The sequence below is a fragment of the Paenibacillus borealis genome, from assembly GCF_000758665.1.
GTDB classification, from domain to species: domain Bacteria; phylum Bacillota; class Bacilli; order Paenibacillales; family Paenibacillaceae; genus Paenibacillus_AQ; species Paenibacillus_AQ borealis.
This window is the reverse complement of record NZ_CP009285.1, coordinates 2,652,890-2,768,232: the sequence shown is the minus strand read 5'-3', so window position 1 is coordinate 2,768,232 and position 115,343 is coordinate 2,652,890. Positions and strand designations below refer to the sequence as shown.

Genomic DNA, 115,343 nt, shown 5'->3' with positions numbered 1-115,343 from the left:
AAGCGGCTTGTCGATGAACACCGGCTTGCCGTAGGGTGCCAGAACCGCGAACTGTTCACGGTGTACTCTTCCGTCTGCAGAGGTCAGAAGAACGGCATCCACTCTCTCGGCCACTTCCGCAATGGAAGCCACCAGCTCGACACCGTAGTGCTCCTGTAGCTCCCTGCTGACCGATTCCACCCGTGAGGCGCTTAACGGGAAATCCGCCGAGCCTCCGGCATACCCGCAGATCAGCCTCCCGCCGGGCACATGCAGCGGATGGGACACCTGGTTCAGCATTGAAGCATAGATTCTGCTGTGTGAGGTATCCATGCCCACCATGCCAATGTTCAGCTCTTTCAATTCTGCACCTCCGCCCCGCGTAGACTTGGGTTAACAAGTACTTGCAGCAACTGCTGTATTCCGTTCCGCTGTATTCCGTTCCAAGTGGAAATTCAGTGATAGTTGTATAATGTACAATTAAAAACAGGGAAAAGAGTGGCTTGGCCCTTATAACTGCAGTCTGTACAACTAAATCTGCCCGAAGGAGCGGGAACCAAGGTAGCGAGGCCGTTTAATTGTACGAAATACAACTAAACGGATTATTGGTTGTAAATCAGACGATTTAGTTGTACAAAGTACAGTTAAGCATACCGGCATACCGCAAACTGTTTACCGCATAGGCCTAGGCAGATACCGTAATCGGGTCATCGCAGGCTTCAGCAAGCGATTTCCCAAAGTGGTTTTCAGGGGTTTAAATCTGACGCTGCTACACTATATAGATTGAACTTGAAATGATTCCAATGGCGATGTTGTTCATTACTGCGGTGAATATTTGCACTTTCGGCCGCTGCCCGTCTGCAGATTTCTTAATGTGTACCACTGTTCGCGGTGGAAATCCGCAGACAGCTTATGCTTCCGCTGCTGGCTTTCCTATGGATAGCTTTCAGGCAGATGCTACCCTCATACAGCTCCAGTTCCAAATTTCCCTCCGCCGCTGTTCCCTGTCCGTATATTTTTAAGTTCAATCTATATAGCAGTTAATGAACGCCCCCATCTGCCTGCGGAGAGCATAAGGTTAATTGTGGTATGCACGTTCCCGTACGAAACGTTCCAGCAATGCCATGTACGCTTTGCCCACCTCTTCAATGCTGTACACCGTTCTCGCCTTCTGCTCGCCCAAGATCATCAGGCGTTCCCGCAGGACGTTCTCCCTGAGCAGCCGGGCCACACGTTCTACACATTCCTCCTCATTGCCGGGGGCATAGAGCGATACACTCAGCTCGTCGTCCAGCAGCTCGGGCAATGCCCCGACCTCCGGCACTACAACCGGGCACCGGCACGCCATGGCCTCCAGGACAGTCATCCCGAAAGACTCATTGCTGGTAGTACTGACATACACCCCGCCACTCCCGGCCACCGCAGAATAATAATAGTGCATCTCTTCATAATCCACTTTGGGCAGCCACTCCAAATGCCGGAGTCCCAGCTCCTGCACTCTCGCCTGGAGTTTGCCGGTAATTTCTTCGGGAGCGGTGTAACCGCCGACAAGCATGAACTGCAGGTCCGGGAATTGCGCATTCAGCCTGCCTGCTATGTTCAGGAAGGACTCCCAGTTCTTATGCCGGTCCAGCTTGCCAACCCACAGAATGGTAGGCGGCCGCTTGCCGGAGAGGGGTTCGTATTTGAATAATTCCGTGTCCAGGCAGTTATTGATATGACAAGCATCCGTAATCCCGATTCCCTCCAGCATTGCCTTCATATAAACAGAGGGTGTGATGACATAATGAAAGGGCAGACTTTCCCGGGATTCAGCCAGCTTCCGCAAGGGCTCTTCATAGGTGGTATGCACCTCATGAATGATCAGCCTCCGTTTTTCCTCCGGTCCAAGCGCTTCATACAGTTCATAGGTATCAATGGTGATGATTACATCAAAGTCATGCTTGTCAATGTAGCTCCTGATTTCAGCAGGTGTTCCAAGGATACGGACATGCGTATAGCCTTCAAAAGCGCCGGCCCCTCCGTAATCCTCAAGAAAAGCAAAATGCACCTCCGCACGGCCGCGCAGAAACTTAAACCTGTTCGCCAGCTGCGTGGTGACTCCGCCCAGCAGGCAAAATTTATAGAAGTATAGGATCTTCATAGTTCCTCCTGTCTTGCCGCCAAGGCCTGCATCCGGTACAGTGCTGTTGATCTGGCAAAAAACAGCCCTCCTTCGCCGTCCGCCGCGAGCAGCCGGGCATCCTCGTCCAGCACCTCAAGCCTGCCCTGGCGCACATCGTATTGGAACAGTGTGTTCATGGCCACCCCGTACAATATGCCTTCCCTGTACAGCAGCTCGTTGCCTCCCCGCCAGAAGTGGGTCATTCCTTCCCAATCCGCCGGGCTCACCTGAACCGTCCGTTCCGTCTTCAGCGTGAACGGATCAAACAGAAAGAGCAGCCCTGCGGTGAGTCCCCATACCTTGCCCTCATCATCCAGTGCAAGTGCCGGGATGGCTTTTTCGCCCGGTACCGGAACACCCTCCCACACCTTGCGGCGGCTGTTCACATCCCAGATCATCAATGACGCCTCCTTCCGCTCCGGCGCTATGCCGAGCCCTCCCCAGACGGAGCCTCCGGCGAACAACAGCTCTTGGCCTGCAGCCAGCGACACGATGCTCTGCTGCGGCAGCAGCCCCCTGAACACCCCACGCACCCCGGTTCCGGGATGCAACAGGGTAAGTGCACCTCCATGCCGGCCGTAGGATGGTACGGTTCCGATAGCCAGCTCTTCTCCCGCCCGGGTCCAGGCAAAAGCACGGTCCTGTTCTTCGCCTTGCAGGGAGAAAGCCAGCCGGGGGTTAAGGCCGGGATTCCATTCCCGTGACGGATCATAGGCGAAGATATTCGCCTTGGGATAGACGCCCAGATACATAATGCCGCCGGCTTCCATCATGCCCTCAATCTGCCCGATCCCCCGGCGGGAAACAATTTCCGAGGTCGCCGGATCGAAACTGGCCAGTCCGCCGGCGAAATAACCTCCGATGTACAGCTTCCCTTCCGGACCCCAGGCCAGGGACTGCAGATGAACCGGCTGCCCCTGCAGCATGAAATCGATGACCGTGTGCCGGTCATTCTCCGGATCATAGATCCAGCAGGTCCCGTCCCTGTGCACACCTGCCAGACAGCTGCCCCGCGGATTCAGCGGATGGCCCTCCAGCCAGCCGTAATCTCCTGCGGGTTCCGGCATGGCAAGTGAAGTAGGTGTAAGCATGCCCGTTGCCAATGCATAACGCTGCAGAACATCATCCTTGATGAAATAGATATTCCCGTGACGGTCAGGCGGAGACATGCTGAGTCCACTTACATGATCTATGGAATTCTCCCACCGCCGCAGCTTCAGATCATAGATATACAATCTCGAACTCGGTGTTATCCGAATTATCAGCTTCCCGTGGACAATATTCAGATCATACACCAGCTGCTCTGTGCGGCTCTCTTCCGGCAGGCTGATTTCTCTCCGTTCACCTGTCTCTGTGTCCAGTTCCACAATATGCGGACACCGGGTACCTGCCCCCACATACAGCTTACCCTTCCAGGCTTGCATGCACCGGGCATATTGCTCCCCGTCCACCATGACACCGTAATCTCTGAACTGTCCCGTGGACGGGTTATATTGAAAGACTTTGCCGCCCGGATAGCAGCCTCCATAGATGTTGCCTTCGTTGTCAGCGGCAAGCCGCCAGGTGTAGAACTCGCCCGGAATCATCTCCCCCAGGTTCTCGATGCCCTGTTCATGCGTAAACCTGTAGAGAATTCCGCTGCCGCCGATATAGACTCCGCTGGCCGCCGCAACCACTCCCCAGCAATGATCCGAGCCTTCCAGCGCGAATTGCTGTACCGGCCGGGTGCCTGCAGGATCGAGAACGAACAGCATGCAGGGACTGCCGGAGGATACGGCATAGATCCGGTCCTGCCCCAGCCGCTTGCCATAGGCCGACGCCCATACCGCAAGACCGTTCAGCGGCTCGCCGATCCGCAGCGCCTCCATCCTCATTGCCCTTCATGGGCTTGGGCTGCAGCCGGCTCTGCTTCCTGAACACCGGTTACGGGATAGGCGAGCACTGCTCCCAACAGCTCTGCCGGAGATTGTGCATACTGCCTGAACGCATCGGCTGAACGCTCCAGAGGGAACACCTTGCTGATCAGCGGTCCTACCTGAATATCACCCTCAGCGATCAGCCGGATATATTCCGCCATGTTGCGTCCTTCGGTCCAGCGGACGTAGCCATAAGGATAATCTATCCCTTGCTTTTCATAGACAGGATCATAGCGGCCCGGACCGCCTGCTCTGGAGATCAGCACCTGCGCTTCCTTCCCGAACATCAGCTCCCGCGAGAAGTCCGCCTTCACATCTCCGACCAGCAGCACCTTCCCCTGGTTCCTCACCCATTCCAGCGCCTGATCGACAAGCCCGCCGGATTTGCCCCCGGCACAGATCATTACGGCATCCGCTCCCATTCCCGCCGTCAATTGTTCCAGATGCGAGCTGACCTGCTCCGGATTTACAGCAATGTGGCGGATGCCCAGGCTCTCAGCGATGCTGCAGCGTGCTTCAAGCAGATCATAGACGATGACCCGGCAGCCGGCAGCCCTGGCAATTTGCGCTATCAGCTGACCGAGAATCCCTGCTCCAATCAGCACCAGCGTCTCGCCGAACTTCAAGTCAGCCTGCCTTACGGCATGTACCGCTATTGCCCCAAGACCTACCGTTGACGCCTCCAGCGGACGGACATGCTCCGGAACCGGCACCATTAGATGCTGCGGCATCAGCAGCCATTCCGCGTGTTTGGCATACGGCCCCCCATAACAGGCCACCCGCTGACCCTCCGGCCAATGCTCCATTCCTTTGCCCCGGGACCGGATGATCCCTGCCGCACTATATCCGAGAACTATAGGCTTCGGACGGTTCGCGCCGTTCATCATCATTTCTGTTCCGGGGCTGATGGCCGAATATTCAGTCTCGACGAGCACGAATCCGTCCTCCAGCACCGGAGCGGGAATCTCAGCCACATTAATTTCACCATTCTGGGATAATACCGCCTTCATATAGCCTCTCTCCTCCCGACTGCTTCGCGCAGAATACGGTTCGAATGTTGTTTTCTCTATTTATGCTCTATTTACGCTCTCTTATCTGCCTACTCTTTCAGTGCCCCGATCATGACGCCTTTAACGAAATACTTCTGCAAAAACGGATAGATCATCAGAATAGGCACCGTTGCGATAATAATCGTCGCAAACTTGATGGATTCACTGATGCGGAATACCTCGTCCTGTGTAACTCCAGCCAGCATATTCTGCGCGGAGGACTGAATCAGAATTTCCCGCAAAATCAGCTGCAGCGGAAACAGATTACGGTCCTGCAGATAAATCATCGCCGAGAACCAGCTGTTCCAGTGTCCCACCGCATAGAACAGCGTCATTACCGCCAGTACTGGCATCGATAACGGCAGCACAATCCGCAGCAGAATGCGGAAGTCATGGGCACCGTCGATTTTGGCCGATTCCACGAGGCTCTCCGGTATGGACTGGAAGAAGGTCCGCATCACAATCAGGTTAAAAGCACTGACCGCGCCCGGTAGCAGCAGCGCCCATCTTGTGTCGTACAGTCCGAGCTCACGCACATTCAGATAGGCCGGAATCAGCCCCCCGCTGAAGAACATCGTGAACACGATAAACGCCATAATCAGGCTTCGCCCCTCCAGATTTTTTCTGGACAGCGGATAAGCGCCAAGCGTGGTAAGTACCAGGTTGATAAAAGTGCCCGCGATGACATAAATGACCGTATTCCCGTAAGCCGTCCAGATCCGCTGGTCCTCAAAAACCAGCTTGTACGCATCCACATTAAAGCCCTTCGGCCAGAAGCTGATCTCGCCGGCGGCGATGGCATGCGCATCACTGAACGAGGATACCAGTACATACCACATGGGATACAGGAACAGGAAGGAACATAGGATTAGGAACAGAACATTGCAGCTGTCAAATATCACTTCCGGAATGCTGCGTTTGATGACCACTGTCTTCCCTCCTAAAAGTTTAATGAAGCTATACTTCCTGCATGAGTTACGCAATTAAACCGGCTTCGAAAGCATATCTCCCCTCACCATAAGCTGCTTTCGGTGGTCTTCCGGCTGATCCGGTTCGCCAGCACCAGCAGCGTAAAATTGATCACGGAGTTGAATAGGCCTACCGCCGCCGAGAAGCTGTAATCGGCTTCCATGACACCGCGTCTGTAGACAAAGGTGGAGATAACATCCGCCGTGACGTAGGTTCCCGGGTTATACAGCAATATAATTTTGTCCCAGCCTACATTCAGCAGGGTCCCGACATTCAGAATCAACAGGATCAGCACTGTGGGCAGAATTCCCGGCAGGGTAATGTGTGTAAGCTGCTTCCAGCGCCCCGCCCCATCCACCACTGCAGCCTCATAGAGGCTTGGGTTAATGCCGGACAGTGCCGCCAGATAGATGATAGAGTTCCAGCCCAGGCTCTGCCACATGCCTGAACCGACATAAATGGTGCGGAACCACTCCGGCTGGATCAGAAACTGAATCGGCTCCGAGATGATTCCGATGCCGAGCAGCAGGCTGTTGATAATGCCTCCGGGCTTCGTGAAGTCAATAATCATGCCGCAGATGACGATTAGTGAAATGAAATGCGGCAGATAAGACACCGTCTGCAGGAAGGACTTCAGCTTTTTGATCCGCAGCTCATTAAGCAATAATGCAAAAGCCAGTGAGGCCGGAAAAATGAACAGCAGCGAATAAAAGCTCATCAGAAAGGTGTTTTTCAGCAAACGGAAGAAATAATAGCTCTCAAAAAACTTCTCGAAATTTTTGAAGCCCACCCAGGGGCTGCCGGCTACACCAGCGAAAGGATTGAAATCTTTGAAGGCGATCACCGCCCCGTACATCGGTTTGTATTCAAAAATGAGAAAATACAGCACAGTGGGCAGCAGCATGAGATAGAGATACCGGTTGGCCATCATACGCTTCAGCGAAACGGAACTCCGTTTCGTCCGCTGTTTCCTGCTTTTGGCCTTGATTGCATTTACGGGTACAGCCATAGGGTGCTCCTTTCCCGGATACAGGCGGTGGTACTGGCCGTCAAGTGCCAGGGGGCTGCCGGAATTTCCGCAGCCCGCCCGGCCAGGACAACCCTGCTCCGCTTATTCTCCTTTAAAACGCTCGTATGCGGTCTGGTACTGCTTCAATACCTCGCCAATTCCCATTTGCTCCAGCTGCTTTATAACTTTGTCATAATCATCGAAGCTCTGGCGCCCCATAATCTGGGCATTGACCGTTTCAGCCACATAGGTCTGAATATCCGCCATAAGAGGAACCACAATTTCATTTTCTTCAGCGGTGAATTGTACCGGCGGCAGCTTCGCGTCAAAGTCAATGTAATCCTTGTAAATCTCCAGCGGATTCTCCGTTTGTCCGTTCGCTTCACGGATCTGTTCGGCATAACGGGTATCAGCAACTGTAGCCCAGCTTCCGCCGCCGATGGTATGATTCAGCAGCTCCTGCGTATTGGTCAGCCCGTTCGTAGGATGAGTAACCTCTTCCTTATATACCGGCTCGCCGTTCACCAGATCATAAGATTTGCCTTCCACCCCGAAATTGTTCAGCAGAATGCCTTCTTCAGAGTACTGGTAGTCCAGCCATTTCATCACTTCTTCCGGATGTGCGGTCTTCGAGGATACGGCAAGCCCATGGGCCGCAGCCTGCCAGCGGAAGGAGACATGACGCTGATCGCCGTTTGGCCCCTTCGGAGGAATGGCCGCAGCAATTTTGAAAGTGTCATGCTTGCCTTCCATCAGCGTTGTGAAGTTCCCCATATAGGAGCCCGACCAGCCGAACCAGGCACCGGCCACATCCGTGGTCACCTTCTCCGTCAGCGTCTGGAATGTCGTATCCACCAGATAGTTCGGGTCCAGCAGCTGTTCTTCATATAGACGGTTCAGGTAGGCAACAACCTCCTTGAACCGCGGATCATCCGGCCCGAATTTCACTTCACCGTTATCCACAAAGAACCCGTATTCAACACCAAAAGCCGGGGCGAACAGCATCATAATATTCTCCAGATTGACGGTGACGAGCGGAATTTCATCTTTTTTGCCATTACCATTGGGATCCTGCTCCCTAAAGGCTTTAAGCATGTTATACCAGTCTTCGGTAGTTTGCGGCATCGAAAGTCCCAGCTTCTCCACCCAGTCACTGCGGACCTGAGGGAACATTTGGGTCAAATCCTGGGAATCAAGTACGAGGTTCGGCAGATAATAGATATGCCCTTCAGGCGAAGTGATTTGCCCCCGGATATCCGGGTGGTCATCGAGGAGCTTTTTGAAGTTTGGCGCGTATTTGTCGATCAGATCTTCCAATGGAAGGAGTGCTCCCTGAGCGCCGTATTTGCCGGAGTCCGTCCCCCACAGATCGTTATAGATGATATCGGGAAGCTTGCCGGAGGACATCAGCAGACTGAATGCTTCTGCGCTGGCTTCTGTACTGTGCTGAAAGTCGATATGAATGTTGGTGTTCTCTTCCATTTGCTGAAAGGAATATTTCTCATTAAAATTGGTTCCCCGGAAGTTGCCCCCGCTGGGAGACCAAAGGGACAGCTCCAGCTTGTCCGCCACAATCGGCACCTGAAGTCCGCCTACGGACCGGCTTCCTTCTACAGGAGCAGACGTCCCACCCGGAGTGCCCGGAGAGGCTGAAGGTTCAGCAGCATTACCTCCTTCATTGTTTGACCCTCCACAGGCGGACACCAGTGTAACGAGCAGCGCCAGAACAGGCAACAACAGAGCTAACTTCCTTTTAGCAACATTCATAATTCAACCCCCTATTAATAAGTAAAAGTAAGATGGTTCCTATGATATATTTACTAACACACCAGAAGGGAATCAACAGTACATCAACGTTAGCTCTTTAAGATTAGCCATCAACGCCTTTCGATTTGATTTTCTCCATCAGCCCTTTGCATTTTTTGATAATCATGACATTTCTCGCCTTTCTGACTTCTTTCTGACTCACAAACAGTTTAATCAGATCTACACATTTCCAAAACTGATATACATCTGATGTATTTATTATATTTTCACCTATCCCTTAAGTCAATTAAATTTTGACTATTTATCAGCATTTATGTAATTATACATCACATTAATATTTCATCAATCGATTTCATCCACCAGATATTGTGAAAAAGCTAACATGAAATGATATGAAACAGTTCATAGTTTTCATTTCACGTTTTCTTTTTACACTTCTGCAAGTATTAAACGCCGCAAAAAAAGCGCAACAATAGCAAAAACCTGCCATCATTACGCTTCATATTCGATTCCAACCCGCCGCAGCCTCCGCTCAGGTGGACGTATTCGTTGCCCCCTCCGCTTTCCCCCTGTTTTCTTCAGCAATAAGCCGGCCCATTTCCTCGTACAGTGAGGTCTCATTAATCATCCTGGACCAATACGCATTCAAAAGCTTGCGGAAGCTTTGCAGCACAGCAATAGGAAGCCCCAAATCTCTGAGGTATGAAAATGTTGGAAATAACTCTCTGTACATCAGATATCTCGAAGGACGGTTCAAATGATCATCCACAGGCATTTCTGCAATCCGTTTGCGTGCCGGAATACTGACCGAACGTTCGCGGATCATCCGCTGCGCCTCTGCCGAAGCCAGGAAGCTGACGAATTGCCGTGCAGCCTCTTTCTGCCGGGAATTACCCACAACCGCTGCACCGATGGTGACGAGCAGTGTTTTTTGCGGATCCTTGGCTTTGAGCGTAGGAAGCGGGGCCAGGTCATAGTCCAGGGAAAGGTCCTTGAATTCATTCAAATTGTAGTAGGTCGCCAAGATCATCGATACCTGCTCCTGGACAAACAGCGATATTGTTTCATCCTCATGATTGCCGGCTAGATATTTAGGGAATATCTGATGATTGTTCACCAGTTTGCTGTATATATCCAGACTGTTGGCGGTCTCGGGACTCAGCGTAGGATGGTGCCCTCCGTCCCCCATGATCCGGATGCCGCTCTGCAGCAGAAACACCGAATAGCGATTCTCGGAAGCCGGTACAAAATACACGGCGTGGCGCCCCCGTTTCTCCGACAGCTGGCGGGCCGACTCGATCAGATCATCCCAGGTCCAGTAACTGTCAGGTTCAGGCAGGTCAGCCTCACGGAAATGGGCTTTGTTATAGCAGAGCACCACGGGAGAAAAGGAAATCGGATAAGCAAAGAGCTGCCCCTCATGCAAAAAGGCTTCGCTTGTGATCGGATACAGCCCCGGATCAGGCTCCAGCGTCTCCAGGAGTTCCGCGGAACCGCTCTCAGCCATCTCCTGAAATTGGGTGCTGTTCAGCGACAACACATCCAGCATCCCGTTGTTCATCAGCTCCAAGGCAGAATTCACATGATCGAAGTCATTTAAGGCGAGCGGCAGAACATGTATCCCGGGATGCAGCCGGTGGAATTCTGCAATGAGATCGTCCAGCTTGAAGTCCTTGGTCAGGGAAGAGCTGCAGCCGAAATGAATACGGATCCTTTCCCTGACCGACTCCATTACCACACTGCCCACACGGTCAATCTTCTGAATCAGACCTTCTTGTACAAGGATATCCAATCCTCTGCGCACGGATTTGTTACTGAGCTCAAATTGTTTGGCCAGCAGGCTCTCGGCAGGAAGATACGCTCCGGGCTGCAGAATACCGCTTAGAATATCTGTGCGGAGCTTGCTTACCATATAATCCAATCTTTCCCGGAAGGACTGACGTCCTGATTTATTATTCATGTACAATTCTCCCTGCACCACTTAAATTTACATCATGACCTTTTTATTGTGCTTCAACATTGAAGGGTTGTCAAACACAAACGGTGCTGCTTCTCAACCATACAACATTTAGACCTGCCTATTCGGAGCGGGCTTAAGAATCTCATTCTCCAACAGAATAATGTTGTTGAGGATGCTCTGATCATCCGGGAGGTATCCGGAGGCTATCTTGTTATGATGATAGGATAGTTTATATTCATTTAAGTGGTAGTAGCATAAACCCAGCTGCATGTGGGGCAGCCAGGTTCTGGCCACATCATTTGATATGGTCCAAGGATTAACAGGCGGCGGCGATTCGATAGCCAGCTTATACCAGTACACCGCCTGATGATATTGCTCCTTTTCCAGAAAGAAATAAGCCAGCCGGCAGCAGAATTCCGGACGGGGAATATCATAGGTGAACGATTTGAATATCCACTCCTGCTCCTTGTCCCGGTTACCCATGTGGTAATAACAATCTGCCAATTTCGAGCAGACATGGATTTCGTCCTCTACTGTATGTTGGTAAGAGTCTATGAATTGCAGGTAATAGAGAACGGCCTGTTCATACAAGCGATGCTGATGCAGCTCCATGGCATAATGCAAAGTATCCCGTGATGTAAATTCCGCCCCGGAGGACAATAGCATTTCATATATTCTCAGGTTCCGGTCAGCATCCGAATCGTTATGACTCTTCCTATGAGTAATCATAATATCACTGTCCAGGCAGCCGCCTTCCTCTATCGACAAATCCTCATGCACCGCCCCGGTCCACTGGTAATTCCGGGAGCGTCTGACCAGCCTTACGCGCCGGACCTTTAACGTGGCGTGCCCGGATTCATCAAAGTCGCAGTGATAGGGCATAGACACCATATCTATGTCAGGAAGCAGTGAGCGTTTGAGCTCCAGCAGCTTCTTCAGCTCCTCCGGCAATAGCACATCATCTGCATCCAGCCACAGGATATAATCCATCGACGCTTGTGCAAATGAATAGTTCCGGGCTGAAGCGAAATGATGATTCCACTTGAAATCCCGGACAAGAGGTGTCCATTGCCCGGCTATTTCTCTGGTGCTGTCTGTGGAGCCGGTATCCACAATGATGATTTCATCCACCGCATCCTGCACAGACTGCAGACAACGTCCCAGTACAGCTTGCTCGTTCCTTACGATCATGCACAGGCTAATCGTAATCATCTTCCTCACCTCTCTTTAAGGATTGACCGCTACTCCTAGAGGGGTGGTACCCACGGTTACGGTAGAAGTGACCGTATTGCTGTTCCCGTCGATAACGGAGAGCGTATTGCTTCCGGCATTCGCTACATAGGCCCCATTGGTTAGCGAATTTAACGCTACTCCAAGCGGGCTGAGCCCTACCGGTATTGTAACTGCAACAGTATTGGTATTGCCGTTAATGACGGATACATTGTTACTGCCCTGATTGGCGGAGTAAATCAGGTTTGTGTTGGGATTCACATCTATTCCGCTTGGCACAGTGCCTACAGTAACAGTAGCAATAATGATATTGGAAAATCCGCTAATAACCGAAACATTATTGCTTGCTGAGTTCGTTATATAAATCCGGTTGGTACGTTTATTCGCTGTTACCCCTACAGGAACGGCCCCAACAGTAACTGTAGCAATAACGGAATTGGATATTCCGCTGATGACGGAGATATTGTTGCTGTTTGAGTTTGCTATATAGATCCGGTTGGTGACCGGATTCACCCATGCACCAAATGGCCCCGCTCCTACGGAGACAGTGGCAATCACTCCATTGCTGTTTCCGTCAATCACCGAGACATTATTGCTCCCTAGATTCGTAACATAAATCCGGTTGGTATTGGGGTTTACCCTCAGACCATTTGGTGTAGTCCCCACAGTAACAGTAGCAATAATTGTATTGCTGCTTCCGTCGATCACGGAGACGTTCCCGCTATTCTCATTGGCTACATAAATCCGGTTGGTAACAGAGTTCACCTCTACACCAAACGGCCCGGCACCCGTTGTAATAGTACCGACAATAGTATTCGTATTCCCGTTCACCACTGAAATGTTGTTACTGCCATTATTGGTCACGTATATCAGATTAACGGATGCGGGCTCCGCCGATCCTGTGACTCCGGTAGCTCCGGTAGTTCCAATCGCTCCCGTTGCTCCCGTCGCTCCAGTAACTCCTGTCGCGCCCGTAACCCCTGTCGCGCCCGTAACTCCCGTCGCTCCCGTAACTCCCGTCGCTCCCGTCTCTCCTGTCGCTCCAGTAACTCCCGTCGCTCCAGTAACTCCTGTCGCTCCCGTCTCTCCTGTCGCTCCCGTAACTCCTGTCGCGCCCGTAACTCCCGTCGCTCCCGTCTCTCCCGTCGCTCCCGTAACTCCTGTCGCTCCCGTAACTCCTGTCGCTCCCGTAACTCCCGTCGCTCCCGTAACTCCCGTCGCTCCCGTAACTCCCGTCGCTCCCGTAACTCCTGTCGCGCCCGTAACTCCCGTCGCTCCCGTCTCTCCCGTCGCTCCCGTAACTCCCGTCGCTCCCGTAACTCCTGTCGCTCCAGTAACTCCTGTCGCTCCCGTAACTCCTGTCGCGCCCGTAACTCCTGTCGCTCCCGTAACTCCCGTCGCTCCCGTAACTCCCGTCGCTCCCGTAACTCCTGTCGCGCCCGTAACTCCCGTCGCTCCCGTAACTGCTCCCAATAATTCAGCGGAAACCAGGCGGTGCGCCGTCACCAAATTACCCGTAGCGTCTTTTCCCCATACAGAGATCTGGACCTCATCGTTCACGGAAGCAGAGGTGGTGAAAAGAAATTCAAAGGCATTCAGATTCGCAAAATACGTTTTGGTTATCACTTGATTCGGGTTCAGGCTCAGAGTTTCACTCACATACAACGTTCTTGTCCCATCCAAAAAATAGCCTTCGACCACAACCGTCGAACTGGACACACTGCTTCTGTTGTCCACTTTGACTGTCAGCTGTTGAGTAGGTCTTACACCTGTTGAGGCTGAGACATTGTTCTCGATCGGCCCTGTAGATAATAAACTCATTGTTCCTTCTCCCCTTTCATACTTACTGTTATTAGAAGTGATGCTTTCTGACCTAAGAATCCATCTTCAATATAGTAGTATTCAAATTTGATATTGCCGGTATAGACGTAGTTACTTTTTAGCGCATAAATGTTCTTCTACCTCAATTAACATTATAAAATCCCCCAGAGAGGTCGTATCCCCGCCGGCTCTGCATTATTAATTGGAAAAACGTATCTTAAATCGGGTTATTTGGAGCGTTTGAGATAATTAGTTGGATAAACGTCATTTAATTTCATACATTCTCTCACTCTGAACGATTTCCGGCATATTAAGTGCTGTTTATCCAACTGTTGCCTGGCAAGGGCTCCTCCGTTCATGAGCAAGTGGAGAAAATCCAACTAGTTCCTACCTTAAGCGCAGCCACACCCGCCAACGCTGTTTCCAGCCTCCTTAACCACTTCTTCAAAGTTATCCACATTTTTAAGAATTGTATAATTTCGTGAACAACAAAAAAACCGATCCAGCCGGATCGGAATTTGAGTGGTTCCTTATTATGTGCCCCTACACCTTACTTAACTGCTCAACCGCCTGCTGCTCATCCGCCAGGAAAAAAATATCTTTTCCGTTATTGCATTCATAGATGAAATCGCGCAGACTCCGGCTCGTATATTCGCTGAAATCCCCTACCACTGCTACCTTCAGCTGATAATTGATGAACTTCTGCAGAATCTCACCGGCCAGCCGTGTCTTCAGATCAAAAAAGCTTTCACTCAGCAGAGCTTTATGTATGACTATCCGGTCGCAATCGACTTCATACCGTACCGTTGCCATTAAATCCAGCGCATCCTGAACATCACTGACCAAGGTACCGCTGCCGCTCACCAAGGCTATCGTTCTTCCGTCATGCACTATCTCTTTTATATTCATAATCAAGTCCTCCTAATATGTACTTAGAACTCACATTCCATTATAGACCCAGCATGACCTTGCGGATCCACTCCTCATTCTTCAATACCTCAGGTTCATAACTCTCCGGATAGGCCGTGGGATAGCGCGAATCGTCCAGCAGCACATCCGGCGCAGTCCCGTAGATTTCATTAATCCGGCCTTCGGCGTTGCTGTTCAGGTCCGTTTCGAGCTTAAATATCAGCCCGCTGTTTGGCAGGGCATACCTGTAAGGCTCCATATAGACACATGCTCCGCCCGCCGTATTCGTTCCGGCCACCGTCCCCAGGCCCAGCTTGCGGACAGCTGCAGTGAAGTTGTCAGCTGCCGAGAAGCTGTCTCCATCTGCAAGCACGAATACCTTTCCGTCAAAAGGAAAAGAATCCTCCGGCTGCCAGTGCTTGGTGACCGTATAAGTGTCCCATTCCGCAGAGTCTGCTCCGGGGAGCTGCTCCTTCTTAACTTCTGTTACGTTATATCTGTCTTTGTTAGTCAGTGTAGAGCTGACGAATTGTTTGTACAGGCGAAACCGCAGCCCGAAACGTTCACTGAATGATTTCTTCACACTTGCGGATTGCTCGTAATCCACGGGGGCTTTTAACAAAGGCTTCAGCAGATTGTCCGCCCAATAATCATCCTCACCGCCGCCGTTTCTCCTTAGATCAATAATCAGCTTGCTGTATTTCCCTCCCGATTTCTTCATGAAATCCTGAATAATCAGACGGTCCTGCTCCTTATACACACCAGCAAAGCTAAAAATCCTTATATATCCAGTCTGGTCATCCAGCTCAACGGTAATAACATTGCGGTCATGCTGTTCACTCTGGTATGGCGCTGCGTATCCCTTGTACACCGGGAAATTACCCTTGGCTATCGTGCCATCCGGGCGGACCGCTTCAATCTCCCAGGCACCTGTCCCCGGATCAGCACTAAGCAGCGACTGCAGGTATACCTGATGAAGCGCAGCATCCCAAACCAGATGAAGGCGGGTCTGCAAAGACTTAACGTAATCCTCTGCGTCCAGCCCGTTAATCCTCTCAATCATTGAACCTTGCGGAAAAAGGGTCTTACCCGCCTGATAATCCTGCGCCAGCACATATTTGCCTTGTTCATAGCGGATGCCGGCTTTGCTGTGCACATACATTTCCACTCCGGCCGCCAGGTTAAGCCAGTAGTCTCTGGAGCGGTAGGCTTGTTTATCAATGTTGTAGAAGTAAGCAAGCACAGGATTATAGGGCTCGTCAAAAACCGCCTGTGCATGGCCGGCTTGCCCCAGGAATGTCATGTATTCATAGAACAGCCGGAGAAATTCAGCATTATCTGCGGATTCACCGGCCCGGACTATGAAATCCCGGCTGATCCCGTCCATATTGGCCAGTCCTTTGTCCTGCTCAAGCGCCTTATCCAGGGGATAAACCTCCTTCACAAGCCTGGCTAAATATTCAAAATCCTCCCGCTTCTTCGCCGCTGTTAATTCAGGCACATCTTGTTGCGGACCCTCGCGCCATAACATCCCTATTCCAGCCAGCAGTCCCAAAATTACTATTAACGTCAATAGCAGCATATATTTTTTCATCTTCCGGCCTCCGCCAGTGTAATAGAATCATTCCAGATCAATTATAGCGTTATCTGCAGACCCAGTATGTTAAAAAAGCTGGGCACATAGCGTATAATAGACACTACCCAAATTTCATAGCAAAGGAAATGAGAAGATGAACTTAAGCATGAACTGGATTACGTTGAGGGTGCGCGATCTGGAGGCTTCCCTTGATTTCTATCACAGAATTCTGGGTCTTCCGGTTGAGCGCAGATTTGAGAGCAGAGGCAGACAAATTGTCATGCTGGGTACAGAAGGACAACCGAAGATCGAACTTATTCAGGGCATCGACACGGCGTTGAAGCCGGAGTGCGGCATCTCTATAGGCTTCGAAGCAGGTTCGCTGGATGAAGCCATGGCGGAGCTAAGTAACGAAGGCATCCCGGTAGCACGCGGACCCGTCTCGCCGAATCCCCACCTGCGGTTCTTTTATATCCTCGACCCGGACGGCTTTGAGGTGCAGATTGCGGAGCATTGCTAGCTACTGTTCTGATAAGCACGATCAAGTTTAATTTCAAGCGAATCGGCAAACTACAGTGAATTGAGTATAGGCTAATGCTAATTAATGAGTTGTGCTTAGAGATCGCCAGCGCTGCTCCCGGATGCCTTAGCCGCCTCTTCAGCGATATTCCAACTTCGTCATTCATGCCTGAAACGACAAAAAAACGGCATCTCTGCCGTTTCTTCTGTGATGGACTCTCAGGGGCTCGAACCCTGGACAAATAGATTAAGAGTCTACTGCTCTACCAACTGAGCTAAGAGTCCTTATGGTGTCTATGTAATCTAATCTACTAGACGATAATCTCTAAGCTGTCAACGCCCGCTCAAAAGATACTTTCATAGTATACTTAATATAACTGTCTCTGTCAACTATTTATTGTTATATTTCTTGTTCAGCCGTTAACTGCTGCAGTACAAAGCCCGAAACACCTTGTACTGCGCAGATTTCCCCACACTTTTAGCTTAATCCGCTAGCAGATCCTCCATTCCTTAATCTACACACGGTTCTTCCGGATCATCACATAATAAATCGGGAGTCCGGCCAGCGTGATGCCAATCCCCACCAGGGAGCGCAGCGGATCACTCATGATTGTACTGGCCAGTATATAGACTCCCCCTGCCACTCCAAGAATTGGGGTGAACGGATAGAGCGGCACGCGGTAGCGGCCTTTCTGGGGCGGCATTTTCTTGCGCAGGATGAACACGCCGAATACCCCCATCGTAAAGAAAATCCACAATACAAATACCAGCAGGTCGGTCAGCGTATTGAAGGTTCCCGAGAAGATGTAGATTACCGCCAGCACACTCTGAAAAATAAGCGCATTGGCCGGAGTCTGAAACTTCGGATGAATACTGCTGAGCACCCGGGAAAATGGAATCTGCCGCTTCTCCCCCATCGCCTGCGGCACCCGCGCAGCGGTCATCAGATAGCCATTAAGCGCTCCTAACACGGAGACAATAATCCCCGCCGTAATGAAAGCTCCGCCACCGCTGCCGAACAGCGCTTCAGCCGCATCTGCACCCGGAGTCTGGGAGGAAATAATCTGATCATAGGGCAGCGCCTTGAACACTGCAATATTGAAGAGTACATATACGCCAATTACAAATATAACGCCGATCGAAATGACTTTTGGCAGCGTTTTGGCCGGATTTTTGATTTCACCCGCCATATTGGTCACACTGATCCAGCCGTCATAAGCCCAGAGTGTGCCCAGAACCGCCGCTCCGAAGCCCGCGCCTCCTGCTGCCGGACTGATTCCTCCAAAGCCGGGAGCCAGGTCCGAGAACAAACCTACGCCTACAATCCCCGCTACCGGAATCAGCTTACCCACTGTTGCCACCGTCTGGATGATTCCGCCGAATCTCGTGGCGATGACATTCATCAGCAGAATGAAAGCCAGGATACCCACGGCCAGCAGCTTCTGCTGCCAGTGATTCAGCGGCAGGAAATAACCGGAGTATGTGGCAAAAGCAATCGCCAGCGCCGCGACAGAAGCCGGATAGGAAATCACTGCCTGCACCCAGCCGAGCAGATAGCCGAACACCCCTCCATACAATTCACTTAAATATGTATACAAACCTCCTGACTTCGGAATTGCGGCAGCAATTTCCGCCACGCTCAGCGCCGAGGCCAGTGTAATAATCCCCCCAACGCCCCAGGCCAGGATACTCATCCATGGGGTTCCGGCGTTATTCAGTACAATTCCGGGCTTAAGAAATATCCCCGACCCGATAATCATTCCGACCACAAGAGCCAGGGCTTGCATGAACGTTATACTTTTGGTTAACAGCTTCGTATTCATGATGTCGTTCATTGTCCTTCCATTCTGAGATTCTTATTTAAGTAAGCTAGAAATTAACTCTGCATTCCCCTATTCCGCAGGACAAACTTCTGATGAGGGTAATTGAATTCTTCCACCAGTTCCGCTTCGGTAAAGCCTATTGTTCTATACAACGAGCGCGGAGCGGTCCCTTTGCTGTCTTCTTCCCTAAAGGTTGTTACAGAGATATCCGCATCCTCCGGAAATAAAGAAAGCATCAGCTGGACCATAGCTTTAGCGATACCCTGTCTCCGGTGTTCAGGATGGACAGCCATGCAGGAGAGGCACTTGGCATTATATGAAAATAACAGAAGTCCAACTACCTCATTAGCAAGCTTGGCACACACCGCGGTTTGCCTGTTCATATTCTTAATTACCGTCTGCCTGTAGCCTGCCAGTAAATCATCCGTATCAATACCCGGGAAGTTATCGCGGACAATTCCAATCATGCGCATCCAGGAGTCAAGATCTGATAATTCCGCGAGCTGAACCGTGTATTTATCATTCATGCTTCATCCCTCCAGAATGGCATTGTCGCATGGAATAATAAGAATTACCATTACAAAGTTAACAGGCTATGTGAAATCCATCTCTGTAGCTTCATAGTTTAGCCATCCCCATACAGGCTGAATCGCCGGACCGGCAAAAAAGGCCATCCTCCAAGAGCATTGGAGAATGGCCGCAGTTATAAGGGCAGGTCTGGCAGCCCTTATTAAGGAAGCTCGATCCGGAATACACGCACCTTGTCATCGTAATAGGCGACCAGCATCCTTGATCCCGGCCACAAACAGATCATCTCTTTCATCTCATTTCAGAGTTATCGACAGATCCGGGACCGGAACCTTGGACCAGTTCATGTCCGTACCCAGATAGAAGCCGGGGTAGCAGGGCTGGTTGTATACCACGTTCTGCCAGGCTACACCTGTCCGGTACTGGGGATCATGCATCAGAGTATACAGCTTCCGGTCCGTCACCTCTGTGCTCATATAGATGCGGATCGCTGAGCTGTCCTCAGTACGCACTACCAGTTCCTCCCGCCAGTCTCCAAAGAGATCCGCCACCAGGCAGGGATTGCCTTTGGTACCGTTGTTGGAGCGGGTGCCTTCAGCCGTCAGCAGCCGGCCCCGCTTCCAGTCTTCAATGGCCACCGGTTCGTCAAAGATACCAGTGATGAACTGGGTGGTCATGTCCGCCGCCCACTTGATGCTCATGTTGGTTCCGGGGGCTTGCCCGCCTAACAAGTCGCCCTTGGCCGAGCGTAATCCCCGGGACGGCTCATGGGCCAGATGACTTTCGCTGCACCAGGTCTGCAGCCCCGGCACATCCGGCTCCACTTTGCCAATCATGCCCCTGCCTACATCCTCCTTGGCAAAGTCCCCGTAGAGCACCTCTCCTGTAGCCGCATCCCGCAAGGTATAGCCATACGGGCCATGAATCCCCTCTTCGTGGACCATATAGATCTGGAGACCCTCCCGGTCCGGGTCGATAACAGCCACATGCAAGGCATCTCCGTGGCCCAGCTTGGCGTATTTCCCTGGAGCTGCGCTCCCCTCCGGCAAGATTCCCGCGGAGCTGTATAGAATGCTGCCGTCATGATCAATGGTGGCCGACCCGTAGATAATTTCCTGGCAGCCGTCCCCGTCCACATCAGCAGTGGATAATGCATGCGCACCTTGCTTAGCCAGTACACCGAAGCCGGGATTCCGGCCGTCCTGCTCATTTAGCGTATCTTGAAAAGGATTGTTCATAGTAACCCAACCGCTGTCGGTGTACCATATCTCTTTCAGTTCCTGTCCGTCCCAGCGGTAGGCGGCCATGGCGGCCCGGGTGTAATACCCGCGGGCAAACAACGCATGAGGCTTGCAGCCGTCAAGGTATGCCACCCCCGCCAGGAAACGGTCCACCCGGTTACCGGGCTCAATGCGGTTCCAGGAATAATCCCCCCACATGAGCCCGTCATCATGGCGTCCCGGCTTATAGCGGACTGTCGCAAGCTCTTCTCCCGTTTCACCGCGGAAGATACTTAGGTACTCCGGCCCGCTCAGAATAAAGCCCTCGAATTGGCGCAGCCGGTTACGGTCACTTCTTCCGGGGGCATATACATCCAGGAAATAATCTGCCAGGTGAACCGCATCCTCCCGGGAGAGCGGATAGGCATATTGCGGTTCAATGCCGAAGCACTCCTCCAGCGTAACCGGCCAGTTCCCGGCTACCACCTCCTCGTGCTTGTGCCAGCTCTGGAACATATCCACCACATGCTCCGTATACGTATCGCCATTCATGCGGTAATCATCATCATGGCTGTATCCGGCCTCCGCATCCTCCGGCAGCAGTGTGATGAAGGTCTCAGAGACGGGAACACCATCCCGGTACCGGATCATCCGTGTGCCCGGTGCCGTCTTGAACATCAGCTCCGCCTTGCCGTCACCGTCGAAGTCATAGACCAGAAACTGCGTGTAATGGGCTCCCGCACGAATATTGACCCCCAGATCAATCCGGTATAAGAGAGTGCCGTTTTGCTTGTAACAGTCCAGATATACGTTCCCCGTATACCCTACATGGGAGACATCCTTGGAATTAGACGGGTCCCATTTAACAAAGAATTCATATTCACCGTCGCCATCCACGTCACCTACACTCATATCATTGGCGCTGTATGTATAGGACTGACCCGCAGGTGTAACCCCGTCAGCCGGCTTCTGCAGCGGAATTTCCAGATAGGGTGTTTCCCAAGGGCGGACTTCGGTGCTTCGTTCCTGTTCCTCCCCGTGAATTACTGCGGCTACCGAATACTCCGATTCCGGAGTACCTGCCCTATCCAGATAATTGGTGCTGTCACAGATCTCTGCAACAAACAGGCCGTTGCGGTACAACCGGAAATCCGCAGCTGTCAAACCACTTTCTGAAGCGGCGGTCACCTCCTGTCCCAAGAGCCGCCAGCTGATGAATATCCCCTCGGAAGTGCAGACAGCCGCCAGCCCGCGGTCCAAATTTTCCATTTGAACGCTCATTCCAGATCCCCTCCGTTAATCATGTTTTTTTCACAACTCAAAGCTGCCATAATTCAACACAAGTAGCATACTGACCTTTGCCTTTTCCAGCAATAGGACATTCTTGACGAGACGCTTTCAGGCAGTTGCACTATTTAGAACGGATTGTATTTTCTTGCATTCCCAATGCCAGCTCTACCTGCATAAGCGTACTCCGCCGAAGGTAATAACGTAAAAAAACGCAAGCGATTATCGCTCACGTTCTACATTTAGACGTTCATATCTTTTCAAAGAATTCATTCATACTTTCATAGTTTCATTCCCCATAAGTCTCTCTCAAGAACTCCACAGACTGCTGAATTAACTCCTTCAGGACACCGGTATCTATATCGTCCAGCTTGTTCACGTACACACAGGCTTTGCCCGCTGTATGCTTCCCCAGCTTCTGCAGCAGAGCTTCCCTCTTATCATCACCTGTCGCAAAATACAGGCTGATCTTCGCTTTTCTCGGTGAATAGGCTGCCAGCGGTGCATCCCCTTCATGGCCTGTGGCATACCTGTAGTGATATGTTCCGAACCCAATAATGCTGGGTCCCCACATTTTCGCCGGGTAGCCGGTCGTTTCGCTGAAAATATCCAGCAGCTTATACGCGTCCTCCCGTTTCTTGGGACTGTCTATTTGTTCAATGAATTGGGTGACGTTATGTTCGGTTTCTTTCGTCTTCTGCTCGTACATAGGCGGCTCACTCCTTCAGTTTATTTTCAGCACGATCAATTCTTCGCTGTCGCTTCATTATTCATTAGTAGAATTGGTTTTGGAGGCCGCATCAACGCCCTTTTCTCCACGCCCGTACCGCTCCTGATAATAGCTGGGTGTACATCCGGCATACTTCTTGAAGATCGCGATAAAATATTTGTAATCCTTGTAACCCACATCCGCAGCAATGGCATACACCTTATCCTCGCCGCTGCGCAGCAGATCCATCGCCTTTTGGATCCGGTAACGGTTCAGAAAGTCGTTGAAGGTATAGGTCGTTTCACTTTTGAATTTCTGGTTCAAATAGGTGGCACTAACCCCCAGGCTCTCCACCAGATCCTTGATCCCGATCTTCTCCGCATAATGGTCCTGAACATACTGGATCATCCTGGACACATAACGGGAAGACTTCCCCGGCAGCTTAATGACGGATGCCTGGAGAGCTTCCCCGTTTCCGGCTCCCGAGGTAAGCATTGCCGTATATTGCCGCTTCATCTCCAGCTGGCTTTTGGCCCGCTCCAGTGCGGTGAATAACTGCTCCTGTTCCAGCGGCTTCAGTAAATATTCGGTAACCCCCAGCCGGATGGCGTCCTTGGCCAGCCTGAATTCGTCGTAGCCTGATAATATGATATAGCTGCAATCCGCTTCCTCCACGCTCTGCTCAATCATGGCAATCCCGTCCATCAGCGGCATATTGACATCAACAATCACGATATCGGGGCGGAGATCTGCAATCTGGCGGAGCCCTTCCACACCGTTCTCTGCTTCACCAACAACTACACAGCCGGCTCCCATCCAGTCAAATGTAAAGCGCAGACCTTTGCGGATCATCTCTTCATCCTCGACCAGCAGCACCTTGAACATCCGCCTCCTCCTTCCGGTATGGCAATCTAAATGTAACGGCAGTGCCTTCTCCCTGAGAGCTGTCAATCTCAATACCGTAACGGTCCCCATACATCAGCACAAGCCGCCGGTGCAGATTATGCAGCCCGATATGCGGAGCACGGTTATCCTGCGATCCCATAATGGCCCGCACTTCCTCCAGCCGTTCCCGGCTCATTCCTCCGGCATCATCCTTCACCTCGATGATCAGATCCGTGTCTTCTATCCAGCCTAATACAGTTACCGATACGGATTGGCGCTGACGGTAGCCGTATTTGATCGTATTCTCGATTACCGGCTGCAGCATCAGTCTGGGAACAAGCGCAGCTTTGGCTCCTTGATCTACCTCTTCCCGGTAGTGGAGCCTGTCTTTGAAACGGATCTGCTGCAGTTTCATATAGCCTGCAATATATTCAAGATCCTCCCCGAGCACTACATGGTCCCGCTCATTGCCTATACTGTAGCGCAGGTGCCGGGAAAGTGTAAGCACCATATCCTGGGCAAGCTTATTGTCCACGATTATGGCATAACGGAGCGTCTCCAGCACATTGAATATGAAATGCGGATGAAACTGCGACTGCAGATGCTTCACTTCAATCACTCTGCGCAGATCGGACAGCTCTATGTTCTGGGCGACCAGTTCATTCAGACGCTGCAGCATCTGATTGTATTGATTCGCAAGCGTCTCGAACTCGTCACCGGTTCCTATGTAAACGTAGGAATCCATATTGCCGGACTGGAGTTCCCGGACAGCGTAGATCAGCTTGTCTATCGCCCTTGACTGGCGGGTGGAGATAATGCGGGCAGAATACTGAATGACAATCCAGAGCAGCAGACTGGCCATCGTAAAAAATACTCCCAGGGACCAATAGGCACTGCGGTTTCCTTCAGCGGCACTTAAGGTATAAATCCGCCATTGCGACAGCGGTATGTACGTTTCTTTACTATAATACTTCCCTTTATCAATCCACACGTATCCCTTGGAATCACTGGCCAGGCTGTATTTGTTCATCAGCCCCTGGGTCAGATTATTTGTAGCGGCAATGATGGTCCGGTAAGGGTCGGTGACCACAGCGATTTCGTTATTCTGCACGAAGAGCAGCTTCTGCAGATCCAGTTCGTACAGCTGATAGATTAGATAACCAAGCACAACTCCGCCGTCACGGATTTCTCTGGCAAACGTATAGGCGGTGTAGCGGTCATGCGAGAAGCGGATATGATTGGTCTCGGCCAATTCCGCCAAGCCCTGATTGTGCATCCGCCGGGCAAGCGCCTGCAGTGCAAGGTCAGAGGATTCGGAGGTATAGTTGGCAGAGGATGCCATAATATTTCCGTCTGCACGAATGATATACATAATGCTCTTCACCCGCTGGCGGTTATTGAAGTCATAGAACCGTTCGAACACCTCCGGACCTTGAACCCGTGATTCGGTAAAAGCAACAACGGCATCCTGTGCTGCAGCTTCATTCATTTCATTAATATAGGAGCTGTAGACTTGCTCCATCGCCGACTTGATTGTTTTGCCCGCATCCCTCGTCTGGTTGATTAGCAGGAACCGCGAATTGATCATTATGAATATCAGGAACAGCACGAATAAAATGGATATCGGCACAAGGGTATGCAGCAGAAATAACCTGCGAAGTGAATCCTTGAAGCTCCTTTTTGCCATTGCCATACTGCTCTCCCCTCTCATTCGTCCTACTATCATACCAGGGCAGCCGGGACCGGGATACCTTTCAAACCTGTCGGCACAAGCCTGATACAGAAAAGCCCGGCACCCGCTTGCGCGGGCCCGGTCAAGAGTTACATAGTTACTTCTTTTTTGCCGGAAAGCTTGAAGAACAGCAGCAGTGAAACCACAGTGATTGCCGTCAGCAGTGTTGATAACGCAGCCGCAACCCCATAATTGCCGCGGACAACCTCTGTGTAGACAGCAACCGTCATCGTCCGGGTATTCCCTGTATACAGAATAATGGAGGTACTAAGCTCGGTGATGATGCTGATCCAGCTGATGATCGCCCCGGCGAATACACCGGAAATCATCATCGGCACTGTTATCCTGAAGAAGGTCCGCATAGTGGAGGCTCCCAGACTGATCGCTGCCTCTTCAATGCTGTCGTTCACCTGATGGAGCACGGCGGCGCTGGAGCGGATCGTATACGGCAGACGCCGGATCACAAAGGCAGCAATCAGAATCACGGAGGTACCACTCAGTACCAGAGGTTCCTTATTGAAGGTAACCAGCAGGGCAATCCCCAGAATGGAGCCCGGTACGATATAAGGCAGCATGGTGAAGGTATCCAGAACATTCGCCACCGCACCTTTGCGCTTCACCGTTACATATGCAATCAGTACCGCAGCCAGCGTAATGATGATAATCGTAATACTGGCCATCATGAAGGTATTGTAAATGGAATCCCCCACTTTAGAGAAGGCCGCGCGGTAGCTGTCCAGGGAGTAGCCGTCGACGAATATTTTGCCCGAGGTCTTCAGGAAGGATGTATAAGCTACATAGGCCTGAGGCATGAGCGCCAATAACGTGAACAGATAGACATAGGCATGAGCCGCCAGATTGGCAATGCCCTTCAGCCTTTTCGGTTCAATCGGGTTCAAAGCACTCATACTGTAGGATTTCCGGTTCGCAACGTACTTCTGCAGCAGAAAGACGGTAACCGCGAACACAACTACAATTACACTGATCGCTGCAGCAAAGCCGTCATCTCCCCCGACCTCACTGATAAATTCATTGAAGATCAGCACCGGCACGGTCCGGTATCCTTCACCGATCAGCATCGGTGTGCCGAAATCCGCGAACGCCCGCATGAAGACAAGCAGACCACCGGCCAGAAGTGTCGGCATAATCAGCGGCACGAGTATTTTCCACATTTTACGCAGCCCCGTGCAGTTCATACTCTCCGCAGCTTCCATCAGGGAGTTGTCAACATTCTTGAGTGCCCCGGATACGTACATGAAGATCAGCGGAGACAGCTGAAGCGTCAGCACCAGCAGAATGCCGGAGAAACCGTAAATGTCAGGCATACTGAAGCCGAATACAGTGGACATGAATTTAGTGATCACCCCGCTGCGTCCCAGCAGCAGAATCCAGGCATACGCGCCGATAAACGGAGCGGACATGGAGGAGATCAGGATCAGAATGCGCACCGTAGCGCTCCCTTTAATCCTGGCAATCGTCATGATGTAAGCCAGCGGTCCGGCAACCAGGATGGACAGCAGTGTGACACTAACCGTTACCTTTATGCTGTTCCAGACAGCGTTCATATAATAGGCTTTGCTGAAAAATTTATGGAAGTATGCGAGCGAGAACTCGCCGGTTGTCCCGTCAAAAAAGCTTTTGATCAGCAGCATGAATAAAGGCAGAGCCAGAAATACCAGATATCCGGCAAAAATAATAAAGGTAATCAGCGACCAGATGTCCCAGCGCTTCATACGGCCGCTCATAGGGCCAGCCTCCGGTTCAAATTGCGCTCCCCGGACGCGTCATAGACATTGACCGTTCCCGGAAGAATAGTGAGAGTAACCTTACGGCCAATATCCACCACTTCAGCAGTAGCAGACTGCTGGATGATTTCCACTTCCTGCCCGTTCTCCAGCGCGACAACCAGATGTGTGCTCAGTCCCAGGAAAACGTTGTTTACAACCGTTCCCGCAAGGCCTGCCCCTTCCTCCGCCAGCACGAACTCCTCCGGCCGGACTGAAAGTTTAACCCCTGCTGCTCCGGCAGACTTGAGTTCAGCTTGCAGCCCCGGCACCACCAGTGAGTAGCTGCTGCCAATACGAAGAACCGCTTCACCTTCAGCTCCGCTCTCCAGCTTGGCCTCAATGACATTGGTCCGTCCGATGAACGTAGCAACGAACAGATTGGCCGGGCGCTGATAGATATCCCTGGGAGTACCCACCTGCTGGATGATCCCGGACTTCATAACCGCGATCCGGTCAGATACCGCCATTGCCTCCTCCTGATCATGCGTCACGTAGACCGTGGTAATCCCGACCTCGCGCTGAATCCGCTTAATGGCATTACGCATATCCACTCGAAGCTGGGCATCCAGATTAGAGAGCGGCTCATCCATCAGCAGCACGTCAGGATTAATAACGATGGCCCGGGCCAGGGCGACACGCTGCTGCTGGCCGCCTGACAAATTCTTGGGCATTCTGTCTTTGTACACCTCAATCTGCACCGTATTCAGAATTCCCTCTACTCTGCGCTGCAGCTCCCCCTTGGCCACTTTACGGTTCTGCAGCCCGAACGCAACGTTCTCGGATACGCTTAAATGCGGAAAGATCGCATAATTCTGAAATACCATTCCAATATTCCGTTTGCCCGGAGGGACGTTGTTCATTACTTTATCATTGAAGCCGAGATCCCCGCCTTCAATACTGTTGAAGCCGGCCACCATCCGCAGCAGTGTTGTTTTCCCGCAGCCCGAAGGACCCAAAAGGGTGAAGAACTCACCCTTTTGAATGTCCAGGGACAGCTCGGGGATAACGGTGGTGTCGCCATATTTTTTGACAATGCCCTTGAAGGATATCGCAACGCTCATGTTATTCACCCGCCTTTTCTCTGATTGGCTGTTCCGGTCTTGAATTATTCAGCAATATTAGTAAACAGCTCGGTGTAACGCTCCACAATAGCTGCCTTATTCTCTGCAACATACGCTACATCCTCATCAATCACCTTGATTTGGTCCATCGGTGTCATGAAGTCTCCGATCACAGCATCGGCGCGCAGCGGGCGGTTGGTCGTTTCCTGTCCTAGCGCATCCTGCCCTTCTTTGGAGATCAGGAAGTCAATGAACTTCCGGGCATTTTCCTGATTTGGAGAGCCTTTAACCACTCCGGCTACCGCATCCAGGAACACCGTTCCCTCTTCCGGATACACAACCTTTACCGGCGCACCGTCTTTTACGTAGCTGACTGCCGGATCTTCGTAGGTTAACGCCACCACGTATTCCCCGTCAGCAACACTTTTGTGCGCTTTGCTGGAGCCGCCTGCAATTTTACCATCCAGATTCTCAAGCAGCTTGGCTACATAATCCCAGCCGGCATCGGAGGTATAATCCCCGCCCATAGCTCTAAGCATATTCGTCAATTGGGCGAACGCCGAGCTGGAATTGGCAGGGTCCGCCATCGCGATCTTGCCCTTCAGCTCCGGATTAAGCAGATCCTCGTAACCGTTAATTTCAATATCGCCTGCCAGATTCGTATTCACCAGCAGCACGCTTCCGTCCGATACGTAAGAGGTCATGATGCCCGTCGTATTCGTATGCCCTTCCAGCAGATCCTTATCGTTAGGCGAGACATATTCCTCGAACAGCTCCGCATTATCATTGAACAGGGCATAAGCTCCGCCGAACATGACGTCAGCATACGGGTTGGTTTTCTCTGACTGAATCCGCTTGATCAGCTCGCCGCTGCCTGCCGATACCAGCTCCACTGTAACGCCAGTCTGCTTCTCAAATGCCGGGATAAGTGCATTAATCATCGCTTCACTATTCGGGGTATAGACTACCAGCTTGTCCGAACTACCACCCGATGCGCTGTCCTTTGCTTTGTTTCCTCCGCATGCCGAGAGCACAACCACCATCATTGTCATAATAAGTGACACCGTTAACCACTTTTTCATTTCCTCTTCACCCCTTGTTTGGATATAGGTCTATTCTATCAGCTTGAAATTTCATTAAAATCCTATTATTCGACAAAATCATCTAAGATCCACAACCAAAACAAAGATTAATGTCATATAACATAACACAATAATACAAAAAATGGATTTTCGGTTGCCTTTAACATTTTTCCCGCAGTTCATATCCTTAGACGCGGGACTCGCACTTCATTTCATTCCAATCAAAAAAGCCCTGGAATTAATCCCAGGGCAGATTGTAAATTCATTTATGTAGTCCGCAGATGAAAATTTCAGGGACCTCAAAAAGAAATAGACCGCCCTAGTCCAAAGGATGCGGTCTATCAGGAACCTCTCCGTTACTCTCCATAATCAGCGGCAATTTCTGACCCGGGCTCACTTCTATACTTCCCAGATACTTCTTCATCGTTCATCACCTCACTACTAAACTACTAAATCTGATATAAATAATCAACCGTGCTCTCCCAACATTCCCCATATTCTGCTATGCTAATATAAACCCATAGAAGAAGCAGGAGGCGCGAACTTGAATGGATGCATTTCAATATGAGCTTACTTCAGAGACCACTATTAATCTGAAATATGAATATGGAGGCGAGTACTTCACGTTCAGCCTGTACCGGGATGACAGAGGCTGGGTGCTCCACCCCTTTGACGGCATCCTGCTCCGGAATCAGGCGATGTGTGCTCTTGTCGCACAAGAGCTGTTCAAGCACAAACCTTTTCAGGTCATGCTGGCAAAAGAAGGCATACTCTTCACCGATATACGCTCGACCGTTAACCTCGATAATGTGAACACACCGGTTGCCGCACGCAATGAGCGGGAGGTCCGCGATAATCCGGCTGATGACCTGATGGAATTTGTTCAGCACTCGCTGGAAGAAATCATTGATTACGAATGCAGTCTTGTCCAGGCCCGCATCTCCTTTTATAGTGAAATCCTGCAGCGTATGTTCATGGACAATCTGGGCCCATCGGATCCGGAGTTCCAAAAGGTGCAGGATATTGTACGTATCTACGAACACTCTTTAGACAGGCTGTCCAGTCTGAACGGTCCGAATCTTGATGCCGGACGACGCGGCAGATTCTAACCTCCTCCAGGTATTGATTCCGATTCTACTAATCTACTGAAAGGCTGGTTCTAATGACCGCTCAACTGATAAAGGGACAGAAATGCAATTTAACAAAAGATAATCCGCTCCTTACCCGCATCATCGTAGGAATGGGCTGGCATAATACGAGCTCTGCGGTTGAGGTTGATTTTTCCGTGTTTCTGCTTACGCCGGCCCAGACTGTCTCTAAAGATGGGGACCTTATTTTTTATGGCAACCCTTCTACTCCGGACCAGTCCGTAGCTATATTACACTCCGATAAAATCGCCAATGCAGGGTTAACCGACAACACACAAATTGCTGTCGGGCTTAGTCAAATTCCCGCAGACTACGAGCGGATTGCATTTGCACTTACGATTTATGAAGCTGAGAAGCGCCAGCAGAACTTCTCGCTGCTGGAAGATGTGTATCTGCGGATCATCAACGCTGCCGATGGAACTGAGCTCCTCCGGTATAGGCTAGGCAAAGCTTTTTCTGTAGAGACCGCCATTGTTGCCGGAGAAATCTACAGATACCAGAATGAATGGAAATTCAGCGCTGTGGGTTCCGGATATGCCGGAGGCTTAACCGCCCTATGCCATAGTTATGGGATTCAGGTCAATGATATACTGCCGTCTGTTCAGCCCGCCAGCCGGGTCGTTCAACCACCGCAATCCCCTCTTGTTCTCCCGGAGCTGCGGTCACGGCCTAAACCAGCGGGTAATTTGCCTCCTTCTTCACCCATCCTGCTTAAGCAACGCGGGGAGCGGATTAATCTCGATAAAGGCAATGGATCACTAGGCGAGATCCTGATCAATCTCAATTGGGTTCAAACAAAATCATCCGGCTGGTTCGGCAGCAAAGGCGTCGATCTTGACCTCGGTTGCCTGTTTGAGCTGAAAAATGGCCTTAAAGGCACTGTTCAGGCACTCGGCGAATCTTTCGGAAGCTTGAACAGACCGCCATACATCTCCCTGGACGGGGATGACCGCACCGGATCAATCGCCACAGGCGAGAATCTGCGGATTAATGGCCATTATCTCTCCGAGATTAGCCGGATTGTTATCTTTGCCTTTATCTATGAGGGAATCACCAACTGGTCGCAGGCTGACGCCCTGGTGACCATCAGGCAGCAAGGCGGACCGGAGATTGAGGTCCGGCTGGATGAGCATAACAATAATAAAGGAATGTGTGCCATCGCCATGATTCGTAATCAGAATGACGAGACCTTCAGCGTAGAGCGGCTCGTAGAATATTTCGCCGGGCATGAGGAATTGGATCACCGCTATAACTGGAATCTGAGATGGGAAGCCGGCAGTAAATAGTTGATACATCAGCAAAAAACAGCCCTCCCCCCGCCAGATGCGGAAGGAAGGGCTGTTTGTGTAGTGATTATTCTGCAGTGTGATCCACAGATGCTGCTTGAATGCTGCCGAATGCCCAATACTGCGCCGGGACATCCGTCCATTGCTGTACCGCACTGGCCAGCGGAGCGATACCAAGGGCACGGTTGACAATGGTTACTGCTTCCGCACGGGTTAATGTTTGGTTTGGACGGAAGGTGCCATTTTCGTAGCCGGTAATAATGCCCGCTTTGGAGGTCATTTCAACGGCTGCCTGTGCCCAGTGACCGGTAATATCGCTGAAGCTGGCCGCATTTCCCTGAGCACTTGGAATCAAGCGGGATAGAATGGTCGCCATTTCAGCTCTTGTAATCGTTTGGTTAGGCTTAAAGCTGCCGTCCCCATACCCCTTCATGATGCCGCTTCTGGTCACTTGATCGATTGCGCTTGCTGCCCAGTGTCCGGCAGCGACATCAGAGTAAGATTCGCCGGAAGTAACTGCTGATTGGCTGAAGGTGCGGGCAATGATGCTGGCAGCTTCTGCCCGGGTGATGCTGTTCCCCGGTTTGAAGGTGCCATCGGCATAACCTGTCATATAAGCCTTCACCTGTACCGCAGGGTCTTGTGCAAGAACAACTGTAAATGTACTGAATTTATTGACACTGAATTGAATTCCGGATTTCCCGGTTTGGCCGAAGGGTACAATTTCACCCTTGACCAGCTCTTTGGTGCCGTCGCTATGCTCAATGAAGACCGTTAGCGCCTGCAGCTGCTCCGTAGTTAACGAAGTGTTGTTAATCGGCAACACCAGCGTAATCGGACGGCTCTGCAGGTTAGTGTTAATCGTTACCGGACGGCCCACCAGCGTGACCGACCCAGCGCCGGAAGCACTTTGAACCTGCGCTTTTGCACGAGCTTCAGCATCTGCACTCTGCTGCGGTGTTTTTAAGGGTACCAGGTTGAAATAAATATCTGCACCAAATCCAGCCAGTGAGCTGCCCGGCACCTTCACTTCAGCATTAACTGTGAAGATGTCCAGACTGATCTGATTATCGGCCAATTCCTTGCTGGAAGCTGCAGGAATGGTCAGTCTGGTTTCTGCAACCTCATCACTTGCATCAGGAACGATAATTCTGGCAATATTGGATCCGGCAGCCTTGAGCTCACTGATCGCTCTGAGCGCCTGATCCAATGCGAACGTAATAGCATCACTTTTCACACCGTTTGCATCTTTGGTACGGCTAATGATAACGGAGGATACATTTGAGCCTTGGGTTGCACCGTTTTCAACGTTCGCATTAATGGTTTCTGTCTGTGGGCCCGGTGTTGCTGCAGGAGCCGCTCCTCCAGAACCTCCAGAACCCGATGCTGGAGGTTGTGTTGGCGTGACAGGTACTGGAACGGTTGAGAAGTTCCAGACTGTTTTATCCGCAATCCCCGCATAGCTGTTACCTGACTCATCTGTAAAGGCACCCGGGTGAATCAGCACATAATAGCTGGCACCTTGCTTCAATTGACCGCTTGTATTAATGCTGACGGTAGCGTTCGTAATGGTGACAAGCGCCTGGTTCCCCGCTTTAATCGTCGTTACGATCACATCATCCGCCGCATTCACAATATCAATATTGGCATCGCCGGCTAATACATTCTCATTGAAGGTCAGTGTGAGCGCAGCCGCTGTGGCTACATTGGTTGCATTGTCTGCCGGACTATAAGCTGTCACTAGCGGCGCTTCTGTATCAGGCCCGCTGGTTGTCACAAACCGCCAGGCTGTGATGCCTGCAATCCCGGCATAGCTGTTGCCTGCGGCATCTATAAATGCGCCTTCTGTAATACGTACAAAGTAGCTTGTACCCTGCTCCAGATTGTCAGCCGGATTAATCGTTACTACCCTGCCCTCAACCGAGACATTGCCGGAAGCGGCAGGAATCGTTACTACCGGATGAATTTCATCTGTGCTTTTGAAAATCTCAATATTCCCGGCCGCCGCCGTCACATTCTCGCTGAAGGTAAGAACCAGATTCGCGTTAACGGCAACTTCTGTTGCCCAAGGCTCCGGCGAATACGTAATCACCGTTGGCGAGGTTCTATCCGGCACATCGGTTGTTGTGAAGCGCCAGGTGGTGCTGTCTGCGATACCGGCATAGCTGTTGCCTGCTGTATCTTGGAATGCTCCGTTACCAATCCGTACATAGTAACTTGTGCTGTACTTCAGATCGTCAGCCGGATTAATCGTCACTACATGATTCAGGATGGTTACATTCCCGGAAGCCGCAGAAATCGTAGCTGCCGGTGCATTATTCGCACTATTATAAATCACAATATTGCCTTCCCCTGCCGTTACATTCTCGCTGAAGGTAAGGGTCAGGTTGGCATCTGTCGCTACACCAGTTGCCCCATTGATAGGCGTATAAGCATTTAATATTGGTGCGGTTGTATCAGGCGCAGTAATGGTTGTAAACTGCCAGGTTGTGCTGTCAGAGATGCCGGCATAGTAGTTGCCGGATGTATCTTGGAATGTATCTGCCGCAATCAGAACATAGTAACTTGTACCATACTCCAGATTGGCAGCCGGATCAATCGTCGCTACATGATTCAGGATTCTTATGTCCTGAGCTGATATCGTAGCTGCCGGTTGGTCAGTCGCACTGTCATAGATCACAATGCTGCCTTCCCCCGCCGTTACATTCTCGCTGAAAGTAAGCTCCAGGTTAGCTCCAATAGCTACATCTGTAGCCCCGTTCACGGGCGAGTATGTGCTTACGATTGGCGCCGTCGTATCTGGTCGGCTGGTTGTTGTAAACCGCCAGGTTGTATTGTTCGTGATGCCGGCATAATAGTTGCCGGACATATCGCTAAATGTACCGTTCGTAATTTGTACATAGTAGCTTGTACTGTAATCCAGGTCATCCTCCGGATTGATCGTTACTACGTTGCCATCAATTGTGACACTGTCGGAATCGACAAGAATCGTTACTGCCGGGTCATTGCTGTTCGCAGCACTGCTGTAAATCTCAATGCCGCCTTCACCTTTCATTACATCCTCACTGAAAGTAAGGGTCAGGTTGGTGCCAGTGGCTACCTCCGTTGCCCCGTCCTTAGGGGAATAGGCGCTCACCACCGGTGGTGTTGTATCAGGCGCATCAGCTGTTGTGAACTGCCAGGTGTCATTGTCTGTGATGCCGGCATAATAGTTGTCTGCCGGATCTTTGAATGCTCCGTCCCCGATTTTCACGTAGTAACTTTTACTGTGTTTCAATAAGGAAAAAAGTTTAATAGAAACCACACTGCCATTGACCACTACGTTATCAGAACTAACAGGAATGACCTGCTCCGGAACATCGCTGTCATCACTGCTGTAAATCAGAATGCTGCCGGTCTCCTTCGTTACAGGTTCATCGAATGTAAGCGTCAGATCCGTGTCAATAGATACTCCTGTTTCACCCGGTTCAGGGGAATACTCGCTTACGGTTGGAGCTATCGTATCTACATCAGCAACTGTCGTAAAGCTCCAGTCACCAGCTGCAATTTCTGCATTTCCATTTCCGCTCTCATTGACGAAAGCATTTGCGTCCATTGTAACGACATATTCAGTACCTTTATTCAGATCCTGATCCGGATTAATGGTTACGGTATTATTATCTACCGTTACCCTGCTGTCTTCCGCCGGAATGGTTTCAACCGGAGTGGACAGATCCGCAGCTTTGAATATTTTAATGCCAGCTACTTGACTGGCTGCCGTCATTTTCTGAGTGAAGGTCAAAACCAGATCTGCATTGATGTCTACATCGGTCTCAGCATTCCCTGGAGTCAGACTCATAACCCGCGGAATGTTGAGAATAAAATCGGAAACAATCATCACACCGGAGTCACCCACTGCAATAAAGCGGTTATAAATCTGAATGAATCCGATACCGTTAAGTTTAGCAGTCGTGCCTGTAGCCTCAGGGTTCCAAGTCTGCCCCATGTCACTAGTGGACAGCACCTTCCCGCCCTCTCCTGCGGCCATAAATACACCGTTTCCGAAAGCAACTCCATTCAGATTTACATTCGGAACAGGGGTCTTCTCCGCGCCCCGCGAACTCTCTGGAGAGGTAATAATGATTCCGGACGCACCGACCGCTACGAATAGTCCGCCGCCAAAGGTGATCCCGTTCAAGCTGCTGGTTGTTTTGCGTGTTACCTTTTCCCATACCGTTCCATCCGTAGAGGTTAAGACTGTAGCATTATCACCAACCGCTACAAACTTGTTGTTGCCATAGGCAATACCGGTCAGTTTCACACTAACATCTGAGACGGATGTGCCCCAAGTGACGCCGCCGTCATCCGAAGTAATTATGCTGCCAGCATCGCCGACTGCGACCAATTTGTCTTCGCCGTCGTAGGCGATGGCATTCAAGTTATTTTCAGTGTCCGTGACTCGGGGTGTCCAGTCCACAGTATCCGTAGACGTTAGGACTGTTCCATTGTCGCCTACAGCAACATAATCATTGGCCGGGTCCCTGTAAATAATAGCGTTCAAGTCATCTGCCACACCTGAAATACGGTCTGTCCAGGACATGGCGCTTAACGAACCAATACTTCCTTCTTCACCCACCATTACAATTTCGACGCCTGCAGTTACTGCATTTAAATTAGCACCGCTTGGCGCGGGATTGAGACCAACCCAGTTTGCCGGATCTGTATCTGTTGAACCAGCATATACGGGAAAGGCTCCGGTCCAAACTAAACTGATCACGAGTAACAACGAGAAATACTTTTTTAATCCCCTGCCCATAAACAATGTATCGATCCCCCTTATTCATTAATTACACATAGAAATTTTCATATCTGCGGTCCATTTTATCAGACAGCTCTAAACAAACTCTTAACAATTCTCGACAAAAACCGATTCACCAGGACCTAAATGGGGTAAATGTCCCGAAAAAACGAAAATGTTCTGTTTTTTCTAAAAAAAATGTCTAAATAAAAAACGCATGGAGCTTTCGCTCACATGCACAATTGTTGTTCTATTCCGGCTGTATTTCGAATGTTACGCCTACACGAATTCATTGCGCTCATAATCCATAAACAGTTCGGCTGAGTGGGAAATTATGCTACCAGAATAGCGGGGAAGCGAAAAGGACCGCAGTGATAAAAACGAGCTGTAGCCCTATGCGCACCGGCATTTTCGGCACTGGCTTACCGCCGATTGTCAACTTGTTGCGGGCGGCATAAATATTGGCGGGGAGCATTGCGATAAGAAGCAAAACGAGGCACACAGAAGCAATTGGTGAGAAAGCGGGCAGCAGGATGCCGATAGCTCCAGCAATTTCCAAGATCCCGGTAACCGTCACCATCCATTCTTTCTGCGGAAAAGCAGGCGGCACCATTCTTACCAAATCAGACCGGCGCCGTCCCCAATGAGCAGAAGCACCTAATAGCAGCATAATGGAGACTGCCCATTGAATGGAGGTATGCCAGTCATTCCAATAAGTCACGCCCAGGAGACCAACCACCCGAAACAGCAAAAAGGATAAGATGAGCGCTATAAAAGGAATCATTTTATAATCCCCCCTTAACTTTATTTTTTCAGAATTCCGGCCATAAAGTCCGATACCTCTTTCGCTGAAACAGACTCAGATGATGGACGCAGGGATGCCCGCACACGCAGACCCAGTGACAGCAGGACAAACAACTCCGCCGTCTCATCAGGGTTCACGTTTTCTTTGATCACCCCATGCTTTTGACCCGTTGTAATCCACTGCCTGGAGACGGAAACCGACCGCTTATGAAAATGCTCAAGCGCTTGCGCTACCGCCGGTTCATTCTCCTTGCCCAGCAAGTATAGAAGAACTTTATTGGTCGCTTCATGACTGTCTTCCAATCCTGCAAGACTCCTGGAGATGGCCAGCATTGGCCCGTCGAATGTTTTGTTAAGGCTGCCTGCCACTTCTTCCTCAAAATGTTCATTAACAGCTTCAAGCCGCTCCTCCAGCACCCAGGCAAAAATCTCATCCTTACTTTTTACATAATGAAATATCGCACCCTTCGATAATTGCGATTGCTCCATGATATCCTTTAAAGTGATCGCATGACAGCCTTTGTCCCGCAATAATTCCTTGGTCGCCTCCAGCAGTTGCCGGATGGTCTGCTTCCGGCGGTCTGAGTTCTTCATGGTTATTCTCCTCTTCTGTCCGGCTTTGACTATACTGTAATTTATCACGATTATACATACCGACCATCGGTTTGTAAATAGAAACAAAGGCTCAGATACCCGAGACAAATAACGAAATCACCCTAACGGGTGAATCGGCCCGAGCTATATAGCTGATGTAGATTTTAAGCCCATCTCACATTGCTCTATTCTGACTGCTTTGTTTGGGGCAGCCTCCGGTAAAATCAGGGTTACTTTGCTGTTAGTATTAATCGTGGACACCGGTTAAGAGACTAGAGATAATAAGATCAACGAGGAGGTGTCCACATGAGTGGAATCCGAAAGAGCTATAATGAAGAGTTTAAGCGGCAGACGGTGCAGTATATCCAAGAGCAGACCAAGACGGTGGCGGAGCTGGCCTTGGAGCTGGACGTCCCCGCCAAAACCCTTCATCGATGGTTAGGGAAGTACCGGCAGTTTCAGAGTGAGCCCGTAGCCAGCTCTGAAAAAGTTAGAGAGCTTGAACGTCAACTCAAAGAGCGCGATCAACAGTTGGCGGACCTGACGGAGGAAATGGCCATCCTAAAAAAAGCAGTGCACATCTTCAGCAATCCAAAGAACTGAGATTTCAGTGTATTGAAGATCATCGCTCCGAGTTCCCCGTGGAGAAGATGTGCAACGTCTTTCAGGTATCACGGAGCGGTTATTACAAATGGAGAACAGCAAAGCCCAGCCCTCAAGCCACCCGCAAAGCGTTGCTGCTCCAGCGGATTGCCTATCATTTTAACGACTCCCACAGCCGTTACGGTAGCCCCAAAATCACGATTCTCCTGCAGCGTGAAGGGCACAAGGTGAGTGAACGCACGGTAGGAATATACATGAGAGAGCTGGGTCTGCGCTCGTGTGTCGCAAAGAGGTTTCGCGTACACACGACCGACTCTAACCATCCTTTGCCTATTGCCCCTAACCTGCTGAACCAGCAATTCCACACCGAAGAGCCAAACCGGGCATGGGTGGCGGATATTACCTACATTCCCTGCCAGGAAGGGCGGATGTATTTGGCGAGCGTGCTGGACCTGTGCACCCGAGAAATTGTAGGCTGGCGGCTCAGCGACCGGATGACCACAGACCTCGTACAAGGCGCCCTAGACGTGGCCTACAAGGCGAAACGTCCTGGGAAGGGCTTGATTCACCATTCAGATCGGGGCTCACAATATGCCTCTGCGGATTACCGGGAACGCCTGAAGAACTACCAGATGACCGCAAGTATGAGCCGCAAAGGGAACTGTTATGATAACGCCTGTATCGAATCTTTTCACAGCCTCTTGAAAAAAGAGTTGGTGTACTGGACTCGATTTAAAACGAAGAAGCAGACCTATGATGCCATCTACCAGTACATTGAATTTTTCTACAACCGTAAACGAATCCATGGTGCCCTGGGTTACGTATCCCCCATTCAGTTTGCAGCGAGATTTAAGCGGGAAATCTCTTAGTTCCACGTCTACTTTCTTGACAGAAGTCCACTTTTACCCCTCATTCCTGTCTGCCGCCCACTTTTGGCGGATTCAGGGGCACTTTTGCCCCTCATTCCCGCCTGCCGCCCACTTTTGGCGGATTCAGGGGCACTTTTGCCCCTCATTCCTGCCTGCCGCCCACTTTCAGCGGATTCAGAGGCACTTTTGCCCCTCATTCCTGTCTGCCGCCCACTTTCAGCTGATTCAGGGGCACTTTTGCCCCTCATTCCTGCCTACCGCCCACTTTTGGCGGATTCAGGGGCACTTTTGCCCCTCATTCCTGTCTGTCGCCCACTTTCAGCTGATTCAGGGGCACTTTTGCCCCTCATTCCCGCCTGCCGCCCACTTTTGGCGGATTCAGGGGCACTTTTGCCCCTCATTCCTGTCTGTCGCCCACTTTTGGCGGCCTTTGTTTTTCCAAGCCTCCGACTTCCGGGGATTCTGTGGAATTCCGGATATAAGAACACATTCGTCCTTCAGACGGACCTGCTCCAATTTCCAGAGAAGCTTATCCACAACTGACGAATATCGTAATTTCCTATACAATAAAAAAGAACAGCAGCTCTGCCGTTCTTGGGGACAATCAAGCCTTTCTACTCCCAGGCCTAATCTGTATATCTCGCCATCATATATGTACTGTAATATTTGCCGTCTGACAGGATACGGTCCTTCTTCAGTATCCCTTCAACTTCAAAACCAAGGCTCTGGTACAACTGGATCGCCTTCTCATTGGTTTCCAGAACGCCGCTTAGAATCATCTTGGTGATGCCGTTTGTGTCAGCCCAGGCGATGGACGCTTGCAGAAGATGTTTCCCTACTCCGAATCCCCAATATTGTTGCAAGACTCCTACCCCAAATTCCACCTTGTGCTTAAACCGCTGCAGATCATGTCCTTCACACCGGGAATAACCAATGATTCTGCCGTCCGCTTCCGCAACCAGACATATATTCCGCGGATGGCTCATGTCCCTCCCGATAATTTCTTCAAATCCGGCTTCATCAATAAAAGCCTCTCCCGGCACCCGGTCCATATGCTCGGTCTCCCCGTCAACCTGAAGCCTTACCTCGGACAGAGACTTCGCATCTGCCTTAACTGCTGAGCGGATCGTGTAGGTTAAACCCTTGAATTGGTATTCCTGATTAATAATGATCATGGCAATAATCCTCTCTAGACAGCAAAAAAACGGCATCTCTGCCGTTTCTTCTGTGATGGACTCTCAGGGGCTCGAACCCTGGACAAATAGATTAAGAGTCTACTGCTCTACCAACTGAGCTAAGAGTCCGTAGTATGGTGGAGAATAGGGGGCTCGAACCCCTGACCTCATCGCTGCCAGCGATGCGCTCTCCCAGCTGAGCTAATTCCCCATACGCTTGATTTCGAATCCCATTATGTATTCTGAAATCCATTTTGAGCGGTCCGCTCAAGTCACTTTCAAGTTCGTGTGTTTCGTAGGCGACTTCTATATAATACAGAAATTCGGCATCAGTGTCAACACTTTTATAAAATTAATTAATTTCCTGTGTGCAGGCGCTTCACACAGAGGCCAGCCTCACCATATCAAGGCTAGCCCCTCTATGCCAAGATCGGCACATTACCTCTTCACAAGCCTCCTACAGCCCGTCCAGCTCATCAGTACCCTTAGAGAGCAGTCCCTTCAATTCCTTCATGAACATGTTAATGTCCTTGAACTGGCGGTACACGGACGCGAAGCGGACATAGGCCACCTCGTCTACAGGGTAGAGCTGTTCCATGACCAGCTCGCCGATCTGGCGGCTCTCGATCTCGGCCAGGGCGATGCCGCGCAGGCTTTTCTCGACCTCGGATACGATGACCTCCAGGCGCTCTACAGATACGGGACGCTTCTCACAGGCGCGGATGAGGCCACGGAGGATTTTGTCACGGCTGAACTCTTCCCGGCTGCCGTCTTTCTTGATGACGATCAGCGGAGTCTCTTCAATCATTTCGAAGGTGGTGAAGCGGCGGCTGCACAGTTCGCATTCGCGCCTGCGGCGGATGGACTTATTCTCATTGGCTGGACGTGAGTCAAGCACTTTGGTATTGGTGTGATCGCAGTAAGGGCATTTCATAAGCTTCATCACTTCCTCTTAGTAAGAATGGGTGTGCCCCGCTCCTGATAAACCAGGCAGAACGGGGCTTATGTTAATTTCCAGAAATCACCGTTTATTTGTTGTTATGAATATGGCAAGTCCGGCACATAATACAGTTACCAACCGATAGGAGGTGAACAGCAATGAGCCAAAACAACAGCTCCAATAACCTGGTAGCTCCAAATTCACGCGGTGCCTTGGAACAACTGAAATTTGAAGTTGCCCAAGAACTAGGTATCACCCTCTCCCCAGATGGATACCAAGGCAATAAAACTTCTTACGAAAACGGTTCGATCGGTGGTTACATCACTAAACGTCTTGTAACCCTGGCTGAACAGCAATTGGCAGGTCAATACAAATAACCTGTCTCCATAAGCTTGCCTAAAGAAGTATTGAACGGCCTCCGGGCCGTTTGATGCTTCTTTTTATTTCAGCACAAGCGCAATATTTAAGACAGAGCCTCAGAATTCACTGTAGAGCTCCGTGTATTGGTCATAATAATAAATGACACGCTGTACATAATGGCGGGTCTCTCCGAACGGAATATCCTTCACAGCCGCTTCTGTTCCGTCCCACTTGCCTTCATCCAGCCAGCTCTGTACTTTGCCGGGTCCGGCATTATAAGCGGCTATGACCGCTGTGCGGTTGCCGTCAAACTGCCGCGAAAGCGTAGACAAATACCAGGTGCCCAGTTCGATATTGGAAGAAGGCTCTTCTTTTAGCCGCTCGAGCGATACATCGGGAAGCTTGGCCTTTTCCAGCGCCCACTTGGCGGTATCCGGCATCAGCTGCATCAGTCCGAGTGCACCCTTTTTAGATTCGCGGCCGGTCTTGAAATTGGTCTCCACCCGGATGATTGAAGCCACAAGGAACGGATCCATCTGATAAGTAAGGCTGTGTTTGCGGATCTCATCTTTATAATGTATCGGATAAAACCACGACATCCAATTGGTGCCCAGGAACAGAATCGCTGTGAAGCCGATAAATAGCAGCAGGAGTACTCTTTTTTTGCGCAGCCACTTCATCATGAGAGGCCCAGCCTGTCCCACAGGCCGGCAACCTGCCGCTCCGTAGATCCGGGATCACCGCTGTTGTCAATTACATAGTCGGCTTTCCTGCGCTTCAGTTCAATGTCCATCTGCGATTTCAGCCGGTTCTCGGCTTGTTCCAGCTTCATTCCGTTGCGCGCCATGAGCCGGGCCAATTGGACCCTGCGTGGCACATAGACCACAATGATCTGATCGAATAAATTGTCCAGCTGTGATTCGTAGAGCAGCGGAATATCCACTATGACCAGCCGCTGCGGATCTTCCTGATCTAACGTATACATACGGTCCTTAATTTCTGTGCGGATCGCCGGATGCGTCAGATTGTTCAAGGTTTGAAGTGCCTCCGGATCCCGGAAAACAATCTCACCCAGCCTGTTCCGGTCCAGTGTTCCGTCCGGCTGCAGAATCGACTCTCCAAAAGCCTGTACAGCACCGGCCAGCACCGGATGTCCGGGGAGCATAACCTCCCTGGCGATGACATCGGCATCCACCAGAGCAGCTCCCTTGGCGACAAACAGTGCGGACACGGTGCTTTTCCCGGAAGCAATCCCTCCGGTTAAGCCCATAATCATGTACTCACCTCATAATAGCTTCATTATACCCATTGCAATTAATAATAACGCCGGCAGAACAGCCGCATGCTTCATCCAGTAGCTGCCTGACAATCTCAGTCCTGTCTTCATCCCCAGCAGCAGAAAAGTTCCGCTGAACAATGCGATCATCAGCGAGGTCGACACCGGGCTGAACCCGAGCAGCGCAGCCCCCAGACCGGCGCCGAAGGCATCCAGCGACAACGCAATACCCAGAACCATCGCTTCCATGGAAGAAATGCTTCCGGAAGCATCCATATCGGCGGACGACGGGGTGCGGAGGATCTGAATGACTACTCCCAGATGCCGGAGCTCCAGAGAGAATACAGCCGGCTTCTGCGGCTCAGCCTCCCCCTCCAATGCAGCGGCAGTGGCAGCCGTCTCCAGCAAAGCTTGCCGGTCTGGCACCCTTTCTCCGGCACCCAGCCCTGAATCTCCCTGCTCCTTTTCTTTCTGCGTCAGCATCTGGAACAGCGACCAGCAGCCCATCAAGACCAGAATAACCGCTCCGATACTGGAAGCGGCATGCGGTGAGACCACCTTGGCCAGCAGCACGCCGACCTGCATAGACACACAAATGACTACCCCCGAACAGAGCGAGATAATCATAATTGAGAGCAAAGGAATTTTCATTTTACGCAGTCCATATGTAATGCCAACACCAAATCCGTCCAAACTAAGAGCAAACGCAAGCAGCAGCAATGACAACAATGGGCTCAGCACCCGCAATCCCTCCCGTGAAGAACCGGGACCCGGCGGCCTTGCAAGCCGGGTTCCGTTCGCCTTAATCAGCAATCTTCACACATTATATGGGCGGGACGGGCAGTGAGTGCCTGCCTTTTGATGGAGCATGGACAACACCGCTTAGAATTTCCTTATAATTCCACTACATAAGCCCGGCTGAATACTTACCTTATCTGCACCGGTACAGGCTGGCAGCTCGGACAATAATGCGTGCCCCGGCCGCCGACAACACTTTTCTCAATCAACGTTCCGCAGGTAGCACACGGCTGATCCTTGCGTCCGTATATGCGGTGCTGATCCTGATAATTCCCGCTCTCTCCCTGGCCGTTGACATACGATTTCACTGAGGAGCCTCCCGCATTCACCGCCTCTGTCAAGGTTGCAACGATAGCATGATGCAGCCTGGCCAGATGGTCCTCCGAGAGAGAGTTTGCGGCTTCTTCCGGATGAATACCGGCACGGTGCAGGGATTCATCCACATAAATATTGCCGATACCAACGATATATTCCTGATTCAGCAGCAGCGGCTTGATTTTGGTACTTCTCTTCGAGACAATCTGCTTGAAGCGCTCCAGTGTGAAATCAGCATCCAGCGGTTCCTGTCCCAGCTTGTTCAGCGGCTTCAGCAGCAGATCCTCACCCGGCTGGAACAGATGCATCGTTCCGAACTGGCGCACATCGGTATAACGCAGCTCCGTACCGTCGGTGAAATGGAAAATTACATGAGTATGCTTGTCCAGCGGCTCGCCCTCCCGGTACACCCCGTAACGGCCTTCCATCCTCAGATGGGAGACCATCACAAGTCCATCGAAGACGAACCTCAGGAACTTGCCTCTGCGCTCAACCGTTTCTACGCTATGGCCTGCCAGCATATGTGCAAAAGCCTGAATATCATCCGGGCGCTGAATAATCCGCGGCAGCCGGACGGTGACATGCTCTATCTGCTTGCCTGTAATTAAATCATTAAGTGTTCTTCTAACTGTTTCGACTTCCGGTAATTCCGGCATAATGGCTCACCTCCACTCCATTATACCGGATATACAGCAGATGCGGGGAGCCTATTTCGCTTCATACCAGTTACTGCCAAAACTTACCTCGGCCTTCAGTGGAACAGACAGCTTCAGTGCCCCGGCCATCACTTCCGGCAGCAATTGCTTCATCTGCTCCAGTTCATCTTCCGGCACCTCGAACACAAGCTCATCGTGCACCTGCAGCAGCATGCGGCTCTTCAGTCCGCGCTCGTACAGCGCCTGATCCATGTGAACCATCGCCAGCTTGATAATATCGGCGGCTGTTCCCTGGATCGGCGTATTCATGGCTGTACGCTCGGCGAAGGAACGCAGGTTGAAGTTCTTCGCATTAATCTCCGGCAGATAGCGCCGGCGCTCCAGCAAGGTGGTCACATACCCCTGCTTGCGGGCCTCTACGACAATGTCATCCATATAGCGGCGGACGCCTTTGAACACTTCGAAATACTGCTCAATGAACTGGGCTGCTTCCTTGCGCGGAATGTTCAGGTTCTGTGACAGACCATAATCACTGATGCCATACACAATTCCGAAGTTAACCGCCTTGGCGGAACGGCGCATATTGCTGTCTACCATATCGGCTGTAACGCCGAATACATCCATCGCCGTCTTGGTGTGAATATCCATATTCTCTACAAAAGCTTCCTTCATCCGCTCATCACCGGAGATATGCGCCAGTACACGCAGCTCGATCTGCGAGTAATCCGCCGCCAGAATCGACCAGCCCGGTTCGGAAGGCACGAACACCTTACGGATCTTGCGGCCTTCTTCCAGCCGGATCGGAATATTCTGCAGGTTCGGGAACTGGCTGCTGAGGCGGCCCGTTGCGGCAATCGTCTGCCGGTAGAAGGTATGAACCTTGCCGGTCTCCGGCGAGATTTCCTTCAGCAGGCCTTCCACATAGGTGGACTGCAGCTTGGCAATGGAGCGGTATTGCAGGATCAGACGCACGGCGTCATGGTATGGAGCCAGCTTCTCCAGCACCTCGGCATCGGTAGAATACCCGGTCTTCGTCTTCTTCACGACAGGCAGGCCGAGCTTCACGAACAGGATTTCCCCCAGCTGCTTCGGTGAATTGAGATTGAACTCTGTTCCGCAAATCGAGTAGATTTCCGCAACGAGCCTGGAGATTTGCGCTTCAAACTCCTTGCCAAGCTCAATAAGGTCATCCCGGTTGACCGCAATGCCCTGCTTCTCCATATCGGCAAGAATCCTCGACAACGGCATTTCGAGATCCTGGAACAGTCCGGTCATTGCCGTCTCCTTCAGTTCCTCCTGCTGCTTCTGCACGATGCCAAGCACAGTTGCGCTCTTGCGGGCGACATGATTTCCGAGTATTTCAAGCTCCGGTATTCTATATTTGGCCCCTTTGCCAAATACATCTTCATCCGGCGATAAACGGGGCAGCCCGTATTTACTTGTGAGATCATTCAAGTTCTGGTTCGCTTCCGTCGGGTCAAGCAGATAAGCTGCAAGCTGGACATCATTAGCGGCTCCGGCAAAAGCAATCCCCTGCCAATGCAGCGCCAGATCGGCACGGTGCAGGTCATACCCGCTCTTCGGCGCCTTGTCGTCGCCGAGCCAGTCCCGCAGGGGTGCCGCTGCGGTGCTCTTCAGCAGGGCAAACGGCACGAAGTAGTGCTGCTCCGGTGAAGACAGCCCGAGGCCAATGACCTCCGCACGGTGCGGATTCTCACCGTTCGACTCCACATGCAGCGCGGAGATACTCGGCAACGCAGCAATCAGGTCCGCCATTCCTGCTTCGTCAACAATAGTTATATTGAGCGCCGCTGCTTCCACTTCTGCAGGATCTGAACCGCTGCCGTCAGCTGCATGCGAATAAGCGCTGAGCGACAGACGTTCGAGCAGGGATTTGAATTCCAGCTTGGCCAGTGCAGGGCCAGCCGTATCCGTATTGATTCCGCTGAAGACCATATCCTCCCAGGCATGCGCAAGCGGCACTTCGCGGTAGATCGTCGCCAGCTTCTTGCTCATAATGGCGCTGTCAGCATGCTCCTCCAGCTTTTCTTTCATTTTACCCTTCAGCTCACCGGTTCCGGCCAGTACGCCTTCCACCGATCCGAACTGCTGGAGCAGCTTAAGCGCCGTCTTCTCTCCTACACCCGGTACACCGGGAATATTGTCACTGGCATCGCCCATCAGCCCTTTCAGATCGATGATCTGCTCCGGGGTAAGATCATATTTGTCCCGGATCTGCTGCGGCCCGTACAGCTCTACTTCCGTAACGCCCTTGCGGACCAGCGCCACGGTTGTATGCTCGGATGCCAGCTGCAGCATGTCCTTATCCCCGGACACAATCATCACCTGCCGCCCGGCGGCATCCGCCTCGCGGGAGATGGTGCCGATAATATCGTCGGCTTCATAGCCGCCGATCTCAAACTGCGGCACCCCTAATCCCTGCAGCAATTCCTTCAGCAGCGGGAACTGTTCGGACAGCTCCGGCGGAGTCTTTTGGCGACCGCCTTTATAATCTTCATACCCTTCATGCCGGAAGGTAATCTTCCCCGCATCAAAGGCCACAATCATATGACTCGGCTTATGCTCTTCAATCAAACGCAGCAGCATTGTCGTGAAACCGTACACTGCATTCGTCTGCTGTCCTGCTGTATTCGTCAGGGGAGGCATCGCGAAAAATGCCCGGTAAATGATATTATTTCCATCGATCAGTATCAGCTTGTCCACTCTAGCACCTCGCCTTTAATCTTGCTTACTTCTTATATAGTACCATATGCCCCGCATAAAAAAGAACCTGAGCGCCCAGAATGAAGCCGGATTCACACCGTGTCTTCAGCTTGAGCCATTCTAAGCAGGATTTCCAACCGTACAGCACTTTAAAACAAAAAAGGCAAGCCTCCGGGGATGAAGGCTTGCTGTCGTACCCTATGCTTTTATTGATTCAAATCCGGACGTTTACCCGTTACAAGATACACTACGCTCTCGCCAATGTTGGTCGCATGATCGGCGATACGCTCAATATAACGTCCGACCAGCGTGAGCAGCATAGCCTGATTAACCGATTCAGGCTTCTGAACCATGTAAGTGTACAGTTCATTAATCATTGCGCTGTACAGCCCGTCTACCTGATCGTCGTCCTGAGCCATTTTGTAGGCCAGATCGGTGTTCTCATCCAGATAGGACTGAATCGCCTCTGAGATCATTACGGTAACAATCTCGGCCATCCGCGGAATATCCACAAGCGGTTTAATCAGCTGCTGCCCCTGGATACGCATGGTTACCTTGGCCACATCCAGTGCAAGATCGCCCATACGCTCGAGGTCACTGGAAATTTTGAAGGCCACAATAATGCGGCGCAGATCCTTCGCTACCGGCTGCTGAGTGATAATCAGCCGTGAGCCGATCTCCATAATCCGGTCCTCCATGGCATTCAGCCGCAAATCGTTCTTAACAATTTCCTGTGCCCGCACGGTGTCCAGATTCTGCAAAGCGAGTACTGCACCTTCCAGCGCATCCGTAACATGCTCGCCCATCTGCTCCAGCAGACTGCGCAGTTCTTCCAGATCTTTATCGAATTCTTTTCTGCGAATCATATTGAAAACGATCCTCCTCAAAAACATATGGTCATATAGAGTGAACTCAAGAATCACCTGTAAAGCATTCTTAAGTTCAGCTTATACCGCTGATTTCTTTCCGCGAACGGATTCCTCTGCCGCTTAGCCGAACCGGCCGGATATATAATCTTCTGTGCGGGAGTCTTTGGGATTCGAGAACAGCAGTTCCGTATCCTGAGCCTCCACGATGACGCCGTTCAGGAAAAACACGGTACGACCCGATACCCGGGCAGCCTGATGCATATTATGCGTGACCATTACAATCGTATACTTATCGCGCAGCTCCTGTACCAGTTCCTCGATCTTCAGCGTGGACACCGGATCAAGCGCAGAGGTTGCCTCGTCCATAAGCAGAATATCGGGCTGTACGGCAAGGGCTCTGGCAATGCAGAGACGCTGCTGCTGGCCGCCGGACAGGCTGAGGGCAGATTTCTTGAGGAAATCCTTCACTTCCTCCCAGAGTGCGGATTGGCGCAGGCTTTGCTCCACAATGACATCAAGCTCGGCTTTGCCCTTCACCCCATGGAGGCGCGGACCGTAAGCTACATTGTCATAAATCGACTTTGGAAAAGGATTGGGCTGCTGGAATACCATTCCCACCTGCTTGCGCAGACTTTCCACTTCAATCTCGTCGCTGTAAATATTTTTACCGCCGATGTTTACTTTTCCTTCAATGCGTGTTCCGGGAATCATGTCGTTCATTCGATTTAGGGTACGCAGCAGCGTGGACTTTCCGCAGCCGGAAGGACCGATAAAAGCGGTAACCTGTTTCTCCGGAATTTGCAGATCCACATTCTTCAGCGCGTGAAATGACTCATAGTAGAGATCAAGTTTCTCTATGTCAATGATGGATTTCATTAGTTTCTATTGTCTCCTTCTCATCATCTTCGTTCCCCATGATAAGCTTTCAGTGTAAATAGAGCTCTAGAGAATTGTTAACGCAGTGTAAAATCAAAAATCAGCAGGACAAGTGTACCAGAAAAAGAACACCGCCATATCAAATGACTGGTGTTCTCTTCTTGTTCACGACCAGCTTATAGCCGACGCCGCGGATGGAATCAATATGCACGGATTCAGGATCAAGCTCAAGCTTCTTGCGCAGCGAGCTGACATGAACGTCTACGGTACGCTGGCCGCCGATATAATCGAAGCCCCAGACCGCATTCATCAGATCATCGCGCGTCAGAACCACACCCGGCTTGCGGGCCAGATACAGCAGAACTTCAAATTCCTTCGGCCGCAGATTAATGCTCTGTCCGCCCAGAGAGACTTCGTAACGTTCCGGGTAGATTTCCAGCTGTCCCAGGATAATGGTCGATGCGGATACCGCCGTTTCCGGTGGCGCCTCTTCGGCAAGGCCGGATATCCGGCGCAGGACAGCACTGACACGGGCCAGTAATTCGGAGACGCCAAACGGTTTGGTTATGTAATCATCCGCTCCCGATTTCAGCCCCCGGACTACATCTTCTTCAGCATTCTTGGCCGTCAGCACAATGACCGGTGTGCGTATGCCTTGTCCACGCAATTTATCCAGAATGTCAATGCCGTTCATGCCGGGCAGCATAAGATCCAGTACGATCAGGTCAAAAGGTTCTCTAGTCGCACGGTCGTATCCTGCCGTTCCATGATCCTCCACCGTCACTTCGTAGCCTTCCTGCGTCAGGTTATAAGACAGCAGCCGGGCCAGTGTCGGTTCGTCTTCAATGACAAGCAATCGTTGTGCCATAGGTTCCCCCGTCTTTTCATAGGTTATTAATTTTACATAACTGCATACATGCACATCATAGCACCACAATGTTAACTTGGTGTAAAATTACGAATTTAATATTACCCCTTTGCTGACATACAATCAAATCAGGACATGCGCCCTATCCGCAGGCTTAAGACGGATGTCCTGCCAGAATTGAACCGTTGCAGGCTACGCGTTCTCCTCCTGCAGCAGCGGAAGTTCAAGGATGAAGGAGCTGCCGATACCCAGATCGCTCTCTACCGTAATCGAGCCGCGGTGCAGCTCCACCAGATGCTTCACGATAGACAAGCCCAGGCCGGTTCCACCGGAGCTTCTGGAACGGGCTTTGTCCACCCGGTAGAAGCGTTCGAAGATACGCGGCAGATCTTTGCGCGGAATCCCCATGCCTGTATCACTGACGGTAAAGCGTACACTCTCCGTCCCGTCTGCCTTCTGAATGTTCACTACGGTGACTCTTACATTTCCCCCATCCTGCGTGTAGTTAATCGCATTCGAGAGCAGATTCATGAAGATCTGCCGCAGCTTGTCTTCATCCCCCTCAATGAACAGCTCCGGCGGCACATCTGAGCTGAGTGTAATCTTCTTCTTCTCTGCCACCTTGCTGAGCGTTTCCAGCACAGAATCGAAGAACTCGATTAGATGGACCGGCGAGCAGTCCAGCTGGACGCGTTTGGATTCGATTTTGGACAATTCCAGAATGTCTCCGATCAGGCGGTTAAGCCGTTCATTCTCATCATAAATAATCTGCAGGAATGAACGTGCTGTCTTCTCATCCGTAACACCTCCGCCTAGCAGGGTTTCGGCGAAGCCTTTTACCGCAGCTACAGGGGTCTTCAGCTCATGGGAGACATTCGCGACGAATTCGCTGCGCATTTTCTCCAGACGGCGGATTTCCGTAACCTCCTGCAGCAGGAACAGCATCCCCCGGGTGGAGCCGTCCTGAATCATCGGAACCCCATCCAGACGTACGATCCGCTCCACCGGATTATAGATAATACGCTCCTCATGGACTGGCTCGCCTGCGGATACGCCCTCTTCAATCAGACGGGTCAGCTCATAATGATGCTTGATCTCTTTGTAGGAATGCCCGGTCATCTCGCTGTTCTTCACATCAAGCAGCCGCTCCGCCGCCCGGTTAAGCAGGGCAATCTCCCCTTCGGCGTTAATCATCACGATTCCGCCGGTCATGTTATCGAGCACGCTTTGCAGCAGATCCTCGTTGTCGCGGATGGTCTTCAGCTGGGCCTGCAGACTGTCCGCCATCGCATTGATCGCCGTCGCCAGCTGGCCGATCTCATCCTTACGCTTCATCGGCACACGGGCATCGTAATCCAGATCAGTGATACGCCGCGCGACTCTCGTAATCTGCTCAAGCGGTGAAGTCATGCTGGACGCCACCTTATAGCTCACAAAAGTTGCCGCAATAAAGAGCAGCACGAGTCCGCCGGCCATGATCATCCACGCCCGGTTCAGCCCCTCCGTGACTGCATCCAGTCCCATCGACAGCCGGATATATCCGTCGAAGCCCTGGTCCGAGACTACCGCACCAGCGACATACAGCATTTCGCGGTCCAGCGTATCACTGTACCGGATCGCCCGGCCAATCCCTTCTTTTGCAGCGATCAGCTCTTCTTCACGGGTGGAGTGATTGTCCATTTCCAGCGGATTGCGTTCCGAATCGCCGATAACCCGGCCTTCCTTCGTAATAAAGGTGATCCGCGAACCTGTCAGTGTGGATATCTTCCGGGCCTGGTCTGTATAGTAATCCATGGCATCCGGACTGCGGATATCCTTGAACGTAAACGTGCCGGAGAGCAGATTTATTTCCCGGGACATGTTTTCTTCCAGCACGGAAATATGTGAATCCTTAAACAGCTGGGCCATTGTAATGCCAGCCCCGGTCATGGATATCCCGATCAGGGCCATGAGTATGAATGTAAGCCGAACGCGGAACGGTTTCATCAGTAGTAGTCCTCTTCCTTATCATTGTGTCCTTGAGAACATCCTACCTCCATTTTCGTCAAAATACCAGTTCCGGCGGCGATTATCAACGGAGTGTAAAATGGGTTGGAGAAGCTGAACCTATTGCTATGAGTCGGAGGAATGTTGGTGATTGTACGGACGCTTTGTAAACGGACGTAACTTCGATAGTAGTTTTGATCAGAGTAGGAGCGACGTTAGAACTTGCTGTGAACGCTACGCAAACGGACCGTTGTTGTGATCGGAGCAGGAGCGACGTTAGAACTCGCTGTGGACGCTATGCAAACGGACTGTTGTTGTGATCGGAGCAGGAGGGACGTTAGAACTCGCCGTGAACGCTACACAAACGGACTGTTGTTCCGATCGCTGTTGTGTCCAGATTTTTATTTATTTTACCTTATCGGTGAAAATCCGGACACAAAGGCGACCGCTGCCGCTTCTCCACAATCAGTCCGTCCGCTCCGCTGTTTAAGAGGAGGAGTTACGGCAAACCTGTAGACCCTTTAAAACCTTGAAAGCTTCAAACCCTCAACCCTCAACCCTCAACCCTAAACCCTCAACCCTCAACCCTCAACCCTCAACCCTCAACCCTCAACCCTCAACCCTCAACCCTCAACCCTCAACCCTCAACCCTCAACCCTCAACCCTCAACCCTCAACCCTCAACCCTCAACCCTCAACCCTCAACCCTCAACCCTCAACCCTCAACCTATCAATTATCACCCCTCTCTCCTTCACCCTCCAATCCTTCAAACCATCAATAACAAGAATAAAAATCGCCCGTTATTAAATGGCAGGACCACACACCATTTAAAAAGGAGCGATTCTTTGTACACTTTCTCTTTGTAGTCTTTGGACCAATAATCTACCTTTAACTTTCCAAAAAATTCCTTTACCTGGAGTTATCTATTAACTCTTTAACAAATATCGATTCAGCCGCTCTTTGTGGTTGGAATCCGGTAGGTTTTCTTAAAATCTTGCACAAAATACAACATTTTCCTCATTATATTGGCTCAGATCCAGAATTGTTGTATCAAATGCAGCATTTCCCCTTCTCGATGAGGGTTAGCGGGAGAATTGTTGTATTTCATACAACAATCCTTCCGCACATCCAGATATCTAGGGTTCAAAGTTGTAGAACGTACAACAATTATGCCTACAGAGCTTCTTATAATCTCAATCCTGCCGGTAACTAATCGGGTGTGAAGTAATGAAATTTTGCGCTAGTCCCGCCAACGATTACTGGCAACTTGTGAGGTTGTTAACTAAAGTGTAGCTAGGAGAGATCATTTCCGCTCTAATTAGATGAACACACTTTTTGTGTAAGCACGGAATGCAGACGGTTACTGATCCTTCCAGCGCTGCACGGTCAACGTGACGGTCTTTGCACCACCTGCCGGCGTAAGCGTCCGGTTTGCAATATCTGCTCCGCCGGATGCAGTCTCGACCGTAGCCCAGCTGCCGCGCGTCAGCTTATACGTCACGGCTGTTCCTGCCGGCAGGCTCATGGTGATGGAGTACACGCCGTCGCTGCCTTTGGTCAGCTGATACGCCGGGTCTGCTGCGTTCCAGCTGTTGAACGACCCGGTCAGGTAGACCGGCCCGCTCGCAGGAGTGGTGGCCGGGACAGTGACCCGGAACGTCACGCTGTCCGCCTGAGGTTCTCCGGTGGTAAGACTTCCTCCTGCCAGACTTGAGCTGCCAGCATTAAAGTGATAATTGCTGCCGCCATTGTTGTCCCAGGTTCCGCTGCCGTTATTAAACGCGGCCGTGAGGCCTGTCGCGGTACTGAGCTGGATGGTAATCGCCTTGTAGCCGCTGAATGCGGATGCCTGCATCTGCACGCCTGGCGAGGTCGTCCAGACCGTCGCCCCATCCAACTTGTAATGAATATATGAATTGCTGTAGGCCGCATTCTTATAGTAGATCACCGCTGTATTTCCCACCGGAGTGGCGGTTGGCGTTGCCGTTGGCGTAGCGCTCGGCGTAGCTGTCGGCGTGGCCGTCGGTGTGGCGCTCGGCGTTGCACTCGGCGTAGCCGTCGGCGACACTGTTGCCGTAGCCGTTGGCGTTGCACTCGGCGTAGCTGTCGGCGTTGCACTCGGCGTGGCCGTCGGTGTGGCGCTCGGCGTTGCCGTTGGCGTGGCGCTCGGCGTTGCCGTTGGCGTGGCGCTCGGAACAGCCGGAGCGCCCGCCTGAATTTGCCCGGTCGGAGTATAGGTCCAGGTGCCGGTACCGAACAGATAGTTGCTGCCGCCGTTGCTGTCCCAGGTGCCGCTGCCATTGTTGAAGCAGGCTTCCAGCTGGGTGGCTGCACCGATGTTGATCGTAATTTTGTTGTAGCCTGCCACTTCAGCCGCAGGAATCGCTACGCCCGGCGCAGTCGTCCAAGTGCCTGCAGCCGGACGGTAGTGGATGTAAGGTGTGGTGTAGCCCTGCTTGTAATAGATGGTTACATTATTCCCTGCGGGCGTTGTGGCGGATGCAAGCGCACTCAGTCCGGACAGATTGCCTGAAGCATCATAAGCTTTGACTTTGTATTCATACGTCGTAGAGGAGGACAAGCCGCTGTCTGTATACGAAGCAGACGGAGATGTACCGATTTTGATGCCATCGCGGTAGATCTCATAACCTGTCACACGGATATTATCGGTAGCCGCGCTCCAGGTTAATCCGACAGAAGAAGCATTGACCACGGCTGCCTGAAGATTAACTGGCACAGACGGGGCTTCCGTATCCGGAACTGCCGGCACATCTGTAATAAACGGATGCGTTCCTTCAACAGTCCCCTGCATGCTCTCGGTGTATTTGCCGTTTGCCAAGGTGTATTTGCCGGCTCCGACATATACCTGCTGGATATCGCTTTTCGTTACATTGCCCTTAGCGTCTTTGGCTTCAATATAGTAGTCCACCAGCTGGTCACGGTAGTCGGAGATATAACTGAAATACAGATTGCCGATGTCCGTAGCCGGAACCTTCTGCATGACGGCCTTGCTGCTTGGCTGCCAGTCGACCCCATTGATATCCGTGCTGAGATCGCGGACTGTCATCGGGTATTCAGTCCAGTTACCGACCTTGGCAGGGTCGATATTGGGTATTCCTGCTGCGGCCAGACCCGCAGGGTCATAGACCTTGAAAGTATTGTCCACAGCATCTGCCGTCTTATCGCGGTGTGCCCGGACCTTCACCTTGATATCGCTGATTCCGCTGGTATCGAAGGCATAGGTATAAATGGAGAACACATTATTGAAATGCTGCAGCGTCCAGCCCTCTGCCTTGCTGACATTGGCGCTGCCCGGATTGTACGGGTAACGCTGCGGCCACCATACGGAGGGGCCGGTTTTGTCTTTGGCCAGCTTTTGCGTAACGTAGGGCTTGGAGAAATACAGCGACTGATTGAAGGACAGGGCAGGCTTCACGCTGTCATCCACATTCTCGTCGTAATACCCGAAACCGGAGTCCATCGCCGGGAGCAGGAAATACCAGGCCAATTCAGCAGGATTGGCTCCTCCGGAATAATCATTCGCAGTGTTCCCTTTGACCGGATAGGAGATCATCCATGGGTTGAGCTGATTGCCCTCGTAAGTCACCTCGCGGTCAATCGGATAAACCGGTTTCCAGTAATTCGGATGCTCATCAAGCCAGATTTGCTCGGCTGTCTTGGCATAATTCAGGGAAGCCTGCAGCAGCGCGAAGTTACGCTCCAGATAATGGTAGCCCTTCTCGAAGGATACAGTCATGCCTTCTTCGACACCGGACAGATTCTTCTTCGGGGCGTAAGAGGTTCCGTTCACCTGATTGAAGCTGGCAAACTGGCTTTTCCAGATGCCGAACGGCAGATGCCAATGATACCAGGTCGGATCGGAAGAGGAATCCCGGGTATCTATCCATGAGCCGTCTTGAACATGGACAACATCGGAGGCAGCTGGTGTATTATTGCGCAGATACTCGTCAATTCCCATACCGGTAACACCGCTGCTGGCATAGGTGACGTTGCCGGCATTGCGCCAAGTCTCCTCGGAGCCTGCCCGGCCGGAAGAATTATCCCCGTCATGAGCCACCACAAAAATCTGCTTCTGCGCGACCAGATTCTCATACGGCTTAAGCACATCCGCTTTTACCTGGCCCAGATATCCTTCTTCCCATGACTGAGCCTGTGCAACCGGAACGCCGACCACTTTGGATTCTGCCCCGGTAGCCGGGTCCACATAACGGACCCAATGGGCCGTGGAGGCAAAAGGATACTTGTTATAGACAACCTGCTGCTCGTTGAACATCGGTTCATTCACCCAGGAGCCTGCTGTACTGACATTCTGCAGGTCACTGCGGTTGGGCGGAGAGACCATCGTATCCGTGCCGGGACTGTTCAGCAGCGGATAGTCCTTAAGCGTACGGGAGAAATGGTTGTTGCCGATTACGGACCACTGGATGCCGAGCTTTTGCAGCACCGGAATAATCCGTTCAGAGAAACCCAGTTCCGTTGGAAAGAAGCCTTTCGATGATTTATAGCTGCTTCCGAGAAAATAAGGCTGGGCCAATGTGGCTCCATGATAGATCATATCCTTGAGCAAATAGTCGTTGCCGACCAGCGGACCCATGGAGTGATGCCCGGAGAAATGGATCAGATCGAGCATGTTGCTGCCGTTTGTTGTTTTGAGCTGATCGACGGCGTTCTTCCAGGGTGTGCCCCAGGCCGGATTATTGTATCCGCTTACATTACCTTGTTGAATAATGCTGTTCACGTTGTTCACAACCGAGCCGGACATCGTTACATGCATCTGCGCTTGTGGATAATTGCTGTGCAGCGTGTCCGCCACGCTCCAGGGCCAGGTTAAATACGCTCCAGTCTTGGCGTGATGCGAATAATAGGAGACCAGATCATCATGCGGCATCGGGGAACCGTTCGGCAAATAATAGGTATAACCCGCAGGCGGGTTCTGCTTCAACTGGATGACTTCACCATCATACGTATAGCGGATCGGGCTGCCCACAGACGCGGAGTTATAGGAATTCAAGTCATAATACGCCCAGAAATTCGGCATATGATTGTGGTACACATGCGTAGCGGCAATATCTGCCGAGACATTGGTGACTGTTGCCGGAACAATCAGAAGCATGCCCAGCAGCAGGGCTGTGATTTTGCGCCAATACCTGGATGTTCTCATCAGCTTTCAGCTCCTCTCTCTTCAACCATATCAGCTTATTCATAAGAACGGGGGCGCCGGAATTCATCCTTCGCCCCCTGTCATTCCCTATTGATCCTTCCAGCGCTGCACGGTCAGCGTGACGGTCTGCGCGCCGCCCGCCGGTGTGAGCGCACGGTTCGCAATATCTGCTCCGCCGGATGCTGTCTCTACCGTAGCCCAGCTGCCGCGCGTCAGCTTATACGTCACTGCTGTTCCTGCCGGTAGGCTCAGGGTGATGGAATAGACACCGTCGCTGCCCTTGGTCAGTTGGTATGCCGGGTCAGCTGCGTTCCAGCTGTTGAACGACCCGGTCAGATAGACAGGCCCGCTCGTTGGAGTGGTGGCCGGAACAGAGACCCGGAACGTCACGCTGTCCGCCTGAGGCTCTCCGGTTGTAAGACTTCCCCCCACAAGGCTTGAGCTGCCTGCACTGAAGTGATAGTTGTTCCCTCCATTGTTGTCCCAGGTTCCGCTGCCGTTATTAAACGCTGCAGTTAGGCCGGTTGCGGTTCCGAGCTGGATGGTAATCGCCTTGTAGCCGCTGAATGCGGATGCCTGCATCTGTACTCCAGGCGAGGCCGTCCAGTCTGTCGCTCCATCCAGCTTATAATGGATATAGGAGTTGGTATAGGCCGTATTCTTGTAATAGATCGTCGCTGTATTGCCCACCGGAGTGGCGGTTGGCACAGGAGTTGCTGTCGGTGTTGCCGTCGGCGTAGCCGTTGGTGTTGCTGTCGGTGTTGCCGTCGGCGTAGCCGTTGGTGTTGCTGTCGGTGTCGCGGTTGGTGTAGCTGTTGGCGTTGCAGTCGGCGTCGGCGTTGGCGTCACCGTTGGTGTCGCAGTCGGTGATGCGGTCGGCACAGCCGGCCCCCCTGCCTGGATCGTTCCTGTCGGAATATACGTCCAGGTGCCCGCTCCGAACAGATAATTGCTGCCGCCGTTGCTGTCCCAGGTGCCGCTGCCATTGTTGAAGCAGGCTTCCAGCTGGGTGGCCGCACCGATGTTGATGGTGATTTTGTTATAGCCTGCCACTTCTGCGGCTGGAATCGCTACACCCGGCGCAGTCGTCCAGGTGCCCGCAGCCGGACGGTAGTGGATGTAAGGTGTGGTGTAGCCCTGCTTGTAATAGATCGTCACACTATTTCCGGCAGGAGTGACGATCAGGGCCGCGGCGCTGAATGCCGACAGGTTGGCGGCGGCATCATACGCTTTTATCGTATACGAGTAATTGGTACTGCCAGACAAACCGTTGTCTGTATAAGATGTTGTCGCCGAGGTGCCGATCTTGACTCCATTGCGGTAAATCTCATAACCTGTAACTCCGACATTATCCGTGGAAGCAGACCAGCTTACAAGCGCACTGGAAGCATTCTGCACAGTGGCTGTTACATTCGCCGGAACAGTCGGAGCCTGCGTATCCACAACAGGCTGTGTCTTCGAATAGATTTTGGCGGAATTCGCACCAAGAGTGACAGTAATCTGTTTGCCGGTCGCGCCGCCTGATTGCACGGTTACCGTGTCAGAGGTGTTCAACTGGTTAATCAGTACCGTCCCTACAGTAAGAGTGCTCTCAGCGCGCAGCGGAATCGTAACCGTCTGCGAACCGTTTGCTGCATTGCTGAATGCGGAGATGACTTCCTGTCCCACATTCGCACCGCTGTCAATCCGGCGGGAGAACGCGTACAGATTCTGGGCAGACCACATTTCACGCTGGGTGCCGGTGCGCAGCGCAGGATTATTTTTGCGGATTTCGTTAAGCTTGGCTACATGCTTGTAGGTGCTGGCGTTCTCGTTAAAATAATTCTCCAGAACATTGCCGCTCGCATCACGCTTCACCATGGACCAGCGGTTCCACGTATCGGCAATGCCGCCAGTCATGATCTGGCCGTTCCCGTTGCCTTTATTCTGTTCAGTTCCCTGGAACACCACCGGGGTTCCGCGCACAGTGAAGATGAAGGACAAGGCATTCTGCAGCTTCTCTACACTGCCTCCGGCTTCTGTCAGGAAACGGTTGCGGTCATGATTATCAATGAAGGTAACCATATGATTCGCATTGCCGTTGTAATAGGAATCGAGAGCCAGTGTACTCTTAACATTAGAATCGAAGGACTGTCCGTAAGCAAAGCTGTTCAAGACAGAGAAGAATAGCGGGAAATCGAGCATGCCCCACTCCTTGCTGCTGCCTACCCAGCGGGAGACAAATTCGGCATTGCCGTCAAAATTCTCTCCGAAGGTGTTCACGCCCAGCAGCGTCTGCAGCTCGCCGATATCCGTCGGCTTCATCAGCTTGGCGGCATCAACACGGGCACCGTCCGCCCCTGTATAATCAAACCAGCCTTTAATCGAGCTGAAGATGGCCTGCTTAGCGGCAGGAACATCGAAGTCGATATCATCCAAGCCGCCCAGATCGTGATTCTCCAAATAATCCTGGGCCCACTGATCATATCGCCCATCCGCCAGTGACCAGTTAATATCCCCGTTGTGATGATACCATGCCGGATTATTAAAAGGGGCGACCGGCTGCAACGCCGGGATATCATAATAAGCCTGGGTTCCCAGCATATAATCGCCGATATGGTTCGGAACAACGTCGATGATGACCTTGATTCCGAGCGCATGCGCTGAATCCACCAGCTCCTTAAGCTTCTCTTTTGTACCGAAATAAGGGTTGGCCGCATTAGGGTCTTTGACATTGTAGCCGTGGTAGGCTGTGTTCTTCCCGGTTCCGTTATTCTCGCGGTTGGTCATCTGCGGCTCGGCAACCGGAGAAATCCAGATCGCCGTGTAGCCCATATTGTGAATATAGGGGAGCTTATCGATAACCCCCTGCCAGTCGCCGCCCTTCATATAACGGAAATCCTCTTCAGAAGTCTCTCCGTAGCGGATAGCCGCTCCAGTGGCATTATTGGAGGAGTCGCCGTCATTGAAACGGTCAACCATAATCTGATAAATCGTATCATTCTCTGTAACCGTGCCAATACTGGCCGCTTCAGCCTTAACTGGAGGCAGAACAAATAAATTCATCGTGATCGAAAGAACCATGGATGTGATAAGGACGGGGATAAGCCAATGCTTACGTTTCATTCTTCATCTCCCTCTCATAAATGCGTATGCACAACACTTTCTGACCAATAGAACACGCTGCCGTCAACAATCTACTTTAATTCAATTTAGGGAAACCGGTTTCCCCACTAAAAATTAACATGGACTTGTATGCGCTGTCAAGACATATAAATCTTTCTTCATCAGAAGCCGCAGCCCATATAGGATAACGACTCTGCAATACGCGTAAATTTCATCGTTTAGCATCAGCCAGCCGCTTGATCCTGACGGAGCAGCAACCGGTTTCGGTCTCTTTCCTGGACAGCACCGCAAAAAGACCTCTTTCATCAAACAGAAAGAGGTCTTAATACTATCGAATAAATATACATTTTCATTAATCTCACCCGGCAAAAATTTGCCGCCAGACAGAAAACCTGAGCTGTCTATTTAAATACCGGCTCCCGGAACTGGGCCAGCTTGGCGGCGGAATCCTTCTCCACATCGGCATGCAGGCTGTTGCCGTGGGCGTCCATCGTAACGATAGCTGCGAATCCGTCTACCTGCAGATGCCACATGGCCTCCGGAATTCCGAATTCCATGAAATCAACGGCGTTAACCTTCTTGATGCATTCTGCATAATACTGGGCTGCACCGCCAATTGCGTTGAGATATACGCCGCCGTGCTCACCTAATGCCTTTAGTGTTTTCGGGCCCATTCCGCCTTTGCCGATTACGGCACGGATGCCGAATTTCTTAATAATATCGCCCTGGTACGGCTCCTCACGGATACTCGTCGTCGGGCCTGCCGCCTTCACATGCCAGCCCTCGTCATCCTTCAGCATGACCGGACCGCAGTGATAAATGACGGCACCGTTCAGATCCACGGGAGCGTCGTGGTCCATCAGATATTTGTGCAGGGCATCACGGCCGGTATGCATCTCCCCGGAGAGAATAACCACATCACCGACGCGCAGGCTGCGGATATCCTCCTCGCTGATCGGCGTAGTCAGGCGGATTTCGCGCGAACCACCCGGTGTGCCGGAGCCTGCGGCTGCTGGTTCAGTTACCTTGCCGTTAACCGGCACAACAGCATCAGAAGCAGCTTCACCAGTATCTGACAAGAGGGCCGGGGCTGCAGGAATCGTTGCATCCTCCGGAATGATGCCGCACGCTGCACCATCAGCGGATACTCCCACCGGTTCAGGTACAGGCTGTGCTGCCTCGTCACCTTCTACCGATATTCCCGTGCCGCTCTCATACAACCATTCCTTGATGTCCCCGGTTGCCGGATGCACCAGAATTCCCTGACGGCGGAAAGCCCAGCAATTATAGGCAACGGAGACAAAGAAGCTGGCCGGCAGCCGATTCATAACCCCGATTTTGCAGCCGAGCAGCGTAACTTCACCGCCGAAGCCCATCGTGCCGATGCCAAGCTTGTTGGCATTCTCCATAATGTAATCTTCCAGCTTACCCAGATCTTGGGTGGGATTCACATCCTCGACCTTGCGGAACAGCTGCTTCTTGGCCAGCTCATAGCCCGTTGTACGGTCGCCGCCGATCCCTACGCCAATGAAGCCTGCACTGCAGCCCTGGCCCTGCGCCTGGAATACCGAATGAAGAATACATTTGCGGATGCCGTCTAGATCACGTCCGGCTTTGCCCAGACCTTCCAGCTCTGCCGGGAGGCTGTACTGAATATTCTTATTTTCGCAGCCGCCGCCCTTCAGAATGAGCCTTACATCAATACCTTCCTCTTCCCATTGCTCAAAGTGAATCACCGGCGTGCCTGCACCCAGGTTGTCCCCGCTGTTCTCACCTGTAAGGGAATCTACGGAGTTAGGCCGCAGCTTGCCGTTCTTCGTCGCCCGGATAATTGCGTTATGAATATCCTTCTTCATCTCTATCTGATTCACGCCTACCGGCGTATGGATAATAAAAGTCGGCATCCCCGTATCCTGACAGATCGGCGATACCTGAAGCTCCGCCATGCCGATATTCTGGGCAATGGTAGTCAGTGCCAGTCCGGAGCGGGTCGCCCGGTCTTCCAGCGCACGCCCTTTTGCGACCGCCCGGCGCACATCACCCGGCAAATTCGTGGAGGTCTCTACGATCAGATTATAAATGCTGTCTTCAAAATGCTGCATCTTCATTCAGTCTCCTCTCCATCTGTTTCAGGCTGTCCTAACTCTGTTACAATTAGTTATTATAATATCATATTAAGCTGCTCATGAAAGGGGTTACTTAAAAATTGAACTACCATTTCTCTGCCTATCTCTACCGGCTGCAATATATCCAGCGCTGGAGCCTCATGCGCAGCACCACCCCGGAGAACGTGGCGCAGCATTCGTTCCAGGTCGCCCTGCTGGCGCACATGCTGTGCACCATCGGCAATGTCCACTTCGGCCGGTCGCTGAACGCCGACCGTGCATCCGCGATGGCGTTGTTTCACGACGCCACCGAGGTCTTCACCGGCGACATCGCTACGCCGGTGAAGCATAACAACCCGCGGCTGCTGTCCAGCTTCCGCGACATGGAGCGGGCCGCCGCCGAGCGCCTGTCGGCGATGATCCCGCCGGAGCTGAGCGCAGTCTATGCGCCGCTCCTGCAGCCCCAGGACAGCCCGCCCGGCTCCGAGGATGCCGGACTGCTCCGCTACGTCAAGGCGGCGGATGTGCTCGACGCATACCTGAAATGCGTCTGGGAAACCGCCGCAGGCAACCGCGAATTCGCAGCAGCCCGGGAGCAGACGGCCGCGAAGCTGCATGGGCTTGCGATGCCGGAGATGGAGTATTTCCTTACCCATATGGCTCCGGGCTTCGAGCTGTCGCTGGACGAGCTGTCTTCAAGCATGAGTCCGGAGACCCCCGCCGACTAGCGGGAGATCGTGCGGCCGCTTGAAGAATACAGCACCGCACCGGCCGTTAAGCCCTGCAATGCAAATAACCCGCCTCACGGCGGGTTATTTGCATCAAGTTAAGGCATGGCTAGCGAATCATCCAGGATGTCCCAGTCCTTGAACACCGGCTGCAGCCCCTTTGCCTCCAGCATCTCAATGATCTCATCCACGTTTCGGCTGTCTGATATTTCAAACTGCGGGGTTCCACCCTCCAGCGTATGTCCGCCTACCTCGGTGGATACCCCGGCAGACATCTTCGTGATCCCGAGATGAACCAGATGATCGCGCAGCGCTGCCGGCTCCCGCGTGGACAGTGAAATCCCGGAACGCGGCAGAAACAGACGGTACGCCAGAATGATCTGCACCAGCGCACGGTCGGTTACATCACTTGCAGGATTAAAATCACCGAGGTACGGCCGAAAACGGGGAATGGACAAACCGATTTCACACTCCGGATACTTGTCCTGCAAATACCTGGCGTGCAGTGCAGTCGCAAGCGCTTCCTGACGCCATTCGTACATGCCCAGCAGGGCTCCGATATTTACGGAGCGGAATCCGGCAAGGCAGCCGCGCTCGGGCGCATCCAGACGGTTGCGGTACACCCGCTTTGGGCCTTTCACATGCAGCTGGCGGTAGGTCTCCTGATGATAGACCTCCTGATACAGCGTCAGGCCGTCTACTCCCGCCTGTCTAAGGTCAGCGTATTCTTCCGTAGTGAGCGGATTCACTTCAATGCTGACTGAAGAGAAATAGCTGCGGAGCACCTTCACGCAGTCTTTCACATAACTGGCCGGACTTTCATTCCGGGATTCTCCGGTCAGAATCAGAATGTGGCGCAGCCCTGTGGCTGCGATAGCTTCCGCTTCCCGCCGGACCTCATCCAGCGTCAGTTTTTTGCGCGGAAAATCATAAATGGAGCTAAAGCTGCAGTAAGTACAATGATTGACGCAGAAATCAGCCAGATACATCGGTGTAAACAGCTGCATCACATGACCGAATTGCGTACGCGTCAATCTATGCGCCTTCTGCGCCATCTCCTCCAGGTATGGCTCTGCTGCCGGAGACAGCAGGGCCATCAGCCCGTCCTCGTCCAGTTGCTCCAGGCGAAGCGCCCGCTTCACATCGAGCGCAGTATACTGTTTCCATACCCTCCCGTAAGGCAGCTGTTCCAGCCGGGTCAGCGTATCATAAAAGCTCATGTCCCTCCTCCTTTTCCTTACACAACATCAGTCAGGCGAGAAATCCGGTCAGCGGCGAAGAAGCTGCAGCCGTCTCTTCCACAGGCCCCAGCCCGGCCAGAAAGGCGTTCCGCCCCGCCGACACCGCTTCCCGGAACGCCTCCGCCATCAGAAGCGGGTCCCGGGCGGTGGCAATTGCCGTGTTCAGCAGCACAGCGGATGCGCCCATTTCCATCGCCTCAGCAGCCTCGGAGGGTCTGCCGATACCGGCATCCACGATTATGGGCAGACCCGTTTCTGCTATCAGAATCCGGATCAGCTCCTTGGTCTGCAATCCGCGGTTAGAGCCGATCGGCGCTCCCAGCGGCATAACCGCTGCAGCCCCGGCCGCCTTCAGCCGGAGTGCGGCCGACAGGTCAGGACTCATATAAGGCAGAACAACGAAACCCTCTGCGGCTAAGATTTCAGTAGCTCTGATCGTCTCGGTATTATCAGGCAGCAAATATTTCTGATCATTGATAACCTCGATCTTCACCCAATTGCCCAGTCCCGCCGACTTCGCCAGCCTGGCAATACGTACCGCTTCTTCTGCGGTGCGTGCACCGGAGGTATTGGGCAGCAGAGTCATATGGGAAGGAATATGAGTGACAATATTGTCCTTGCTCTCCGGATCTACCCGGCGCAGGGCAACCGTAATGACCTGTGAACCCGAGCGCGCAATCACCTCGGGAATAAGGGTATTGCGGCTGTATTTGCCGGTCCCGATGAACAGTCTGCTCGTTAAAGTAACTCCTCCGATAACCAAAGGATCTTGCATCATATCGCCTCCTGTGATAAGTCGTTGCCTTTATCTAAATTGCGTGTATCAGCACTCTTGCATCTGCCGCACGCACAGTTACCTAGCCTCCGCCAACAAAATGAACCAGCTCCACGCGGTCGCCTTCATTCAGCAATGTATCTCCATAAACGTCTCTGCCGGTAATCTCACCATTCAGCTCCACAATAACCAGCTTTCCTGTCCACTCAGGCCGGGCCAGAAGATCAGCCAGCGTCCGGCAGCTCTCATCATACATTCCTGTCCGTCCGTTAACGGTCAAATTCATGCCTGTTCACCTCCTTTGCCCGTTATTGGGTTTTCTTTCAGGACATCGCAGACGCTGCAGCCTGAACGGATGCTCTGTAGGCCTCAGCGGCAGCAGCAGGGTCGGGCGCACCGCATATCCCGGACATTACAGCAATTCCGGCAGCGCCCTTCGACAGAACGGCTCCGGCATTCCCCGGTGTGATGCCTCCAATAGCAATCAGCGGGATGCTGCTGGAGCGGACGGCGGCTGCCAGCTGCTCCAGGCCCCGTTCCCGCTGTCCGGGCTTGCAGGCAGTAGGGAATACATGTCCATACAGACAGAAATCCGCTCCCTGCCGCCCGGCCTGTGCCGCTTCCTCCGGGGAGTGCACCGATCTGCCCAGCCGCAGACCCGGTGCAATACCGCGTGCTCCGGCAGGCGGCAGGCTGTGCCAAGCCAATTGGACGCCGGCCGCCCCGGCCGCCAAAGCCACATCTATCCGGTCATTAATGACCAGCTTAGAGGGCGGAATCCCTGCTTGAAGCAACTGCTCAGCGGCAGCCAGAAGTTCCCGTGCGGACATGGCTTTTTCCCGGAGATGGATATAATCCACCATGTCATGTACAGCAGCAGCCAGTCCGGCAAGCTGCTCCGGATTTAGCCTCCCATCCGAGATTAAATGGATTTCTTTCAGCACCTTCACCTCCCTCTATACGGCAACCGGAAAATACAAAAAGACCGCCCCCTGTTCAGGAAGCAGTCTGGAATATAAGCAGGAATACCGGGTAAACCGTTACCCCCGCTGCATTATTCATTCTCCACTTCCCTACGCTGGTATAAACCAGATCAGGTTCAAAGGGTCCGAACTGTTATGTCCGTCTCAGCCTTGCGGCACCCCTAGTGATCGTTCGTATTCTATTGTTCTTGCAGTTTGTATATTAGCATATTATTCCTTTAAGAGCTATTCTTTAATAGATTCACTCATTTGCTCCAACCGCATTTAAGCGGCAAAAAAGCCAGCCTCCCGGCCGGCTTTTCCCCTGTTGGACGTTTGAATGCTGTTGCCTGTAATATTCCAGCTTACATACATTTTCTTATGTCAGCCGTTAACGATCTCGCCGCCATTGACATGCATGACCTGACCGCTCACATAGGAGGAATCGTCTGAAGCCAGATACACATAAGCCGGTGCCAGCTCTTCGGGCTGTCCCGGACGCTTCATCGGCTGGGTGCCGCCGAATTCACTGACCTTCTTCGCGTCAAAAGTAGACGGAATCAGCGGCGTCCAAATCGGGCCAGGTGCTACCGCATTCACGCGGATGCCTTTGTCCGCCAGATTCATCGACAGGGAGCGGGTGAAGCTGAGAATTGCCCCTTTGGTGGACGAATAATCCAGCAGCTGCGGGCTGCCACGGTACGCCGTGATGGACGTGGTGTTGATGATTGTGGAGCCTTTTTTCAGATGGGGCATCGCTGCCTTGGTCAGATAGAACATGGAGAAAATATTCGTCCGGAACGTCCGCTCTAGCTGCTCGGCGGTAATGTCCTCAATCTTATCCTGCGGATGCTGCTCTGCCGCATTGTTGATCAGGATGTCCAGCTTGCCGAGTCCCTCAACGGTTTTATTAATCAGATCCTGACAGAAGGCCTCGACCCCGATATCACCGGAGATCAGAATACACTTCCGCCCCTCCTGCTCCACCTGGCGTTTGGTCTCTTCCGCATCTTCGTGCTCATTCAGATAGGAGATGACTACATCTGCGCCTTCTTTGGCAAAATGAACGGCAACCGCACGCCCGATTCCGCTGTCGCCCCCGGTAATAAGCGCGGCTTTGCCCAGCAGCTTACCTGCTGCTTTGTAAGCCGAGGTTTCAAACTCCGGAAGCGGGTTCATCTCGCTCTCAATTCCGGGCTGCTGGTCCTGTACCTGCGGAGGCAGGGTTTTGACGGGTTGTTTGCTGGTGTCTGGCATAATCCATTCTCCTTTCGCTGTACCGCTATACTGTTAAACTGATCATGTTAGGATGGCTTAAGGTCTGGTGTTTATGCATCATCATGCTTGTCCTTCAAAATGGCTTTACGTTATGTTACTTACCACACCAGGGAGCCGGCCAAACAGAAAATGTTCAGTCCGCACGTTATCCGGTGTATTCTTGAGTCTGTAGAAGGAGCGTTTCCCTCATGTCCAAAAAATCAAAAACCATCATTGTTGCCGTCAAAGGTGTAATCCTGTATCAGGGCAGAATCTTGCTTATCAAGCGGGCAGCCGCTGATTCGGCAGGTGCCGGAAGCTGGGAGTGTGCCGGAGGCAAAATCGAATTCGGTGAAAGCCTGGAGGCCGCACTGGAAAGGGAAATTCTCGAGGAAACCGGACTTGCAGTAACGACAAAACGTATTCTTTACGCGGTAACCCTGCTCACGGACCCTGCGAGACAGGTAGTGATTATCACTTATCTATGCGGGGCGCTCCGGGATGAAGTCCAGCTCTCGGAAGAGCATACCGATTACCGCTGGTGCACCGTGAGCGACATGAACGCACTGCTGCCGCCGCAGATTATCGCTGATTTTACAGAACACGGCATTTTTGAACTCGAAGGGTTATTACAGTAAGTAATGAACGATTATTAAAAGAGTATTATATATATCCGGATATTTTTATATCTTATACTTTCTCTTGGAAGACAATTATCTTCACTGGAGGGTCACTTCTGCCATGGGAAATGAAAATGCAATTATACGATTGACTAACGCGACGTTAATCGATGGAACCGGGCGTCAGCCGCTGTACCACGCAAGCATTGAAATTGTTAATGGCCGGTTCGGCACTATAGCCGGACATGGAATTACGCGGACAGATCATGTCTCCATTACGGAGATAGACCTTAAGGGTCTTGTGGTCCTGCCGGGATTTATCCATACGCATGCGCATACCAGCTTCAAATTTATGCAGAACGAGCCGCTTCACGGGTACCATACGGAATATTTAACCGCATGCCTCGCGGAAGGAATCACCACGGTCCGCGACGAGGGGATGACAACTTCAGCCACGATTGATGACGTGATAATACATACGAAAGGGCTGGATAGCGGAGCCTTTCCCAGAATGATCACGACCGGCAAATTTTTCACGGCTCCCGGAGGGTATGGCGGGCAGGACCCTATCGGAGTCGGAAGTGTGGATGAAGCCAGATTAAAGGTCCGAGAGGTATTAGAGCAAGGGATTCATTGTATCAAAATAGCGCTGGAAGACGGTTACGATCCCGGTACAATCGGACTGCCACAGCTAAACCAGGTGCTTCTGGAGAGTATCTGCCGGGAAGCCCGGAGCATGGGTGCTTATGTGTCAGCTCATGTAACGAGTGCGCACAACCTTCAGATTCTGGTCAATGCGGGGATTAATGACGCTGCGCATATGATCTACGACCGGCTGGACGATGACCTGATCCGGCAAATGGTGGACTCAAACGTCCGCATAGTCCCCACTCTCACTGTATTGAAGATGTTCCAGGACAAATTCGGTGCGCCACTGTTAGAACAAGGGCTGGATAATGTGCGGAGATTCGTTCAGGCAGGCGGTGAGATTGGCCTCGGGGATGATTTCATCGAAGAAATAAGCCCTTGGTACAGGCTTGGTATGCCCTGGGAGGAAATCCGTTTGTTAGGCGAAGCCGGTCTCACCCCGATGCAGATTATCACAGCCGCCACTTCAACCGGCGCAAAGATATGCAATCTGGCTCATGAAACCGGAACGGTTGAAACAGGCAAGAAAGCGGATCTGTTCGTCATTAAGGGCGATCCGCTTACGGATATGGCCAATCTCCGGAACGTGAAATTTGTGATGAAGGACGGCAGGATCGTATCGGGACAGTGAATACCGGAAAATTATCCAAAGCACCGCTAAATGGCCTGGAGTAATGACAAACAGATTTATACTTAAAATGCCGCTCTCCTTAAGGAAAGCGGCATTGTTCAATGTATAGTGCCCTGTATGGTTCCCGGCAGTTTTATCTACAGCTGATCCGCCGCTGCCTTCAATGCAATAATCTTGTTCACCGCCGTTCCCTCCAGCAGCGCCTTTTGCGCATCCGTCAGCCCCATGTATCTGCCGTAAGCCCAGTTCACAGCCTTCTTGTCCGCCAAGGTCAAGCCAGCAGCAGCGGGCAGCTGATTGATCTTGTAAGCTACCGTATCCGCAGCCTGCTGATCGCTCAGCACACTTGCCCCCTGGTAATATCCAGCCACATTCATCTCATTATCATAGAACACGACCATATACTGTTCCTGGAAATCAGGAACGCTATAGAGTGGCGCTGCATAGTCAGCAAAGCTCTCAAAGGATATGCCATACACATCATTTGTAACTTGTTCCAGATACAGAATCTGAGAAGAAACATGCTTGATATTGAAATCCCTTGCGGCATTAGTAATGTACGGAAGCTGAGTATTAGCAACATATGAATAAAATTTCGCTTCAGGATGCTGCGCAATCCACTCACCTTCCACGGCGATCCGGTCACGTATAAGTCCATCCCTCACGTCTCTCGTAATCCCCACTCCGCTGGTGAAGCGGACCGCCTGCTCGTTAAGCAAAGCATACTTCGCGCTCAGGTTCAGCTTAACCACATTGTACCCGATAGCCTGACCGTTCTTATCATAAAGAATAACCGTCATATATTCTTTAAGCTGCTCCGGAGCGGCCGGGAACAAAAACCTTGGCGACATATCGGGAAGATGTGTTGTATGCACATTGTTCAGAACGGGTGCAGATTCTGCGGCTGCTGTAAAATAATAACCAGGATGATCAGCAGCCGCCTGTACTTCAGGAGACAGCCCTTCAAGATTCAACAGCACAGCGGCTGAATTGGTGTACATATTTTCGGGTCCCTGGGTTACCGTAATCCCGCTTATGAGCGGAAGTGCTGCCGGAATTGTTGTATTGCCGCCAGCGCTGCCACTATCACCATTACTGCCGCCACTTGAAGCCACCGCCGGTAACGCTGCAGAGATGGTGATGGAATCCTTCTGGCTACCGTCCAGACTTGCCGGTTTATTGGCAAAGGAAGAGCCCTTCGCACCCTCGTTCACAGTAGCAGCCAGAACCCGTCCCGCCCCTGTAACGTTCGTTGCCGCATTCAGAATAGCTCTCGTAACCGTAGTGCCTTGATCCAGCTCCACCTTGAGTCCGGCCGCATTGGCAACTACGTTAAGTGTGCTTACCGAGCCTTTTTTCAGGTGCAGGACTGACCCTTTGGCTTCAATATTCACCGCTCCAAAAATGCCGCTAAGCGTCACCACAATCCCCGCAGGAAGACTTGCCGGCAGGTTGATCTCGGTAAAGCCCGCTCCGGCTACGCCGCCCTCCTCCAGCTCTACACCGGACTGGGCAGAGACCGATGTCACAAGAGTTGAACCCTCGGCTACAAGCCGGGCGGTTCCACTCTTTTTCTGTACAATCATCTGTTTCAGGGTCGAGTCTTTGAGCTGCACCGAGTCAGCCCCGTGGACAATGACCTTACCTTTGACATCCACATTGGTCAGAGTAACCTCCCCTTCACCAATTGCTTCATCCAGCAGCAGGTCGCCGTAGATCACCATGTTCTGTAGAGTAACACCATGGGTAGATACTGTGACGTTGTTGTATCTGTGGAAATCTGCCGGAGCAGAACCATCGAATCCTTCAGACGTACTCACCGCTAGACTCTCCAATCCGCCGGATACGATGGTGAAAATATCCAGCAGCGCGATAGCCTCAGCCCTGGTCATCGCCCGGGCCGGAGCAAACCTTCCGTCGGGATAGCCTTTCATTGCTCCGGCAGCTACCACTGCCGCAACTTCGGATTTACTCCAGCCGGCAATCTGGTCACTATCGCTGAACTGGGACAAGACCTCCGGAGGACCGGCCTCTAACATAAGCAGCCTGAATATAATCATTGCCGCTTCCTGGCGCGTAATAGGCGCATTGGGACGGATAGTACCGTCAAAGCCCTCAATATAGCCGGCCCCTATAGCTTTGGAGAACTCACTGTATGCCCAGCTTGTCTTCGGCAAGTCACTGAAGACAGCAGCTTTGCTCGCATCGGTGATGTCGAAGCTCCGGTTGATCAGCGTCACAAACTCCGCTCTGCTGATCTCCTGATCCGGCTTTACTGACCCGTCCGGTAATCCCTTCAGCCAGCCCTTTTCGATCCAGTGGCTGATCTGCTTCTGAGCCCAGTGCCCTTCATAATCTGCCGTGGCTGCATAAATATTGCCGGACGATCCAAGCACCAGACAAAGACTCAAGCCGACGGTCACAATACTTCTGAAATTCATTCCATACACGCTCCCCGGGATCTATGTATTTCTAAATTTTCCTAGTTAACCATTATCAGTGTAGCTGAACGAGTGACCCGTGAGAATAGAATCCAAAAATATACTTCTCACGTAAAACAACCCCACAAATTGGGGCTTTATCTTCGCCCTAACGGCTGAATCAAGCTGGAGCTTATGCGGCCTGTGCGGCCTGCGCAGCTTATGCAGATCAATAATGCTCCACTCAGACTACTCCCGGGGCAGTCCCGGGGAATTCAGGGGCACTTCTGCTCCTCATTTCCTCTTCCCACCCACTTTCGGTGAATTCAGGGGCACTTCTGCTCCTCATTTCCTCTTCCCGCCCACTTTTGGCGGATTCAGGGGCACTTCTGCTCTTCATTTCCTCTTCCCGCCCACTTTTGGCGGATTCAGGGGCACTTCTGCTCTTCATTTCCTCTTCCCGCCCACTTTCGGTGAATTCAGGGGCACTTCTGCTCCTCATTCCCTCTTCCCGCCCACTTTTGGCGGATTCAGGGGCACTTCTGCTCTTCATTACTGTTTACCACCCACTTTCGGCAAATTCAGGGGCACTTTTGCTCATCATCGCCTGCCGCCCACTCTTGGCGGATTCAGAGGCACTTCTGCTCCTCATTCCTGCCTGTCGCCCACTTTAGGCGAATTCAGGGGCACTTCTGCTCCTCATTTCCTCTTCCCGCCCACTTTCGGTGAATTCAGGGGCACTTCTGCTCCTCATTTCCTCTTCCCGCCCACTTTTGGCGGATTCAGGGGCACTTCTGCTCTTCATTACTGTTTACCACCCACTTTCGGCAAATTCAGGGGCACTTTTGCTCATCATCGCCTGCCGCCCACTCTTGGCGGATTCAGAGGGATTCCTGATACAAGAACAATTTCGTCCTCAGACGGATCTGCTCCATGTTACAAGAAGACTTATCCATAACAGACGAATATCATATTCCCTAATCAACAAAAAGCCCTGACAGCCTAAGCTGCCAGAGCCTTTGATACTCGCGTTCCTCCCTATAAATCAGGAGCCGAGCTTAAATAATACGCCGGTACACCATGAAAAAGATCATGATAACCAGCACAACCATCAGCAGCAGGCTCATGGTCCGGATCTTGGCGGTTTCAGCCGAGACATCGCGGTTCTCCCGCATTCCGGCTGCAGCCAGGCGCAGGGGTCTGCTCATGATGCCGCCAAGCGCAAACATCGCCAGCAGCAGCACAACCACAACGATCATCCAGGCGACAGAATAGTCACCCTTGGTCATCATATAGCCTCCGGTCAACAACTGGATAACAAGCCCATACTGGGCAAAGCGGTTGAAGCCGCCGATGGCGCTCAAGGTGCCTTCCTTCGCGGGGGCGGACAGCTTAGCCGTCCCGCTCAGAATAAACGGCAATACCAGATAGAAGCCAAGCGCCAGCGTGCCGATCATATGCAGGAAAAAGAAAATACGGTCCATATCAATCTCCTCCGATTACATTGTAGGATTAAATAGCAGCAAAGCCCAATCTTTGCCTGCAAAAGGGGCTTCAGCAGCTGCCCGCTAACGTTACTTACACAGTTACTGCTGAAGTTACTGCACGGACGGAATCGGCTGATTTATCCAGAGCCGCCTTCTCTTCTGCCGTAAGCTCCAGTTCGAAGATCTTCTCGATGCCATCCGCACCGAGGAGCGCCGGAATACCCATGAACAAATTATCGTAACCATATTCACCTTCAAGCAGGGCGATTACAGGAATAATCCGCTTCTTGTCCTTGAGGATAGCCTCTGTCATCTGAACCAGTGACGCCGCAGGGGCATAATAAGCGCTGCCGTTACCCAGCAGGCTGACGATTTCACCGCCGCCGACGCGGGTACGCTGCACAATCTCAGCAATGCGTTCAGCAGGGATCAGCGTGTCGATCGGAATACCGCCAACACTGGAATAGCGCACAAGCGGAACCATATCATCACCATGGCCGCCCAGCACGAAACCGCGTACATCTTCAACCGAAACATTAAGCTCCTGGGCGATAAATGTACAATAACGTGCTGTATCAAGTACGCCGGATTGACCGATTACGCGGTTCTTCGGAAAGCCGAGCGCATTGTATGCTACATACGTCATGGCATCGACCGGATTGCTCAGAATAATTACGATGGACTCGGGAGCCACGCGCTTCACATTCTCACAAACCGATTTTACGATGCCCGCATTGGTGTTGACCAGGTCATCACGGCTCATGCCGGGCTTGCGTGCAATCCCTGCCGTAATAATGACGATATCGGAATCGGCTGCATCCTCATAGCTGGAGGTTCCGGTGATCTGGGCATCGAATTTCTGCACCGGTCCGGCTTCCAGCATATCGAGCGCTTTACCCTTGGTCGGATTCTCCAGCTGTGGAATATCGAGCAGCACCACATTGCCAAGCTCCTTCTGGGCAAGCATAAGTGCCGTAGTCGCACCGGTGAATCCGGCGCCTACGACAGTGATTTTGTAACGTTTGATGGCCACGGGAAGACCTCCTAAATATTGGATAGCATACACTTCGTTCATTTCACTCCGCAAGACTGCCCCGGGAGCATAAACCAATGATGTTGGGCGGGCAGGCATATGCACAAGCACAAGTATAAGCTGCACGTCTGTGCAGCTTATACTTGTAATATACCGATAAACCTTGCTTATAGATTGTTGATAATCTCGTCAGCAAAGGCGGAGCATTTCAGCTCTGTAGCGCCTTCCATCTGGCGGGCAAAGTCATAAGTAACCGTCTTGTTGTTAATCGCGGTGCTCATTCCCTTATAGATCAGGTCAGCCGCTTCCTGCCAGCCCAGATGCTCCAGCAGCATAACGCCGGAGAGAATAACCGAACCCGGATTCACAACGTCCTTATCCGCATACTTAGGTGCTGTACCATGAGTAGCTTCAAAAATAGCATGTCCCGTAATATAGTTAATGTTCGCTCCCGGAGCAATACCGATGCCGCCGATCTGGGCAGCCAGTGCGTCGGAGAGGTAATCCCCGTTCAGGTTCAGCGTCGCGATGACATCGAAATCGGTCGGACGGGTCAATACCTGCTGCAGAGCGATGTCGGCGATAGCGTCTTTGACAATAACTTTGCCGGCTGCTTCGGCTTCCTTCTGGGCAGCATTCGCTGCAGCTTCACCCTCACGTTCCTTGATGACATCATATTGGTTCCAGGTGAAGACTTTGTCGCCGAATTCCTGTTCAGCCACTTCGTAGCCCCAGTTCTTAAATGCGCCTTCGGTGAATTTCATGATATTGCCTTTGTGTACCAGCGTCACGCTCTTGCGTCCGTGCTTGATGGCATACTCAACCGCAGAACGCACCAGGCGCTTCGAGCCTTCCTCGGATACAGGCTTGATACCGATACCTGAGGTTTCCGGGAAGCGGATCTTGTTCACGCCCATTTCTTTTTGCAGGAACTCGATAACCTTCTTCACTTCAGCGGAACCTTCCTGGTATTCAATCCCGGCATAGATATCTTCAGTATTCTCACGGAAAATAACCATATCCACCAGCTCGGGATGCTTCACCGGTGAAGGAACACCGTCGAAATAGCGTACCGGACGCAGACATACATACAGGTCCAGCTCCTGGCGCAGCGCCACGTTCAGAGAGCGGATACCGCCTCCGATCGGAGTTGTCAGCGGGCCCTTGATGGCCACAATGTACTCGCGGATTGCTTCCAGTGTGTCATTCGGCAGCCATTCACCATATGTATTGAAGGCTTTCTCGCCGGCAAAAACTTCGTACCAGGCAATCTGCTTCGTGCCGCCGTAAGCTTTCTCTACAGCCGCATCCAGCACCCGCTTGGAGGCTTTCCAAATGTCACGGCCTGTACCGTCACCCTCGATAAAAGGGATGATCGGCTGATCCGGAACCAGCAGCTTGCCGTCTTCGATTGTAATTTGTTCGCCTTCTGTGGGCAGGTCGTATTTTTCCAGTTTCAACATTAGTGGGAATTCCTCCTAAAAGTATGATGTACAAGCAATAATCAATAAGCAGTTGCTGCATATATTATAGTTCATTGTACTAAAGGGGTGGAGCGGCCCGCAAGGGGCCGCCTTGTTACCGTTCGTCTACAGGGACGTATTTCATGTCGGACATGCCGGTATATTCCGCACGCGGCCGGATAATCCGGTTGTCTTCATACTGTTCCAGAATATGCGCAGTCCAGCCCGAGGTCCGGCTGATCGCGAAGATCGGAGTGAACAGCTCACGTTCAATCCCCAGCTGTGTATAGACGGATGCCGAGTAGAAGTCGACATTCGGTTTGAGCCCTTTTTGACCCGTAATCAGCTCTTCAACCTTGACCGACATGTCATAGAGCGTCGTATCATTCTTCATCGTGCCCAGCTCATAGGACATTTTCATCAGATGTTTGGCCCGCGGATCGCCATTCTTGTATACACGGTGTCCGAAGCCCATGATCTTCTCACGGCGTTCCAGCTTGGCTTGGACATAAGGCTCAACAGCATCAAGCGTGCCTATCTCCTCCAGCATCTTCATCACAGCTTCATTCGCCCCGCCATGCAGCGGCCCCTTAAGCGCGCCAATAGCCGAAGTAACTCCGGAATAGATATCAGACAGTGTAGCCACAGTCACCCGTCCGGCAAAAGTGGAAGCATTCAGCTCATGGTCCGCATGCAGCACGAGGGCTGTATCCAGCGCCTTGACGGATACGATATCCGGCTGTTCTCCCCACAGCATGTAGAGGAAGTTCTCAGCGATGGTCAGGCCTTCTTTGGGCGCTACCGGCTCAAGCCCCTTGCGGATGCGTGCCAGTGCGGCGACCACCGTCGGAATCTGCGCCTGAAGCTTCACGGCTTTGATCTGATTCGCTTCACGGCTCATATCATCCGCAGCCTCATCGTAGAGCGCCAGAGCGGATACGGCGGAACGCAGTGCCGCCATCGTGTTGGCTTCTTTCGGATACAGCTTCATCTGGGCGAGCACCTGATCCGGGATCTGGGCGAATGAGCTGAGGTCGCGGCGCAGCGCTTCAAGCTCCGGTACTGTCGGCAGATTGCCGAACCACAGCAAATAAGCGGTCTCCTCAAAGGTCGCATTATCCGCCAGATCATCAATATCATAACCGCGGTAAGTGAGCACTCCATCCACAATGGAGCTAATCGATGAGGTTGTTGCAACGATGCCTTCAAGTCCTTTAGTAGCTGTCATAGTATCTCTCTCCTTTGCCAACAGGGGTATATAATGCCGTTTCAAACCTCATGAAAACATTTACATTTTTAAGTATTTTAATTCTCCGCAAAAGGCGTCAGGACATGGCCCTAAAGATTGCAACTATATTTCTGCTGTTTAACCTGTAATTATCATACCGGATTTTGACGGTTATGTGAACAACGTGGGAGCTTTGCAGCGGATCAAATGATTTTATCGGAGAGATAGAAAAAAACTAATGAAAAACCTGTTTCATGATTGCGCTTTCAGGTTAGGGAGCCGCCTCCATTCTGCCCTTTTCCGTCCCCGCTAGTCTTTTCATATGCTCTATGAATATACATAAGACGAGCAGTTATTCCTTACACACCCGTTAGAGTAGGAGGAACCGGATATCGATACACTTGTGCTCAAAAGAGTGCTGCGCGGCCTGTGGGTCGTGCTTGCTGCCGCTGTGATCCTGCTGGCTGTATATGTACTGCTGCCGCTCCTCTATCCCCTGCTGCTGGCCTGGCTGCTGGCTTACCTTATACATCCGCTGGTGCTGATCCTGAAGGGGATGAAGCTGCCCGGCTGGCTGGCGGTTGTCCTCTCACTGCTCTTTTATATTGGGGGTACCGGCCTTGTGCTGACCGCGCTGATTACCCGGCTGGTGAAGGAGCTCATTGTGCTGCTCCAGACCTTCGACCTCCATACAGACCAATGGCGTGAGCTGCTGCTGAGGGTTAGCCGCAATGCCAGCATTCAGAATATTATTAACCAGATCAACCAGTTTTACCACGACAATCCGGGTTATCATGCCACCATTGACAGCAATATCAGCAGAACCACCGAAACCGTGGGCCATGCCATGACCCAGCTGATCACCGGGTTCTTCAACATGATTCTGGGGCTGATCTCCTCGCTGCCGAGCCTCGGCACCATTCTGATCGTGATCGTGCTGGCCGCGTTCTTCCTCAGCACCGGCTGGGAACGTCATAACGCCAAGCTGATCTCCCTCCTCCCTGCTCCGCTGCTGCGGCCGGTCTCGGAGATCTGGAAGGATCTGCGCAAGGCGCTGTTCGGCTACCTCCGTGCCCAGCTGGTATTGATCTCGGTGACAGCCGTGATCGTAATCATCGGCCTGCTCCTGCTGGGTGTAGACTCAGCATTTGCCATTGGCCTGACCATCGGCATTGTCGATCTGGTGCCTTATCTCGGTGTCGGCATCGTGATCCTCCCCTGGGCGCTGTATTCCTACATGACCGGGAACCTGGCCCTGGCGGCCGGCCTGCTGGTGCTGTACGGAATCATTCTGATCACCCGCCAGGTGCTTGAGCCCAAGGTGCTCGCCAGCAGCATCGGGCTGGACCCGCTCGCCATGCTGATCGGCATGTTCGCCGGGCTTCAGCTGTTCGGCATGCTGGGCCTCCTGCTCGGCCCGGTGCTGCTCGTCATTCTGGATGCGTTCGGCCGCGCCGGTGTGTTCCGCGCACTGCGCAGCTATATCCTGAGCGGCCGGCTGCATTAACTCTGAAATGGCGGCCTTCGCATACATTAGACCCGTTTACGCTATCGGCCGCACATTGTATTCGGTTTTTCGCATACATTAGGCCCGTTTGCTCTATCCGCCGCACATTGTATTCAGTTTCTCGCATACATCGGGCCCGTTCCTTGTTCATCGCATTTCCCACCGCATACCCCTGCATAATCTTTAACATTTCGCTACATCCGTTTCGGCTGCAAGTAGAAAAGCGTTCAGCCGCATCACCACGCAGCCGAACGCTTTTTACAAAATTGGCGGCGCTTCCTGCTCTACCTGCGGTAGAAGGTAAAAGTGCCGTTTTTCATCTTCTTCTCTATCCACTTCAGCAGAAAAACCCGGTACAGCGGCCGGGTCAGCGGGAACACCAGGGTGAAGCCGATTATATCCGTGACGAAGCCCGGCAGGATCAGCAGCAGTCCGCCGAAAAAGATACATAGGCCGTCCAGCATGGTCCGTCCGGGCACCCGTCCTTCCTGCATATGGGTTCTGCTGTCCTGCAGCACTTTTTTGCCCTCAAACCGCATCATTAACAGACCGATGACCGAGGTGGCCAGCATGATCAGCAGGGTCTTGGGCGCTCCAAGAAAACTTGAGACATAGATGAAACCGAATAATTCCACAGCCGGGACAGCGAATAATGCAGCCCACAGCCATTTGTTCCTGATCATACTGCTCCTCCTTCTTCTTCCTTAAGCGCCGTAGTGATAGCGCGGAACAGCTCAGGCTGCGCCCTGTCGATACGCACAGGCTTCCATTCCTTGTTCAGCCAGACATGGCTCGTCGTGCCGCTGACCAGCAGCTCGCCGGGAAGAGGTTCACTGGCCGCCGGAAACGCCTTACGGGTCCCGGAAGCTCCGGACGCCCCGCCTACCCCGTGCTCTTCTGCCACACGGCGGATTTCATATTCATAGACAACCCTCAGAGCCGAGAAGGTTGTTAACCTTGCATACACGGCAATAAGATCATCATATCGCGCCGGGCTTTTAAATTGCAAATCTGCAGAGGTCACAGGCAATAACAGCCCAAGGCTCTCCAGTGTCCGGTAAGCAAAGCCCAGTCCGCGGAACATCTCCGTGCGCCCGCTCTCAAACCAGGTCAAATAATTGGCGTGATAGACCACACCCATCTGATCAGTTTCCTGATAACGCACACGAAATGAAGTTTCATGCCAGCGGCTGGCCCACCCCGGATTGTGTGATTTCATATTCATGCTCCTTTCTGTAATGACAGGGGGGTGCTAAGCGCTGACCCCGCCTGAAGAGGCCTTCAGCGGCAGCTTGCTGCGCGAGCTTCGGGCGACATAGAACAGCAGCGCCGCACCTGCCGCCGCACTCAGCATACAGGACAGATTCATGAGGCCGACCCCGCCCTGATTCAGCAGCATTCCGTTCAGCAGATTGCCCAGAATACCGGCAAATCCGGAGAACACGATGTTAAATACACTTTGTCCCGTGGCCTGCATCTCCGCAGAGGTAATCTTCGATACATATTCAACAGCAGCAATGTAAAAGAAACCGAAGGAAAGGCCATGCAGCACCTGTACTCCAATCATGACCGATGGATACGGGAAGGCCACCTGAATTCCCCAGCGCAGCACATAGATCAGCGCACCCAGCAGCAGCGTCCGCTCCATACCCAGCCTGCGGATAACCTTGGAGGCAAAGAACATGGAAGGTACGTTAGTGATCGATGCCAGAAACAAGGCGATACCCGCATAGCTGGTCGATCCGCCGACCGACTGGAAGGCCAGGACGAAATAAGTACCAAACGCCGTCATCGTCTGGTTCACCAGAAAGCTCCCGCCCAGAAAGGCGAGGAATATCCGGTTGGCGAGCAATTTTTTGACTCCCTGGGAGAAGGACTGGCTCATCATATGATTCTCTTCCGCCTGCTTCGGCAGGGTCAGGGCGATAGCCACCGCAACAGCATTCAGCAGCAGAAACGGCAGCCAGATCGTGGATACCGAGAATTTAGAAACATACTGCCCCCCGGCAATGGCTCCTACAGCGGCTCCTATGCTCATCATCATCCGGATGCTGCCGTAAGTCGATCCGGCTCTGTTCGCCGCTGCTATGGCGTAAGAGTCGGCAATAGGAGCCTGTGTGGAGGAGAAGATCGTCGATACCGTGTACACCAGCATCAGCACGATGAAATACTCCGACCTGTACAGCACAGCAAACAGCGCCGGAACAGCCACACTCAGTATAAGCACCAGCCGCGCCTGGTTGTATCTGTCGGAGATCATCCCCCATAAGGGCTGGACACAGATCGCGATCAGCGTTCCCGTAGCCATCAGCATGCCGATCTGGCTGACATCAAGTCCGTTCGATTTCAGCAGCAACGACAAATAAGAGCCGAAGGAGCCCCCGGCGAGTCCCAGAAATAGATAAAACCCGCGCAGCTTCGTTATTTTTTCCATTGGAGTTATAAGTCCTCTCTCTTCCTTTTTAGCGGAATACCCAACCTCCACAGCCTCTTGCTGCATTAAATATAGCAGAACTTACTATAAGGCGGTGGACAAGTGGGCCAAGTCAATAGATTGATAAGCAGCAAGCCCTGTCTTACAGATAAAATCAATTCAGGCAGAGCCGTCAGTTCAGGCTTCGGCTGGACATCCAGCAACTGGAGCGGTTATGCCGTCTCGGGCAAAAAAGGCACGTACCGGCGGATATCGGCCGACTGGATCGTCCCTTATGTAAAACCTACAGTCAAAGCCACGTATTCTTCGGCCTGGATCGGCATCGACGGCTTCCGGAACAGCAGCCTGATTCAGACCGGAACCGGCCATGAATCGGTAAACGGAACCGTCCGGTACTATGCCTGGTGGGAAATTCTGCCCGCAGCCGAGACTGTCATCCCTTTACCTGTATCCCCCGGCGACCATATGCGCGCTTCAATTGTCAAGCTCAGTCCCGGCAAATGGTGCATCACCCTGCGCAACCTCAGCAAAAACTGGGCTTTCCGTACTATTCAGCGTTATCAAGGCTCGCAAACCTCTGCCGAATGGATTATGGAAGCTCCCCAGGTGGGGCAGAATATCGCACCGTTGTCCAAGGTATCACTGGTCAGATTCACCTGCTGCCGGGTTAACGGATGCAGTCCCAAGCTCAAGGTATCCGATGGCGGCATTATGGTCCAGAATAAAACGCTGCTGGCCGTTCCATCCCTGCCGGGCCCACGCGGCGATTCCTTCTCGGTCAGACGGATCTACCGCAAAAGTCATCCTGCCGTTTACTCCAGAAACCCTATATTTACAAGAACCTGATTGCCAGGTTTCTCAAAACTCTCAATTCAATATATACATTTGCACCATTTATATCAACCCGCAAGCGGAAACCGCTTGGCCTTCCTGAAAATAAAAAGAGCAGCGGCTGGGAACGCCACTGCTCTAATAGGTGTATTCTGTTAATGCTGCAGAACCTCTTCCAAATCCTAGTCGGCTGGAATCGTGTCTACTTTCACCAGGTTAGTGGAACCGGAACGGCCAAGCGGGATACCTGCAGTGATTACTACAAGATCGCCTGCTTTCACGAGACCGGAAGCTTTACCGCCTTGAAGTGCAGTTTCCAGCAATTCGTCAGTCGAAGTAGCTTCTTTGCCGAATACTGGAGTTACGCCCCAGACCAGCGCCAGCTGACGCATAGTTCTTTCCTGGGTAGTTACAGCAATGATTTGTGATTTAGGACGGTATTTGGAAACCACGCGTGCAGTGTGGCCAGTTACAGTCGAAGAAATGATAGCCTTAGCGTTCAGATCCAGAGCGGAAATCGCTACGGATTGGCTGATCGCTTCAGTAACCGTAGTTTCTTGAGCAATTTGCTGCTTCATGAAGATCTCACGGTGGTTCAGTGCAGATTCAGCTTTCTCAGCAATGCGGGACATTGTGAGTACGGATTCTACCGGATATTTCCCGGCAGCTGTTTCACCGGACAGCATGATTGCATCTGTTCCGTCGAAGATAGCGTTAGCTACGTCACTCGCTTCAGCGCGGGTAGGACGCGGGTTGCGCTGCATGGAATCCAGCATTTGGGTAGCTGTGATTACCGGTTTGCCGGCGATGTTACATTTCTGAATCATCAGCTTCTGAGCCAGAGGCACATCTTCAGCAGGGATTTCTACGCCAAGGTCGCCGCGGGCAACCATGAGGCCGTCGGAAGCTGCCAAAATTTCATCCAGGTTATCGACACCTTCCTGGTTTTCGATCTTGGAGATGATTTGGATGTGGGAAGCGTCGTGCTTCTCAAGCAATGCACGGATTTCCTGAACGTCGCTGGCTTTGCGAACGAAGGAAGCGGCGATAAAATCGATGTCCTGTCCGATCCCAAAAACGATATCATTGGTGTCTTTTTCCGTAATACCCGGCAGGGAGATTGAAACTCCCGGTACGTTAACGCCCTTCTTGCTCTTGATCGTACCGCCGTTAACAATACGGGTCTTGATTTCGGTGCCTTGAATGTCGACAACGGTAAGACCGATAAGGCCGTCGTCGATCAGGATAGTCGATCCAACCTGAACATCGTTAGGAAGGTTGTTGTACGTGATGGAGATACGGTTCTGGTCGCCCAGGATTTCTTCCGTAGTCAATGTCAGGTACTCGTCCTGAATCAGTTCAATCGGTTCTACTTCCAGCTTACCAGTACGAATCTCAGGTCCTTTGGTGTCGAGCAGAATGGCAACAGTCTTGCCAAGTTCTTTGGAAGCTTGACGGATCGTGTTGATCCGGGCACCGTGCTCTTCAAAATCGCCGTGGGAGAAGTTCAGACGGGCCACATTCATACCAGCCAAAATCAATTTTTTGATATTCTCCAACGATTCACTTGCAGGTCCGATCGTACATACAATTTTACTTTTCCGCATTAGGTTTTCCTCCGTTTTTTCGTTCTCTCTGTCTCACTTTTTCCAACTACAAAATCTACTATAAGGCTTGCTCTCTGTATAGGAACTTTATCACATGTAGTCACATGTACCTTTTGTTGCGCCCTAATGAATATTACTGCAAGTTGGACACAAAATCAATGTTAGTGCCTGCTTTTGCTGTAAATTAAAGTCGAATTTTATAAGAACGCCGCCGAAATAAAAATCACCCCGCAACGTTTGCGGGATGATTACAGTGGAAATAAATGGTTAACCCGTCCTGGCCGGCTTTGGGGCAGGAACAAGCTGGAATATGTCAGAAAGTGCAAATGAAATATAACGCTTACTCCACAATCTGCACTTCTTCCTCAGCCGCATCCTGTTCCAGAACCGACTCCGAGAACTCGCCGATTTTGCGGAATTTAAGATAACGGTCTTCCTTGAGTTCTGCCGAATCCATAACGGATATTTCCTGCAAATGACGCCATATGGCATCTTTGATAGCCTCAGCCGTAACCTCGTAATCACGGTGAGCCCCGCCTTTGGGCTCAGGAATGATCTCCTCAATCACTTCCATCTCCAGCAGATCCGACGCCGTAATCTTCATCGCTTCCGCCGCCTGCTCCGCCTTGGATGCATCCTTCCACAGAATGGAAGCCGCCCCGTTGGGGGAGATCGCCGAGTAGATGGCATGCTCCAGCATAAGGACCCGGTTGCCCACGGCCATGGCCAAGGCGCCGCCGCTGCCGCCTTCGCCGATAATGACGCAGATGACCGGTACGGCCAGCTGAGACATCTCGTACAAATTCCGGGCGATCGCTTCGGACTGTCCGCGTTCCTCTGCCGTATTGCCGGGATAAGCTCCCTTGGTATCGACAAAGGTGATGATCGGACGGCCGAATTTCTCCGCCTGCTTCATCAGACGCAGTGACTTGCGGAAGCCTTCCGGATGCGCGCTGCCGAAGAAGCGCAGAATATTCTCCTTCGTGTCCTTGCCGCGCTGCTGTCCGATTACCGTGACTGGCTGGCCGTTCAGCTTGGCGATGCCGCCTACTACGGCAAGATCATCACCGTACAGGCGGTCGCCGTGCAGCTCAATGAAATCCGTGAAGATCAGGCCGATCAGATCCAGTGAGGTCGGACGGCCGTGATGCCGGGCCAGATGCATCTTCTGGGCCGGAGAAATATCCGAATATACTTCATTCTCAAGAATGTGGTAGCGCTCCTCAAGACGGGCTACCTCATCTTTGAAATCAATACCCTTCTCTTCGCCAAACTGCTTCAGCTCGGCAATTTTCTTGCGCATTTCTACCAGAGGCATTTCAAAAGGCAACTCTCCTGCCAACCTAAAATCCCCCTTTCACATCATGCAGCTCCAGCAGCTTGGTTAGCGTGGAGCGCATTTCCTTGCGGTGCACAACCAGATCCAGCTGGCCGTGCTGCAAATTGAACTCAGCGGTCTGGAAATCTTCCGGCAGCTTCTGGCGGATCGTCTGTTCAATCACAATCCGTCCGGCAAAACCGAATACCGCACCGGGCTCGGCAATAATAATATCACCCAGGCTGGCGAAACTTGCGGATACCCCGCCTGTGGTCGGATCTGTAATTACGGAAATATACAGGCCTCCGGCTTCGCTGAACCGGGCCAGTGCGCTACTAGTCTTCGCCATCTGCATGAGACTGAGAATGCTCTCCTGCATTCTTGCTCCGCCCGAAGTGGAGAAGATCAGCATCGGAAGTCTTCTTTCTGTCGCTTCTTCAACCGCTCTGGTAATCTTCTCGCCTACTACAGACCCCATGCTGCCGGAGAAGAACTCAAAGTTCATCACCGCTACAATCACCGGATGGCCGCCAATGGTGCCCTGGCCGGTGATTACAGCTTCAACCTGTCCGGTTTTGGACTGCTGCTGCTCAAGCTTGGAGGCATAGCCGGGGAACTGCAGCGGATCAACGGATACCATTTCGCTGTCAAACTCAATGAACCCTTCAGAATCCAGCGTCATTGCAATCCGTTCCGCAGCGTTCAGGCGCATATGATAGCCGCAGGATGGGCATATTTTCAAATTCTTCTCCAGTTCCTTGCTGTACTGGATCGTTCCGCATTTGTTGCATTTGTTCATGAGTCCCTCAGGGATCTCACGTTTGGGGCGCTCGCCTTCCGCCGGTCCGCCGCTTCGCTCCAGACGTTCTGAAGGAATGATCGCGTACTTCCGTTTTTTCTGAAATAAATCTTTGAACAAGGGTCGCACCTCTTCAGCCGTTTATTTGCGTAGATAGCAGCTTGCCGCTGTCATGACCGCTCATGTTTCTCTAGGTTGTAATTCTCAAGGATGCAGAATCAGATTCAGGACCTCCTGCACTTCTTCAAGCTCTCCCGAAGGAACCAGAATCTCAAACTGCTGCTTGGACATATTGATCGGACGGCATTTTATCAGAAATCCTTCTTCCGTAAGCTTCCTCTGGATCATCTCCGCCACTTTGGCGGTCGGCGCTATATAGATTACCGTCCACATGCCCTGCAAGGCCTCCCTAATCTCAAATCCCAGCCGTATCCTGTATATAATGGAATCATGATAACACAGTTTTCTTTTTTCCCGCAACAGGCTCGGCAGGAAGACTGCTTGACCGGGAGGCCTTAAGTAACAAATGCCGGAGCTGCGATTATTCCTCTCCGGAGGCGGCAGAATAGACCTTCGCCCCTTCGTGGCGGTGGGCAATTCTGGCCGATGCCGCAGCCGCAATCCCGGCTACAAGATCATCAAGAAAAACATGAATGCTTCCTTTATCATCATTCAATTTGCCGATAATTCCAAGCTTTATTTTGTCCAGATAACCAAAACCGGTCAGACCGATCATCCCGTAGACACCTGTGATGCCAAGTGCCAGAGTCTCGTCCGCCCCGTAAAGCGATTCATCCGCCTCCAGCACCGACTGAAGCGGCTGAGGCAGCAGCTTCTTCTCTGCCAGCTCATCCAGCGCGACGCCTGTCATCAGCGTGTACTGCACTTCTCTTTTGCCCAGCACCGCCTTCACACTGGCGAGGCACTCTTCCCCAGTCAAATCGGGATAATAAGCCGATTGCAGAATATATACGATCTCAGCGATAGAATCAAGCGAAACTCCCCGGCGCTCCAGCAGGTCTGCTGCCAATTGATAGGACATGATGTGATTCCCCTTTCCGCACGGGACAATGCCCTGTGGTTCCCTAATGTATGCGGAAAAGGGCGGAAATGTGCTTATTTTAAATATAAGAAAATATGTTTAAGCCGTATGGGAATCCCTCATCCGCTTGTTGGGGCAAAGACCGGATACCTTTTGCGGAATCCTGCCCATAATACAACATTTTCCTCATTCAATCGGCTCAAATCCCAAATTGTTGTACAAAAGGCAGCATTTCACCTTGTCCAGACGGCTTAGCGGGAGAATTCCTGTATTTCATACAACAATTCTCCCGTACACCCGGCTAATTATGAATCAATGCTGCAAAACGTACAACATTCTTGTCTGCAGTGCTTACCAGGAAGTCTCCTTACTGCCGGCAACGAATCTACTTGATTCTGACGGTTCCGGCTCCCAGCATGCTCTCTATTGCCGCAAACAGCTCCTCCGAGGGCTCGATCCGGTAGCTGTCGCTGAGCGCCAGCACCTTCTGGTTGCGCTCGTAGAACAGCAGCGTCGCAGCTGGTCCCGGGTGGGTCTGCAGCAGCGCCTGGAGGCGCGGCAGCAGACCCTTGAGCTCAGCACCCGGCGTGATCTTGATGAAGACACGCTGGGTGCTCTGTGCTGGGCTTGCGGAGCGCTCAGCGGTGTCCGGCCGCGCGCCCGGTGCGGCCGGGGATTGGGGCGCGGCCTGCGCAGCGGCCGCGTTAGCGCGCGCACCGGGCGGCTGTGCCGCCGGTGTGCGTGTGCCCGGTGCAGCGGCTGTGCCAGCTGCACCGCCGCTGCGGGCGCCGGGGCTTCCGGCGCCCGTACGGGCTGCAGGAGCTGCCGCAGGCGCTCCTGCGGGGGCGTTCCGGCCCGCGTAGGCGGGCCGGGCGCCTGCGGCGCTGCGGCGCTGCAGCAGGCCGCGCACGCTGTCCGAGGTGAGCGGTGCCACCTCCTCGGCCAGCAGCTTGAAGCCCTCATCCTCCTGCTGCACCTTGGCGCGCAGGGCCAGCAGCGCGCCCTTCTCGATCAGGCCGCGGCTGCGTTTCCACACCTCCGGGAAGAGTACGACCTCGCAGCGCTCGATCTGGTCTTCCCATTCAACAAAGGCCATCGCCTTGCCGGCTTTTGTTGTAATTTCCTTGAGCGATACAACCATGCCGGCCGTCACAATCATGCTCTCGTCCGCCGTTTCGCCAAGATCCATCAGCTTCTGCATTCCCGGCTCCTCCAGCAGGGCTGCGCTGTCATCCAGCGGATGGCCGGACAGATAGAGGCCCAGCAGCTCACGCTCCAGCTCCAGCTGCTGGGTCACGGAGAATTTCGGGATATCCGGATAGCGGATTTCCCAGTTGGGGGTCTCGATCAGATCATCGAACAGCTGGATCTGCAGCTCATCGCGCTCCTTGCGCCATTTCGCTGCCGCATCAACCGTCTCATCCAGCATCGCCAGCAGCTGGGCCCGGTGGCCGGGAAGCCGGTCGAAGGCGCCTGTCTGCAGCAGCGATTCAATGACGCGCTTGTTGCAGACGCGCAGATCGACACGGCGGCAGAAATCGAGCAGGCTGTCGAACGGGCGCTCCTTGCGGACCGCCATAATATTCTCCACCGCCAGCGTCCCGACATTCTTAACCGCAGCCAGTCCGAAGCGGATATGCCCGCTGCCTTCGCCGGGTACAGGGGTGAACAGCACGCCGCTCTCGTTAACATCGGGCGGCAGCACACCAATCCCGGTGCGGCGGCACTCCAGTACATACTCCGCCACCTTGCGGTGGGTTCCCATCACGGCGGTCAGCATGGCTGCCATGAACTGCACCGGATAATGCGCCTTGAGATAGGCCGTCTGGAACGCCAGCACGCCATAGGCGGCAGCATGTGCACGCGGGAAGCCGTAGTTGGCAAACCGCACGATCATGTCATACACCTCATTGGCATCCGCCTCCTGATAGCCCTGCTTCAGACTGCCCTCCACAAAGTGGCTGCGTTCCTTATCCAGTGTCTCCCGTTTCTTCTTGGACACCGCCCGGCGCAGCAGATCGGCTTCGCCGAGCGAGAAGCCGGCCATCAGGGAGGCAATCTGCATGATCTGTTCCTGATAGACAATGATCCCGTAGGTATCAGCCAGAATCGGCTTCAGATCAGCATGAGGATAAACAACCTCGAACTCCCCGTGCTTGCCCCCGATGAATTTCGGAATAAATTCCATTGGACCCGGACGGTACAGAGCCACCACCGAGACAATATCTTCAAAGCCGCTGGGCTTCAGATCCTTCAGCACCCGCCGTACACCCGCAGATTCCAGCTGGAACACGCCGGTGGTCTCGCCTGCCCCGAGCATCCCGTAAGTCAGCGGATCATGATCCGGGATGAAACGGAAATCAGGGACACTGCCGGTCATCTCCTTCACCCAGTTCATGCAGCGTTCAATAATCGACAAGGTCCGCAGCCCGAGGAAGTCCATCTTCAGCAAGCCTACACTCTCCAGATGCTCCATGGAGTACTGCGTCAGCGCTGTACTCTCACTGCCCGCCTGAAGCGGAACAGCATCGGTCAGCGGCCCCTTAGAGATGATTACTCCGGCAGCATGCGTTGATGCATGACGCGGCATGCCTTCAACCTTCATCGCCATATCGAGCAGCCCCCGGGTCTTCGGATTGGCATCATATAGTGCCTTCAGCTCAGGCGTGCTCTCAAGCGCCCGGGTGATGCTGATGCCGAGCTGGCCCGGAATCAGCTTCGCTGCCTTGTCCACTTCGTTATACGGCAGATTCAGCGCACGGCCTACATCCCGTACAGCTGCTCTTGCTGCCATCGTTCCGAAGGTGATGATCTGCGCCACATGCTCCTTGCCGTATTTGTCCACCACATAGGCAATAACCTCATCGCGGCGTTCGTCACTGAAGTCAATATCAATATCGGGCATTGTAATTCGCTCAGGATTAAGGAATCGCTCGAAGAGCAGATTGTATTTCAGCGGATCTACATCGGTAATCTTCAGCGTGTACGCTGTAAGACTGCCTGCCGAGGAACCACGGCCCGGACCGGTAACAATACCATTCCGGTGGCAGAAAGCAATGAAATCCCAGACAATCAGGAAGTAATCGCTGAATCCCATGTTCTCGATCACGCCCAGCTCATAGGCCAGCCGTTTCTCGGCGGTTTCCTTCTGCTCCGGCGACGCCCATAGCGGCGTATCCGCGTAGCGCGCTTCCAGCCCGCTGCGGCATAACTCGCGTAAATATGCAGCGGCATCCAGCCCTTCCGGCAGAGGGGAATACTCCGGCAGAATGTGATTGCCGAACGTCAATTCCAGATTGCAGGCTTCCGCAATCCTCAGCGTGTTCTCCAGCGCCTGCGGCACATGCGGAAACAGCGAGGCCATCTGCTCACCGCTTTTGAAGAACAGCTGATCCGTACCGATCTTCAGGCGGTCCTCATCATCCACAGATTTGCCGGTGCCGATGCAGATCAGCACATCCTGAACCTCGGCATCCTCCTTGTCCATATAATGGACGTCATTCGTAGCCACCAGGGGAATATCCAGCTCGGCAGCAAGCTGAATCAGCTTCGGATTCACCCGCTTCTGTTCAGGCATACCATGATCCTGCAGCTCCAGATAGAAGTCAGGTCCAAAAATCTCCTTATAACGCAATGCCGACTTGCGGGCTTCCTCATCCCGTCCATGCAGCAGATGCTGCGGCACTTCTCCGCCAAGACAGGCGCTGAGGCAGATGATGCCTTCAGCATGCGCCGCCAGTGCTTCCATATCGATCCGCGGCTTGTAGTGCTGGCCCTCCAGATGGCCGATGGAGATCAGCTTCATCAGGTTTCTGTAGCCCATCTCATTCTTCACCAGCAGAATCAGGTGATAGATCGGCTGATCCTTGCGGCTGCCCCGCTCACGGCGCGAGCCTGCGGTCAAATAAGCTTCACAGCCGATGATCGGCTTGATGCCGTTCTCCTGGCAAGCTCTATAGAAAGGGATGGCCCCGTACATCACTCCATGATCCGTCAGCGCCAGCGATTTCATGCCGTATTCGCCGGCCCGGCGCACCAGATCCGTAATGCGCGCCGCCCCGTCCAGTAAACTGTATTCGCTGTGCACATGCAAATGCACGAAAGGGCTCATATCCCCACATCCCTTCAATCCCAAAATCAAAATATAAGATGAAACTATTTTATCATATTAGAGGGGGAGCCGCCCATAGAATGGATTAAGAGCATAAGGACAGGCAGCGGATGAGCAATTGCCTGGACCGGGAAGGAGCCTCTTGATGAATATTTTCCTGAGCAAAGCCGTTCTTGATTTCTTCATCGCCTTCGGCATAGTTCTGGGCGGCGCTATGCTGGGCGGAATCGGTGCCGTGGTCTCCCTGCAGCCGCCTACACACACGATGCTGGATATCGCCGACCGGATCAAAATCTGGGCGCTGGCCGCCGCTGTAGGCGGAACGATCGACCCGATGCGTGTTATTGAGAGCAACATGCTGGGAGGCAACCTCTCCCCTGCCATCAAGCAGATTCTCTATCTGGTATTCGCCTTTCTGGGCGCTCATATGGGCAGCGAGCTGGTCAAATGGGTGTGCGGCAAGGGGTGAGCAGATAAATGCGCCTGCCGCCGTTTCACCGCTACCGCCGTTTCTCGCAGATTGCTGCCGTTTTTGTGCTGGGAATGATTGTCGGGGGTGTAGTGTACAACGCTATTTATCATATGGGCTACAATGTGCTCTGGCTGAACAATCAGGACCTCCGTATACAGATTGAGCAATACCGTAATGACATTGATACTCTCAAAAAATACAACAATACCTCCACCGTGATCCGGGAGATCAAGATCCGCACCGAGGACAGCAAAGTTAAGGAAGGCAATGCTGCACTGGATACAGTGACGGTCAAGGAAATCCTCAGCAAGCTGGTCAGCGATCTGGAACCGATGCGCGGACGCAGCATGTTTGAAATCGACTCCGACGGGAAGCTGGCACGCCTGCTCCTGGACGGCAAACTCTACATTGTCCGAGAAAAGGAATACAGCGTCAGAATCCGCACTATGCTCGTCATGGAGGGCGTACTGCAAATCTGGGTGGAAATCAGTCCATATAAGCGCAGCTGAGCCATAATCATGGTACAATAGTGGGCAAATCACAGAATGATAGAGTATGACCGAAGCACCGGTTTCCCACCTTCCACTAAGGAGCTGTCTGTCCATGATTATGCTCATCAAGTATCTGCTGTTTGTTCTGCTGGTCGTTTTTATGACCGGTGCCGCGCTGTACAGTTACTCTTCACGCAGAGCGGCAGATCCGCTCATTAAAGGGCTTAAGCGCTCAATTATGAACGTGCTGCTGGGCGCAATGCTGGTAACGCTCTCACTGATGTCAATGTTCATCTTCCGCGGTTCGACGCTTAATGTCGTCATTGAAGCAGCTTTTCTGCTGCTGGGCATCTTCAACATCTTCTCCGGACTGCGCAGTCACGGGTACTACAGCCGGATCCGCAGCGGCAGCGGGAGCTGAGAGTTAGCGGTATCCGAACCGGTATCTGGATTAGTATAATAATCGGACTATCAATCGGTTTTTGAACCGGTATTTGAATCGCTAACTAAATCGCGGCATCTCACCACATGGCCCACCGATATAATCTATACGAAGTGGAAATTGTACACTTATTTCCGGCCAAGCCACACCTTTCAGGGGAGCAGTTGGAAAAAAGGCACTTATTTCGTCCGCTTTACTCCCCTGGTGCAGATTCGGGCGGAATAGTTGTCTTTTTTCCACTTGTTGTTCCAAAACCGGGAAGTTCGGGACAATTAGATGCCCTTTTTCCACTTACTACTTACTGCTCATAATGATACCTGTCCACGCAGTGTTCGGATATTCAAGTGTCCGATCACTCCCCCACTCAGCCGTCCAGTCACTCAGTCGTTCAATCGTTCAGTCACTACGGCGTTCAGTCACTAAACCTCTCAGCCGTTCAATCACTACGCCTATCAGCCGTGCAGCCATTCATTCAACCTGCTGTTCCATGGCATGCCGCCATTCCCCTCCGGTTAATCTCCAATGCCAAATAGACCAGGGTACTCTCCCGGTTACTACAGGATAGCCTGGTCTATTTAGACTGTATTCGTTTCTATTCGATTCTGACTAGTTCTGTATTCGTTTGAACTCAATTCTGACCCGTCTGTATTCGTTTGTACTCGATTCAGATTCGTCTGCATTCGTCTATATTCATTTGAATTCGTTTTGTATTTATTTACTGTGTGAAGTCTGCATGTACGCCCTCACCGTTGCTGAATGCTATATAAATACTATTTACCCGTGGTCAATCGACTGCAGCATCAGGACCGCCTTAGCCACAATGGTCTCCATATGGCTGATCTCAATCTCCAGCTTGCAGGTACGGCGGCTGATCTCCAGCAGCTTCGGCATGACGATAATGGAATGCTCGATCTGCACGGGGCGGATGAAGTAGGTCGACATGTTATCAAGCACATAGTCATTGCCGGTGATGTCCTTAGCCGCTTTGAACGCGGAAAGGGTCATCAGCGTGGACAATATCCCTTCCGAGATCGTCCCCAGATCCGTCGCCATCTGCGGTGTGATGAAGCCGTGGAAGAACAGCTTGCCCTCCTCATCGCGCTCATCGGCAAAACCGTTCCAGATCAGATGATCGAACGTCTCCCCGAGCTGCGGCTGGTTGCTGGCATCGCGCAGGCTCTGCAGCACTTCCCTGCGGGTCAGCGACCCGACCAGCTTGCGGTTGCGGTCCACGATCGGCAGAAAGTCGATCCCTTCCCACATCATAATCTGCGCCGCAGAAGCAAGCGAGGTCTGCAGTGCGGCGGTAACCGGGCTGCGGATCATGGCCTTCTCGATGCTCTGCCCTTCCGCGAGATCCTCCACATCGCGGCGGCCCACGATGCCGATGACCCGGTTCCACTCATCCGTCACCGGGAAGCGCTGCTCGCCGCTCGACAGGGACAATTCGCGCAATTCGCCGACTGTGCTGGAGATTTTGAGCGTATTCAGGCGCGGCTTGCCCTCCACGATATCCTCCACCAGCATAATCTTCTTCTTGATCAGCCGGTCAAAAATCGCCCGGTTAATCATCGAAGCTACTGTAAACGTATCATGCCGGGATGAAATCACCGGCAGGTCCAGCTCATCCGCCAGCGCCTTCACCTCGCGGCTTGTGCCGAAGCCCCCGGTTACGAGCACCCCTGCCCCCTGCTCCAGTGCAAGCGAGTGTACATCATCACGGTTACCCACGATCAGCAGGCTGTCCGCGTCGATATAACGGATCATGGCATCCACTTTCATCGCGCCGATCACATATTTATGAAGATGTTTGTTCAGACCTTCCGCTCCGCCGAGGACATGTCCCTCGACAATGTCGACTACATCCCCAAAAGTAAGCTGATCAGAAATATTGCGAGGCTTCTTCTCTACACGGACCGTACCGATCCGCTCCTTGGTAATGACGATCCCAAGGTTCTCCGCTTCTTTTACCGCACGGTAAGCTGTACCTTCACTAACGCCCATTTCCTTGGCCAGCTTGCGGACGGAAATCTTCGTTCCCACCTTCAGGCTTTCAATATGCTGCAGCAGTTGTTCGTGCTTTGTAATGTTATCGCCTTGTCCTTCCAACTGTTACACCCCCATACCCCGATCTGTACTATTCTGTACCCATTATAACGCTGGTTACACCGGAGTACAACAGAACGGACCTGCTTCTTTTATGAGATATGTCAGCTGTATGACATGCGGTACCAGGGGCTATTGCGCGGCGGCCGCACTAATGAACAACACTAAAAAAGCATGCATGAGTACAGCCCTGAATATAGCTATAACACATCATTTTACGGGCCATAAACACACTATACCTCCCAGCATCCGCACAACCGCAAACAAAGCTCACCCGCAGTCCGCAGCCTTCGCGAAACAGGGGTGAGCCGCCGCCACTTGCCAATAGGTCCCGGCCAAATTCTATGATCTCTGCGACACCCGGGTTTCTTCGTTCCACTGGCCCTGCCACTGCTCCAGCTTGACCTTGCGGACTGCCTCCAGGCGTTTCTGTTTCTCTTCATCCACTCCAATAATAAAGTGCAGGTGCGAGGCAATCACCAGGAAGGCAAACGCACACCAGACAATACCGAAGCCCAGCACCCAGCCGGGACCATTCTGAAAAGACAGCTTCGGCAGCGCGTACAGCAGCATAGCCAGAGCCGCCAGCAGATACACAGAATGTTTGAATTTGTTTCTTTTTTTCATAGTAGGACCGCTCCTTCGCATTAAGAGGTTATCAGGCTGAATGAATCTATATCTCTACTCTATGAACCTGCAGCCCGGATTATGAGACAAGTTGTTAATTTTTCAACATGCTGATTTCGCCGCCTCCCGGTTTAATCTAGCCTGAACGCCAGGGGTGTGAGATGATGGAGGAATGAACAGGAGGAATTTACATTGAATAACATTTGGGGCCAGTCGGAGTACATCATCCGCAAAAAGGTATTCTCCGTCATGGGGGCGAAGCTGCATATTTACAACAGCTCGGAGGAGCTGGTGCTCTTTTCACAAATGAAAGCGTTCAAACTGAAAGAGGACATTGCCCTGTATACCGACGAGAGCATGGAGAGGGAGCTGCTGCGCATCAAAGCCCGCAAGATGATTGATCTCAGCGCAACCTATGATGTATATGATTCAGAGACCGGGGAATCTCTGGGTGCACTCCGCCGCAAAGGGCTGAAGTCTATCGTCAAGGATGAATGGGTCATTCTGGATACCCGCGACAACGAGATCGGATTTATTAAAGAGGACAGTGTGTTCATGGCGCTGCTGCGGCGTGTGATTACATTGATTCCGCAAAAATATAATGTGGAGATCGGCGGTACGGTGATTCCGGCCTTCCGGCAGAACTTCAATCCTTTTGTCACCAAAATCATCGCCGACTTCTCCGAGGACCGCAAAGGTGTGCTCGACAGACGTATGGGCCTGGCTGCTGCTGTTCTGCTCTGTGCCATTGAAGGCAAACAGGATTAGAGCTATCCGGCGCTAAAATCAAAAAGAGGGTGATTCCGGAGCCATTTGGCCCTGAAATCACCCTCTTGCCGTTTCAGAAGGAATCCCCTCTATCGCTTATTGTCCGCCGTACATTTGGGACAGGCTGTCTGTGATGATTTTGTTCACATCTTCGATGACCACGCTAAGGCGGCGCTCTGCGTCGAACAGGCGGCGGATGCCGAGATTCAGGTTAAGCACTTCGAACAGCTTCTCCATCTTCTCCATTTCCTCCTGCGGAGGCATCTCCCCGCTCATCATCCGCTGCTGCAGCTCGATCTGGCTCTGACGGAAGTTGTCTAGCATCTGCTTGCTCTCCGGATCTGCTTCAATCACTTTCATCGCGCTGGTAATATCCGATACCTCGGTGCTGTCTTTAATGGCTCTTGCCAGTTCATGTGCTTTGTCGATTACGTTCATTATAAATCCTCCTGAATGTTTAGTTAGCGCAGGCTCCCTGAGTTTCTTCGCTAAACTCGCTTCGGAAGCATACGCTTAAGTTTTGTGAGCTACTGCTTCCCTGAGTCTTCTTCGCAACCCCCGCTTCGGAAGCATCCGTTTAAGCTATGTGCTCCTGCCCAAATTTCGTGGTCACATTATTTCCCCTCAAGCAGCGCTGACTTCTGTCTGTGCGCCTGCACCTGTAGCCCGCACCTGCACTCCGCCTGCTGACTGGTTTCACCGCCGCCCGGACATTTAATCCGCCCGGCACGGCTTTTTAAAGAATAGGTCAATCACCAAGGGTCAGATGTCTCCATATGATGAATGATATGTAACCCTTAAGATTCATATTGCCGGCAACATGCTGCCTACCGGAAGGAGATCCACGATGTCCCAACTCAAGATCCCGGTCCAAACGGTCCACTCGGGCATCCTGCAGGAAAACGCTGTAATGCTAGGCGACAAATCCATGAAGAGGCTCAAAATACCGGCGCACGGAACAATTCAGCTTACCTTCGGCTCTTTCCGGCAGGAGGTTACCGTTATTCCGGTTCCCAAATCCGACAGTCTGCGCTTAAATGAAGGGCTGGCGCGGCGGCTCGGCTTAAGGCAGCGCCTCAAGCTTAACGCCTCCTACAGCTCAGGCAGCCGCAATCTGCGGCTGGGCCCGCTGATTGGAGTCCTGGTGAGCCGGGACCATCCCGAGCATCCTGACAGAGTCTTCGGCCAGATCACGATGTTCTGCCGGGAACTGACCAATGCCTGCCATGCACAGGGTGCCTATGTATATTTCTTTACCCCGGAAGCGCTGGAATCGCGCAGCACTACCATCCAGGGCTGGGTATACGACGAGGGCTGGCGGAAGCTGAGTCTTCCTGTTGCCGATGTGATCAACAATCGGCTGACGACGCGAAAGGTAGAGAACAAACCTAGCGTACAGCATTTTTTGGCGGATGTAAAATCCCGCTACGGAACTCATTTCTTCAATGAAAAGTTCCTTGACAAGACAGAGGTATTCGAAGCACTGGCGCAAGATCCCGCCCTGCAGCGGTATTTGCCGGAGTCACATGCTCTGAACGGCTTCGCCATATTGAAAAGAATGTGCAGCAACTATCCCAGCGTGTTCCTGAAGCCCGTACGCGGCAGCCTTGGCAAAGGCATTCTGCGAATCTCCAAAGAAGACGGCGGCGGCTACCGTCTGCTGTCTACAACACCGCTGGGCACACGCAAGCAGAGCTATCCCAGTCTGGCGAAGCTTTTTGCGTCCATTGCCCCGAAGATGAAAACTACCCGCTACCAGATTCAGCAGGGTCTTCCCCTCATGGAGCTTGGACGGCGGCCGGTGGACTTCCGGGCACTCGTACAGAAGAACGGCAACGGGAAGTGGGGCGTCACCTCCATTGTGGCCCGGACCGCCGGAAGTAATCACTTCGTCTCTAATCTCGCACGGGGCGGCACGCTCAGTACGGTCCGCGAAGCCATCGGCAAAAGCAATCTGCCGCCCGGAGCGAAGGAAAGCTCCCAGGTTCAGCTTCCGCGGGCGGCACTGGCGATCGCCAGAGGTGTAGAGACGTATATCCCCGCGCATTTCGGGGAGCTGGGCATCGACCTCGCGCTGGACCAGTCCGGGAGAATCTGGCTGCTGGAAGTCAACTCCAAACCGTCTAAGAACGATAACACGCCGCTGAATGACCAGAAGATCAGACCCTCCGTCAAACAAATGATTCTATACTGCCGCTATCTGGCCGGGTTATAAGGAGGACATCATGACCGAAACAGCAATGGGGTTCCTTGGCATAATGACAGACCGCCGCCACGGGAATCCTCCCATCGCAGAGCCGGAGTTCTGCAGTCATCTATGCCGGGCGGCCCCGCTGTATGATCTGAAGGTCCTTGTTTTTCATCCGGAGGGTGTTGCGAAGGATGGCGCTTCAGTCAGCGGATATTGCTGGCAAGGCGGACTATGGTTACCTGCCCAGGCACCGCCGCCTGACATCCTGTATAACCGCTGCTTCTGCCGGACTCCGGAGGAGAAGCAATCTGCAGCAGCCGCCTTGGCTGTATTATCCCGTTCGCTTCCCTGGTCACGCGGACTGCCGGATAAATGGGGCGTATACGGGATTCTGCAGCGCAGCCGCACAGCAGCTGCCCTGCTGCCTGAAACTCTGGTCTACAGCGGCCGGAAAGCGCTCGGCAACATGCTGGCCGCAAGGGAATACGGCGTGTTCCTGAAACCCAAAACCGGCTCCCACGGTAAACGCACCATGCATGCAGTACTCCTCGGCAAACGCGAAGGCGGCGGAGTGAGTGTGCGGGGAAGAGACCGGATGAACGAACCTTTTCAATATATTTTCGGTACGCTGGACGAAGGTCTGGACTGGATCCACCGCTTCATCGGCCAGCACCGCTATATCATACAGCCTTATCTGCATCTTACCGGCAGCGGAGGACAGCCGTTCGATGTGCGTGTGCTGATGCAAAAGAACGGCACCGGCGCATGGACGATGACCGGCATGGCCGTAAGGCTAGGCGGCCGGGGATCTCTTACCTCGAACCTACACGGCGGGGGAACTGCGGTTCCCGCTCTTCCCTTCCTGCTTGCCGAATACGGCGCAGCAGGCCGGGACCTGTATGAGGAGCTGATCTCAGCGGCCGTACTCCTGCCTCCACTGCTGGAAGAATCCTGCGGGAGACTGGGCGAGCTCGGTCTTGACTTCGGCATCGATGCCGGAGGAAGACTCTATCTGCTTGAAGCTAATTCCAAACCAGGGCGCACGGTGTTCCGGCTGACGGGCGACCGCCGGGCTGCTAGACTCGCGGCCGAGAATCCGCTGCGCTATGCGCGTCATCTGCTGCTTGCACCCTGGCAGCAAGCCACAAGCTGCTTCAAAGGCAGTTCCGTTCAACGGGAGAATGATATCAATGGTTCCTAAGGAGGATTCATAAATGGGTCTCACTTTTTGCAATGTGCATTTCACCAAGCAGCCCCAACGAGTGGTCTATGTCTCGGGTGAACTGATGAAAAGCCTGAAATTATCCGGCAAGAAAAACATCCGCCTGCGCCTGGGGAAGGATGCCATACCGGCGATGATCAAGCCGATCAAGCGCGCCGGTAAGCATCTCTTCCTGGCTTCGGGAGTAAAGAGCGCAATCAAGATTCCGAAATCAGGCGGCATTTATTTGCGCAACCTGCAGAATGATGAGGTCCAGCTCGGACCTCTGGTCGGCGTACTCTCCGACGGGCCCGCCTCCGCGTCACAGCCGTTCGGCTCCCGTACCGGCTTCATCAAGCAGCTGCTGCGCGAAGGCAGCAACAAATGCTATATCTTCGCCTTCATGCCGCGTGACATCGACTGGCAGCAGGAGCAGATCAACGGCTACTTCCTGAATGCAAGCGGCAAATTCGAACGTAAAATGGTGCCGCTGCCGGATGTCGTCTATAACCGTCTGCCCAGCCGCAGAGCGGAGACTTCGCCATATATCAACCAGCTGCGCGAACGGTTCGGACGCAAGAAGATTCCTTATTTCAACTGGAGCTTCTTCAATAAATCGGATGTTTACCGTCTGCTGGAGAATGACGGTGCCGCGAACCGTTTTGTGCCGGAAACACACAGCAACCCCAGCACAGAACAGATGCGGGATATGCTGGACCGCCACCACTTTGTCTATTACAAACCTTCCGCAGGCAGTCTCGGCCACGGTATCTACCGGCTGACCTATCTGCCGAAGAAGGGGTATTTCGCCCGTTACCGCAAGAGCGGCAAGAATGTGCTGCTGCGCTTCACCAGCTTCGACAGCCTGATGCGCATGCTGCGCGGCCGTCACGGACAGAGTCTGCAGAACTATGTGGTTCAACAGGGGATCCGGCTGATTGAAATTGACGGCTGCCCGATCGATTTCCGCTTCCATATGCATAAGAACGGCAGCAACCAATGGGTAGTTGTCGGCATCGGGGCCAAGAAGGCCGGCCGGGGCAGTGTTACCACCCACCTGAAGAATGGGGGCGCCCTGCTTACACCGCAGCAGGCACTGGGCCGTGTATTCGGCGCAAGATCAGATGAAGTGCTGCAGCGCGCCAAAACAACTGCCGTCAAGCTGGCCGAATCCCTGGAAATCCAGCACCGGCATCTGCTCGGTGAGATTGGATTTGATCTCGGGATTGACCAGGATGAGGATATCTGGATGTTCGAGGCCAATGCCAAACCAGGACGCTCTATCTTCCGCCACCCCTCCCTGCGTGCTGAGGGCAAAGCTTCCATTGAGCACATCCTGGAGCATTGTCTGTATCTCAGCAAATTCCGCAGGAGGGATGACTTGTGAACAGCCGTATCCCTGACCCCGGCAAGCCCGTTATCGCCATCCTGACCACCAGTGACCGGCTGAAGCAGTTTCGCGGCAACCGCAATAACTTCCGTGATATCATCCGCACCGGCAAAGAAATGGGCTATCTAGTATATGTTGTCACCGTCCGTGACCTTAAGCTTGAGGAGCGGATGGTGAACGGCTACGTCCCCTCTGCCAGCGGCAAGCTCTGGTACTCCATTCCTGTTCCGCTGCCGCAGGTGATTTATAACCGGATTCCGAACAGGGATGAAGAGGAGAAAGCACCGGTCGCCCGCAAAATAGCGGAATGTCTGGAGCATCCTGAGATTCAGCTGTATAACCCGAACTTTTTCAATAAATGGAATCTCTTCGAGTGGCTCAAGGAATCCAAAGCTACTTCAAAGCATGTGCCCAAGACCCGCCGCCTGCGTAGTGCAGCAACCCTGACGGCCATGCTGAAGAATCACGACAGCCTCTACCTCAAGCCGGAGAACGGTAAAGCGGGCAAAGGGATTATGCGGCTGAGGTACCGGGCAGATGCCCTGCTGCCTTACCGGCTGCAGATCCAGAGCGGCAAGAAGAACACGACCTACAAAGCCGCGTCCATCGAACGCCTGTGGGCCAGAATCGTCAGGGAGAAGGGGGTATCCCGCTATATTGTGCAGCAGGCCATTGTGCTTGCTGCGCACCGCGGGCGTCCCTTCGATCTGCGCGTGCTGCTGCAGAAGAACGGCCGGGGTGCCTGGGCGGTCACCGGCATTGGCGCACGGCTGGCCGGTGCCCGCAGCATCACTACCCATGTGCCGCGCGGCGGCAGCATTGAAGAGCCCTCCAGCATGCTGGAGGGGACCTTCGGGGCGGAGCAGGCTGCAGCCATCCTGAAGAATGTCCCCACGACCGCCCTGCTGATTGCCCGGCAGATTGAACGGGCTTCGGCCACCATGCTGGGTGAGATGTCAATGGACCTCGGCGTCGATGAAGAAGGCGGACTGTGGTTCTTCGAGGCCAATTCCCGGCCGATGAAATTCGATGAGCCGGCGATCCGCAAGCTGTCGCTGGAACGTATTTTCCAATATGGCCAGCATCTGTCCCGCCAGACCAAGCCCCAATAAAACCCGTAAAGGAAGTGACACCATGCAGATATCCTCACTCTATGACAGCAATCCCGTACAGTGGAATTCCCGGCTGTCGGGACTGCTTGAGTTCCTGAGGGAGTATGGGGAGCAGCGGATTACGCTCCGCGGATGCAGGCAGCTGGCCCGGTTGACACCGGATCAGCTCGCCCTGCCGGGAGTTTCGCTGCTCGTTGCCACTGTACGGGGACAGAACGGCCGCCAGCTCGCAGGCGTCAGCTTCGTCTCCGGCTACGGCAAGGAGGCCTGTGTAGTTGCCGTTCATCCCCTGTACCGTAACAGGCATACCGGCACAGCCCTGCTTACCGCGCAGCTGGAACGTCTTGGGCAGCTTGAATGTCATGTGGCCTGCGATAACCCTGCCAGTCTGAAAATGTGCTTCAACAGCGGGCTTGCCGCCGTAGACCTGGTTAACGGCCCTACGGGCAAGCCCACGCTGCTGCTGCGGTCTCTCCGGACTGCAGCCGGTGCTACTATTCTCCCACAAGAAGGTGAACTCCTGTGCCAGAGCCCGTCTTAGGCATCCTCACGCTGTATCTGAACGACGCCAAACAGCTTGAGGAGAAGAGCGTGTACCGGAGGATGATTATTGAAGGCAGCCGGATAGGCCTGGATGTCTTTGTGTTTACCCCCGCAGATGTGCATGTAAGCAAAGAACAGATCAATGCCCTTGTCTATGATATTAAAAGCGGAACATGGTCGCGCAAATGGCGCTCCTTCCCGAACATGATCTATGACCGCTGCCGGATTCAGCGCAGCCAGCGGTTCCAGCAGCTGCTGCGCTTCCGCGCACGGTATGACCACCTGACCTTCCTGAACCGTCCGCTGCGTAATAAATGGACGGTGCATCAGACCTTCTCCCAGCGCAGCCGTTTCCGGCAGCATATGCCGGAGACTCTTCTATATCAGTCTTCCGCTGATCTCCACCGGATGCTGAAGTTCAGTCCGGTTGTTTACGTCAAGCCGATTAACGGCACCGGCGGACGCGGCATCCTGCGGATTGAACGGCAGCGGGAAGGCAAGCATCTCTACGATATCCAGGGACGCCGTCAGAGCCGCCAGATCATTGCCCCCCGCAAGGTGACGCTGAACCGCCTGGAGTCGATCGTGCGCCAGTGGTGCCTCGGCGGACGGTTCCTCGTCCAGCAGGGCATTCCGCTGCGTCTGCCGAGCGGACGGTTCCATGACTACCGTATGCTCGTGCAGAAGAATGGCCAGGGCGTCTGGGAATTCACCGGCATGGCCGGCCGGGTGGGCGCTGCCCGCAGCGTCACCTCGAACCTTCATGGCGGCGGGCATGCCATGAAGGCGGAGGTCCTGCTGAAGCAGTGGCTTGGCAGCGAAGAGCGGGCCGACAAGGCCATGCGGACCGCCGAGAAGCTGGGACTCGAAGCCGCCGCATACCTCGAAGACAGCTTCGGCGCACTCTGCGAGCTGGCGCTCGACCTCGCGATCGACCGCGAGGGCAAGATCTACGTGCTGGAGGTCAACCCCAAGCCGGCCCGCGAAGTCTTCGCCCGCTCCGGCGACAGCGCCACCTACCGCAAAGCGCTGATCCGCCCGCTGGAGTATGCGATGTGGGTGTATAAGAACAAGAATACGCCGAGCTCGGCGAAGACGGTGGAGGAATAGATGCTTAGTACAGACAGATGACTTGCCTGCTTCTGATGAAAGAAGCTATCTGCATAATTTAGCAGGAAACGAATCGAATTTCTGAAGCTTCAGCCTAAGACAGGAATCAGTTGAAAAATTCTTAACCCATCGAAAAAGGATGATAGACTGTGCTAAAAACATATTCTATCATTCTTTTTTAGTTTAGCCTCTACTACAGCACCCTTTCCAAGAATCCTGCGGGGCGGCTTGGTTACGGAGGAAGACCGGGCAGCGGACCGGCAATTCAAGGATTTCATCATGTCTGGCGTACGGGCAACCTGACGGTAATCGTTGTCCCCCCTCCAGCCGCACCGTCCACCTCAATGCTCCCCTGATGCAGGGAGACGATTTTTTTGACGATCGCAAGTCCCAGACCGTTCCCGTTGTTATTTCTGCTGCGCGACTTGTCAACTTTATAGAATCTTTGGAATATAGCGGTGAAATCTTCCGGGGAAATCCCGATGCCGTTATCGCTGATGATGACGGACACCTCCGCTGCACTGCTGTCTATACTGATGCGGATCTTGCCGCCTTCCGGCGTGAACTTAATGCTGTTGCTGAGCAGATTCATCCATACCTGCTTCAGCTGATCTTCATCCCCCTCGATATGGACTGCTTCCGGCAGCTCCAGATCGATCACGATGCTTCGGGCTGACCATTGCGGCTCACAGGTCACAACGATGGTTCGAATCTGCTCGTCAAGACGGAAGGCGGCAGCTGTGAAGGGATGGTGCTCGGAATCCAGGGAAGCCAGCTTCAGCAGATTATCACTTAGCCTCGACAGACGTCCACTCTCCGCAATAATGATATCCAGATAGTCCTTACGTTCCTCTTCCGCAATAAGATCATGGTTCTGCAGTGCCTTGGCAAAGCCGGAAATGGACGTAAGCGGAGTCTGGATTTCATGGGAGACGCTCGAGACGAAATCCTGCCTCATCTGCTCGAGCTGCTTCAGTTCCCCGGCCATTTCCACATAGCTTCGCGTCAAATCCCCGATTTCGTCCACACGGTTTACTTTAAGATCCACCTCGTAATCACCCTTGGCCAGTCTTTTCGTGGCATTTGTCAAAGCTTTTATCGGCTCCACCAGATATCTGGCCGCAATTACAATGCATATGCTCCCCAGCAGTAGTACTAGCAAAAGCACAAAGAGCATCATCCGGTTGACGATATTCTCGTTCTCGGCAGAATACTGCAGGAACATCGCATGCCATTCCCCCCTGAGCATAAAGGGCATTCCGACGAATATCTCCTTATCCTCCGCAGAAGAACGGTAGATCTTCCCCTGCAGCACTTGCCGGGCAGCTTCAGAGGTGATGGTGACAGAAGGACTGTCCGGGAGTCCGTAAAATGAATGTTCCCCGGACGGATTGTATAGGTGGATCGGGTGTGCCGATACCTTAACCATACTATTCAGGAACTCGTCCGTATCTTTAGGCTTGGCTTCATCATAGCGGTGAATGATCTCCTTGCCCACTGCGATCATCTCGCTCTGTCCCTTATAGCTGATTTGCTGCTGAAAAACATACAAGCCAATCAAAAAGGAACAGATCAGACTGAAAATAATGATGCCGAGGAATGTGAGAATGACGCGCACATACAGTGTCTTAATCATGGCTGAGGGATCAGCCGGTATCCAAGACCGCGCGCCGTTTCGATTTGAAACCGCTCGCCGTTGCCGCTGAATTTCTCCCTTAACCGGCTGATATGCACATCCACGGTCCGGCCGTCTCCTTCATAATTCAAACCCCAGATTTGCAGGATCAGCTGGTCTCTGGTGAAGATTTGCCAGGGGTGACTGGCCAGCAGGAACAGAAGCTCAAATTCTTTTAGGGGCATCGTGACCGGTGCTCCACCGCGCGTAACCTGGAAAGTGCGGCGGTTCAGCACCACATTGCCCAGCTGCACAGACTGCGAAGAAACAACCAGCGAGCGTTTGAGCAGCGCTTTTACCCGCATCACCAGTTCAAGCGGATCAAAAGGTTTGGTGAGGTAATCGTCCGTACCGAGTTGAAACCCTTTTACTTTGTGGGCGGATTCCGCTTTGGCCGTCACCATGAGAAGGGGAAGGTTGGCATCCGAGCGCCGGATTTCCCGGCACAGCTCCCAACCATCCAGTCCCGGCATCATAATATCCAGAATGACGAGATCGACCTGCGAGTTCTCTATCATGGACAGCGCTCTGGTGCCGTCCCTGGCTTCTAGGAGGTCAAAACCTTCTTTCCGCAAAAATAGAGACATCAGCTTCCGGATGTTATCATCATCATCCGCGATAAGTATAGTAGCCATGATATCCTCCTTTCTTAAGCGTTATCCGAACTGCCAGCCCAGCAGATTCCAATAGTAGAAAAACAGAGTCATCGCGACCGCCGAAAGCGCTACTAGCGTGTAATGTACTCGTTTGAACGCCGTCCAATATTTCTTCTTCCAAACCAGTATAGCCGAAACTAACAACGCTAGAGTCAAACCAACCAGAATGACTGGCATAACCAGACTTAGAGTAAGCAAAGGGCTGATACCACTGAGCTTCTGCATCGTATCCATAGACATAATTACTCCAAATGTCGCGGCAAAAGACAGCAGTGCCCAGCCGGCAGTTCCCGCAGATAGCCGGATGGCCCGCTTTTCAGGAAGTGTCATCACCTTGATCTTGCGTCTGGAGAAGAGTCGTTCAAGCAGTGCAGAGATGAAAATCAGCCCCGAGCCCCCAATTACAATAAGCCAAAACTTATTCTGATCCAGGAGAGGCGTGCGCTCCAGCGGCATATCCGGAACCATGTCCAAAAGCATATGTGTAACCTTGCCGGATTCATTCGTGCGGAAACCAATCTGTTCAGTGCCTCCCTCATGCTGGAACAGATCCGGCGCGATCTCCCTGTACAGCTGTTGTTCACTGCCGCTTCCCAACGATAGCTTATTATCCACGACCGCGACCTTCAGCTGGGCAAAAAAGTTAAAAAACTTATCGATATCACTAAAGTTCCGGCGTGTAAATTGATAGGTACCGGCATATTTCTGTACAGATTCCGCAGAGGCGGCGAACTCAGGCTGCTCCGTTTCTGGAGCGGGATAATACCGGTTGAAGAAGGCTTGGACCAGCCCGGCCGCGGATTCACTGCCTTGACCGCCGTTGTAGGATAAGAAGATTCCTGTTTGCTTGGCCGGCGCGAGATACAATTCCGTATTAAACATCGGGTCGGAGCCCCCATGAGAGATCAGCCTTATACCGTTGATCATTTTCTCTGCGAACCCGAGATCGACTCCCGGAAGACGTGTATCGAATTGGTATGCCGTTGAATGCATAAGTTCAGCGGTCCCGGGTTTCAGAATCTGCCGGTCGCCATATGTCCCGTTCTGCAGATGGGCGATCATGAAGTGTGCCATGTCTGCTGCAGATACAGTAGCCGAGCCGGCAGGACGAAAACCGCCCTCGTACGTAGGAGTGCCGGGAATAAAGCTGCCGTTCTTGCTTGTGTACCCCACAACTTTGTAGGGCATGAATAAATCCGGCAAAGGCTCCACGACAGTAGAATTGTTCATATCCAGCGGATCGAAAATATACTTTTGAATATAATCATTGTAAGGAAGGCCGCTGACATCCTCCACAATCATCCCCGCAAGCGTAGCTCCATAGTTAGAATAAGAACTCATCTCTCCGGGCGGCCTCACCCGGGCGAGCATATGCTTATTGAGTGTCTCCGGGATGGACCCCGGTAATTTGGCAGGGTCTGTGGTGATTTGATAACCGACTCCCCCCTCTTCAAACCCTGCTGTATGTGTCATCAAATGCCGCATCGTGATCGGCTCAGGATAAGTGGCAGGGATCTTCACTGATTTCAGGTAGGTGTTAATATCCGTATCCAGATCAATCTTGCCCTGTTCAACCAGCTGCATTACCGCTGTCCAGGTGAACAGCTTGGTTGTTGAAGCGATGCGGAACATGCTGGTTACAGGATCAACCGGAGCCGCTTGTTCCAGATTGGAACTGCCATAACCCTTGGTCAGAATGATCTTGCCGTCCTTCACGATGGAGATGACCGCTCCCGGAATTTGCAGCCGGTTCATATCTTCTTCCATGATTCCATCCACGAAGGCAGTCAGACCCGCGATATCATCAAGATTCGCAGGCGCTTCAACCGGAGATACCGATACCGCCGGCTTGGTTTGAGCCGTCCCGGCCGTGGCATGTTTCCCGGGAAATATAAGGCTCGCACCTAATCCAATCACAGCTAATATTGCCAGAATGGCGACCCGTCCCTTTTTCATTGGCATTAACATTATTATCCCCCGCATCATCTATTGTATTGGAGGCTGGATGATCATCCGCCTGACACTTATAGAGACTAACAGAGTATTGTGAATGGAACGTTAACAAGACTATCAACAGTCCATGCGCAGATTTATTACACACATCCTTGAATTGGTGCATTACTCAAATACGGGGGCAACAGGCCGATGAAATTCTTATGTCTATGGTGTAAACCCGCCCGATTCCGCTTGAATCCTCATAGTGTGTATGGTGCGGAGGGAGCGAATGGAGTGAATGAAGTGAATGGAGTGAAATCATTCACTATTACTCAAAATCCTGCACAAAATACAACATTCTCCTCAATAAATCGGCCTAAATCGAAAATTGTTGTACAGAATGCAGCAATTCTCCTCCTCCAAGCCGATTATTGGAACAATTGTTGTATTTCGTACAACAATCCTCCAGAACAGCCGGGTATGCTCGTAACCGGGTTGTATTTCATACAACATTTCCCCCTACACAGCCGCCAACTTAAGAATCCTATTCGCTGCTATAGGCGAATGCGCTGAGACAACAGTACATTCCAAGCAGTTTGTCTAACTTACAAACCTTGCTTAAATGCTCAAAGCCCTTCTCCCGGACTATTCATCAGCACTTACATCAGGCATTTACATAAACAGCTACAGAAACATATCAGGCACACCCTCCACCGGCTCGTAATAACATATGTATGAATTTTGCATCACCGGGCGGAGCAGCCCTTTACCGACAAGCTCCTGCAGCTGTTTGCGCGCCGTCCGAAAGTTCAGATTATAGTGCAGCATGACGTCTTTGGGGCGTAGCCCCTTATCCAGGCTCCAAGCCAGCTTAACAATCTCCCTGTCCTGCGGGGAGAGGGATTGACCGGACGGAACCCGGATCATTGAAGGAGCGATGACCATTTGCAGCAGCATACGGCAGATCTCCGGGCGGTTCTGCACATCGTCGAAGGAGAAGTGGATAATCCTCCAACCCAATCCGTTCAAAAAAGTATCCCGGTTTAGCGAATAGCTGAACCTCTCCCGGTCCATATCCTTCACATGGCTCTGATACCCATCGCATTCCAGGCCGAATTTCCCATACGGCGGAAGAAAAGCAAAATCAAGAAATTGCGACTTGCGGTTCCAGTCATACACCTCATATTCAGGATGCAGATGATCCAGATTGCCAAACAGCGGCCACCACACATTCTGCAGGAGCAGCTTCTCGGCATACTGATGCCCCCGTGCCAACCGGCCTCTTCCTTCCCCTGTTCTGACCGATAAATGCTGGTCTAATAGCAGGTGATGTGCTTTTTCAAACTCCATATCCATTCCTCCCTCTCACATTCACATTTACGCAAAAAAAGAACGCCCCTCTGCCGATTAAGCAGCTTGGGACGTTCTTCGTCTGAGCTAATTATACGCCTGCACAACAAGTGCGGCAATCATTTCATTCAGTAGTGATGACATTAATTTCTTTTCCACACTCTTACATTAATTAAATAATATATAAACATAATCAATTGTATGATCACAACACCTATTGGAAGCAGATAGATAATTTCAACCGAATACTTCGGCATTGTAATAAATACAAGCTCATCCTCACTGCCTCCATCACTTTGCATTACCACGAAAAGAAACAGAAGTAAGCTGCTTGGGATGACAGTAAATACGAACCAGGTGATTCGGTCCCCGATTCTCTTCGCCCTAATAAACAATAACCCGTTGATAAAGCACATGGCGAGGGGCAGAATGTACGTTTTACACAGTAAAATTATTAACTCTGTTCCCCATCCTCCTTCAATTCTTATCCCGAGAAAATAGATCAATATCAGATGTATTGCAATTGCTGCTAACATATATGGAATGACTTGGAATACCGGCTTTATGGATTTCTCCATTGTTTATCTCCCTTGCTTAACATGTATTAGGCAAAATGATTATTCTTTGAATGTAACTCTGAAATTTCTAATTATGTAAGCCAATGCGCAAGGAAGAAAAAGAGCACTGTCGTACTAAAACAGATCAGGAGCAAGAGCTGCAGGTTCTTCTCTAATAAGTGTTTGGCAAAGAAAAAACAGATTACCAGGCACACTAACAAGAGGACGATATAAAACGACAGTTGATTATAGTCGGTTGCTGCCCGAAATAACTCTCCTCCGCCCGTAGAAAAGACTATGCCGATGACTAGAAAGTACATACCCATTCCCATTAATCCGCTCAAAGCAACGAAAATCAAACTGATAATCATGTTACCTCCTTTGACTTGGTTACTGTTTCTCATCAGACAGATATAATATCAGGAATCTATTGAATATATTCCCTTTACCCCAAGTTATCGGATTCTCCCCTTGATTTGTGTATATCAATGAACGGCAAAAAAAGAGCCGTGTAAAAACACGGCCCATTCTCCACTAACTCAATAGCTCGCTCTTATTGAACACCCTTCTTCTTCATATCCTCCAGGTGGCGCTGGTACATTACTTTCTCCGCCTTCTCAGCACCGACTTTGTTCATCTGGCTGATGAAATCGTTGTAGGCGTTGTCGAAATCAGCGTCTGTTTCAGACAGGATCAGCTTCGGAATCGTTTTATTCCAGAGATCCTTCACTTTGCCGTTGATTACACCTTCAGGTGAAGATCCGTCAGGCTCTATGTTGTCCATGCCCAGGGAGTAGCTGTCGAAGTTGTATTTCTCCAGCAGCTTGGCTCCGGCGAACTGCTCCGGCTGCTGCTCCTGGAAGTCACGGGCGGATGCATCATCCCATAGCTTGCCTGCCCGCATCAGGAGTGTCGAATCATCGAAACCGTACTGGGCGTTATAAGCGTTGTTGTCCTTAAGCTTCAAGTCCATAATTTCCTGCTTGAATTTCGGCAGGCCGTCCACCATGTCATAAGTCTCGCCTTCCTTGCCGTAGCGGGCATCAAGCTGCCCTTCATCAGACCAGGCATATTCGGCAAAACGGATAATGCGTTCCGGATTCTTGGCATTCTTAGTAATGAAGAAGCCCTGCCAGCCCATCAGACGGGAAGCGGCATATCTAGGGTCCTGTCCATTCGCCTGAAGTCCGCCGATAATGGTATATTTCTGGTCAGCGCCCAAGGTGCTCTCAATCTTAGGGTTATATTGGGTATACATATTAGTCATGTACTGGGAAGCTGCTGCATATTGCGCACCATACAGCTTTTCTTCATATTGCTCCTGCTTATAGATTAGCAGCTGTGAATCAAACAGACCGGCGCGGTACAGCTGGTTCATGTAGCGGAAGGAGTCGATGAAGCCCTTATTGCGCATCGGATATTCCACAATCTGTGTATCATCCTTGATCCGTTCCTCCAGCAGATTCGGTGCAAATGAGCTGATCAGGAAGTTCATCGACAAGCTGCCGGCGAAACCATTCTTGGCTACATCGAAATTCTCCACGCCGACCGGGCTGACATCCGGGTATTTCTCTTTGGCCAGCTTGAGGGCATTCATCAGGTCATCTGTTGTTTTGAGTTCAGGACTGCCAATGGCCTTGTAAATATCGTCGCGGAAGAACCATGGACGGATCGGCGTAATCGGCACGCCGCTGGTCAGTCTGTCAGCGGTTTCAAACAGGTTCGGCAGGTACCAGAGCTTTCCGTCAACCGAATGATATTTCACCATATCCGGGTCGAGCATGGTTTTGAATTCCGGCGCATATTTGTCCATCAGCTCATCCATGGAGTAGACCATGCCGTTGTTAATCAGCTTCGTCACAGCAGGGTTATTCCAGTCCAGCATAATGGTATCCGGCAGATCCCCTGAAGCGATCATGGTATTCAGGTAGTCGTCATCGTTCCCCGTTGCCAGCTTGCGGTCGATCGTCACGCCTGTTTTTTCCGTAGCCAGCTTCATCGCATACTGATCCTTCCACAGATACGCAGATGCCCAGTTCCCGTAGAAATATTGGCTGAATTTAAAAGGTGAGGTATCTTGCTTCCAGGATTCCGTGCTTCCGGTGTCTGTTCCTGCATTAGAAGGTTCTGCCGAAGCATTCGCTGCCGGAGTAGCTGCCGCATTGCCCTCAGCCGCTCCATTTGCATTGTTGCCGTTATTATTAGAACTGCAGCCTGCCAGCAGGGTGACGGCGAGTAAAGCAGCAGCCATTCCTTGTGCGCCTTTCTTTCTCATACATTGACCTCCCATAAGTTGAAATCTTATATACTTGAACGGCCGGAGCCGTAAAAGCCGTGTGCTAACCTTTGACGGAACCAATCATAACGCCCTGTACGAAATATTTCTGTACGAAGGGGTAGGTAAAAACAATAGGCAGTGTGGTAATAACCATCGTAGCCAGCTTAAGCGATTGGGCAGAGACTGAACCCAGGCCTAAGTTGCTGGCCATCAGGCTGACATTGCTGTTCGAGCTGATGATCTGCATCAGAATCTGCTGGAGGGTCAGCAGGTTATCATTACCGAATAACATGGCATCATACCAGGCATTCCAGTGGAACACCGCATTGTAGAGTGCAATCGTCGCAAGTACAGGCTTAGAGACCGGCAGAACCAGCTGCCAGAATATCCGCAGATCGTTGGCGCCGTCAATTTTGGCCGATTCTTCAATTTCCTTGGGCAAGCCCCTGAAGAAGGTCAGCATGATGATGGCATTAAAGACATTGAACAGATTCGGGATAATATAGACCAGGAAACTCCCTTTTAAATGCAGGTACTTGGCTACAACCAGATAGTATGGAATAATGCCCCCGCTGAAATACATAGTGACAATAGCCATCATGAGGAAAATCCGGCGTCCCATCAGCTCGGTCTTGGATACGCCATAAGCAAAGGCTGCTGTAAAGAGTACCGCAGTTGCTGTTCCGGCAAGCGTCCGGGCGATGGTGATGAAAAAGGCATGGCTCATGCGCTCATCCTGGAACACGACTTTGTAATTCTCCATGGAGAACACGCGCGGCCAGAAGGCGATCCCTCCGCGGGCAGCATCCGTCGGATCGTTAAGAGAAGTAATTACGATATTATAGAACGGATACAGGGTCATAATACAGAGCGCCAGCAGCACCACAACATTCAGGATGTCGAAGGTTCGTTCCGGCCACCTTTTCGTATACGTTAACATGATGTCCCCCCCTCCTAGAACAAGCTCTCTTTGGTTATTTTGCGTGAAGAATAATTGGCGATATACATCAGCACGAAGGCAACGATGGATTGGAACAGGCCAATCGCCGTACCGTAGGAGAATCTGCCTATAACGAGGCCTGTTTTGTACGAATACACAGACAGCACATTGGCTGCATCCTGGGTCATCGAATTCTGCATCAGATACATCTGGTCAAAGTTCGAATTAATGAGCCCGCCCACCGAGAGAATCAGCAGGATAATGATCGTCGGCTTCAGGGAAGGCAATGTAATATGCCAGATCCGCCGGAACCGGCCCGCTCCGTCCACAATAGCCGCTTCATACAGCTGGGGATCAATTCCCGCAATCGCCGCCAGATAAATGATGGAGTTCCAGCCGATATTCTTCCAGATCTCCGTGAATACAACCAGGGTCAGGAACGTATGGGGACTGCCCATCATCATGGTATCGCTTCCAATTATCCCGGTGCTGACCAGCATTTTGCTGATTACGCCAGTCTCCGGATCCAGCAGGGTGTACATTAAGCCGACTACCAGCACCCAGGATACGAAATACGGCAAATACGTCAGCGATTGCACAATCCGCTTGAACCGTTTGAACACGACCTCGTTCAGCAGGATCGAGAGAATGATTGGTGCAGGGAAACCGAATACCAGCTTGGCGATACTGATCTTGAACGTGTTAACCAGTGAGTCTGTAAACGTCGGATCATTGAATAATTCCCGGAAATTCGCCAGCCCCGTCCAGGGACTGTGGAGAAACCCCTGAAAAGGTGTATATTCCTTGAAGGAAATGATTACACCGTACATCGGGATATAGTTAAAAATGATCATCCATAGTACTGCCGGCAGTGTCAGCAACATCAGATACCGCTGCTGCCAGAACCGCTTGGAGGGCAAACTGCTCATAAGCTACATCCTTTCTTCTGCTTTCGATTGTATTCGACTTCTCCTATCTTCCTATGGGTTAATTATAAAATGCCGTCTGCCTGGGTTATATATCAAAAATGAACGCGGGTATCAGAATTCCACGATGTTTGTAAGCGCTATCTTAACAAAGGCCATAGTTCGCTCCCCGGTGGTTGAAGGTTGTACAGAATACAGGAATTTCACTTCTAAGCGGCTTGGAGGAATAGAAATGTTACCTTTTGTACAACAATCTTCGATTAGGACCGACTAAAAAAGCCCCAAACGCATCATCTGCGCTTGAGGCTGACTTATTATCGTGCGGGAACGCCCTGACCCTTAACGCTGCACGAATTCCCTGTATTCTCCAGGAGTCATTCCATAGACCTGCTTATACAGCAGCCCGAAATACGATGGATTCGGAATGCCGATCTGCTCAGCCACCACAGCTATGCGCTGCTTGGTTGTGCGCAGCATCTCCTCCGCACGTGCGAGTCTGTACTCCTGGATGTATTCACTCGGTGTCTTGCCTGTCTTCTTCTTGAAGACCATCCCCAGATGGTTAGGCGAAACAAACACCTCACCGGCTAAATAAGCCAGGCTCAGATCCTGGTTCCCGTACTGCTGCTCAATCAGGTCAATTACCCGGTTAATCAGATAGTCATCCTTGCGGTTCCGCTTCTCTTCCAGCAGCCGGGCCATTTCACCGATAACGCCTGCGGTATAGGCTCTCATGTCCGGGAGACGGCTGCCGGCCAGCAGCGCCTCCATATGATTGGTGGCTACAGCTGTAGTAGCCTGGGCAGCGGGCATCGCAAGCGAGGAACAGCTCTCGATCACACCGCCGAGCAAGGAGGCAATATAGGATCTTCCAGCTCCGGGATGAGCGGCAAGCAAGGTGAACAGCTCGTCCATGACCGGTCCGGTTGCGCCGCCGCTCCCGAGATCATGCCGCAGGCGCTTGGCCAGCTCCCGGAACTGCTGGGTGAACACCTCGGAGTCCTTAGTGAATTGCTTTCTCGCGGCCTGTTCCCCGTCTGCTGCAACAACTCCGCCAAGACCGTTAAATACCGCAAAGTTAAAGGCACTTTGCGATTCCCGGTAGGATTCACTAATGAATGCGATATCCTCCCGGGGGGAGCCAATGCTGATGATCCGGCCGGGTGGATCAATCTGTTCCCGGGCCATATCATCTGCGCTCGCAGGCCGCAGATGAAGAGCCTGCAGCAGCTGCTCAGCAAGCTGTGCCTGCATACTGACCTCATCCTGCTGCAGCGCGATGAGCAGAACGAAGGCCGCATGAATTCCCTTCCCGGCCCCTGCTGCGGCCGAATGCACTAGCACCTGCCGTCCAAGAACACTACGGGCGATCTGCTCCATCTCCATTGTATCGGGCTTCGGCAGCAAGCCCGGCCCGGAACACAGCCACACGGAGAAGGCGTCTGCCTCCAGATAGCCATTGTCCCGGAGTTCATTAATCGTCTGCTGCTGCGTCTCCCCGCCGCCCCGGCCCAGCAGCAGATCCATCACCTGCTGGCGCAGCGAGAGGTGATGCACCGCATCTTTTTCCAGCCGGATAAGTTCCTCTTCCCTCCGCTTCAGCAGCTGATCCTCGCAGCCTTGAACGACCTTGAGCATGGTGCCGAGCATCTCTTCTTCCGCCACCGGCTTGAGCACATAATCCACGGCCCCAAACCGCAAGGCTTCACGGGCAAATCCGAAATCATCATACCCGGTCAGCACAACAATCCGCACCCCGGGAAGCTGCTCCATAACAAGCTTGGCCATCTCGATACCGTTCCTGCCGGGCATTTGTATATCCGTTATGATGATATCCGGCTTCAGCTCCAGCGCCTTGTCCAGTCCCTCGATGCCATCCGCAGCCGTCTCTACTACAGAGATGCCCATGGACTCCCAATCCAGGAACTCTACCAGCCCTTCCCTCTCCCAGCGTTCATCTTCGACGATAAGCATTCTAAACATTGTTCATCCCCCTGGCTGCAAAAGACAAGGTAATAACCGTTCCAATCCCCTGTCTGCTGTAAAGTTCAATATGCTGGGATTCCCCATAAAAGGCCCGAAGGCGTTTGGTTATATTGGCAATCGCAAATCCGCTACCCCGTGTATTGAGAA

At 52.3% G+C, this 115,343-nt stretch carries 92 protein-coding genes, 3 tRNA genes and 1 riboswitch (2 of these 96 running past the window's edge); of the genes, 21 read left to right on the top strand and 74 right to left on the bottom strand.

What is annotated here, in order from left to right; genetic code table 11:
• The 12 genes from PBOR_RS11475 to PBOR_RS11420 form a co-directional block, all read right to left on the bottom strand.
• Positions 1–342 carry the beginning of a Gfo/Idh/MocA family protein gene (locus tag PBOR_RS11475; RefSeq protein WP_245648132.1) on the bottom strand. Its footprint begins 564 nt before the window's first position, so only the first 342 of its 906 coding nucleotides appear in the window; its start codon is at positions 340–342; its stop codon lies off the left edge, out of view.
• Between the two features lie 715 nt (positions 343–1,057).
• Positions 1,058–2,122, bottom strand: a complete 1,065-nt coding sequence (locus PBOR_RS35400; RefSeq protein WP_052429428.1) for a glycosyltransferase family 4 protein — start codon at positions 2,120–2,122, stop codon at positions 1,058–1,060.
• The gene (locus tag PBOR_RS11465; protein WP_245648131.1) at positions 2,119–4,017 is read right to left on the bottom strand and encodes a WD40 repeat domain-containing protein; all 1,899 of its coding nucleotides are present in this window, start codon (positions 4,015–4,017) and stop codon (positions 2,119–2,121) included. The genes PBOR_RS35400 and PBOR_RS11465 overlap by 4 nt, the downstream gene beginning before the upstream one ends.
• Positions 4,014–5,069 carry a zinc-dependent alcohol dehydrogenase gene (locus PBOR_RS11460; RefSeq protein ID WP_042211784.1) on the bottom strand — a complete coding sequence of 352 codons (1,056 nt, stop codon included), beginning with the start codon at positions 5,067–5,069 and terminating at the stop codon, positions 4,014–4,016. Before PBOR_RS11460 ends, PBOR_RS11465 begins: the two co-directional genes overlap by 4 nt.
• Positions 5,070–5,158: 89 nt before the next feature.
• The gene (locus tag PBOR_RS11455; protein WP_042211783.1) at positions 5,159–6,037 is read right to left on the bottom strand and encodes a carbohydrate ABC transporter permease; all 879 of its coding nucleotides are present in this window, start codon (positions 6,035–6,037) and stop codon (positions 5,159–5,161) included.
• An 83-nt stretch (positions 6,038–6,120) separates the two neighbouring features.
• Complete coding sequence (locus PBOR_RS11450) at positions 6,121–7,086, bottom strand: ABC transporter permease (protein WP_081972001.1); 966 nt, start codon at positions 7,084–7,086, stop codon at positions 6,121–6,123.
• 102 nt (positions 7,087–7,188) lie between these two features.
• Positions 7,189–8,853 (bottom strand): extracellular solute-binding protein, encoded by a 1,665-nt coding sequence (locus tag PBOR_RS11445; protein ID WP_042211782.1) that lies wholly within the window; start codon positions 8,851–8,853, stop codon positions 7,189–7,191.
• 532 nt (positions 8,854–9,385) lie between these two features.
• Positions 9,386–10,813, bottom strand: coding sequence for an extracellular solute-binding protein (locus tag PBOR_RS11440; RefSeq protein ID WP_042211781.1), 1,428 nt, complete (start codon positions 10,811–10,813; stop codon positions 9,386–9,388).
• Positions 10,814–10,921: 108 nt separating this feature from the next.
• Positions 10,922–12,025 (bottom strand): glycosyltransferase, encoded by a 1,104-nt coding sequence (locus tag PBOR_RS11435; RefSeq protein WP_042211780.1) that lies wholly within the window; start codon positions 12,023–12,025, stop codon positions 10,922–10,924.
• 15 nt (positions 12,026–12,040) lie between these two features.
• A complete protein-coding gene (locus PBOR_RS11430; RefSeq protein WP_081972000.1) occupies positions 12,041–13,864 on the bottom strand; it encodes a YVTN family beta-propeller repeat protein in 1,824 nt (607 codons plus the stop codon).
• A 543-nt stretch (positions 13,865–14,407) separates the two neighbouring features.
• On the bottom strand, positions 14,408–14,773 hold the full coding sequence (locus tag PBOR_RS11425) for a DUF4180 domain-containing protein (RefSeq protein WP_042211779.1): 366 nt from the start codon (positions 14,771–14,773) through the stop codon (positions 14,408–14,410).
• Positions 14,774–14,813: 40 nt separating this feature from the next.
• Positions 14,814–16,367, bottom strand: a complete 1,554-nt coding sequence (locus tag PBOR_RS11420; RefSeq protein ID WP_042211778.1) for a S41 family peptidase — start codon at positions 16,365–16,367, stop codon at positions 14,814–14,816.
• Positions 16,368–16,503: 136 nt separating this feature from the next.
• Here PBOR_RS11420 and PBOR_RS11415 point away from each other — a divergent pair, with 136 nt between their 5' ends.
• Positions 16,504–16,869: a VOC family protein gene (locus PBOR_RS11415; protein ID WP_042211777.1), complete on the top strand. Its 366-nt coding sequence runs from the start codon at positions 16,504–16,506 to the stop codon at positions 16,867–16,869.
• A gap of 211 nt (positions 16,870–17,080) precedes the next feature.
• Here PBOR_RS11415 and PBOR_RS11410 read toward each other — a convergent pair.
• The 10 genes from PBOR_RS11410 to PBOR_RS11365 all read right to left on the bottom strand — a co-directional run bounded on the left by PBOR_RS11410 (position 17,081) and on the right by PBOR_RS11365 (position 28,982).
• Positions 17,081–17,153: transfer RNA gene (locus PBOR_RS11410), tRNA-Lys, on the bottom strand.
• 230 nt (positions 17,154–17,383) lie between these two features.
• Entirely contained in the window at positions 17,384–18,703 is a 1,320-nt protein-coding gene (locus PBOR_RS11405) for an APC family permease (RefSeq protein ID WP_042211776.1), read from the bottom strand.
• Between the two features lie 41 nt (positions 18,704–18,744).
• A complete protein-coding gene (locus PBOR_RS11400) occupies positions 18,745–19,218 on the bottom strand; it encodes a GNAT family N-acetyltransferase (RefSeq protein ID WP_042211775.1) in 474 nt (157 codons plus the stop codon).
• 297 nt (positions 19,219–19,515) lie between these two features.
• Complete coding sequence (locus tag PBOR_RS11395; protein ID WP_042211774.1) at positions 19,516–21,720, bottom strand: rhamnogalacturonan lyase; 2,205 nt, start codon at positions 21,718–21,720, stop codon at positions 19,516–19,518.
• Positions 21,721–22,015: 295 nt separating this feature from the next.
• Entirely contained in the window at positions 22,016–22,435 is a 420-nt protein-coding gene (locus PBOR_RS11390) for a DUF1801 domain-containing protein (protein ID WP_042211773.1), read from the bottom strand.
• A 57-nt stretch (positions 22,436–22,492) separates the two neighbouring features.
• A complete protein-coding gene (locus tag PBOR_RS11385; protein WP_042211772.1) occupies positions 22,493–23,320 on the bottom strand; it encodes a response regulator transcription factor in 828 nt (275 codons plus the stop codon).
• Positions 23,292–25,013, bottom strand: a complete 1,722-nt coding sequence (locus PBOR_RS11380; RefSeq protein ID WP_042211771.1) for a cache domain-containing sensor histidine kinase — start codon at positions 25,011–25,013, stop codon at positions 23,292–23,294. Before PBOR_RS11380 ends, PBOR_RS11385 begins: the two co-directional genes overlap by 29 nt.
• Positions 25,014–25,141: 128 nt before the next feature.
• Entirely contained in the window at positions 25,142–26,797 is a 1,656-nt protein-coding gene (locus tag PBOR_RS11375; protein ID WP_042211770.1) for an ABC transporter permease, read from the bottom strand.
• Positions 26,794–27,900 carry an ABC transporter ATP-binding protein gene (locus PBOR_RS11370; RefSeq protein ID WP_042211769.1) on the bottom strand — a complete coding sequence of 369 codons (1,107 nt, stop codon included), beginning with the start codon at positions 27,898–27,900 and terminating at the stop codon, positions 26,794–26,796. Before PBOR_RS11370 ends, PBOR_RS11375 begins: the two co-directional genes overlap by 4 nt.
• Before the next feature lie 44 nt (positions 27,901–27,944).
• Positions 27,945–28,982, bottom strand: coding sequence for an ABC transporter substrate-binding protein (locus PBOR_RS11365; RefSeq protein WP_042211768.1), 1,038 nt, complete (start codon positions 28,980–28,982; stop codon positions 27,945–27,947).
• A 548-nt stretch (positions 28,983–29,530) separates the two neighbouring features.
• Between PBOR_RS11365 and PBOR_RS11360 the strand changes: the two genes are divergently transcribed.
• Both PBOR_RS11360 and PBOR_RS11355 read left to right on the top strand, forming a co-directional pair.
• Entirely contained in the window at positions 29,531–30,091 is a 561-nt protein-coding gene (locus PBOR_RS11360) for a hypothetical protein (RefSeq protein WP_042211767.1), read from the top strand.
• 53 nt (positions 30,092–30,144) lie between these two features.
• The gene (locus PBOR_RS11355) at positions 30,145–31,416 is read left to right on the top strand and encodes a TerD family protein (RefSeq protein WP_042211766.1); all 1,272 of its coding nucleotides are present in this window, start codon (positions 30,145–30,147) and stop codon (positions 31,414–31,416) included.
• A gap of 67 nt (positions 31,417–31,483) precedes the next feature.
• On the opposite strand, the gene PBOR_RS11350 is transcribed toward PBOR_RS11355, so the two are convergent.
• The 3 genes from PBOR_RS11350 to PBOR_RS11340 all read right to left on the bottom strand — a co-directional run bounded on the left by PBOR_RS11350 (position 31,484) and on the right by PBOR_RS11340 (position 37,591).
• The gene (locus PBOR_RS11350; protein ID WP_218918896.1) at positions 31,484–36,172 is read right to left on the bottom strand and encodes an Ig-like domain-containing protein; all 4,689 of its coding nucleotides are present in this window, start codon (positions 36,170–36,172) and stop codon (positions 31,484–31,486) included.
• Between the two features lie 358 nt (positions 36,173–36,530).
• On the bottom strand, positions 36,531–36,977 hold the full coding sequence (locus tag PBOR_RS11345; RefSeq protein ID WP_042211764.1) for a DoxX family protein: 447 nt from the start codon (positions 36,975–36,977) through the stop codon (positions 36,531–36,533).
• Between the two features lie 20 nt (positions 36,978–36,997).
• Positions 36,998–37,591 carry a TetR/AcrR family transcriptional regulator gene (locus tag PBOR_RS11340; protein ID WP_042211763.1) on the bottom strand — a complete coding sequence of 198 codons (594 nt, stop codon included), beginning with the start codon at positions 37,589–37,591 and terminating at the stop codon, positions 36,998–37,000.
• A gap of 306 nt (positions 37,592–37,897) precedes the next feature.
• Between PBOR_RS11340 and PBOR_RS37680 the strand changes: the two genes are divergently transcribed.
• Both PBOR_RS37680 and PBOR_RS11330 read left to right on the top strand, forming a co-directional pair.
• A complete protein-coding gene (locus PBOR_RS37680) occupies positions 37,898–38,194 on the top strand; it encodes a transposase (RefSeq protein ID WP_042211762.1) in 297 nt (98 codons plus the stop codon).
• Positions 38,191–39,063, top strand: a complete 873-nt coding sequence (locus PBOR_RS11330; RefSeq protein ID WP_218918918.1) for an IS3 family transposase — start codon at positions 38,191–38,193, stop codon at positions 39,061–39,063. Before PBOR_RS37680 ends, PBOR_RS11330 begins: the two co-directional genes overlap by 4 nt.
• A 626-nt stretch (positions 39,064–39,689) precedes the next feature.
• Here PBOR_RS11330 and PBOR_RS11320 read toward each other — a convergent pair.
• The 4 genes from PBOR_RS11320 to nrdR all read right to left on the bottom strand — a co-directional run bounded on the left by PBOR_RS11320 (position 39,690) and on the right by nrdR (position 41,172).
• Positions 39,690–40,238, bottom strand: coding sequence for a GNAT family N-acetyltransferase (locus PBOR_RS11320; protein ID WP_042211759.1), 549 nt, complete (start codon positions 40,236–40,238; stop codon positions 39,690–39,692).
• A 56-nt stretch (positions 40,239–40,294) separates the two neighbouring features.
• Positions 40,295–40,367: transfer RNA gene (locus PBOR_RS11315), tRNA-Lys, on the bottom strand.
• Between the two features lie 6 nt (positions 40,368–40,373).
• Positions 40,374–40,449: transfer RNA gene (locus PBOR_RS11310), tRNA-Ala, on the bottom strand.
• A gap of 246 nt (positions 40,450–40,695) precedes the next feature.
• Positions 40,696–41,172, bottom strand: coding sequence for a transcriptional regulator NrdR (gene nrdR / locus PBOR_RS11305; RefSeq protein WP_042219249.1), 477 nt, complete (start codon positions 41,170–41,172; stop codon positions 40,696–40,698).
• 164 nt (positions 41,173–41,336) lie between these two features.
• Here nrdR and PBOR_RS11300 point away from each other — a divergent pair, with 164 nt between their 5' ends.
• Positions 41,337–41,555 (top strand): alpha/beta-type small acid-soluble spore protein, encoded by a 219-nt coding sequence (locus tag PBOR_RS11300; protein ID WP_039305013.1) that lies wholly within the window; start codon positions 41,337–41,339, stop codon positions 41,553–41,555.
• 99 nt (positions 41,556–41,654) lie between these two features.
• Here the strand turns inward: PBOR_RS11300 and PBOR_RS11295 are convergent, their stop codons facing one another.
• The 12 genes from PBOR_RS11295 to PBOR_RS11240 form a co-directional block, all read right to left on the bottom strand.
• The gene (locus PBOR_RS11295) at positions 41,655–42,218 is read right to left on the bottom strand and encodes a lytic transglycosylase domain-containing protein (RefSeq protein WP_042219247.1); all 564 of its coding nucleotides are present in this window, start codon (positions 42,216–42,218) and stop codon (positions 41,655–41,657) included.
• A complete protein-coding gene (gene coaE / locus PBOR_RS11290; protein ID WP_042211758.1) occupies positions 42,218–42,814 on the bottom strand; it encodes a dephospho-CoA kinase in 597 nt (198 codons plus the stop codon). Before coaE ends, PBOR_RS11295 begins: the two co-directional genes overlap by 1 nt.
• Before the next feature lie 9 nt (positions 42,815–42,823).
• Entirely contained in the window at positions 42,824–43,555 is a 732-nt protein-coding gene (locus PBOR_RS11285; RefSeq protein ID WP_042211757.1) for a manganese efflux pump, read from the bottom strand.
• A gap of 185 nt (positions 43,556–43,740) precedes the next feature.
• Positions 43,741–44,583 (bottom strand): DNA-formamidopyrimidine glycosylase, encoded by an 843-nt coding sequence (mutM, locus tag PBOR_RS11280; protein WP_042211756.1) that lies wholly within the window; start codon positions 44,581–44,583, stop codon positions 43,741–43,743.
• Positions 44,584–44,634: 51 nt separating this feature from the next.
• Positions 44,635–47,307, bottom strand: a complete 2,673-nt coding sequence (polA, locus tag PBOR_RS11275; protein WP_042211755.1) for a DNA polymerase I — start codon at positions 47,305–47,307, stop codon at positions 44,635–44,637.
• A 206-nt stretch (positions 47,308–47,513) separates the two neighbouring features.
• A complete protein-coding gene (phoU, locus tag PBOR_RS11270; protein ID WP_042211754.1) occupies positions 47,514–48,173 on the bottom strand; it encodes a phosphate signaling complex protein PhoU in 660 nt (219 codons plus the stop codon).
• Between the two features lie 123 nt (positions 48,174–48,296).
• Complete coding sequence (pstB, locus tag PBOR_RS11265; RefSeq protein ID WP_042211753.1) at positions 48,297–49,052, bottom strand: phosphate ABC transporter ATP-binding protein PstB; 756 nt, start codon at positions 49,050–49,052, stop codon at positions 48,297–48,299.
• A 139-nt stretch (positions 49,053–49,191) separates the two neighbouring features.
• Positions 49,192–49,920: a response regulator transcription factor gene (locus PBOR_RS11260; RefSeq protein ID WP_039304977.1), complete on the bottom strand. Its 729-nt coding sequence runs from the start codon at positions 49,918–49,920 to the stop codon at positions 49,192–49,194.
• Between the two features lie 192 nt (positions 49,921–50,112).
• Positions 50,113–51,906, bottom strand: coding sequence for a two-component system histidine kinase PnpS (gene pnpS / locus PBOR_RS11255; protein ID WP_042211752.1), 1,794 nt, complete (start codon positions 51,904–51,906; stop codon positions 50,113–50,115).
• A 1,360-nt stretch (positions 51,907–53,266) separates the two neighbouring features.
• On the bottom strand, positions 53,267–57,088 hold the full coding sequence (locus PBOR_RS11250) for a carbohydrate binding domain-containing protein (protein ID WP_052429427.1): 3,822 nt from the start codon (positions 57,086–57,088) through the stop codon (positions 53,267–53,269).
• 87 nt (positions 57,089–57,175) lie between these two features.
• Entirely contained in the window at positions 57,176–60,193 is a 3,018-nt protein-coding gene (locus tag PBOR_RS11245; protein WP_042211751.1) for an alpha-amylase family glycosyl hydrolase, read from the bottom strand.
• A 401-nt stretch (positions 60,194–60,594) separates the two neighbouring features.
• Positions 60,595–62,295, bottom strand: a complete 1,701-nt coding sequence (locus tag PBOR_RS11240) for a fumarate hydratase (protein WP_042219245.1) — start codon at positions 62,293–62,295, stop codon at positions 60,595–60,597.
• 104 nt (positions 62,296–62,399) lie between these two features.
• On the opposite strand from PBOR_RS11240, the gene yfbR reads away from it, so the two are divergent.
• Complete coding sequence (yfbR, locus tag PBOR_RS11235) at positions 62,400–63,026, top strand: 5'-deoxynucleotidase (protein ID WP_081971997.1); 627 nt, start codon at positions 62,400–62,402, stop codon at positions 63,024–63,026.
• Positions 63,027–63,124: 98 nt separating this feature from the next.
• Here the strand turns inward: yfbR and thiH are convergent, their stop codons facing one another.
• From thiH to PBOR_RS11210, 5 genes are all read right to left on the bottom strand, one after another.
• Positions 63,125–64,246: a 2-iminoacetate synthase ThiH gene (thiH, locus tag PBOR_RS11230; RefSeq protein ID WP_042211750.1), complete on the bottom strand. Its 1,122-nt coding sequence runs from the start codon at positions 64,244–64,246 to the stop codon at positions 63,125–63,127.
• Positions 64,247–64,277: 31 nt separating this feature from the next.
• The gene (locus PBOR_RS11225) at positions 64,278–65,042 is read right to left on the bottom strand and encodes a thiazole synthase (RefSeq protein ID WP_042211749.1); all 765 of its coding nucleotides are present in this window, start codon (positions 65,040–65,042) and stop codon (positions 64,278–64,280) included.
• 82 nt (positions 65,043–65,124) lie between these two features.
• Positions 65,125–65,328, bottom strand: coding sequence for a sulfur carrier protein ThiS (thiS, locus tag PBOR_RS11220; RefSeq protein ID WP_042211748.1), 204 nt, complete (start codon positions 65,326–65,328; stop codon positions 65,125–65,127).
• Positions 65,329–65,365: 37 nt separating this feature from the next.
• Positions 65,366–65,986, bottom strand: a complete 621-nt coding sequence (locus PBOR_RS11215; protein WP_042211747.1) for a thiamine phosphate synthase — start codon at positions 65,984–65,986, stop codon at positions 65,366–65,368.
• Positions 65,987–66,095: 109 nt separating this feature from the next.
• Positions 66,096–66,198: riboswitch (TPP riboswitch) on the bottom strand.
• A 190-nt stretch (positions 66,199–66,388) separates the two neighbouring features.
• Positions 66,389–67,261, bottom strand: coding sequence for an SDR family oxidoreductase (locus PBOR_RS11210; protein WP_042211746.1), 873 nt, complete (start codon positions 67,259–67,261; stop codon positions 66,389–66,391).
• A 209-nt stretch (positions 67,262–67,470) separates the two neighbouring features.
• Between PBOR_RS11210 and PBOR_RS11205 the strand changes: the two genes are divergently transcribed.
• Both PBOR_RS11205 and PBOR_RS11200 read left to right on the top strand, forming a co-directional pair.
• Positions 67,471–67,899: an NUDIX hydrolase gene (locus tag PBOR_RS11205; protein WP_042211745.1), complete on the top strand. Its 429-nt coding sequence runs from the start codon at positions 67,471–67,473 to the stop codon at positions 67,897–67,899.
• 103 nt (positions 67,900–68,002) lie between these two features.
• Positions 68,003–69,160, top strand: coding sequence for an amidohydrolase family protein (locus PBOR_RS11200; protein WP_042211744.1), 1,158 nt, complete (start codon positions 68,003–68,005; stop codon positions 69,158–69,160).
• 137 nt (positions 69,161–69,297) lie between these two features.
• Here the strand turns inward: PBOR_RS11200 and PBOR_RS11195 are convergent, their stop codons facing one another.
• From PBOR_RS11195 to PBOR_RS11170, 5 genes are all read right to left on the bottom strand, one after another.
• The gene (locus PBOR_RS11195) at positions 69,298–71,601 is read right to left on the bottom strand and encodes an S-layer homology domain-containing protein (RefSeq protein ID WP_042211743.1); all 2,304 of its coding nucleotides are present in this window, start codon (positions 71,599–71,601) and stop codon (positions 69,298–69,300) included.
• A 1,037-nt stretch (positions 71,602–72,638) separates the two neighbouring features.
• Complete coding sequence (locus PBOR_RS11185) at positions 72,639–73,064, bottom strand: hypothetical protein (RefSeq protein WP_042211741.1); 426 nt, start codon at positions 73,062–73,064, stop codon at positions 72,639–72,641.
• Positions 73,065–73,158: 94 nt separating this feature from the next.
• On the bottom strand, positions 73,159–74,100 hold the full coding sequence (mdh, locus tag PBOR_RS11180; protein ID WP_039307689.1) for a malate dehydrogenase: 942 nt from the start codon (positions 74,098–74,100) through the stop codon (positions 73,159–73,161).
• 167 nt (positions 74,101–74,267) lie between these two features.
• Complete coding sequence (gene icd / locus PBOR_RS11175; protein WP_042211740.1) at positions 74,268–75,563, bottom strand: NADP-dependent isocitrate dehydrogenase; 1,296 nt, start codon at positions 75,561–75,563, stop codon at positions 74,268–74,270.
• 115 nt (positions 75,564–75,678) lie between these two features.
• A complete protein-coding gene (locus PBOR_RS11170; protein WP_042211739.1) occupies positions 75,679–76,791 on the bottom strand; it encodes a citrate/2-methylcitrate synthase in 1,113 nt (370 codons plus the stop codon).
• A 391-nt stretch (positions 76,792–77,182) separates the two neighbouring features.
• On the opposite strand from PBOR_RS11170, the gene ytvI reads away from it, so the two are divergent.
• Positions 77,183–78,298 (top strand): sporulation integral membrane protein YtvI, encoded by a 1,116-nt coding sequence (gene ytvI / locus PBOR_RS11165; protein WP_042211738.1) that lies wholly within the window; start codon positions 77,183–77,185, stop codon positions 78,296–78,298.
• Between the two features lie 284 nt (positions 78,299–78,582).
• Here ytvI and PBOR_RS11160 read toward each other — a convergent pair whose 3' ends face one another.
• The 3 genes from PBOR_RS11160 to PBOR_RS11150 are packed head-to-tail and all read right to left on the bottom strand — an operon-like array spanning position 78,583 to position 80,732.
• Positions 78,583–78,981 (bottom strand): FxsA family protein, encoded by a 399-nt coding sequence (locus tag PBOR_RS11160; protein WP_042211737.1) that lies wholly within the window; start codon positions 78,979–78,981, stop codon positions 78,583–78,585.
• Positions 78,978–79,517, bottom strand: coding sequence for an acyl-CoA thioesterase (locus PBOR_RS11155; RefSeq protein WP_042211736.1), 540 nt, complete (start codon positions 79,515–79,517; stop codon positions 78,978–78,980). Before PBOR_RS11155 ends, PBOR_RS11160 begins: the two co-directional genes overlap by 4 nt.
• A gap of 33 nt (positions 79,518–79,550) precedes the next feature.
• Entirely contained in the window at positions 79,551–80,732 is a 1,182-nt protein-coding gene (locus PBOR_RS11150) for an MFS transporter (protein ID WP_042211735.1), read from the bottom strand.
• 102 nt (positions 80,733–80,834) lie between these two features.
• Between PBOR_RS11150 and PBOR_RS11145 the strand changes: the two genes are divergently transcribed.
• Complete coding sequence (locus PBOR_RS11145) at positions 80,835–81,578, top strand: G1 family glutamic endopeptidase (protein ID WP_052429426.1); 744 nt, start codon at positions 80,835–80,837, stop codon at positions 81,576–81,578.
• Positions 81,579–81,745: 167 nt separating this feature from the next.
• Here the strand turns inward: PBOR_RS11145 and pyk are convergent, their stop codons facing one another.
• The 6 genes from pyk to PBOR_RS11115 form a co-directional block, all read right to left on the bottom strand.
• Positions 81,746–83,170 carry a pyruvate kinase gene (gene pyk, locus PBOR_RS11140; protein ID WP_042211734.1) on the bottom strand — a complete coding sequence of 475 codons (1,425 nt, stop codon included), beginning with the start codon at positions 83,168–83,170 and terminating at the stop codon, positions 81,746–81,748.
• Positions 83,171–83,510: 340 nt separating this feature from the next.
• Complete coding sequence (locus tag PBOR_RS11135; RefSeq protein WP_042211733.1) at positions 83,511–84,512, bottom strand: acetyl-CoA carboxylase carboxyltransferase subunit alpha; 1,002 nt, start codon at positions 84,510–84,512, stop codon at positions 83,511–83,513.
• A gap of 1 nt (position 84,513) precedes the next feature.
• Positions 84,514–85,407, bottom strand: a complete 894-nt coding sequence (accD, locus tag PBOR_RS11130) for an acetyl-CoA carboxylase, carboxyltransferase subunit beta (RefSeq protein ID WP_042211732.1) — start codon at positions 85,405–85,407, stop codon at positions 84,514–84,516.
• Between the two features lie 84 nt (positions 85,408–85,491).
• On the bottom strand, positions 85,492–85,680 hold the full coding sequence (locus PBOR_RS11125) for a hypothetical protein (RefSeq protein ID WP_036700684.1): 189 nt from the start codon (positions 85,678–85,680) through the stop codon (positions 85,492–85,494).
• A gap of 148 nt (positions 85,681–85,828) precedes the next feature.
• Entirely contained in the window at positions 85,829–86,329 is a 501-nt protein-coding gene (locus tag PBOR_RS11120; protein ID WP_042211731.1) for a phosphatidylglycerophosphatase A family protein, read from the bottom strand.
• Between the two features lie 385 nt (positions 86,330–86,714).
• Complete coding sequence (locus tag PBOR_RS11115) at positions 86,715–90,440, bottom strand: DNA polymerase III subunit alpha (RefSeq protein ID WP_042211730.1); 3,726 nt, start codon at positions 90,438–90,440, stop codon at positions 86,715–86,717.
• Between the two features lie 145 nt (positions 90,441–90,585).
• Here PBOR_RS11115 and PBOR_RS11110 point away from each other — a divergent pair, with 145 nt between their 5' ends.
• From PBOR_RS11110 to PBOR_RS11100, 3 genes are all read left to right on the top strand, one after another.
• On the top strand, positions 90,586–90,909 hold the full coding sequence (locus PBOR_RS11110) for a YtrH family sporulation protein (RefSeq protein WP_042211729.1): 324 nt from the start codon (positions 90,586–90,588) through the stop codon (positions 90,907–90,909).
• 8 nt (positions 90,910–90,917) lie between these two features.
• Entirely contained in the window at positions 90,918–91,421 is a 504-nt protein-coding gene (locus tag PBOR_RS11105; RefSeq protein WP_042211728.1) for a sporulation membrane protein YtrI, read from the top strand.
• A gap of 94 nt (positions 91,422–91,515) precedes the next feature.
• On the top strand, positions 91,516–91,824 hold the full coding sequence (locus PBOR_RS11100; protein WP_042211727.1) for a YtpI family protein: 309 nt from the start codon (positions 91,516–91,518) through the stop codon (positions 91,822–91,824).
• 795 nt (positions 91,825–92,619) lie between these two features.
• Here the strand turns inward: PBOR_RS11100 and PBOR_RS11095 are convergent.
• Entirely contained in the window at positions 92,620–93,954 is a 1,335-nt protein-coding gene (locus tag PBOR_RS11095; protein ID WP_039309562.1) for a DRTGG domain-containing protein, read from the bottom strand.
• Positions 93,955–94,293: 339 nt separating this feature from the next.
• Entirely contained in the window at positions 94,294–94,578 is a 285-nt protein-coding gene (locus PBOR_RS11090) for a hypothetical protein (protein ID WP_042211726.1), read from the bottom strand.
• Between the two features lie 192 nt (positions 94,579–94,770).
• Between PBOR_RS11090 and PBOR_RS11085 the strand changes: the two genes are divergently transcribed.
• The gene (locus PBOR_RS11085; RefSeq protein WP_042211725.1) at positions 94,771–95,346 is read left to right on the top strand and encodes an LURP-one-related family protein; all 576 of its coding nucleotides are present in this window, start codon (positions 94,771–94,773) and stop codon (positions 95,344–95,346) included.
• A gap of 96 nt (positions 95,347–95,442) precedes the next feature.
• On the opposite strand, the gene PBOR_RS11080 is transcribed toward PBOR_RS11085, so the two are convergent.
• Positions 95,443–95,784 (bottom strand): YlbF/YmcA family competence regulator, encoded by a 342-nt coding sequence (locus tag PBOR_RS11080; protein WP_042211724.1) that lies wholly within the window; start codon positions 95,782–95,784, stop codon positions 95,443–95,445.
• Positions 95,785–96,193: 409 nt separating this feature from the next.
• On the opposite strand from PBOR_RS11080, the gene PBOR_RS11075 reads away from it, so the two are divergent.
• From PBOR_RS11075 to PBOR_RS11050, 6 genes are read left to right on the top strand one after another with little or no spacing between them, the layout of a single operon-like run.
• A complete protein-coding gene (locus PBOR_RS11075) occupies positions 96,194–97,561 on the top strand; it encodes a YheC/YheD family endospore coat-associated protein (protein ID WP_042211723.1) in 1,368 nt (455 codons plus the stop codon).
• Positions 97,562–97,571: 10 nt separating this feature from the next.
• Positions 97,572–98,738, top strand: a complete 1,167-nt coding sequence (locus tag PBOR_RS11070; protein WP_042211722.1) for a YheC/YheD family endospore coat-associated protein — start codon at positions 97,572–97,574, stop codon at positions 98,736–98,738.
• Positions 98,739–98,751: 13 nt separating this feature from the next.
• The gene (locus PBOR_RS11065) at positions 98,752–100,125 is read left to right on the top strand and encodes a YheC/YheD family endospore coat-associated protein (RefSeq protein WP_042211721.1); all 1,374 of its coding nucleotides are present in this window, start codon (positions 98,752–98,754) and stop codon (positions 100,123–100,125) included.
• Positions 100,122–101,240, top strand: coding sequence for a YheC/YheD family endospore coat-associated protein (locus PBOR_RS11060; protein WP_042211720.1), 1,119 nt, complete (start codon positions 100,122–100,124; stop codon positions 101,238–101,240). Before PBOR_RS11065 ends, PBOR_RS11060 begins: the two co-directional genes overlap by 4 nt.
• Before the next feature lie 22 nt (positions 101,241–101,262).
• Complete coding sequence (locus tag PBOR_RS11055; protein ID WP_042211719.1) at positions 101,263–101,781, top strand: GNAT family N-acetyltransferase; 519 nt, start codon at positions 101,263–101,265, stop codon at positions 101,779–101,781.
• Entirely contained in the window at positions 101,763–102,893 is a 1,131-nt protein-coding gene (locus PBOR_RS11050) for a YheC/YheD family endospore coat-associated protein (RefSeq protein ID WP_042211718.1), read from the top strand. The genes PBOR_RS11055 and PBOR_RS11050 overlap by 19 nt, the downstream gene beginning before the upstream one ends.
• A 277-nt stretch (positions 102,894–103,170) precedes the next feature.
• Here the strand turns inward: PBOR_RS11050 and PBOR_RS11045 are convergent, their stop codons facing one another.
• The 11 genes from PBOR_RS11045 to PBOR_RS10995 form a co-directional block, all read right to left on the bottom strand.
• Positions 103,171–104,529, bottom strand: coding sequence for a sensor histidine kinase (locus PBOR_RS11045; RefSeq protein ID WP_042211717.1), 1,359 nt, complete (start codon positions 104,527–104,529; stop codon positions 103,171–103,173).
• Complete coding sequence (locus PBOR_RS11040; RefSeq protein WP_042211716.1) at positions 104,526–105,203, bottom strand: response regulator transcription factor; 678 nt, start codon at positions 105,201–105,203, stop codon at positions 104,526–104,528. Before PBOR_RS11040 ends, PBOR_RS11045 begins: the two co-directional genes overlap by 4 nt.
• 21 nt (positions 105,204–105,224) lie before the next feature.
• Positions 105,225–107,186, bottom strand: coding sequence for a serine hydrolase domain-containing protein (locus tag PBOR_RS11035; RefSeq protein WP_245648129.1), 1,962 nt, complete (start codon positions 107,184–107,186; stop codon positions 105,225–105,227).
• A 657-nt stretch (positions 107,187–107,843) separates the two neighbouring features.
• Positions 107,844–108,509: a PDDEXK family nuclease gene (locus PBOR_RS11030; RefSeq protein ID WP_042211714.1), complete on the bottom strand. Its 666-nt coding sequence runs from the start codon at positions 108,507–108,509 to the stop codon at positions 107,844–107,846.
• Positions 108,510–108,652: 143 nt separating this feature from the next.
• Positions 108,653–109,087, bottom strand: coding sequence for a hypothetical protein (locus PBOR_RS11025; RefSeq protein WP_042211713.1), 435 nt, complete (start codon positions 109,085–109,087; stop codon positions 108,653–108,655).
• Positions 109,088–109,158: 71 nt separating this feature from the next.
• Positions 109,159–109,437, bottom strand: coding sequence for a hypothetical protein (locus tag PBOR_RS11020; RefSeq protein ID WP_042211712.1), 279 nt, complete (start codon positions 109,435–109,437; stop codon positions 109,159–109,161).
• Between the two features lie 182 nt (positions 109,438–109,619).
• Positions 109,620–111,341: a type 2 periplasmic-binding domain-containing protein gene (locus PBOR_RS11015; protein WP_042211711.1), complete on the bottom strand. Its 1,722-nt coding sequence runs from the start codon at positions 111,339–111,341 to the stop codon at positions 109,620–109,622.
• A 64-nt stretch (positions 111,342–111,405) separates the two neighbouring features.
• On the bottom strand, positions 111,406–112,284 hold the full coding sequence (locus PBOR_RS11010) for a carbohydrate ABC transporter permease (RefSeq protein WP_042211710.1): 879 nt from the start codon (positions 112,282–112,284) through the stop codon (positions 111,406–111,408).
• A 14-nt stretch (positions 112,285–112,298) separates the two neighbouring features.
• Complete coding sequence (locus PBOR_RS11005; protein WP_042211709.1) at positions 112,299–113,213, bottom strand: ABC transporter permease; 915 nt, start codon at positions 113,211–113,213, stop codon at positions 112,299–112,301.
• 336 nt (positions 113,214–113,549) lie between these two features.
• On the bottom strand, positions 113,550–115,193 hold the full coding sequence (locus PBOR_RS11000) for a response regulator (RefSeq protein WP_042211708.1): 1,644 nt from the start codon (positions 115,191–115,193) through the stop codon (positions 113,550–113,552).
• Positions 115,186–115,343, bottom strand: partial view of a sensor histidine kinase gene (locus PBOR_RS10995; RefSeq protein WP_042211707.1) — the end only. It continues 1,645 nt past the right edge of the window; the window shows 158 of its 1,803 coding nt (coding positions 1,646–1,803); its start codon lies beyond the right edge, outside the window; its stop codon occupies positions 115,186–115,188. The genes PBOR_RS11000 and PBOR_RS10995 overlap by 8 nt, the downstream gene beginning before the upstream one ends.

What these genes read in the sequence shown, in the direction of transcription:
- PBOR_RS11370 (WP_042211769.1), bottom strand. Translation starts at nt 27,900, where the DNA reads ATGAGCGTTGCGATATCCTTCAAGGGCATTGTCAAAAAATATGGCGAC.
- PBOR_RS11355 (WP_042211766.1), top strand. Translation starts at nt 30,145, where the DNA reads ATGACCGCTCAACTGATAAAGGGACAGAAATGCAATTTAACAAAAGAT.
- PBOR_RS35400 (WP_052429428.1), bottom strand. Translation starts at nt 2,122, where the DNA reads ATGAAGATCCTATACTTCTATAAATTTTGCCTGCTGGGCGGAGTCACC.
- PBOR_RS11375 (WP_042211770.1), bottom strand. Translation starts at nt 26,797, where the DNA reads ATGAGCGGCCGTATGAAGCGCTGGGACATCTGGTCGCTGATTACCTTT.
- PBOR_RS11105 (WP_042211728.1), top strand. Translation starts at nt 90,918, where the DNA reads ATGCGCCTGCCGCCGTTTCACCGCTACCGCCGTTTCTCGCAGATTGCT.
- PBOR_RS11025 (WP_042211713.1), bottom strand. Translation starts at nt 109,087, where the DNA reads ATGGAGAAATCCATAAAGCCGGTATTCCAAGTCATTCCATATATGTTA.
- PBOR_RS11260 (WP_039304977.1), bottom strand. Translation starts at nt 49,920, where the DNA reads ATGGCACAACGATTGCTTGTCATTGAAGACGAACCGACACTGGCCCGG.
- PBOR_RS11045 (WP_042211717.1), bottom strand. Translation starts at nt 104,529, where the DNA reads ATGATTAAGACACTGTATGTGCGCGTCATTCTCACATTCCTCGGCATC.
- PBOR_RS11225 (WP_042211749.1), bottom strand. Translation starts at nt 65,042, where the DNA reads ATGCAAGATCCTTTGGTTATCGGAGGAGTTACTTTAACGAGCAGACTG.
- PBOR_RS11205 (WP_042211745.1), top strand. Translation starts at nt 67,471, where the DNA reads ATGTCCAAAAAATCAAAAACCATCATTGTTGCCGTCAAAGGTGTAATC.
- PBOR_RS11055 (WP_042211719.1), top strand. Translation starts at nt 101,263, where the DNA reads ATGCAGATATCCTCACTCTATGACAGCAATCCCGTACAGTGGAATTCC.
- PBOR_RS11110 (WP_042211729.1), top strand. Translation starts at nt 90,586, where the DNA reads ATGAATATTTTCCTGAGCAAAGCCGTTCTTGATTTCTTCATCGCCTTC.
- PBOR_RS11365 (WP_042211768.1), bottom strand. Translation starts at nt 28,982, where the DNA reads ATGAAAAAGTGGTTAACGGTGTCACTTATTATGACAATGATGGTGGTT.
- PBOR_RS11395 (WP_042211774.1), bottom strand. Translation starts at nt 21,720, where the DNA reads ATGAGCGTTCAAATGGAAAATTTGGACCGCGGGCTGGCGGCTGTCTGC.
- PBOR_RS11160 (WP_042211737.1), bottom strand. Translation starts at nt 78,981, where the DNA reads ATGATCAGGAACAAATGGCTGTGGGCTGCATTATTCGCTGTCCCGGCT.
- PBOR_RS11360 (WP_042211767.1), top strand. Translation starts at nt 29,531, where the DNA reads ATGGATGCATTTCAATATGAGCTTACTTCAGAGACCACTATTAATCTG.
- PBOR_RS11035 (WP_245648129.1), bottom strand. Translation starts at nt 107,186, where the DNA reads ATGCCAATGAAAAAGGGACGGGTCGCCATTCTGGCAATATTAGCTGTG.
- pyk (WP_042211734.1), bottom strand. Translation starts at nt 83,170, where the DNA reads ATGCGGAAAAGTAAAATTGTATGTACGATCGGACCTGCAAGTGAATCG.
- PBOR_RS11030 (WP_042211714.1), bottom strand. Translation starts at nt 108,509, where the DNA reads ATGGAGTTTGAAAAAGCACATCACCTGCTATTAGACCAGCATTTATCG.
- PBOR_RS11070 (WP_042211722.1), top strand. Translation starts at nt 97,572, where the DNA reads ATGACCGAAACAGCAATGGGGTTCCTTGGCATAATGACAGACCGCCGC.
- PBOR_RS11420 (WP_042211778.1), bottom strand. Translation starts at nt 16,367, where the DNA reads ATGAAAAAATATATGCTGCTATTGACGTTAATAGTAATTTTGGGACTG.
- PBOR_RS11425 (WP_042211779.1), bottom strand. Translation starts at nt 14,773, where the DNA reads ATGAATATAAAAGAGATAGTGCATGACGGAAGAACGATAGCCTTGGTG.
- PBOR_RS11300 (WP_039305013.1), top strand. Translation starts at nt 41,337, where the DNA reads ATGAGCCAAAACAACAGCTCCAATAACCTGGTAGCTCCAAATTCACGC.
- PBOR_RS11020 (WP_042211712.1), bottom strand. Translation starts at nt 109,437, where the DNA reads ATGATTATCAGTTTGATTTTCGTTGCTTTGAGCGGATTAATGGGAATG.
- PBOR_RS11340 (WP_042211763.1), bottom strand. Translation starts at nt 37,591, where the DNA reads ATGAAGAACTCAGACCGCCGGAAGCAGACCATCCGGCAACTGCTGGAG.
- PBOR_RS11435 (WP_042211780.1), bottom strand. Translation starts at nt 12,025, where the DNA reads ATGATTACGATTAGCCTGTGCATGATCGTAAGGAACGAGCAAGCTGTA.
- PBOR_RS11385 (WP_042211772.1), bottom strand. Translation starts at nt 23,320, where the DNA reads ATGTTCAAGGTGCTGCTGGTCGAGGATGAAGAGATGATCCGCAAAGGT.
- PBOR_RS11405 (WP_042211776.1), bottom strand. Translation starts at nt 18,703, where the DNA reads ATGAACGACATCATGAATACGAAGCTGTTAACCAAAAGTATAACGTTC.
- PBOR_RS11125 (WP_036700684.1), bottom strand. Translation starts at nt 85,680, where the DNA reads ATGTGGACGGTAATCTATATAGCGCCGACCGCCAAAGTGGCGGAGATG.
- PBOR_RS11245 (WP_042211751.1), bottom strand. Translation starts at nt 60,193, where the DNA reads ATGAAACGTAAGCATTGGCTTATCCCCGTCCTTATCACATCCATGGTT.
- PBOR_RS11090 (WP_042211726.1), bottom strand. Translation starts at nt 94,578, where the DNA reads ATGAAAAAAAGAAACAAATTCAAACATTCTGTGTATCTGCTGGCGGCT.
- PBOR_RS11100 (WP_042211727.1), top strand. Translation starts at nt 91,516, where the DNA reads ATGATTATGCTCATCAAGTATCTGCTGTTTGTTCTGCTGGTCGTTTTT.
- PBOR_RS11120 (WP_042211731.1), bottom strand. Translation starts at nt 86,329, where the DNA reads ATGTCCTATCAATTGGCAGCAGACCTGCTGGAGCGCCGGGGAGTTTCG.
- PBOR_RS11390 (WP_042211773.1), bottom strand. Translation starts at nt 22,435, where the DNA reads ATGTACGAGCAGAAGACGAAAGAAACCGAACATAACGTCACCCAATTC.
- PBOR_RS11075 (WP_042211723.1), top strand. Translation starts at nt 96,194, where the DNA reads ATGTCCCAACTCAAGATCCCGGTCCAAACGGTCCACTCGGGCATCCTG.
- PBOR_RS11430 (WP_081972000.1), bottom strand. Translation starts at nt 13,864, where the DNA reads ATGAGTTTATTATCTACAGGGCCGATCGAGAACAATGTCTCAGCCTCA.
- PBOR_RS11415 (WP_042211777.1), top strand. Translation starts at nt 16,504, where the DNA reads ATGAACTTAAGCATGAACTGGATTACGTTGAGGGTGCGCGATCTGGAG.
- PBOR_RS11170 (WP_042211739.1), bottom strand. Translation starts at nt 76,791, where the DNA reads ATGACAGCTACTAAAGGACTTGAAGGCATCGTTGCAACAACCTCATCG.
- PBOR_RS11150 (WP_042211735.1), bottom strand. Translation starts at nt 80,732, where the DNA reads ATGGAAAAAATAACGAAGCTGCGCGGGTTTTATCTATTTCTGGGACTC.
- PBOR_RS11210 (WP_042211746.1), bottom strand. Translation starts at nt 67,261, where the DNA reads ATGCCAGACACCAGCAAACAACCCGTCAAAACCCTGCCTCCGCAGGTA.
- PBOR_RS11200 (WP_042211744.1), top strand. Translation starts at nt 68,003, where the DNA reads ATGGGAAATGAAAATGCAATTATACGATTGACTAACGCGACGTTAATC.
- pstB (WP_042211753.1), bottom strand. Translation starts at nt 49,052, where the DNA reads ATGAAATCCATCATTGACATAGAGAAACTTGATCTCTACTATGAGTCA.
- phoU (WP_042211754.1), bottom strand. Translation starts at nt 48,173, where the DNA reads ATGATTCGCAGAAAAGAATTCGATAAAGATCTGGAAGAACTGCGCAGT.
- PBOR_RS11010 (WP_042211710.1), bottom strand. Translation starts at nt 112,284, where the DNA reads ATGTTAACGTATACGAAAAGGTGGCCGGAACGAACCTTCGACATCCTG.
- PBOR_RS11195 (WP_042211743.1), bottom strand. Translation starts at nt 71,601, where the DNA reads ATGAATTTCAGAAGTATTGTGACCGTCGGCTTGAGTCTTTGTCTGGTG.
- coaE (WP_042211758.1), bottom strand. Translation starts at nt 42,814, where the DNA reads ATGATTATGGGCTTAACCGGAGGGATTGCTTCCGGGAAAAGCACCGTG.
- PBOR_RS11440 (WP_042211781.1), bottom strand. Translation starts at nt 10,813, where the DNA reads ATGAATAATAAATCAGGACGTCAGTCCTTCCGGGAAAGATTGGATTAT.
- pnpS (WP_042211752.1), bottom strand. Translation starts at nt 51,906, where the DNA reads ATGAAACCGTTCCGCGTTCGGCTTACATTCATACTCATGGCCCTGATC.
- PBOR_RS11445 (WP_042211782.1), bottom strand. Translation starts at nt 8,853, where the DNA reads ATGAATGTTGCTAAAAGGAAGTTAGCTCTGTTGTTGCCTGTTCTGGCG.
- PBOR_RS11250 (WP_052429427.1), bottom strand. Translation starts at nt 57,088, where the DNA reads ATGAGAACATCCAGGTATTGGCGCAAAATCACAGCCCTGCTGCTGGGC.
- PBOR_RS11065 (WP_042211721.1), top strand. Translation starts at nt 98,752, where the DNA reads ATGGGTCTCACTTTTTGCAATGTGCATTTCACCAAGCAGCCCCAACGA.
- PBOR_RS11320 (WP_042211759.1), bottom strand. Translation starts at nt 40,238, where the DNA reads ATGATCATTATTAATCAGGAATACCAATTCAAGGGTTTAACCTACACG.
- PBOR_RS11400 (WP_042211775.1), bottom strand. Translation starts at nt 19,218, where the DNA reads ATGAATGATAAATACACGGTTCAGCTCGCGGAATTATCAGATCTTGAC.
- PBOR_RS11015 (WP_042211711.1), bottom strand. Translation starts at nt 111,341, where the DNA reads ATGAGAAAGAAAGGCGCACAAGGAATGGCTGCTGCTTTACTCGCCGTC.
- PBOR_RS11005 (WP_042211709.1), bottom strand. Translation starts at nt 113,213, where the DNA reads ATGAGCAGTTTGCCCTCCAAGCGGTTCTGGCAGCAGCGGTATCTGATG.
- PBOR_RS11155 (WP_042211736.1), bottom strand. Translation starts at nt 79,517, where the DNA reads ATGAAATCACACAATCCGGGGTGGGCCAGCCGCTGGCATGAAACTTCA.
- PBOR_RS11380 (WP_042211771.1), bottom strand. Translation starts at nt 25,013, where the DNA reads ATGGCAATGGCAAAAAGGAGCTTCAAGGATTCACTTCGCAGGTTATTT.
- PBOR_RS11345 (WP_042211764.1), bottom strand. Translation starts at nt 36,977, where the DNA reads ATGATTCCTTTTATAGCGCTCATCTTATCCTTTTTGCTGTTTCGGGTG.
- thiH (WP_042211750.1), bottom strand. Translation starts at nt 64,246, where the DNA reads ATGAGCTTTTATGATACGCTGACCCGGCTGGAACAGCTGCCTTACGGG.
- thiS (WP_042211748.1), bottom strand. Translation starts at nt 65,328, where the DNA reads ATGAATTTGACCGTTAACGGACGGACAGGAATGTATGATGAGAGCTGC.
- PBOR_RS11080 (WP_042211724.1), bottom strand. Translation starts at nt 95,784, where the DNA reads ATGAACGTAATCGACAAAGCACATGAACTGGCAAGAGCCATTAAAGAC.
- PBOR_RS11000 (WP_042211708.1), bottom strand. Translation starts at nt 115,193, where the DNA reads ATGTTTAGAATGCTTATCGTCGAAGATGAACGCTGGGAGAGGGAAGGG.
- PBOR_RS11040 (WP_042211716.1), bottom strand. Translation starts at nt 105,203, where the DNA reads ATGGCTACTATACTTATCGCGGATGATGATGATAACATCCGGAAGCTG.
- PBOR_RS37680 (WP_042211762.1), top strand. Translation starts at nt 37,898, where the DNA reads ATGAGTGGAATCCGAAAGAGCTATAATGAAGAGTTTAAGCGGCAGACG.
- PBOR_RS11295 (WP_042219247.1), bottom strand. Translation starts at nt 42,218, where the DNA reads ATGAAGTGGCTGCGCAAAAAAAGAGTACTCCTGCTGCTATTTATCGGC.
- icd (WP_042211740.1), bottom strand. Translation starts at nt 75,563, where the DNA reads ATGTTGAAACTGGAAAAATACGACCTGCCCACAGAAGGCGAACAAATT.
- PBOR_RS11450 (WP_081972001.1), bottom strand. Translation starts at nt 7,086, where the DNA reads ATGGCTGTACCCGTAAATGCAATCAAGGCCAAAAGCAGGAAACAGCGG.
- PBOR_RS11185 (WP_042211741.1), bottom strand. Translation starts at nt 73,064, where the DNA reads ATGGACCGTATTTTCTTTTTCCTGCATATGATCGGCACGCTGGCGCTT.
- PBOR_RS11240 (WP_042219245.1), bottom strand. Translation starts at nt 62,295, where the DNA reads ATGCAGCATTTTGAAGACAGCATTTATAATCTGATCGTAGAGACCTCC.
- nrdR (WP_042219249.1), bottom strand. Translation starts at nt 41,172, where the DNA reads ATGAAATGCCCTTACTGCGATCACACCAATACCAAAGTGCTTGACTCA.
- PBOR_RS11465 (WP_245648131.1), bottom strand. Translation starts at nt 4,017, where the DNA reads ATGAGGATGGAGGCGCTGCGGATCGGCGAGCCGCTGAACGGTCTTGCG.
- PBOR_RS11460 (WP_042211784.1), bottom strand. Translation starts at nt 5,069, where the DNA reads ATGAAGGCGGTATTATCCCAGAATGGTGAAATTAATGTGGCTGAGATT.
- PBOR_RS11115 (WP_042211730.1), bottom strand. Translation starts at nt 90,440, where the DNA reads ATGAGCCCTTTCGTGCATTTGCATGTGCACAGCGAATACAGTTTACTG.
- mutM (WP_042211756.1), bottom strand. Translation starts at nt 44,583, where the DNA reads ATGCCGGAATTACCGGAAGTCGAAACAGTTAGAAGAACACTTAATGAT.